Here is a 115,343-nt window from a genome sequence, read left to right on the forward strand (position 1 = left end):
AACGTGAATCTAAGGAAGCGATCGCGTCAATAATATCAGCAGTCGTACTGATTGTCCGTTCCGAATGATTTCTCAGCTTAATGACAGACTGCTGATTTCCTTCAGAAATTTTGGCCAGCTGCTCCGCGCCATGCTCCATCATCTGTGTCTGCTCCGTAATGCTGCCCATTCTCTCTTTTAACTGATCCGTTGCCTCTTTATTTTTTCCCATTAATTCGGCTTGGTCGGAGGCTCCGGCAGCAATTTCAGTCATCGTCGATCCGATCTCGTTTGATGAAGCCGTGTGCTCTTCAACACTTGAAACCAGCGATTGAGAGGCATCGTTTACTTTTTCGGAGACTTTTGACATGCTCTCGATCACGCTGTGATTCATTCGAATCATGTGGTTGATGCCTTCGGCGAGACGTGCCAATTCATCATTTTCTTTATCGTTGATAATCACACTCATATCGCCTGTTTCCGCTCTTCCAACAGCAAGCCGCAGATCATGCACACGCTTGTTGTAGCCCTTGAAAATAAAAAGCAGAGCAAAAAGACCCGCAATTAAAGTTACTCCGCTTGCAATAATAGCGGGGACAAGCATTCCTTCGACTCCGAAATAATAAAACACCGCAGTGACTCCCAATACACCAATAAAAAAAGCAACAAAATAAAGGCTCTGAAGATTAAAACGCCTTTTGTTTCGGCTTTTTTGTTTCTCTTTTAAAGCCATGACCGATCCATCCCTTCAAGCCCGCTTCAATTACCTTCACAAATCTCGCACAGCCCATTATCTATCACTTACTATATCGGAATATCTAATTGAAAAGTTAATTCAATTTTTATTATTTATCCGTGTTGCTCAGCTCGAAACCGTGATGTATGATTGCTGCCTGTATAAAAGAGATAGTAATAAAGATCAAGTATAAACACAATGACCATTGCCAGAATCATACCCGTCAAATCAAACGTAAATGTGTCAATCAGGTGACCGGTACGTCCCGGAACAAAAGTCTGATGCCACTCGTCGAACATCGCATAACAGAGCGAGATCGCGGGACCGCATAAATAGCAAAGCAAACGAGGCATAACCGTCGTCATAAACAGATTAATAATCATGAAGGTTAAAAGACAGTATTCCGTTACATGACTTGCCTTGCGAAAAACAAACTCAAACAATGCATAAGGTTCGTCGGACGTAATACGTTCCCCGCCATAATTAAAATCGACATGCGGAAACGTTTCCGCCGTCCACTGAAAATGCGCCTTTAAGAAAGGCTGCATATTCTGGTCAGCGTAAGGAGTCGATGATCCTTTATAGATCATGCCAATAATAAATAAGATAAGAATAAGCCAAAAAACGAATGCTTTAGGATTTTTAAACATCTTGTAAACCCCCAGTATAAAAAGTGCGTGCCCATCAAAAAAATCTCTATCCTAAATCTGCCTTAACGTTCCATTGTAAAGACCGCAAAACAATTTCTTAATCATTTCTCAATTATAGCGCAATTGCTTAGGTATTTTGTAGGTGTATTTTTCCACCGTCCACTTTTTAATTGAATTAATTCATTCGTCTGAATAATAAAAATTATGTCCGTGCTGCTGAATCGTCTTGCAAAAAAAGTGCATAACTCATGGCTAATTTGCACAGGTTAGTTAGTGCTTCACACATTGAAGGGAGTTTTCTCTATGAATAAAGAGCAGGAATTCAATCGCCAATTTAAGGCGAGGGAAAATACAGGTGAACACCGCAATGGACGGCTCGCCCAGCAAAAAAATCACACCGATGGGAACCATGCACCGAATGAATTCACCAGCGAAAACAAGAATGAGGACCGTTAATCACGCATCTCCTATCGAGAAGCCCGGGCATAATAGGCTTCTCGATTTTTTTGAGGAACCATTCCGCCTCCGGTTGCCCAAAAAAGGTGTGTTGCATTGGCCATTTTATCCGTCAAATGATGATTTTCTAAATAGTTCTTTCCTGTCTTGCTTTCCAGCAACATATGAGGTCCGGCTAGACCTGCGGCAGCCGACGGTTCGATCCAATGATTTTCCGTATCCTTAAGTGCTTTCAGATAGTAGAAAAGGCGATCGTCATCCACGGTAAGACAACCCGAAATTAAATGACCGGCTGCTTTGCCCGCGAACGCCGACGGACGCGGAACTGCCAATCCATCAGCTGCTGTGTGATTATCAAGTCCGAAATCGCGTACGGATACCTGGTCATCTAATCCCGTCAAAAGGCCGAGTAAAAAGCATGGCGCATGGGTCGGTTCAACAAAAAAAGCATGAACGTGCATGCCGAATGCCTGTTTTAATCCAAAAGTTACACCGGCCGGTCCCCCGCCGACACCGCATGGCAAATAGACAAACAGCGGATGATCAGCATCCACCGAAATGCCCTCTTTCTGAAACTGCTTCTTCAGGCGGTTACCCGCGGTAGCATAACCAACCAACAGATCCTTTGAATTTTCATCATCAACGAAATGGCAGTACGGATCCAGAGCCGCCTGCTTGCGCCCCTCTGTAATCGCCACACTGTAGTCTGCCGCATATTCTTTAACAAAAGCTCCTTTTTCGCGGAGCAGTGCTTTTTTCCAAGCACTCGCATCCGCCGACATGTGTACGGTTGTCTGAAATCCAAGCGTTGCACCAATAATGCCAATGCTGAGGCCAAGGTTGCCTGTTGAACCGACAGCGATTGAATAGCGTGAGAAAAATTGCTTGAACGAATCGTTCGCAAGTATGGCGTAATCATCGGACTCCTTGAGCAAATTGGCATCGATTGCCAATTGTTCCGCAGTCTTGAGTACTTCATAAATCCCGCCGCGTGCCTTAATTGATCCGGAGATCGGCAGTTCGCTGTCTGCCTTCATCATTAACCGGCCGGGAATTCGTGTGCCTGCTTCTTCTCCCAAATAAGCTTGTAATTCAGCTGTTGAATAAATCGGCGATTCAATTAAGCCGCCGGCTTGTCCGGTTTCAGGGAAAACCGACGCCAAGTAAGGAGCAAAGCGGCGCAGCCGCGCTTCGGCATCAGTCACATCACTAGAGGTAACCATCCTCGCATCACGTTCGCCATAATGTGGATTCAGCCATAGCACTTCATTTTTATCTCTTATCTTGATCACTGTCGGTTCTGCGTGCTCCCACTCCGCCAATGTTTTGCCGCCAATACATTTGTCCATCGGTCTCCTCCTTAACGTGCGTTTTCTTCAAGGGCTTTCTGCTGTTCCAAAGTATCCAGCATATCAAAAATTAAATGAAAGTTTGAATACCGTTGCACAGAATGTGCGCCCCTCTCAATAAAATCCCAGGTGCCATCAATTGATCCTTGAACAGCAAAAGGCTGATCATGGAAAAAATGATAAAAATGATCCGGCTGATCACGGCAGGCACGTTCAAATGCACGCGATTGATTAATTTTTTCCTCAATAGTCATATTACGATTATTATGCATGACATGATCCAAGTTGCAAGAGAAATAGAAGATAAAATAGTAGATTCCATTCATAATGACGTCTGCCGAACACATGGTCCGCAATTCAGATGCCTTTATTTTATTCCTTTTTTGTATGTACTGTTGAATACCGGGATTGGCAACAACAATTCCCGACTCACGGTAAACCGGATCACGCCCGACCGATGCGTTCACCTCAATGTTTCGATCGTCAACGAAAACCCCGTCCGTGTCCGTCAACTGTATCACCGCAAGAATCTCCTGCTTGCGGTATTTCGTTTCATTCATTATTTTTCGAACCTGATCCGTGACTCGGGTCTTTACATTTTTTCGCACGCCGGGTCTTGTGAACATATCGCCACGGGTAATATGAACATATACACTGTACTTGCTCGGCACATAGTTACGGATCGCTGCAATTGTCCGTTCGTCCGACACACCTTCCACAATAAACACAATGGCCTTTTTTTCAGCCATGACTCCATTCACCCGCCTCATCGAATGCTTCCATAATATCGTAGCGATCCGTCGGCTGATAAACTTCTTCTCCAGCATGACCAAGCTGAATCGCACGAATATAGACATCACGAATATTTGAGCTGTCCCGTATTCCTTTCAGTACAATATAGCGATTCTCGGGATTGGCAGATGTAAATGCCAAATTTTCTCTTTCAAGAACCTCGAGAAGGCGTAAGTTGTGCGAGGTGAACAGGAGTTGCCCCTTGCCGCCGTTATTCAAAATTTTCACAATCTCGCCAAGTAAAAATTCGTAGATACCGGCATCAAGTTCATCAATCACAATGCATGCATTTTCATCGTTATACATCACAATAAGCGAGCTCAGCACCGTCAGCAGTTTTTTGATGCCATCACTTTCACAAGCGATCGGAAGCGAGCGACCTTCACGCTTTGCTACCAACTCAACACGTACACCGTTTCTGCCGTCATGCAGCAGCTCGCCTCCCAGATTTTTTGCTTCCACAGTCAGACCGGGGACAACCTCTTTCAATACCTTGCTGATCGCTGTGAACATTGTTTGAAGTATTTCAAACGTTTCCATATCCATTCTTTTGGGTGCATCAATCGGAAAATTGATGACCCCATAGCCCTGCTCATTGGGATTCAAAGTCGTATTTCTGCAATGAATCGGTATCGACAGGTTGGCGAGCGACATTCCCGATTCGTGATTGCTCAGCACAAACAATCGTCCGGCAAAGATATTTTTGAGTACCTGAAGCAGCGTGAACGGTTCCTGATCAAGAGTCCTTTCAAGCAGATCAAAGCCTTCCTGACGAAAGAAAACAGAGGTACGCTGCTGATAAGCCAACTCAGAGTTGACCTTGAATGCGACCACTAAATTTTCTTTTCTCGATTTTATTTTCGACGCAACCGTATTCGGGGCAAGCTTCTCCTCCCCATCTTTTCGAGTAAAAGCGACCATCGTTTTATAGCGCGCGCCTTTGACCAATTCCTTATAGCGAATTTCTTCATGCGACAAATACACCGGATCAGGACCGCGATCATTTGCCAGATTTACCGCATCATCCGCATCCAGATCCTGCTTTGTCAGTGCCACATCATAGACAGCTTCGTAGCATTGACGCTCCACACAAATCAAAAAGGTGAAAACGAAGCGCACCGTGTCGCTCCGCTGATAGATCAGACGATCAACGCCCGGATCAAGCGGCTGCCCGCAGAGCAGTGCACGAAGCACCTCAAACGCAGACACAACCGCCGTTTTTCCCGAACCGTTTTGCCCATACAATCCGAGCACATCTGCACGCTTCATTGAACGATTCTTAGAACAAGGAAAATACAATTTGCCTTGAACAACGTTTTTGCAATTATGTACTTCCACACTTGAGACGCGTACTTTTAGATTCATGAATAGTACTCCTTCAAGGACATTTTCGTAACGATAACATAAAACAAATCCTCACAATAAGTATTCTGGGAAAAGGTGGATTGTATACATGAAACTGTCTCAGTTCATCTTTAATTGCCTGTTAAATAAAGAAACTTGCTCTTTCTTATTAAAAATATGGTTTTCAGATTCAATGATTTCATGGCACAATAACAGGTACATTTATTTCCTTGTTGCGAAATCGAACGGTGCCATCTTTTTGAATGTCATATTGAATTTTTGCGTCATCCAGGCCTCTAAATAAAGCATAACGCGCTTGCTCCGTTTTATCGCGAATCGTTGAAAGTGAGTAATTAATTGATTTGTTATTCAAGGTATGGGTTCGATTTTGAATTTGGAGTTGCTTAAAAAAATCCAACTGTGCATCAAGGACTTCTTTAAGTCGTTCTTTTGCTGCAGTGACTGAACGAGGAGCGGATAAACGATCCAATTGTTCTATAGAAGTTTCTGTTTGACTGATTGCCATCAGCATATAGTCATCGGTTAATTGGCGAGTATTGATTCGATTTACTGCTTCTGAGACACGATTGTTCCCAGCATTGACGAGTTCGCCCGATTGATGGACATAATCGGCAACACGATTGTAGCGATGAACTTGATAGTCGTTATAGATGTAACGAGCAATTGAAAGTGCTGATATGACAAGAATAATGACTCCAATCACACTGATTCCTTGTTTCACTTTCAGATGATGCCTGACCGGATGATAAATATCATCCTCATAGACGTTTCCTTCTCTTTTCAACTGGTTCATTTGTCTTTTAAATTTCCTCTGAACGGGGGTCATAAATGTAGCCTCCTCGGCGTGGCGATTATGATGAGAGATTATGTTGGAGTATATTTTGTATTCATTTGTTAGTATCATCGCATAATCACCGTTGCAAGTTCAATAGTTTTCAAGACAAATCACACAGTAAAATGGACCTAATATTTATTTTATTATATTTTTCGACTGGTGAAATAAAAACAGCATCCGCCTCGCGCTTTCACGCGAATTCGGATGCTGATTTCTATCTATTAATTTATGAATATGTTTCGCTTATTTTTCTTCCAACTCCGCCTCAATGTATGAGTTCTTCGATGACTCTTGCATGCGCCAATACACGATCAAGCTGACGAAGATGCAGATGGCAACGTAGAAGAAGAACATGGTTTCGATGCCGATGCTCTTGAACCATAGGGCGACAAATTCGGCGGTACCGCCAAAGATGGCAACCGTCAGGCCATAGGGAAGCCCGACGCCGAGTGCACGAATTTCGGTTGGAAACAGTTCGGCTTTAACGATCGCATTGATCGAGGTATAGCCGGTGACGATGACCAAGCCGAGCATCATCAACAGAAACGCGGCAATCACGTTGTGCGATGATTGCATGAGTAGGAACAGTGGAACGGTTAGCACAGTCCCTGAGATACCGAAGAAGAACAGCAGCGGACGGCGGCCGATATGATCGGACAACATGCCAGCAAGCGGCTGCAGGATTAAGAAGATGAGCAGTGCGACAAAATTGATGATGCTGACAACTTCCTTATCCAATCCGACTGAGTTGATCATGAATTTCTGCAAATACGTTGTGTAGGTGTAAAAAGCGACCGTGCCACCAAGTGTCAGTCCGACAACGGTCAGAACTGCACGAGGATATTTCATCAGTGCTTTGATCGTTCCTGCGTTCTTTTTCGACTTGCCGGACATCTTTTTAAACTGATCGGATTCATCCATCGACAGTCGGAGCCACAGGACAGCAAGTGCACCAAGCGCTCCGATCACAAATGGAATGCGCCAGCCCCATAATTTGAGCTGATCCTCGTTCAGCAGTAATTGAAGCACAATTTGAACACCAAGCGCGACCAATTGACCGCCGACCAAGGTAACATATTGGAAACTGGAATAGAAACCACGGCGGCCTTTGTTCGCCATTTCAGAAAGATAAGTCGCTGAGGTTCCATACTCACCACCAAGCGACAGTCCTTGAAAAAGTCGAGCTAAGACAAGAATAATCGGTGCAAAAACACCAATCGTCTGGAAGTTCGGCGTGACAGCGATCACCAGCGATCCGCCGGCCATAATTGTAATTGACAGGGTGAGCGCGGCGCGGCGGCCATGACGGTCCGCATAACGGCCCATGATTAAGCTGCCGATCGGCCGCATCAGAAAGCCGATGGCGAAAATAGCGGCTGTGTTCAGCAGCTGTGATGTTGTATCTCCTGAAGGGAAAAAGTCGGTCGAGAAATATACCGCAAAGGCAGCGTACACGTACCAATCGTACCATTCAATCATGTTACCTAATGATCCTTTTAAAATGTTTCCTGCAATACGGCGCGATTCTGCGCGTTCCACATGCTTTACTTCAGCCACATGAACATCTCCTTTAAACATGAACATTCAACCGATCTTTATCTATTAATCATGCACGATGAAGAAATAGATTTTCGCTGTCATAAAGTTAACTCTATTAACTACTTTACAGGACTCGTCCTGTTCAAGGGAAACCATACGCTCAAAAGATTCTAGACGCACAAATTCCACCCAAAACGATGTCCTCTTCTGCACAACATTATCGGTTCAATAATCATTCTTTTTTGTTATCATTACAATAACATACAAATCATCATTATTCATCCATTTTGATTAAAATCTTCAATTTTTTTTCATATTCTTATCGTTCTATTGAAATTTTCTTCAACATTAAAGTTACTAATGAAGGTTTTTCTCCGCAGCCAGGATGAATCAGAGCGCCTCTAAGATCGCCTCGTTTTCCTGTATTCTTGAGGATTGACATTCCCTAATTAGAAAAACCAGGCAAAAAAACGCCTGGTTCTTACTTCCGCAGGAAGTGGTGGCTTTTGCGTTGCATACAGGACGTATGCGTACTTAGCGAAAGATCCTTTTACGATACCGGTTTGATTACGCTCCGGTTGCTCGCGATCAACTAGGCACGGCCGCGGGCAGTCTGGAAGCCTCCTTAAGCAAACTGATGTCTGCGGGGTCTCCCCCTAGCCTGCGATCAACAGAGCCGCTCCGCAGGAGTCTCGCACCTATGCGTTTGGTTCGCAGCCCTTTACTTTGGTAAAAATCATATACTTTTTTTGCTTTTAAAAAAGGAATCCATTAATGGACTCCCCGCAAAATTAAACCTATTACATTACAACCCTACTTTTTCAAATGCCTGTGTTAAATCGGCAATAAGATCATTGGCACTCTCAAGTCCGACGCTGAACCGCAAAAATCCGTGTTCACGGAATTCTTCGGGATAAAAATGGATGCGCTCATCATCAGGACCAGTATACACGATCAAGCTTTCATCGTGTCCAATCGAGACTGCGGATATGATCAGCTTGAGTGAATTCACAAAATCATTGTGACGCGCAACATCGCCGTTAATACCGAAAGAGAGTACACCGGAGTATAATCCGTGCATCTGCTTCTTAGCAATTGCATGCTGCGGATGGCTCTTGAGTCCGGGATAAGCAACAAACGTCACCTCGGGATGGTTTTCCAAAAATTCAGCAATTTTAAGTGCAGTCTCACTATGCTGTTTCATACGCAACGGCAGTGTTACGACACCGCGTGTTATTAGCCATGCATTGAACGGGCTGATCGCTCCGCCGATATTGACCATTGCTTCACGTTTAATTTTATCAATCAATTCTTTTTTTCCAATCACCGCTCCGCCCATCGCATCACCGTGACCATTAATGTATTTGGTGAGGCTATGAATGACAAGATCCGCACCCAGTTCGAGCGGCCGCTGAATATACGGTGAGGCAAACGTACTGTCGACGGAAACCAACGCACCAGCTTCATGAGCGATTTTTGCGATTTCAGCGATATCACTGACACGAGTCGTCGGGTTTCCCGGCGTTTCCAAATGAATCAGTCTCGTGTTCGGACGAATTGCTTGCCGCACTGCTTCGGGATCCGAAGTATCTACAAGCGAGACTTCAATACCATATTTATCTGGAAAATATTCATGGAGCAGACGATAGACCGCTATGTACGAGACATCGGTGCAAATCACATGTGCGTCCTTGTCGATAAAGCTGAAAAAGACGCCTGCAAGTGCCGCAACTCCCGTCGCGAGTACCACACAATCCTCACCGCCTTCAAGTGAGGCAAGGCGTTCCTGCAAGTATATCTGATTTGCGGAAGTGGTTCGCGTGTAGATCAAATTGTTCGGGTCGCTCCAATTGAGTGTCGACGCATCATCCGGCAGCCGGTAACTGTTTGCCATTGTAATTGGTCTGCGAATAGCTCCCGTCTCGCTATCGATATCATTACCAACATGAATGCAGCGTGTGATAAAATCGGACTTGCTATAATCAGCCATACCTTATCCCCTTTTCTCTCCCCCGACCTTGCTTAGGAATCGCGGTCGCTTTGTTAATAATTCCATCGTATAAGTCGTCAGTAAAGAAGTCAATCATTAGTCACAGTATTCAACTATGATTAATGATTTTTCACACAAAAAATGCGAGCCTCCTTGCATAAGCAGACTCGCATCTTTACTTTTTCTTCTATAGTATAGTAATTTTTGATCAGCCGCTGAATGTGCCGTAAATCAGGAATATGTTTAAACAGGTTAGAATCACGGTAATCACCCATGCCAGATATTTAATCCAAGTAGGATTGGCAAACCTGCCCATCATTTTTTTACTGCTGGTAAAAATCGTTAAGGGAATAATAGCGAATGGAAGTTGAATACTGAGAAAAACTTGAGTATAAAGGAGCAGTTGCTCGACCGCTTCCTCTCGTCCTCCGTACAGAATGACACAGATGATCACCGGTACAACTGCGATCAGACGAGTGATGATTCGACGCAGCCACATTGGGACTTTCATGCGGATGAAGCCTTCCATGACAATCTGCCCGGATAGTGTTCCGGTTATTGTGGAATTCTGTCCGGAGGCGAGTAAGGCGATGGCAAAAAGTGTGCTGAGTACCGGACTTGCGATCACGCCGACAATCTGCGAATTGCCGAGCGCATTGTAGAGATCAGTAAAACGTCCGAGATTACTGGCATGCCCGTAAAACATTGAAGCTCCAAGGATAAGGAGCAGACTGTTAATGACAAATGCTACCGACAAACTGACATTGGAGTCAATCGTCGCGAATCGGATCGCTTGTTTCTTTCCTTTATCATTGCGTTCAAACTGGCGCGCTTGAACAATCGATGAATGCAGGTACAGGTTATGCGGCATAACCGTTGCTCCCACAATACCGAGTGCGAGTAAAAGGGCACCTTTATCTGACGCAATCGCCGGGCTAGGCACATAACCAGCAAAAATCTGCCCGGCGGACGGATTAGAAAGCATCACTTCATAAAGGAAAACAACAAGAATCGTAGCGATTAACGTAGCAACGATGGCTTCAATTTTTCTAAACCCGACTTTCGTCAAGGTAAGCAACAGGAGTACATCAAGCGTCGTAATGAGGACGCCGACAAGAAGCGGAAGTTTAAATAAAAGTTCAAGTGCGACGGCACCGCCGATGACTTCTGCTATATCGGTCGCCATAATGGCAAGCTCGGTCATGATCCACAACACGATGGAAACCGGCTTATTTGTAGCCTTTCGCGTGGCTTGAGCAAGATCCATACCTGTGACAATTCCTAATCGTGCCGACATACTTTGCAGCAGCATCGCAATTAAATTCGAGATCAAAATCACCGACAGGAGTGTATACGCATATTGCGAACCGCCTTGTATCGACGTGATCCAGTTGCCAGGATCCATGTAGCCGACGGCAACCAGAGCCCCCGGTCCACTATAAGCGGCCAGCATTTTCCAAAAGCCCGCTTTCTTAGGCAGCGCGACCGTGTTATTGATTTCTTCCAAGCTCGCTCCGTCTGAGTAATGCATCACATGTTTTTTCCTGCGCCGATGTAAATCGATTGCATCCTCCATTTTCTTCAGCTCCTTTGTTTCGTCTGCATCATTATTTTGCATTAAGGAAACATTTTTGTCAACATGAAATTTGGTCTTTTTTGTTTTTTTGCCCGTCCTTTTTTGAAATAATATTTATTTAGCAAAAAAAAGTAAAAAAATAATGCCCGTGACCCATTGGTCCGGCACATCACTTTTTAAATAAGATTGTAGATTTTTTACAGAGAATAGCCACGCTGCTCCTCTGCGCCTTTGCTTTCTTTTAAGGTTCGCCAATAAATCAGCTCGGTCATCAAATAAGCAATCGTTGACTCGGCACCTTGGTTTCGGTTGATGCCCTTTTCCTCCAAGCCGTCGCGGCCGCCGCCTTCTGCAGCATCTGCAACCGGCACATGCAGGTCATTTGCGCCATGGAACCAGTTGCGGCAATTTTCTAGGACTCTGAGATACTTCTCCGGAGTACTGAGAGCAGAGACGGCTTGTTCTGCGGCAAGCGCCAATTTCATCACTTCAAGCGGCTGCTGATCCCACTGGCTGGCGCATTCTCGCGTGCACCACCCATGATTGCCAATTGGATGAACCAAACCGTCCTCACGCGTCATTTTGTTTATAAGAAAATCAAGCGATTCTTCCGCAATGAGCAACGTGTCACTGTTTCCACTGACGCTGAACGAATGGAAAAGTGCCCAGGGCAACACTCCGTTTCCGTAGGTCATGACCGGTTCAAACCAGCGCCAGCTCGTATCTGAGTTACGCTCAAACAGAGCAAGCAGCTTTGCTTCCAGGTTCTCAATACATTCCGGTGTTTCTTCGCGAACAAAATTTTGAAATTCAGGCGTCCAGCTCAGTTCACCGCAGCGCATGTTGAGCAAGCTTGCTGCCGAAAGTGCATAGGCCGTTCCGCGCGGAAAGTTTAACTTTTTGACCAATGGAAAGGCCTTTTGAAACAGTGCAGCTGCTGCCCAGCGACTGTCCGGATTCGGAAGATCCAAGCAGGCAACCGCGCAAGCCCAAAGCGATCGTCCGAGGCAGTCTTCCGAGGGCTGTTCTTCTTCCAATGTTCGATCATAGGCGTAATTATTATGAAAATGACCATCCGCTTGCTGCGCGTATTCAAGAAAGGACAGGTAAACCGAAGACAACCGACGCAGCTGCAGGCTTTCCATGCCTTTCAATGGATCTCCCGCAATAAGCTTCTGCCATTCCGAGACGAGCCACAGTGCGCGGGCATTATCGTCTGTTGAGTAGCCCTCGCTGCGACGCGGAATGTTTCCGAGCGCATGCTCGACCAGACCTGTATCATCGGTCATCCGTTCCAGATGCGTCATTTTAATCTTGAGTCTTGGCAATCGATTCCACCCCGATTGACGGTTGGTTCAATACTGCTTCCGAAAATACTTTATTGTATTTTTTCCCGACTTGCGGCCAACTCATCGGCAATCCGATATGTGCCATTTTCCGTTGATAAGCGGCAAGCAGCGTCTCATTTGAAAGTAGCGCATTCATCTTTTCGACCCATCCGGCCTGATCATCATACGCAACAAATAATTCTTCACAGCCCTTGAGCAGATCCTGCGCGTATTGATACGGTGTTGACAATACCGGCCTGCCTAAGCCGATCGCATAGGCCAAAGTACCGCTCGTGATCTGATCAAGTCCCGGGTAAGGAGTAATGTATAAGTCGCATGAGGTGATATAGCGGACAAGATCCTGCTCCGTCATGAATTCGTCAATCATTTGTACATGATTTTCCAGATGATGCTGACGGATTAAGGTCTTCAATTCCTCACGATAAGATTCTCCTTCCAGCTTTTTCACGTTCGGATGTGTCTGCCCGATAATGACGTAAAGCGCATTCGGCACTTTTTTAACGACTTTGGGAAGTGCGCGAATGACCGCTTCAATGCCCTTATTTCTACTCAGAAATCCGAAGGTCATGATTACCTTGCGATCCTGCCAGCCGATCTTATTCCGAAAGTCTGCGCGCTTTTTCATATCCGCAATCGGTGTGCCGTGGGAAATAAATTCAATTTTATCTTTATTAATGTGAAAGCTGTCTTTTAAATAGGAAATGGCTTTATGGTTCATTACGACGATTTTGTCACTGCGTTCAGCAAGCTCGCGCTGGATTGATGCATAAGGCTCCTCGGGCTTCTTGAAGACCGTGTGAAATGTTGTAACGAGCGGCTTCTTCAGCGCACGAACAAAATCAAGGATATAATCGCCAGCATTGCCTCCGAAGATACCGAACTCATGTTGAAGTGAGACGACGGACACCGAACTCTTATTGATTTCCTTAGCTACCCTAAGATAATCCGATCTGTTTTCTCTTTCAATGGACCATTTGAAGAATGAATCATTGGGATACGATGTGTCCTTATCCTTAATAACGACAACCGGGTCGGCCAAGGACTTGCGCTTCGCCTTCTGCACATTCTGTCTCAAATGATACGTGTATGTGGCAATACCGCACTTCTGGGGAAGATACGTACTTACATAAGCTACCTGTTCACTCATATCGAAAACCGCGCTCCTTTTAAATTGAACTTCATTGGTGATACAGGAAAGGTAGATTAGCACTCACATTGAATGACTGCTAACAATAGTGTAGTCTTTTTTTTCGGAAAATTCAAGGTGTGCATGTCCGACATCACTCATCCCATAGGCGGCCACATGGACGCTAAGGTAGGCGGATCAATTGAAATTATTATTTTTTAAACGGATTTTAAATAAAAAATCCTTCACCTATTTGGCACAGGCAAAGGATTAATAAGTTTATGCATCTGATTTTTTTCGCATCAAAAAGTAAGGTTCGACCGGCGCGTCGACAGTCATCGTTACGGTCATCATCGGATTGGGAGCACGGTCAATCGGTTCGCCGTCCTCGTTCCACAGATCACGCACTGTCTGTTTGAAATGCGCAAATCCCGGTCCGTAAAATTCAACTTCCTCGCCGACACCGAAATTATTGCGCTGTTCCAGCGTCGCGATCTTTGTATCCGGATCGTAATCTAAAACTTGAGCTGCGAAAGTGTATTTCGGTATTTTACGCGCTTTGCCGAAGAGCTGTTCCTTTTCGGTCGGCACACCATAATAAAAACCGGTCGACAGATCGCGCTGAGCGACCTTCCAAATCTCATCATCCCATGCCGGATCAAAGACAAAATGTACCGGATCGCTGCAGTAAGCGTCGACCGCATTGCGATACACATTGGAAACCGTTGATACATAATGGATCGATTTCATTCGGCCTTCAATTTTCAAGCTGTTAACACCTGCATCAATCATATCAGGCAGATGATGAAGCATTGACAAATCGACCGCACTCATCGAAAACGGCTCATCATCGCGCAGATGACTGTTCGGCTCACCGTTGTCCATGTCGAACAGATCGTATTTCCAACGGCAGGACTGAGCGCAGCCGCCGCGATTCGCGTCACGATTCACCATGTGATTGGAGAGCGTGCAGCGTCCTGAATAAGCAATGCACATCGCGCCATGAATGAAGGCTTCAATCTCGATATCTGTATGGCGGCGCATTTCGCGGATTTCCTCAATACCTACTTCTCTTGCAAGCACCACGCGCTCGAGTCCGATGCTTTTCCAGAACTCAAGTGTCTTGTAATTCGTCGCCGAGGCTTGCGTCGACAAATGGATTGGCAGTCCCGGTGCGGCGTTAAAGCAGACGACAATCAACGCCGGATCCGAAATGATCACCGCATCCACGCCAATGGATTGCAGCGTCTTAAAGAATTCGTCTGCTCCATTACCGTCACCTTCATGCGTCACCATGTTTGCCGCAACAAAAACCTTCGCCCCGTGTTCGTGAGCGAAAGCGACACCTTCAGACATCTCTTCATAGGAAAAGTTGCCTGCACGCGAGCGCAGCCCAAATGCCTGACCGCCAATGTAGACTGCATCCGCGCCGTAACGGATCGCCATTTTCAGCTTTTCTAAATTGCCTGCCGGAGCAAGCACTTCAGGTTTCTTCTCAATCTTTTTCATCTTTGTTCTCCTTCTTGCATGCAATAGTCTAAGAGGCTGTTCTATTAATGAACGTCTTCAGGATTTTTCAAGTAAAAACCGGTACCGAGCGGCCGATGTGCCGGCTGCAGCTTGACTAAACGGTTGCAAAAGCTCTCCGGTACAAAAGCGCCGGATTCAAGTGCTCGTCTTGCCTCAGCAAAAAGCGACACAATTTGAACAAAGCGTTCACCATGGAGCAGCACGCCGTCAAGCTTCCATGTATTCAAGCCGTTCTCGCGCATTAATTTCAGCTGCCCCATCAATGATAGATCATCCGTTGAAAAAATATGAGTCCCGTCCGTATCTTCAAAAATAGGATATTGACTGTCCGGATTTTTCGGATCGCGCAGGTACAGTGTCTGATCGTTCTTCTCAACTCCACCGGTGTACTTAAAATAATTTTTCAGGAGCGGGCGTCCGGATTGATGAATACATGTTGGTCCGTAAACCTGGACCTCGATGGGCTGATCCAATTTTTGCTGCATCTCAATTAATTCTTTTAAAGTTAATTCGCGGGCGGCAACTGCGCCTGAGGCACCTTGACTGATCCAAAAAGCAACCTGTTCCGCCGAAGTAACCAATGTGCCGGCATCATAAATAAAATTCAACGGGAGTCCCAATTCCCTCAAGACAAAAATTGCACCAGGATCTCCGATTGAAACAGTATCCACACCAAATTTTCCAAGTTGAGACAAGTACGGAGCCAATGCACTGATCTGTTCGTTATGCATCAGTGCGTTGCAGGCAACCGTTATTTTTTTCCCGCGGCGATGCACCAAGTCGGAAATCCGACCAATACTTTCTAAACTGAGCGGCTTTGGCAGGCGCAGACCGAATGGATGACCGCCGACATAGAGCCTGTCCGCCCCGGCGTCGATTAGTGCTTCAGCCTGCTCCAATGATTCTGCAGTAGCAATAATTTCAATCAAATGAAAACCTCCGTATACAAACATTTATGCTTTTCATTATATCATGATCGTTTTTAGGTCAACCAGCTTTCTAAGCAAGTCAATGTGTATTCACGGATTTTTGTGCTATTCTGACAGTAGGGACTCAATCGAATGAGCCTATTGACGAAAACTTGGCTGAAGCAGGTACGAAATCTTCGTACTTCCTTATTTTGATGAAAAGCGGTGTTGAGAAACAAAACAGCCGCAAGCAAGGAGAGATGATAGATGATTGGATTTATTGGAATCGGTATTATGGGCAGCCGCATGGCTAGACGTCTGCTTGACGCAGGACATGAACTGATCGTTTACAACCGCACCAAGTCGAAAACCGAACCACTGATTAAAAAAGGTGCGCTGCTGGCAGGTTCACCAAAGGAGGTCGGTTCACAAGCTGACATCGTATTTACCATGCTCGCCAACCCTCAGGCGGTAGATGCAGTCGCTTACGGCGACAATGGACTGCTTGCCGGTATGAAACAAGACGCACTTTGGGTAGACAGCAGTACGATCAGCCCGACTCAATCGGTAAAATTAGCTGATGACGCAAAAAATGAAGGTATTCACTTTTTGGATGCACCGGTCGCAGGTTCAACGGGTCCTGCTGAAAAAGGCGAATTGATCTTCTTCGTTGGCGGTGAATCTCGAGACCTAGAAAAGGTACGTCCATTGCTCAACATCATGGGAAAAGAAATTCACCATAAAGGAGCAAATGGAACCGGTACGGCGATGAAATTGGTCAATAACCTGATGCTCGGACAGACTGTCGCTGCTTTTTCCGAAGCGGTTGCTTTCGGTGAAAGTCTTGGACTGGACAAAGCTGGTGTGATCAAATCACTGTTTGCGGGTCCAACTGCCGCGCCGATTCTTCATTTCAAGGAGAGCAAAATGATGAACGAAGACTTCGAGAACGCGGACTTCAAAGTAAACAGCATCTATAAAGATATGGAGCTCGCTTCCGAGGAAGCGTACAAGCATGGCTTTGCCCTTCCGCTATCGAACACCCTAAAGGCAATGTACGGATTATGCCAGCAGCAAGGTAAAGGCGAGTACGATTTTGCGACCATCTATGATTTTCTGAAGAAAAAATAACTGCTGAGTATAAATGGGAGCGTGGGGACAACCCCTCGCTCCCATTTTTATATATGCCGTTTTCGCCATTTTTTAGCGGCAACGCGTTTCTTCTGGTCAATATGCCTGATCTGGTCAGTGGCACGTCTTATTTTTTCGGTCAATGTGAGCATCGGTTCCGAATCAATCAAGACGTTCACATCATGTATTTTGGCAATTGCGGCCGCCTGAAGAGCGACACCAACTGCTGCATTCTGAAGCAGCAGGATTAAATTGCAACGAGCAATCCCACGTTTAACGATCGAAAGCTCATTTTTTCTCAATTCATCGCCATTGTTTTCAAGTAAGAAAACAGTCGCGATTCCCTGTATTTTACGACTGATAATCAACTGTTTTTTATGCTTAGTAAATCCAGTGTGATCGGATTGCTTCGCACCGATCACCATGATCGCCGGCTTTTTTCTCATGCCGCTCATTTATACTGGATTCGACACAATCAGGTCTGCATGACCGATGATTTGCAGCGTTTCAACAGATGCAGGTACTACAAGATGGTCGCCTTTTTTCAAATCATAGCCCGAATCGTCAATTTGAAGCTTTCCTTCACCGTCAAGCACACTCATCAGCAGGAACGGCCAGTTCTTCTTGATCGGTTCCGTGCAGCCGCGCACTTCCCAGTGAGAGACGGTAAACAGGCTCTCACGCAGTAATTCGGTGAATTTTGCTTCCGTTTCCTGACGCACATGATAGGTCAGCTCGGGATCGACATGCGGACAATTTGCGACATCAATGGACTGCTGAATATGCAGTTCACGTGGTTTTCCATCCGCTCCGGGCCGGTCATAGTCATAGACACGATAGGTTGTATCTGAACTTTGCTGAGTCTCAAGTATCAGGCAACCGCCGCAGATCGCATGAATGGTCCCGCTCGGCACATAGAAAAAGTCACCTGGTTTAACCTTTACCCGGCGCAGCAGGCTGTCCCATTTCTTCTCGGCAACGGCCTTGCGGAAGTCCTCTCGTGTTTGGGCCGTATGTCCGTATACAATTTCTGAATCTGCATCACAGTCAATAATGTACCAGCACTCCGTCTTGCCGAATGGCACATGCTCCTTAGCCTGTGCATAGGCATCGTCCGGATGAACCTGCACGGAAAGATCCGTACGTGCGTCAAGAATTTTGGTCAGCAGGGGAAAGTCATCTCCGGCATAGTTGTCGAACAATTCCCTGTGCTGTGCCCATGCGTCGGCAAGCGTTTTACCTGCAAGAGTCCCGTTTTTGATTACAGCCGGGCCATTCGGGTGCGCTGAAATCCCCCAGCATTCACCAGTTGTTTCGCTCGGTATGTTATACCCGAACAAGTCGCGCAGCCGCGTGCCGCCCCAGATCTTATCGTGAAGCGCCGGCTCTAGAAAAAGCGGTGTTTTATCCATAATAGAAATCGTCCCCCGTTCTGTTCAATCCACTTCTATTATACCATGCTTTTTGTTGCAAAATGGTGGCGCTTTATTTTAGCGGAAAATTAGATTTTTCCGCGATGTCTCAGCTTGGCTTTCTTTTTTCTCAATTGATACTCCTGCTGCTTTAAAATCTTTTTTTCTTCCTTACTGCGCAAGCGGTGTATTTTCTTTTTTTGTTCGAATGCTTCTTTCAAAGCTTTTTGCGCTTTTGTACCAATCCCTGAATTACGGGATTCTTTTTTGACCATGCGCCTTAATCGCTTCGCATTGATGCATTTACGGCGATGAATAGCTTCCTTCTCTCGAGCAACAGGCAGACTTCGATCAATGAGTTGATCCAAGCCACAACAAACAAAAGATAAAACATCAGGATTGCTAGGCTCCGGTCCGAACACATGCCGCGCAACAATCAATACCAACCGGATCGTGTTTTTTCATTTCAAAGATGATTGAAGCATTTCAAAAGAATGCTGTCAACGCCGTTTGCTGACACATGACTTGCGAAATTAAAGACACGGAATTATAATGACTATACAGTCAGTGAGTGAGGAGTCATTTAATGAATAAGCGAGAGCAACAAAGACAGCAGACACGCGCAGCAATTCTTACGGCCGCCGAACATGTTTATGCAATCAATGGCTTTATACGTCCATCAACACAGATGATTGCCAAAGAAGCCGGTGTCGCTCATGGCACTGTCTTTCTTCATTTCCAATCACAGGAAAAATTAATCCTGGCAGTGATTGACAATTTAGGAACGGCACTAACGGCACAAATCCATGAATCATCGGAACCGGGACATTGTCTCAGTGACGTTTTGCAAACACATCTAACCGCGATTGAAGCAAGTGAATCACTTTACACCCATTTGATCATGGACTTGCAGCAATTGCCGGAAGAAGCACAACAAACAGTGATTGGTATTCAATCAGTGATTGCCCATCATTTGGATCAAGTCATGACTCAATTGAAGAATGAGAAAAAAATAAAGGATCTCCCCTTTTCGTTCCTATTCAACACATGGATCGGACTCATTCATTACTATCTGATGAACCGTAGGCTGTTTGCACCGCAAGGATCAGTCCTTGCTCTTTATAAAAACCAATTAATAGCAAATTTTTTAAAACTACTGGAGGTGGATTGTAAATGAATATGATGAATTTTTTTATGAAGGAAGCCCCTGAAGCCGCGCAAGCGTTTAATGGGCTCATCAGAACGCTATCAACATCAACAGGACTTGATCCAAAGACGAAACAGCTTATCTATATCTCCATGAAAGCATCGCAAGGAGATGCTGCCGCTGTTACCGCCCATACCCATATGGTGAAAAATCTTGGTGCTTCACGTGATGAACTAAAAGAAGCAATTTTAATGACGCTGACTGTATCTGGAATTAAAGGTGTTGCAACATGCCTGAAACCGGCACTTGATGTGTTTGATTCGGAGGTCGATGAAAAATGAAGCAATGTATTGCATGTGGTATGCCTATGAAAAATGTTGACGATTATCCACTTGGCGACACAACGAAAGACTATTGCAAATTTTGCGCACGGCCAGATGGGAGCATGCAAAGCTATGATGAAAAACTGGCATCTATGACCCAGTTCATCATAAGAACCCAAGGGCTCAACGTAAATGTCGCTCAAGAATCCGCAGCGTTCATGATGCGTAAGCTTCCCGCGTGGAAAAAGGGCGATTCTAATGACTGAGTTATCCAGCCTCCCCAATCTCGGGCCGGTACTAATTAAGGAACTGCATCGAATCCATATTCGCACTGCGGAAGAATTACGCGCTATGGGAAGTGAGCAAGCCTTTCTAGCTGTGAAGGTAAATGATCCATCCGCTTGTCTATGCAAGTTCTATGCACTTGAAGGCGCTGTTCGAGGAATACGCTGGCATGCGTTGTCCCCTGAAAGAAAAAAAGAGTTGAAAAATTTTCTTGAAAATCATAAATAATACGGACGAATGTTCGAAAAAAAAACATGAGTAAGCAGCCGCTCACTCATGTTTTCATTCTGTCTATTTATCTATAAAGTTAGGAAACCTTTACTCCGCTCCAGAAAATTCAGTGCTTGCGGCTACCTGTTCGCTCCGCATTATAGCACCATAAACGATTCCTGTGATCAGCACACCGATCGGCCATGAGAATGCGGCAACTGCTGAGAATACAGGGATGAGTGCCAGAGGAACCGTGATAATGATTCCTACAATAAATGCGATGAACGCTTTTACATGGTACCCGTTCTTATACCAGTATTCACCCTTTTTCTCTTCATACAATGCTTGCACATTGATCTTACCGCGCTTAATTAAATAGTAATCAACAATGATAATTGCGAAGATCGGTCCGAGAAAAGCGCCAAGTCCGCCGAGAAAATAGTTGACGGCAACCGGATTGCTGTACACTTGCCACGGCATGACAACGATTGAGAGAATCGAAGTAATCATCGCTCCGCGGCGAAAATTGATATGTTTCGGTGCCAGATTGGCAAAGTCATAAGCAGGAGATACAAGATTAGCAACGATATTCACACCCATTGTGGCAATGATAAAGACGATTGCACCGACAACGAGGAAAAACGGATTGCTCACACGCTGAATGAGGAGAACCGGATCCGTTATCGCTTTCCCAAATACAGTAATGGTCCCGGCTGTCACAACAACAGAAGCCAGTGAAAAAGCGGTAAAGTTAACGGGCAGACCCCAGAAATTTCCCCGTTTCGTTGTCTTCACTGAAGGTGAAAAGCGAGTAAAGTCACTAACATTCAGAATGATTGTTGAAAAATAGGCAATGACAAGTGAAATCGCACTGAAAAATTGAATCACTGCCTGTCCTGAAGAAATCTTTACAGGGCTGACACCGATGTTTATTTTTCCGCCTGCCTTGATCGCGATCCAGACGATTAAAATCAGCATCATCAGATAAACAACAGGACCGCAGAAGTTATCAAATTTACGAATAAATTCCATTCCATAATTAAATACAACGAACTGCAACAACCAAAGAAAGAGAAAACCGATCCATCCGGGAAGTGAAAGTCCAAGGAATGTGTAGCCCATCATTGATTTCATGTCCGGAAAGATAAGCAATAGAATCGCGACAACGGCAACTGATGAAAGGTACGTCTGAATTCCATACCAAAAGATAGCGATGAATCCGCGAATCAATGCAGGCACATTCCCGCCGAATACGCCAAATGAAATGCGCGACAGAACCGGATAAGGCACACCAAGCTTGGTTCCTGCAACACCGGTCATATTGGCAAGATACATGACAGCAAAAGCGCCAATGATTTCTGCAACAAGGACTTCCCAACCGGTCAATCCAAGAAAAAATAAGCCGGCTGCAAAAGTATAGGTACCGATACTGTGCACATCGGACATCCACATCGACAGTAAGCTGTAGGTCGTCCAGCGTCTTTCTTTGGCGGGAGCCAAATCTTCGTTATACAAGTGTGAACTCGGTTCCGTGATCGTCCCTTTAAAAATTTCATTTGAACCCATACTCATACCCTCCATCATCCAGAATATTTTGATATTAATAAGCAAATCAATTACCCAACTTCAGCCAATCTGTTTTTGGACATCCTAATCCCTTTTGATGAGTCGTGCAGAAAATAATGTTTCTTCAACTCACAAAGTACGTTAAATAATATTACATAGATTATATTAAAGAGCATTTCTATGTTTGTCATTAGCTATAATATATAAAAAAGTAATTCTTTTTTGTACTAAGTTAACTATTCTCCTAGATGTATATATAAAATATGTCATATTTTATGACACGAATAAACCGTGTACACTTTTTTATACACGGTCAATCATTCTATAGAGAAATTACAATTACTTACTTTCCTGGACGAATCCATTTTCCCGAAGCTGCACCATTGATGCCATCCGTATTAGAGTAGACAACCGTCCCTCGATTAATCGTCATCTGAATGCTCGAAGGGAAAACATGGCCCTCGTACAGGCTAAATTTATTCTTTTGATAAAGCTTATCTGTTGTTACCTGTTCAGGCTTATCAAGTGCTACAACCGCAAGGTCCGCATCAGCGCCTTTACGGATTTCTCCCTTTTGCGCTGTGAGCTGAAAACGCTCCGCCGGTTGCTTAGCCGTCCAGTCTGCCACTTTAGTGAGTGGGAGATCCTGAGCCAAGGCAATCTCAATCGCGCTTAATAACGAAAACTGACCGCCGCTAATGCCGCCCCAAGCGGTAAAAATGCTGTCTGTCTGCTTGTCTTTCCATTCGCATGGCGAGTGATCCGAGGAGACCATGTCAATCTGTCCTTGAATCAGAAGATCAACTAGGCCACGACGTTCCGTTTCCGAACGAAGTGGCGGTGCGCATTTCCCCACAACACCGATCTTGCGAAAATCCTCATGACTATAAAGCAAATAATGTGGGCAGGTTTCAAGCGTAACGTCCTGCCCCCTCTTTTTAGCAGCTTGAATCAATGTAACGGCCTCAATCGTACTGATATGAACAAAATGCAGTGGGCAACCGGTGACTTCAGCGAATGTCAAAGCTCGCGAAACAGCCTCAGTTTCCGCCTGGACAGGGCGAGATTCTGCATAGTCATCATACCCCGTTAACCCTTTAGCTTCTTTTTCCTTTTGAAGAAAAGTGACGAGCGGGGCACTTTCCGAGTGAAGGGCGAGCACGGATCCGGTTTTTGCAATGCGCTTCATCCCTTCAAGGAGCGATTCATCATCAACAGAATGAAAATAGGGATTTCCTGAAGGAGATAAAAATGCTTTAAACCCGATCGCGCCAGCATCGGCCAGATCAGCCAAGTCATTCAGGTTCTCCGGAACAAGCCCGCCCCAAAGGCCAAAGTCAATGTGTGACTTTGCTTCACCAACAGCCACTTTATCAACAAATGCTTCTTTAGTAACTGTTGAAGGAATACCATTAAGCGGCATATCAAAAAAGGTGGTGCAGCCGCCGGCGGCAAGCATTGCCGAACCGGTTTCAAAGCCTTCCCAATTCTCTCGGCCTGGCTCATCAAAGTGAACATGAACATCAATCATTCCAGGAAAAACGGTCATCCCTTCAGCATTGACGACTTGTTTTGCTTCTCCATCCAATACCTGACCCAGTGCTGTGATTTTTCCGCTGTTAATACCGATATCGAGTCTTTTCACTTCATTCGACAGCACAACATTGCCATTTCTGATCAGTAAGTCGTAAGGCACAGCCTTCATCTCCCTTAAAATGAAAACAATCCGAATCGTTGTTTATTCAGCCGCCTCATCATATACATCCATCGCCGCCTGCAAGCCCTCGCCACGATTGACAGAGACACCGCAGCGAATCAGTGACGCTTCCAATCCCGCAAGAACCGCGAGTACATTATCTTTTCGGCAGCCGTAGCCCATTGTACCGATTCGCCAAATCTTTCCTTGAAGTGATCCAAATGAACCGGCAATTTCAATACCGAATTGGTTCAACAATACGCCGCGCACATCATCTGCATTCGCGCCTTCAGGAACTGACACGCAAGTCACTGTCGGCATTTTGCATTCCGGATCCCCGAACAAATCAAGTCCCATGGCTTCGATGCCTACCATCAGCGCTTTTTCATTTAATTTGTGTCGAGCAAAACGCTTGGTCAGACCTTCATCCAAAACAAGCCGTAGTCCCTCATGCAATGCGTACTCCATCGACGTGGCTTCAGTATGATGATTTAACCGGCGTTCGCTCCAATAATCCTGAAGCTGGCTTAAATCAAAGTAATTACTTCGAATCGGCATCACAGCAGCCGAATTGTTGTCTGATTCAGTCGCGATACCCCGTTCAACCTTTTTCCTGCTCAAAATAACGCGTTCAACCCGTTCGTTATACGTAATCGGCGTGATTCCCGATGGTACGGAAAGACATTTTTGCGCGCCGCCGATCACCGCGTCAAGGCACCATTCATCAGTGCGAACATCGGCACCGCCGAATGTCGCAACACTATCAACAACAAGCAGCGCATTCAATTCGCGGCATGCATGACCGATTTCAGACAGAGGCTGCATCCGCCCGGTCGACGTTTCTCCGTGAACAAGTGCTACGACTTTAGGTTGAACCTTCTCGATCTCCGCAATGACATCCTGTGGATCGAAAACAGTTCCCCATGGACAGGTCATCGTATGAATGTCCGCACCGTAACGCTCACCGATTTCAACAAACAGGTCGCCAAAACGGCCATAAATCGGGACCAGCATCCGGTCCCCCGGTTCTATGAGACTGGCAATGACTGCTTCGAGTCCGGCACGCGAGGTACCGTCAATCGGATAAGCCCAATGGTTTTTTGTTTGAAAAGTCTCGCGCAGCATGGCCATTACTTCATTCATGACCTGTGTAAATGCCGGATCAAACTGACCAAGAATCGGCATGGACATCGCACGCAGCACGCGTGGATCGACCTCAACCGGTCCGGGAGTCATAATTTTACGCGGAGGCACTTTTAGCATTCGTTGTTCCATTGTTGTTTCCATAGTTTCACTCTTTTCCGCAAATAAATGATTTAATAAGCCATTTCGTGCAAGATCTTCATCAGCATACGTACACCGGTAGCCAAGTCTTCTATTTTTGTAAACTCTTTAGGAGAGTGGCTGATTCCATCATGACTGGGCACAAACATCATCGCCGTTGGGCAATAAACGCCGAATATTTGCGAATCATGACCCGCACCGCTCACCATTTTTTTAAACGGTATTCCTGCTTTCCGCGCAAGATCCACATGGCGCTGTGTCATGACCGGATCCATTTTTACCGGCGCATCATCAAGCCACGTTTTAATATCAAGAGCAACCGCTTCTTTTTCTGCGATCAATCGGAAATTCTCAAGCTCCTTCGTGCAGAAATCATGGAGAACATCATATTCATGATGACGGACATCAAGCGCAAAGGTGCAGGCACCGGGAATGACGTTTCCGACATTGGGCTGGATGCTTATCTGGCCAACAGTAGCAACCAGTCCGTTGTTCTGCATTTTTGCATGCCCCACCACATCGGAAATCATCTGCGATGCGGCGTACAGAGCATCCCTGCGACCGGCCATCGGCGTTGTTCCTGCATGATTGCTTTCTCCGGACAGACGAATGATCATCCGTTTCATCCCAACGATGTGACTGACCGGTGCCCATGCCAGATGCTCGTGTTCCAGAATCTGCCCTTGCTCAATATGGGTTTCCAAAAAGCAGGCAATATCCTCACGCCTAGCCAAAGGATACGCTCCTTGACCGAATCCCAATTGATGCATGGCATCTTCAAGGGTGACATCCTGTCCGTCGGTTACTTTACTTGCATCGCTCAATTGATAACGTCCGGTGATCGATCCGGATCCCCAAAAGGCTAAGTGAAAACGGCTGCCTTCTTCTTCGCAAAGTGCAACCGTCTCAATTGTTTTTTTTGGCGCACCATACTCTTGCTGCAGTCTGCTGACTGCAATCATCGCCGCAAGAACACCAAAAGCGCCATCATATTTTCCTCCGTCAACGACTGTATCAATATGCGATCCTGTAAGAATCACGCGATCGCGTTCTTCTGTTCCTTCGACTCTTCCAAAGACATTGCCGACATCATCAAACCGAGCGGAAAGTCCCATTTCTTCCATTTTTTTCTTTATAGCACTTTGTGCTTCCATCCATGATTCGCTATAAAGTAAGCGTGTCACGCCGTCATTTTCGGTTCGTCCAATCAGTCCTAACCAGTTGATTCGTTCAGCGATCTCTTCCTTTAATGGCGCTGAGGTTCGAAAAGCCATCCGACGAGCCCTCTTTCTATGTGAAGTTACATAACATTTATAGAACAGCTTCATTTTAGCAAAATTTCAAATTGCAACCATTGACATAATTTCTGTTTTTTTAATCTAAATTCAGTTAAACTGCACAATGGATCAATGCGGATGATCCATCGTGTTTGATTCATCAAGGAGCGACTTTAAGCGAAACGCGAAGCGAATTAAAAAACCTGTCTCAGGATCCTTCAAGTCCTTACCAAGCAACTGTTCACATTTATCAATCCGATAGATAACGGTGTTTCGATGAATAAACAGTTTTTTAGCGGTCTCTGATATTTGGCAATTCGACTCAAAAAAGACAATCAGCGTATGGAATAGTTCCTCATCCTCTTCCCTCTCCGGGAATGCAAGCCCTTGAAACGTTTCACGATACAGCTTGTTTAAATCATCCATCGGTACCATACGCAAGAGGTCGGAAAAACCCTTTGATTGATAAATTTGAATAAACTTGCGGCGACCGGAACGCAAGCCCGACTGCAGTGCATCGACTGCAGATTGATACCCGTGCGGCAAGTCGGAGAGATCAACGTGATAATTGCTTATTCCAAAGGATATGGTTTCAGAAAAATATTGCTCGACTCGCTCCTGAGCATGCCGCAGATATGGAATCAATCGGCGCGAGTCATTCGACCAACCTTCTCCCACATCGAACAGACAGATGCAAAAGCTGTCTTTCACGAAAAAATAGCCGTGAAAAGGCAGATTTTCCATTTCTCCTTCAATAAACTCGCTGACTTCATTCGTTTTTGTTCTGAATTTCATAAAACTTGTTCGACTATCGTCAAGATCAAGCTTTCCAACAACTGCAATCATTTTCTGTTCATCAGACATGTTAAACTCTCGTGCCCGATTAATGATCCCATCTTTAGATGTAAACTCGCCCGCGACAAGCTTCGATAAGTAGGCATCGCGTATTTTTCGTTCACTCTGCCTTAAAGCCTCATCCTTCATGAGTTCGAAGGCAAGAACGTTGGCCGCCTGCTCAATCGTCAGTACCATGATTCGTTCTTCCTGTGGGACGAATCCCTCTATAATTAAAAAATGACGCTTCATTTTATACGTATAAAGAGGGAATAGCGTAAACGCCTGATGTGTTTTCATGACGCAAAATGCATGATAAGGTTCCTTCATTTGTGCAAAAGATGAACCGACTTGTCTGAGTATGCGAAATCGATCTGCTCCCTCTTTTTCACTCGTATCACTTGAAACCGCAATTGGTTTGAAAAAAGAGTCAAGAAGAGCGGCAGGGCAGCCGATTATTTTCGACAAATCCGTCAAAATGCGCTCAACTCCCTCTCCATTCATAATGTGATTGGAAAATTGTTGATGCGTATCAATCGCGAGCTGCAGTTCTTCCGTGCGTGCGTGAAGGATAGAGGTCAATGTTTGATTAACGATATCTACCAATGGGATGCGGTTCGGAATAAAGATTAAAGGAAAGTTAATCCGATCAGCAAGCTCGATCACTTTATGCGGTATGCCATTCATGAATCGATCCGTTTTGATGCCGAGTGCGGCACAGCCTTTCATTGCCATCTTGTCGACGAGTTCAAGAAAGAAGTCATTATGATTCTGCAAATGGTAACCAGAAGTAACAAGCCAGTCGTTTGGCTTAAGATAATCGATAATATCCGGCGCGTCCATCATATTAATGTTGCGAATTTCCCTTTCTCCGCCTTTTTCTCCTGCAATCCATTTAAATCCTTTGAAAACAGGTTCGGAAAAAATATCGCGCACTTTCAAAACGAACACTCCAATCCACATCCTTGTTACTCATCATTGAATCATTTTTTGAATGTTTTGTCGATTAAGTGTTAAAAATGGGTAGCAACTCAATCTGCTTATAGAAAAAACGCGCCTTATTTACACGATCAAAGACGCGTTTGATTTCTATAAATTTATTATCGCGATCTTCTAATCAGCTTGCCTTCTCCCGATTTTCCGACCACTGATCCGTTCTTTACAATTACTTGACCGTGCAAAACTGTACAGATGGGCAGTCCTGCTCCCTTATAGCCGATGAAAGCGGATTGTCTATTTAAATAGGCTAACTGATCTTCCTTGATCTCCCACTCTTTTTTGGGATCAACAAGAACAAAATCAGCATCGTATCCCGGAGTCAGTTCGCCTTTTCGCGTTTTCATGCCAAAGACTTTAGCAGGATTTCGAGACATCATTCTTGAGAGAATTGTTGGTGACCATCCTCTTTTCTTTATTTCGTGAAACATAACCTGCAAGCTCGTTTGAACACCACTTATCCCGCCCCATGCTTTAAAAGAACCTTCAGATTCCGACTTTTCTTTCGGCGCACAGGGAGAGTGATCACTCGCGATTAAATCTAAGGTACCATCTTTTATATAATTCCAAAGCGCCTCACTTGCTTCTTTACTTCTTAATGGAGGGGCGCATTTAAAATACATCCCTTTTTCAAGAAATTGCTCAGTATTGAAAACCAAGTAGTGCGGGCAAGTTTCAGCAGTAATCTGAACACCTTCATATTTTGCACGTTTGATCGCTTCGGCTACTAATGGATGTGACACATGGCAAATATGCACATGCGTGCCAATTTCACGTGACAGTTCGATGATTGATTGTACAGCGATTAATTCAGCAACCACAGGTCTCGCTTTTAAGTAGTCCTCTCGCGATACGTTTCCATTCCTAACAGCAGTTGCTTCATTATAAGAAATAATCCCAAAATCTTCACAATGAAAACCGGCAAGTCCATTAAACTCCTTGATAATTTCTAGACCTTTTCGGACTCTGCCATAATCAAGCGACGTATAATCACTGGATACAGGAGCCAAAAATGATTTAAATGATGTCACACCGCACTCATTTAATTCGTTAAGCTTGTCAAGATTATCATTAATCATTCCGCCCCAGAATGCATAGTCGATATAGGACTTATTCTTTAACAACTGATGTTTTCGATCAAAAATGGCTCGATCAGTTAATGCCGGATCATTTTGAAGCGGCATATCGACAACAGTCGTCACTCCCCCAAGCGCAGCAGCCTGCGTCGCATGAGAAAAATCTTCACGCCATTCAAAACCAGGATCATTAAAATGAACATGTGCGTCAATAAGTCCCGGAAAAAGCAAGGCGTGATCCGCATCAATGACTGAATGTGCGGGTTCGATCGTATCCGCCGGCAGCAGCGCTCCGATTTTTTCTCCGCTCACCGCAACACTGCCTGAAAATACGCAATCAGCAGTAACAATTTTTGCGTTTTTAACGATTAAATCAAACAACGAGGGTCACTCCTGTTTAGTCATTTACTTCAATTAATTTGCTGTCCACTTTTTTAAGCACACTGGTTGTGGAATAACTGCTCAATGCCGGTACTTCTTTAATGTTTTTATTTGCCTTCATGAAGTTTCCCATAACACTCGCGCTATCTGTGAAATCTTTGCTCCAGGCCATTGAATAATTATTTTTTGCCATAATTCTTTTTGCGTCGCTCTTTGAAATTTTAATCTTTTTTGCAACAATTTCTGCCGCCTCATCCGGATGTTCATTAATAAATGCTGTTGCTTTATTTAACGCCCGTAAGAATTTCACTGCTTGATCCGGATGCTCTTTATAAAAATTATCAGACACGGCCACAGTCATATAAAAATTGAGCCAATTGACATCGCCTTGTTTATCCGGCAAATATGATTTTTTACCCGTAAACAAGATCTTTCCTCCGGCAGCAACTGCTTTCCCTACCCAAGGTTCCCATACTGCTATCGCATCAACGTTACCTTTTTCAAGAGCAGTCAACTGATCAGCGGCTTGCAGATTAACAAATTTGATTTTATTGTAATCGACGCTAAGTTCCTTGCACATGCTCTGGATAGCGATAATGACTCCAGATCCGGTTGTGGCACCGATTTTCAAGTTTTCGAGATCTTTGGCAGATTTTATTTTCAGACCTTTGCGAGCAACAATACTTTGTGTGTTCCCGGCATTAGCAAGCGGAGCAATTAGTTTTGCGTTGACACCATTCGCAGCTACCGAAATATTATTGTAAATGGATCCGAAAATCACTTGAGCACTTCCGCTTGAAATGAGCGAAGCATTCTGATCAGGACCAGCCATCAGGTGATTTTTCACCTTCAGACCCTCATCCTTAAAATAGCCTTTTTCTTGAGCGATAATTTGTTGACCGGAAACTTGCGGATCAAGTTCACCATACGCTTGAATGACATTTGAACTTTTATTTGATGAATTTCCCGATTTAGTTGATGATGATGAACACCCCGCCGTAAACACAGAGATGACGAGCAGCAATACGGTTACAAAGATGAGTGATTTATGCTTCGTAAATGATTTCATTTTTGTGATTTCCCCTTTTCGTGTTTTCTTTTTAACGTTCAACCGCGCTCTGGATTCCGTCCTTTTTCCAACGGAAGAGAATAGATTCCAAAAATAACAAAATATAATTAAAAAGTGTATAGAGCAAACCAATCAGCATGCATGACATAAACATGTCATCCAATTTAAACCAGTTTCTTGCATTCACAATGATAAAACCGAGTCCCTCACTCGATCCCATCATTTCAGCAACAATTAAGGCACCAAAAGCGAGAGCAAGACTGATGCGCATACCAACAAAAACATTGGGAAGTGCCGCTCGTAAAATAACACGGGTAAAGATTTGATAACGTGTCGCTCCCAAAGTCATTGCGCTTCGGATCCATGTCGGATTGACGTTTTTGATGCCATCCATCGTATAGGTTAATACAGGTAAAAAAGTCGCATAGGCAATGAGCATGATCTTCGAGAATTCACTGATTCCGAACCAAATCATAAAGATTGGGAGAAAAGCGAACACAGGAATGGGACCAAGCATATTAAGAACAGGACTAATCAAATCGTTAGAGAGTCTTGATTGACTCATCATAATACCAAGAAGAACGCCAACGAGTGAGCCAAATGCAAATCCGAGCAACACCCTAGTCACACTGGCTCCGATTGCGTTGATCAGCATTCCATCAAGCAAATAGCCCCAGGTTGTATGTAGAACAATCATCGGTGATGGGAAAAATTGTGGATTGAACCAAATAAAATGCGCATTCATAGAGCTGAATAATTGCCAAAGTAAAAAAAATACGACTAATGAAAGAGCCTGAACATATTTTGAATAATTTTTTCGATTTACACGTTTGGCAGATGTCAATGGTCTATTGACGACAGATTGAATTGGGCTTTTCGTTATTTCATCAATCATTATGTCACCCCTAACCTTATTGCTTGGCATTTCTTATGATTCACATGAGAACCAGCACATCAATCCATGACAAGTTCATTTTGTTCAAACAGTACTTTTTCGAATTTTTTTGTATAGTCAATGAACTGAGATGCATGAATGGAACGAGGACGCTCCATTTCAATTTTTTCATCCATACAAACTCTGCCTTCTTTTAATACAATGACTCGATCCGCCAAGTAAACGGCCTCGGCAATGCTGTGGGTAATAAAAATGACTGTTTTTTTCGTCTCTTTCCAAATGCGCTGTGAATTTTAATAATAAATTGCACATATGAAAAATAATATTCTGCACTTTTTATTCTTGGTAGGATGTTGATCAATCATTGACAAATGTGCTTTATTGATATTTAAGCACTGAAAAAAGCAAGAAAAAGAATGGAGCGATAAATAAATACCCTATTTGTTTATCTTGAATTTATTTTGGCCGTTCTTGTCCCGTGACAAAGTCGGTTACGCCAAATAAAGTTTATTATTATTTTTAATATCGACAATTTATGACACCCTTTCCATTATTAACTTGTTAACATAGTGGAGTAAGCAACTTAAATGATATTTATAGGAGGTGATATCCATGGAGAAGTCACAAAAGAATAAAAAGAAACGTTTAAATCTGGAATTTGGCATTGAAACAAAGGAAGTAAATGCTCAGGCTAAACGCAGTTATTCAATTGAACGATAACACCTATTGTAGCTACACCGGATTGATTTGGTGTGGCTACAATATTTTACGAGGGGGATATTAAAATGAAAGATAGAAAGAGTGAACGTTATAATCTAAGATTTTACGAAAATGATTTAAAATCATTTTTCATTAGAGAGCCTAATAAAGTACATTTGATAAAGTCGGATGATGCAAATACAGCAGTAAAGATCGGTAACGTTATAGCGAACAATGATAATGTAGACCAATTTGACCCAGATAATGTATCTGAAATGCGTGATTTTATTGAACTTCATTTTAACAATTTAAAACAAATAGTGAATAATGATGAAATAATAATATACATAAATAGCAACTTTGAAAGCTTTTCAAAAGATATTTCTTTACCTATAAAAGTTAAGTATACCAATAATTTTAATGAATTTATGAATAGCAAAATTAAGAAAAAAATAGTCCTCTTGTCGAATCTTTCTGTAAATCAAATTAAGAAGTACGCTAAACAACTCTACAGTATGGACAACTATTATGCAATTGTTTCACTAGATGGTTATTTACTATTTACTTATATTAACAATTCTCATTACTGTCTGAATTGTGTTATAGAACGCTGGATTGAAACACATCCTTATATTTACAAATTTAATAAAATTAGTAATATTCCTTACTCTTCGAATGTGGCACTAGAAAAGTTATATTTCCAGTTTTTGATTAATGAAATTATTAATAATGAAGAATTAATTGGAAAGATTATTCTTATCAGCCTAAAACAGTTAAGCATTAAAAGATATTCCATAATTAAGAAGGAAAGTTGTTATTGCAATCCACACACTATAAAAACTAATAATATAAACATTATTGATAGAGATATTAAATATGATATTAGTGGAAGTCGTATAAAAAAACCAAAAGATGCTTTTCAACAAGTACAGAATTATATTAGTCCTTTTGGACCCGTATATGATCTAAATGATCAAAGTAATTACGATAAAAAATTGTATCTCCCTGTATTTGGGTGTCTAATGGCTAGTAACCCCTTAGAAAAATCGTTTATTGTTCATGGCGGCAAAGGTCCAGATGCAGATCAAGCAAAAATGAGCGCCATTGGTGAAGCTCTTGAGAGATACAATGCTAGAGTTCACGGGACAGAACCCATGATAGAGGCTTCTTATAATGAATTACTATTAGAAAACAAGCCAGTGCTTAATCCTATTAAGTTAATTCTAGATCCAGAATACAGTTTTCCTTATAGTTCTGATAAAAAAATTGATTGGGTAAAGGGAGTAAAGCTGTTAGATGAAAAGGATGTTTATATACCAGCAAATGCTGTATTTTTCATTTATCAACCCAAAGTAAGAGAAAAACAGTTTATCCCTCAAGATACCACTGGTCTAGCATCGGGATCCTCAACTGAGGAGGCAATTTATCAAGGTCTGTGTGAAATAATCGAAAGAGATTCATACGCAATTTATTACCGTCAAGGCTTGATTGGAAAAGATGTTGATCAAAAAACAATAAAAAACTATAAAATAAAAGAACTGATCGACTATTTAAAAAGCAATAGCATCAAAGTCCATCTTAAATATCTAAAAAATGATACTCATATCTGCGTAATTCACTGTGTTACTGAAGACAGAAACAATAATTTTCCAATTTTTACTCACGGTGCCGGCGCTTCTCTTAATCCATCAACAGCTATTTTAAGATCTATAACAGAAGCAATTCAATTAAGAGTTTCTCAAGTTATGTTAAATAAAAATCCTTCTTCGGAGACCATTAAAAATTATAAACCATATTTTGCTTGGGGACACGGTGATACAACGTGGATCAACATATTTTTAGAAAATTCAAAAATTAATGATGTATCGTTTGAAAGCTTACCAAATCATTCAAGTGATAACTTAAAGTCAAATATACAGTTTATTATTAATAAATTGCATGCCTTAAATTATTCAGTTTATGCAGTAAATTTATCAAGAACTGATAACCCAATAAAAACTGTTAGAGTAATTGTACCTGGATTTCAATCAACTGACGATACCTTAAGACGTATATCTCCACGTATGTTTGAACTGCCTAAACAACTAAAGATGTCAGATTTTAAAACAAGTATCGATGACCTTGAAACTAAACCGTTTTTTTCATAACAATATGGAGGAAAAATGAAATTAGTACAATCACCGCACCTAATAATATATAAAAATAAACTTATTAATAAATTAACTGGGTTTTCAGTTAAAGTATCACCTGATGTTGTTTATCTTGTAAACCTTTTTAAAACACCAGTATCATTAAGTGATATTTTAAATGTTGTCGAAGCGGATAATCTGGAATTAATTGTACGCAATTTAATTGAAGAAGGATTTATAGAAGAAATCCCTAAAAATTACTCGAAAGAAGCGATGTCTGCCAAGTATTTGATGGATCCAAGATCCGGTACATTATTTTGTTCAAATCAAGGTAATCTCATTGTTGATGATAATGAAAGTGGTAAAACTATTATTGGCTTTTTTGGAGTTGGGTACGATAATGGTTCAGCTTTTTTTTCAGGTTCTCGTGCTGCTCCAGATGCGATTAGAGATTTTTCAAAACAAATTGGATTTCTGAACAGCGCACCTAATGGGCTTACACTTGGTTATTATGATCCCATTGAGCATAGCCAAAAATTGAAAGGACAAATTATAAGAGATTACGGAAATCTTAGCCTAACTAATAATCAATTACTTAATATAGACCGCATAGAAAAACTAAGCAGGTTCATTTATACTTGCACAAACATAAAACCAATTTTTATTGGAGGAGACCACAGTATAACTTATACAATAGTAAAAGGTCTTATAAATGCATATGAGTCTTTACAAATCGTTCAATTAGATGCTCATTCAGACTTGGGGTATACAAGGTGGGAAACTGTTGAACATGGGAGTTTTATGAGGGAACTATTAAAAGAGGAGAAAATTGAAAATATCATTCAAGTAGGGATAAGAGGTCCTCAAAATAATAATATTAAGGAAGGTAAGGTCACCTACTTATCTTTAAATCAACTTAATAATCTTAAAAGTATAATTCGAGAGGATATCCCTACATTTATTACAGTGGACTGCGACGTTTTTGACCCGAGTATTTTCCCTGGTGTCGCTTACCCCATTCCAAATGGATTAGATTATGAAAAATATAAAAATATTATAAATTGTTTACCCAAACAAATAGTTGGTATTGATTTTGTTGAATTTTGTCCGAACTTGGATATGTCAAATCTTAGTGTATCAACCATTTCTTATGCAATCTTAGAAATTCTTAGTGTTTGGGAGGACAGAGATGGGTCAATCTATTAAGAACATTAAAATAAAATATTATTTAATAAATGCTGTTTATCAGCTAAGTTTAGCGTTATTCAGTGCCCTGTTTTATGTGTATTTGGAAAAACAGGGCTTTAGTTACTTAGAAATTAATTTTTACTATGTACTTTTTTGGATTGTTGGTTTGTTAACTGAAATACCAGCGGGCGCACTATCAGATTATTTCGGAAGAAAAAACTCCTTGATAATCAGCATAATTGTTAGGAGTATTGGTTTGTTTTTTTTATTTTGGTCTTCCAATACATTTTATCTTTTTTCGAGTGCTGTCCTTACAGCAATTGGAGAATCCTTTAAATCCGGTACGCTTGAATCATGGGCGCTCGATAGGATTCATCAATTAAAACCGCAATTTAAATCAGACAAGTTTTTTTCCATAGATAATATTATTTCGAATACAGTGGGCCTTGTAGGAGGATTTATAGGAGCGCAAATATTAGGTGAATACAACCTGAGTCTTCCATTCTTGCTTTCTCCTTTTATCCTAATGTTTACTGGTATACTAGTTTCCTTTTTAATGGAACAAGACGGGCATAGGAATATAGCACAGAATGATAAGATTATTGACAGTTATAAGAATACAGTAAAAGAAATAAAAAATGGATTCATTTATATTAAAAAAAATAAATATTTCCTAAGGCTGTGTCTATCGCTTTTACCTCTTCAGTTTGTCATGACAGGTCCTGCATCTCAATGGCAGCTTTATTTTCAAAATGGTCACCACAATATTATTGTTGGTTATTTATTTGTCCTTATTAGCTTATCTGCAATGATTGGTCACTATATAGCACCAAAATTCAGTAGTTTGTTTAAGAGTAGAAATCGATATCTTATTCTAACTACAAGTGTTAACGCATTAATGGTTTTTGCTGTTATATTCACTCAAATATATTATTTGTCTATTATCTTTTTTTTGATTCATGTTGTTTTCATGTCCTCAGAAGAAGTAACAAGAATATCATATCTAAACGACGAAATTAAATCTAATAATAGAGCAACGGTCTTATCAATATTTAATACATTAGAGGCACTGGTAACCATTGCAGCCTACATCATCATTGGTTATATTGCAGATAAGTACTCACTCAGTGTGTCATGGGCGTTTTCAGCCATTGTTATGCTGGTGTTTGCCATACCTTTATTTATAAGTCTTGATAAAAATCAAAAGAAAAATTACAGAGGGAGATTTTTTCATGAAAACAGAGCTAAGTAAGTTTCGTGTCAAAAAGGGGAAGACGAACCAAGTGGATGAATGGCTGGATTTCTTGAATAAAAGGATGCCAGAGGTTCTTCTAACACTAAAAAATGAGAAAATGTATGTTGAAGCCATCTTTCGCGAAAGAGATGCCGAAAATGAATACTTGTATTGGTTCTCTATACAAGGAGAGGGCGGCATAGATGTCGAAGACTCAAATAAGGAAATAGACAAAATACATTTACACTATTGGTATGAATGTATCGATGAATCTTTTCATGCGCCAACGTTGTTGCCAAAAGTTGAAATGATTTCCGAGAGAATAAAGAAGATAATGAATGATTAATTCATAAGATTTGTAGTGAGCGTACTATAAACAACAACAATTTTCTTATTGATTGTTTAAAAAACGATTGTTTTTGAGACACTTTTTATTTTGGCATAAGTTACGCGTATTTTGTTAAATTTCATGTATTAAAACATTGCTCATAAACTATATCTCTATAACCACCCTTTGTGCTATTATTAAAGTCAGAAGGTGGTTTTTTATTATGGAATCTTATGTTTATGGTTATGCTCGAGTAAGTACACGTCAACAGGATTTAGCACGACAACTTGACTTACTAAAAAAATATAATTGTAATGAGATACTGACAGAAAAAATGACAGGAACAAAAGCTGATCGGCCACAACTTAATCGACTAAAAGATAAATTGCGTCCAGGGGATGTTGTCGTTGTGGAAAGCTTCTCACGATTAGGGCGAAGCACAAAAGATCTAATTGAACTTGTGAGCTATTTTGAAGAAAAACATGTCAAATTAAATAGTATCAAAGAAAGTTTCGATACATCGACACCACAGGGACGTCTCATGATGACTGTATTTCAAGCGTTCAGTCAATTTGAGAGGGATTTGATTGTCGAAAGAACTAAAGAGGGATTAAAAAGTGCCAGAGCCCGTGGCCGTAAAGGTGGTCGTCCAAAAGTTAACTCACGTGATATTAACAGAGCAGTCAATTTGTATCGTTCAGAACAATACAGTGTTAAAGAAATTGTGGAAATGACGGGTATTAGTCGAGCAACTTTATACCGTTACTTGAATCAAGAACTGGTTATATCCTAAGTACCTACCAAAATATGAAGGGAGCCTTTCTATGCAAGAGCCTCCTCCACTTACATTCTTCTCAGATGAACAAAGACAAGCTGCTGTGGAAAAGTTTACTATTATTTCTCCGTATCTTACGAATGAAAAGAAACTACAGGCAATATCAAAGGAATTTGGCATTTCGAGAAGAACATTGCATTATTGGGTCAGCAGTTATGAGAAACTTGGTTTAAAAGGTCTTGTACGAAAAAAACGAAATGACGCAGAAATCATAAGGGTGGATTCACAAGTCAAAAAGCAAATAGAAAGGCTGATTCTTCAACATAAAAGGAACTCTGTAGCATCCATCTACAGAAAGGTATGTACGTATTGCAAACAAAATCATTTAGAGCAGCCGAGCTATTATCAGGTAATGGCTGTGTCTAAATCGCTAACGCCTGGAATGAAAAAACTTGCGTTTGAAGGAACCAAGCAATATAAGAACGAATATGATTTAATCCATACAAGACAGGCTATATTTCCTAATGAAATATGGCAAGCAGATCACACTCTTTTAGATATTTTTGTTTTAAACGAAAAGGGAAATCCGCAAAGGCCTTGGTTGACTATAATCATGGATGACTACAGTCGAGCAATTGCTGGTTACTTTTTATCTTTTCACGATCCTTCAGCAATGCAGACCTCTTTAGCATTTCATCAAGCGATATGGCAAAAGAAAAATAAAGATTGGCCTATTTGCGGTATCCCAGAGAATTTTTATACAGACCATGGCTCTGATTTTACGTCGAATCACCTTGAACAGGTTGCCATTGATTTAAAGATAAATTTAATCTTTTCATCAATTGGTGTTCCCCGTGGCCGTGGCAAAATAGAACGCTTTTTTTCTACAGTTAATCAACTTCTTCTTCAGGATCTTCCTGGATATATTGGTCAGGACGATAACGTTTCTCTACTAACCTTCAAAGAACTTGAGGATGCTGTTCGATATTTCATTATTCATAATTATCATCATCGCATTCACGGTACGACGAAAAAAATGCCAATTATCTCATGGAATGAATCAGGATTTTTACCCAATTTACCGGAAAGCCTAGAAAGTCTTGATCTACTTTTATTGAATGTTGCAAAGGCGAGGAAGGTTCAGCAGGATGGGATACACTTTCAAGGATTAAAATACTTAAATACTAATTTGGCTGCTTATGTTGGTGAAATGGTATTAATTCGTTATGATCCAAGAGATTTGGCCGAAATACGTGTTTTTTATCATAATGAATTCCTTTGCACAGCCATCTCTCCAGAAATATCCGATTACACCGTAGATATACAAGATATTATCTCTGCTCGAAATAAAAGGAGATGTGATCTAAAAAAGCAAATCGATAGTGCTAAAACGGTTGTAGAGGAAATTGTTCTTAAACAACAAGACAGTCTACCGAATGTGAATGATAAAAAGCCGAAAAAAACAAAATTGAAGAGGTACCTCAATGAATAAAAAAATAAGTTTTATCGAAACCAAGGAATATAAACGTTTTGCTGAATTTTGCGATGCATGTATTAAATATCAGTACATTGGGATTTGCTATGGCTTGCCCGGAGTTGGGAAGACACTTTCTTCAAGGTATTATTCGAATTGGGACTATATAGATCAGCACTTAAACTATAAAACTGCTCCACAAGTAGTTGAGACCGTAGACAAAAAAATCCTTGATCATCAGATCGTTTTCTATACAGCACCAGCTGTTCGTGCAACACGAATGACTGGTGATATTGAAAGAATTGCAGCAAAGTTAAATATGGTAAAAACAATGTATCGAGTGAAAACATTTGGAGCAGAAGAAAAATATTCACACAATCATTTTGAGAATATTTCCTTAATTATTGTTGATGAAGTTGATCGATTAAAAATGCAAGGCCTAGAGCAACTTCGAGACATTTATGATCAACATGAACTGGCGATCATTTTTGTCGGAATGCCTGGAATTGAAAAACGTCTATCGCGTTATCCTCAATTATATTCACGGATAGGATTTGCACATGAATTTGACCGTTTAAGCAAGGATGAAGCACACCACATCCTAGAGTATAAGTGGCATGAATTGGGATTGTCTGTGAGATTAGAGGACTTTTCCGACTATGAAGCCATTTCAAATATCATAAGAATTACAAACGGTAACTTTAGATTGATCCACCGTCTCTTTGCACAAATTGAGAGGATTCTTGAGATAAATAACCTTCAATCTATTTCATTGGATGTTGTCAACGCTGCACGGGACAGCCTGACACTGGGAATAAAATGAATTCGGAGAGTGATACGATGATCTATGGTTATGTCCGCATTTTTCTGCAATCTCAAAGTTTGGAGAAGCAGTATCAAATGTTACATTCTGCTGGATGTACTGAAATTTTTTTGGATAGAACGTCTGAGTTAAAGCAGGATTTACCAAATTTCAAAATTCTTCTTTCACGTTTAAAAAGTGGCGATTCGTTAGTCGTCCCAAAACTTGACTCTTTTGCACGCAGTTACTCAGAGGCAATGACAATAGTCAGTAACCTGTTTCATATGCAAGTAACAGTTAATATACTAAATATGGGAATTATGGATAGCACGCCAGATGGAGAGCATATTTTTAAGATTTTCTGTGCATTTACTCGTGCAGAGAGAGAGTTCGTAATTACACGAACGCAGGAAGGTAAAGAACAAGCAAGGAAACATGAAGGGTTTCGCGAAGGAAGACCAAGAAAATTTAATGATCAACAGATCGAATACGCACTATCTCTTCTTACATTTTCTTCATTCGGTGAAGTAGCTGAAATCACTGGAATAAGTGAGAGTACATTAGCAAGATATAAAAGGAAATCATTCTCAGAAATGAGAAATTAACCATCTATAATCATAATAATCTGATGTGCAGGTTAATGTTTCATAGATGTGCAATTTAATTTTAAAAGTAACAATGCGCAGTATTTCAATCCGCATCTTTTCTCGAGTCATTGCATCCAACGCGCCAAGCGGCTCATCCATTAGAAGAAGCTGCGGATTTGTAGCTAACGCTCTCGCAATGCCGACTCTTTGAGCCATACCTCCCGAAAGGCTGGAAGGATACACCTTTTCATAGCCTTCAAGACCTACCATTTTAATCAGACGTTTTGAGATACGATAGGCATCCTTATTTTTTAATGCTTTAGGACCAAATGCGACATTATCTAAGATGTTATACCACGGAAACAGACCGTGATCTTGAAACACAACACCTCTTTGTTCTGAAGGTTTTGACACGAACTGCCCATCGACACTTATCTCACCTTTATCCGGTTTAATAAATCCCGCCAGCAAGTTTAGCAGAGTCGATTTACCACAACCGCTGTGACCGAGTACACAAACAAATTCATTTTCATTGATCTCAAAGCTCACATCATTTAGAACATATTTTCCAGAGTTACCATAGGATTTAAAAAGATTCCTCACATTAACAAATGGCACTTTTCTACCTCCTTCGCTTTAATTTTTTCATGTTCAATTGTTCGCCATGATCAATTATCTAATAAATCATAAATTAATAATAATTCTAACAGTACATGCATGTCATTATTCATAACATACAAAATGTGAATATAATATTGTGTAACTTAAACATACATATACCGTTAAATAAGATAACAGTTGGTGACATAAGAAAAACCGGACAAAAAACGCCCGGTCCTTACTTCCGCAGGATGCGGTGGCTTTCGCGTTGCATACAGGACGTATGCGTGATTAGCGAAAGTTCCTTTGTCATGTGTGATTGGTTTGTGTCTTTACGGTGCTGAATCATCGCTTCGGTTGCTCGCATCAACTGAGCGCGACCGCGGGCGCACCGCGAGCCTCCTCAGACAAGCAGAAATCTGCGGGGTCTCGCTGGCACCTGATCCCGCAGGCGTCTCGCACCTCCGCTTTGATTCTCGGCCAAGACACTGGTTTATTCGTTTAAATACGGGGCAACATCTTATACTTATCTTGTAAAAAAGCCCCTGAGCCAGCAGTCTGTTTGTTCACTGCATACTCATAGGGCTTTTGATTAATTTTATAGTTAGAAATAATTTTTGATATATTGGAGCAGCTTTCGGTCAGTTCCATACCCAGAAACAAAAGACAAACCGATCGGATGGCCATGGTCATTGAGCGGAACGGTCACTTGCGGCAAACCCGATACGCCGGCGATACAGGTTAGTTTCATCGTTCGGGCACGTATTTTTTCGCTCTCTTCAAAGCTGGCATCGCGTTTCGGGGCCGGTCCGTATGTGGTTGGAATGATCAGAATACCATTTGCGCCGAGAAATGCGCGGATTTTTTCTGTAAACTGCTGTTTTAATTGTGAGGCATGGTGATAAGCTGCGTCCTTTTTCATTTTTGAAGCCGCTATAAAGCGTCCGCCAACATCTTTCGCAAAGTGCGGATGATACCGTTCAATCCACTCTCCATGCGACTGCCAAGCTTCATAGCCTTGTAAGATCCGAAAGGTTTCCGCAAGCTCAGCAGGCGTTGCTTCTGGAAGAGAAGCGGTTTCTAATTGCCCAGACGAAAAGTGTTCATTGATAAACGCATGCAACACTTCTTGGGCGGACTCGGAATCAACTTGATCCCAAGCTTCGCTTAAAAGGTAGAAGCGTTGAAAGGAAGCTGTGGAGTCTGATTCAGGAAGCAAACATTGGCCCACCCGTTCGAGAACATCTGCATCCCGAGCCATCCAGCCTACCGTGTCAAAACTTGGTGCAAGCGGAACAACACCTTCCAAGGATACCAGATTATGCGACGGACGAATGCCAAACAAGCCGCAATATGCGGATGGTATACGCACCGAACCGCCTGTATCGGTACCAAGCGCAAAATCGACAGCTCCGGATGATACGGCAACTGCCGATCCGCTTGATGATCCGCCTGAGAAGGCATCGGGTACACGCGGATTCATTGTCGGCGGATAATGGATATTGTCTCCCTTGAGACTGTACATCAGTTCATCCGTTACCGTCATGCCACGCAGCAGAGCACCTTGCTCCAATAGTTTTCGGATGACAGGTGCATGCGCCTTGGCAGCTTGATGCGTTGTTGCCCAAAGCGGATTGCCCGCACTGTTCACATGTCCTTTAACAGCAAATATATCCTTTGCCGCGAACATCAGCTCATTGAGCTGCCCGCTGCCTGTAGACGGAACATTCATCCCATCTTTTGTAAAAGCACCGAATGTCTCGTGCATGTCCATAATCAAGCCCCCTCAATTAAAGCAAAAAAATACAATTATGATCAGAATAATAGAAAACAGCCGGCTTGTCATGATCTAACATGACCAAACACAGCTGATTTTGATGGACACAACGCACATTTGCAGTGTCTATTAATCTTTATTCTTCATTCCAAATATCTTTGAGTGACCATGAATGCATGTTTTGCACGGTTAATCGCCCACCACTGGCAAATAACTGCACGCCTTGATTTTGTTCTGTTGGATAGATTCTGCTGGTCATGACTTTCTCTCCGTCATTCACAAACACTTCTACTGAAGAACGATCCAAATAGATTCTGAGTTTGAGAGAATCACGCTTAGGGAGTTTGGTACGCCGCGTGCCGCCTGATCCGGTACCGCTTTTTGATCGGTCAAGTGTCAGGACACAATTTGCGGCATCATACTCAAGCACCGTCTCCTCTGTTTTTCCGCAGCGTAATTTAATGCCAAAACAATCTGCATCGGACTCGTGAAGATCAACGAGTAGTTCAAGTTCAAGCAAGTCATCGTCCAGCTGATTTAATGTGTGACTTCCGGAAACCTGTAGATTTTCCGCGTTCATTCGTTCATTTTTTCTCAGGTGGAGGAGCTCAGCGACTGGAGTCATGCGAATGTTCCCATCTGCGCCAAGACGCAGCTCGCGCGGCAAGGTCAGCGCACCGGCCCAGCCTTCCGCTTGTTCGGGCATAGGCGATTCCCACATGTCCATCCAACCGATCACAATTCGCCGTCCGGAATGATCTTGAAAGGACTGAGCCGCGTAAAAGTCATGGCCGTTGTCCAATTCTTTGAAATGTCCGTAGTTGAATTGCAAATGCTCATAATCAAAATTTCCAACGAAATAGCCGGTTTGATACAGGTTTTGGTACAAATCATTTTCAGATTCAATGCCTTGCGGCGAAATCATGAGGATATGCTTGCCGTCAAGTTCAAAGAAATCTGGACATTCCCACATATAGCCCAAATTTTTGCCACTCTGCGCCAGGACACCAAGATAGGTCCAATTTTTCAGATCGCTCGAGCGATACAAGACCACTTTTCCAACACGGTCCTTGCATGTTCCGGCAATTAAATAGAAATGATCACCTCTTCGCCACACCTTTGGGTCGCGAAAATCACCGGATCCTTCTTTAGGATGTGTTGCGATGATCGGGTTTTCCGGAGACTTTTCAAAATTGATACCATCTTTGCTCACGGCAAGGCATTGAACCTGATCGGAACTCTTTTTTGCATCGTCTGCATTGCGATGTCCCGTGTAAATTAAGCACAGCTTACCATCTTTTTCAATAGCGCTCCCAGAGAAACAGCCGTCACGATCAAAGGAATCGCCGGGAGTGAGCGCAATCGGGTAATGCTTCCAATGAACAAGATCACGACTTGCGACATGGCCCCAATGCATCGGCCCCCATTCAACACCATTTGGGTAATGCTGAAAAAATACATGATACATGCCCTGATATTGTACAAGCCCATTGGGATCGTTTATCCATCCGGATGGTGCCATAATATGATAGCCGAGCCGCCATCTCTTTTTTTCTTTCGCCTGTTTGAAAACCATAGGTACACTCCATTCGTTTCAATAAATAAATGCTTATATTTTTATAAATGTCATTCGGTTGACAATATAACGATACCGTTACTCATTTAAGTATGCATGCATGGATCAGAGATCGCCAGCCCATTTTGCATTTACCAATAATTTTCCATTACAAAATATAGATGAGCGTTTTTTTACAAGGGTTCAGATTCGCTTTTATCCGCAAAATTTCATACAATTGACACATATTACGTTTTTTATGAACTTGGCGATACTAATGAGTAGCACTTTTCACGAGTTAATCGCCAACAATCGGAGGAAAAAGATGAACAACGACTTGGACACTCACAATCAGCCGCTTGCCATTAAAGCAATCGGATTAGTCAAACGTTTTGGAAAACACCGTGCTGTCGACGGCATCGATTTAGCCATCCCGCAAGGCATCGTGTACGGGTTTCTCGGTCCAAACGGTGCCGGAAAAACAACAACCATGAAAATGCTGGCCACCTTGTTGAAGCCTGATGAAGGCAGCGCTCAGGTCATGGGCCATGATCTGTTAAAGGAACCGGATGCCGTGCGTACACGCGTCAGCCTCACCGGTCAATTTGCTTCGGTTGATGAAGACCTGAACGGAATTGAAAATTTAATTCTCATTGCACGACTGATGGGCTACTCTTCACGAATTGCGAAAAAAAGGGCGTCCGAACTTCTAGATGCATTCGGTTTACAAGATGCCGCAAAACGACAGGTTAAAAAATATTCGGGCGGCATGAGGCGGCGCCTGGACATTGCGGCCAGCATGATCATACGTCCGGATTTGCTTTTCTTGGACGAACCGACAACCGGGCTTGATCCGCGCAGCCGCAACCAAATTTGGGATATTGTGCGCGCACTCGTCACCACCGGTACAACCGTGCTGTTGACCACGCAATATCTGGATGAAGCCGATCAACTCGCCGACCGAATCGCCGTTATTGACCATGGAAAAATTATCGCAGAGGGGACAAGCGGTGAACTCAAAGCATCGGTCGGATCTGGTGTGCTTCATGTACGGCTTCTCGACCCTTCGACACGTGCTCAGGCGCAGCAGCTACTCTCAGATGCACTCGGCACTCCCGTCCGTCTTTCCTCAGATCCTGCTGCACTTGCCGCGCAACTTGCAGGGACAAAGGCTGCATCAAAAGCACTTGCCGCGCTCGATGCGAATCAAATTGAGGTCAGTGAATTTTCACTTGGCCAGCCGAGCCTTGATGAAGTATTCCTAACGCTGACTGGTAAACCGGCAGAAAATGAAGAGCAGAAAGAGGGTGCGAAGTCATGAGCGAAGAGCAGAGCATGGCTAAAATGCGTGCCGCACTTGTTGAACAAGAACGTCCGCCGCGTCCAAACGGAATCGCGACATCGCTCACCTTCGCATGGCGCGCACTTTTGAAAATAAAATATGTACCGGAGCAGCTGCTCGATGTCACTTTTTTCCCGGTGATGTTCACGTTAATGTTTACCTATTTATTCGGTGGCGCGCTCGCCGGATCAACAAGTCAATACTTGCAGTTTTTAATTCCCGGTATTCTGGTACAGACGGTCGTTTTCACCACAGTATATACCGGCGTTTCTCTGAATGATGATATCTCTAAGGGAACATTCGACCGTTTTCGATCGTTGCCCATCTGGAGCCCATCGCCCTTAGTCGGTGCGCTCATCGCTGATACGGTGCGTTACACGATCGCTTCAATAATTGTGATCGTCTTAGGTTTGATTCTTGGATTCCGACCGGCAGGAACTATTCTTGAAATTATCGCAGGGATCATTCTTGTGCTGATCTTTGCGTTCAGTCTCTCCTGGATCTTTACCGTAATCGGGCTCATTCTGCAAACGTCGAAAGCAGTGATGGGCATCAGCATGACGCTGTTATTTCCGGTCACGTTTGCCAGCAATATTTTCGTTGATCCGGCGACAATGCCCGGCTGGCTGCGCGCAACAGTCAACGCCAATCCAGTTTCGATGCTGACCACCGCTGTCCGTGGGTTAATGGGCGGTCGCGTTGCATTTACTGAAATCATCTGGGTACTCATTGCCTCGGCAGTATTGATTCTCATCTTTTCACCAATCACGATGTATCTTTATCGAAATAAGCGATAATGAAACAGCAAAAAGGATGCGAGCCGGAAATCGGCTTCGCATCCTTTTTATTACAGATTGCTTGAATGACCCGACACGCTCAGCTTGCTTCGATCATACAGTGAGAACATTAAACCGTACATGATCATACCGAGAAAAGCAATCGTCCCGAGAATGACAAAAGTCCATGGGTAACCGAACCAAACAGTCATCGGTATGGCAATCGGAGCGAGTGTTCGTCCGAGTGAATAGCGCAAACCTGATGCTGCAAAATACTGAGCACGCAAATGTTTTGGAGCCAGCTTGGCAATGAAGCTGTCCTGCACACCAACCGTCATCAGTTCTGCCCAAGAAAAGAGTACAATGCAGAAGAGCAGCAGCCAGATGTTTTGCGTCGACCCCATCAGAATCATGGCAATTCCATAGCAAAGAGAAGACCCCATAAACACATTGCCCTCACGAAATTTCGTCATCCATTTGGTCACGATAACGGTCAGAAGCGCCACGCAAAGACCGTTCATTGATACCATAACACTGTACAGGTTTCTTCCGCTGATCGCTACTTGCCAATTTCCAAACGATAACAACGTTTGGAGCGGCACCTTATCGGTGGTGTACACTGCGATCAGCATATCAAGCTGCAAGAATGTCTGAGCGACCAGCACACCTGCCAATATGTAAAGTAGAAAAATGTGATCTGTGAAAATCACCCGATAATCGCCAAACTGATCAATCAAATGGTTCATCCAGTTTGGTTTTACCTTCTCTTGAATCTGTTCGGCTTGCGGCGCTGTCTCATGAATCCAGTGCTGCAGTGCCCAAATCAAGCCGGCGCTCACAGCGGTACAAATAAGTAAAAGCAGAAAACGATCACTGAAAAAGAAAACGGCACCTAAAAGCGGACCAACGACAACCGTGACATTAATCGACGTGTAAAATAATGCGAACACGCCTGCCCGGTGCTGCGCAGGAACGATATCGGCAATCATCGCGCTGCTCGCCGGCCCATACAGCTGGCCAAACAAACCAAGTAATGAAAAGCTGATAAACGTTACCCATGGCGATACAAACCAAGGTGAATTTGCATAAGCGAAAAATGCGAAGCACACCGTCTGGCCGATTGCGGAAAAAACCATCATCCGTTTCCGACCAAAGTGATCGGCACAATAGCCGCCGAAAAGTCCAAGAACAACACCTATAACTTGTGAAAGAATCAGCAGCAGTCCGGCCATTTCTTGGCCGAAATGCTCAGAAAAATAAATCGCCATAAACGGAAAATACATCCAGAAAAGAATATTGAATAGTCCTTCTCCGATGAATCGAACTTTTAAATTTATATCCCAGTCACGCCACTTCATTAAAATTACCACCTTTTTGCCAAACTAAAAAGAGTCCGAGCGCAGCAACGAAATGCTGAGCATCGGACTCTTTCAATCAAGTCATATAACGAGCACAGCTACGCTTTTAGGCAAATCACCATTCGGTTTTGAGACAAAACAAACATGGGCACCAATGCATTTATGTGTTTGTCTGCGGAAAAACGATACCGATTTTGCGTAACCATTGTTCAACCCTCATTTTCTTTTTAAGTGATTCAGATTTTCAAAATCTGATCAAAGAGCAGTCTTTGAATTATACTTCATTTGAATTCGAATGACAATCGGCGATCCGCTGACATCCGACAACTTAATCGTTTAGTAGCCGAGCATTTTGTTCACTACATTAATTAAAGGACGTCCTTCACTGTATCGGTGCAGATTTTCAACAAAAAGATCCATGTACCTTTGCTCGTAATTGGAAGAATAGTAAGCCCGGTGCGGCGTGATGATCACATTATCCATGTTCCAGAATTGGTGTTTCTGCGGCAGCGGCTCAATTTCAAATACATCGAGCGCTGCACCGGCGATTGGACCGTTCGTTAAGCAAAACGCAAGATCAGACTCAACAATCAGATTCCCACGACCGATGTTTACCAGATAACTACCATTTTTCATGAGACTGAGCCGCTTTTTATCAAAGCTATGTATGGTTTCGCTTGTTGCAGGAAGTGCTAGGACAACGAAATCCGATTGAGCAAGCACTGCATCCATTTGATCCATGCCGACCACTTGATCGGCAGGATCGTGATCGCCATGCCTTTTTTGCGGATTTCTTCGGCAGCCGATCACTTTCATATCAAATGCCTTGCATCGGCGGGCTATTTCATAACCAATGTCCCCATAACCAATAATGCCTACTGTTGTTCCCGCCAAATCTCCGACGTTTGCTTCATCCCAAGTCCCGGCCATTTGTTTGCGAACAAAATGGGGCACCTTTTTCGCTAGAGCGGTGATCATTGCCAGCACATGTTCGGCAATCGGCACAGATGTACAGCCACGTGTATTGGTAATCATCAGTTCATGATCAACCACTTCCTTGCGCAGCATCATGTCGACACCAACACTGGCGGACTGAACCCATTTCAAGTTTTTCGCTTTTGGCAAAATTTTTAAATCATCACGATAACCGGCAGTCAACATCACATCACATTCAGCAAGTGCACTAAGCGGCTCAGGTTCCGGTGCTCCCGGCGTCCACGGATCGTAAACAATCTTTTGGCTAAGCTTCGAAAGCTCCTGCAATGCGTCATTGGATAACACATTTCGTATATAGATAATCGGCTCTATTGGATCGAACTGCATGAAAAAACCTCCTTCTGAAATGAATTCATCGATGTATGGATTTTTTGTTTTTGAATTATTTACTTCGCACTCAATTGCTTTTGACTGCCTCTATTGGGATGAGCGGTCAAAGTACCCTGCCTTGTAATCAACACCATAATGATACAAAGGACAATAAGCACCGATCCCCAAAAAGGAGCGGAGTCATGAAAGAAGAACAGCCAACCGGCAAGCAGCGGACCAATAGCCCTGCCCAGGCTGTCCGTGGATTGCTGCAAGCCCATCACCATTCCCTGTCCTATTGAATCCTGCTTAGACAGTAAAGATACAAGCGTGGGCTGTACCAGTGCGTTACCGATTCCGACCAGCGCGCAACCAAGAAAGATCATCCATACCGATCGAGATAGAGCAATGCATACATAACCGGACGCATTAATCATTGCGCCGATTTTTGCCGCATGCATCTCGCCAAGTCTGTTATAAATCGTACCCATGATAAATACCTGCAAGATCACTGCGGCCAAGGATTCCGTGCTGAATGAAAGACCGGTCTGGCTGGCGCTTGCGCTGAACCGTTCAATCATAAAATAGCCGAGCATTGAAAAGAATCCTGAAGCGGCGACAGCCATACCAAAGGTCATTAGAAACAGTTCCCAGCATCCTGGTTGAATCAGGATGCCAAGCGACTTAGCAAAAGACAGATTATCCTTCCGAATGGTTTTTCTTTTCGGTTCCTTAATAAAAAGGATTGCAAACGGGATAGTTATGAAACTAAGCATTCCCGCTATGAGAAAGGGCATGTTGATGCCAAACGGTGACAGCAAGCTCCCGACAACCGGACCACAAAGAAATCCAAGCGTATTGGCTCCTGCCATTTTGGCAATGACCGGTCCTCGTTGACGTTTATCGTACACATCGCTGATCATTGCATAGACGGCGGGCATCGCACCCGTTGAAACGATCGCACCGATAATTCGGATGAAAAGCAGCTCGGTATAGGTCGTGGCGAAAATCATCAAAAGAAACGCAACACCAAAACCGAAAAGGCCGAAGACAAGGACCGGTTTGCGCCCGAATTGATCAATCAATCGTCCCCAAAAAGGGACAATCACAAACTGAGCCACTGCCCATCCGGTGATCAGCGAGCCCATTTGAAACGAATTAAGGCCAAGGTGGGCAGCCAAATAAGGCAATGCCGGGAACACAATACCATAGCCCGTCATCGAAAGGAACATAATAAATGCGAGTAAATAAAACGAATGCTTTGCCATTGATGGTCATCCCTGCTTCAACTATGGTGTGCTTGCATGAAAAAACAGCTATTCGCTTCCGTTCGGGAACAGCTGCTTTGACTCCAACATTCTAAGCTTACAATTTTTTATTGAACATGCCGATCAATTCAGGCAACAGCCCTCGCATATTTTTCAATGATCAGGCATTCGCGATGAATTGTTCCACATCATGATTAAATGCGTCAAGCAAACGCAGAGTCATTAATCCCGGCTTTCCATCGCCAACGGGCTGGCCATCAATCTGGGTGACCGGTGTAACACGCACACCGGTGCTGGTAATAAATGCTTCATCCGCATTCCGTAATTCTTCTGTTGTAAACGTGCGTTCTTCAACCGGGATGCCAAGCCGTTCTGCAAGCTCCAGCACAAAAATACGCGTAATTCCGTTTAAGATGAAATGATCGGCAGGATGTGTAATCAGTACACCATCTTTGACCATGAATGCATTGCACGTTGTACCCTCCGTAACCACACCGTCACGATGAAGAATAGCATCATCAGATCCTTGTTCAAATGCTTCTTGATTGGCGAGCACGTTGCCGAGCAGGTTCAGCGTTTTAATGTCGCAGCGCAACCAGCGAATATCATCGAGAAGACTGACTTTAATGCCGTCTGCATGCAAATCCTCATCCTTTGATGTCGCTTCAATGCTCCCGGTCAGCACGCAATCAATCTTCTGCTCCGGAAAACGATGTTTCCGCGCAATCGCGCCTCTTGTAATTTGAAAATATACATAGCCGTAATCCATTTGATTTTCCCGAATCAACTTGTCCAGATTTTCGGCCAGATGGTCCGTATCATAAGGGAGTGAAAGTCTCAGCTCGCGTGCACTTCGATTCAATCGTTTCATATGCAGGTCAAGCAGGAACATTTTTCCATTATAAACACGAAGCGCCTCATAAATGCCATCGCCAAATTGGTAGCCGCGATCCTCCATATCTACCTTGCCTTGTTCTCTTGAAAGAAACGAATCATTATACAGAATTGTACTCATATTCCCTGCCCCTTCCTTATCTAGCTCCTTGCCAAGCTGCGTGTCGGATCAAAAAACTTTAATTCTTTCCAAATTAATTATAACTTGCGTAAAGCCGACACCACAACCACCAATATCGTGTCTATTTGATGTAAGAAAAACTTGGCAAAAAATGTCTGCTTCTTACTTTCACACGATGTGATGGCTTTCGCGTTGCAAACAGAACATATCGTAGTTAGCGAAAGCTCCTTTATCTCACTTCTGTTTCACTAAGCATTCTGATCCTTATAAGCAACAAATAAAATAAGCGGAATTTTTCCGCTTATATGCACCATGAAGCTTATTTCGCCGGTAAATAGGGGTAATTTTTCCGCTTATGCAAAGCAAATCCCTCTATTTTCATGTTTTTCGATTCGATAAGCGGAATTTTTCCGTCTATTTAAGCGATTTTTTCGCTCATTTTCTAAATAAGGGTAATTTCTCCGTCTATTTATCAGATAAGGCGCTTAACCTGATCACCCAACCGATACGTATGGATTGGGATTCAGCATCTTATGACCTTATCGTCGTGCCAGCGAGGCAAAACGATACATTTTATTTACCTGTAAAGAAAAACTTGGCGCAGCCAGGTCCTTAGACATCAGCTGAATCTCCTTTTGATCGAAATCTCTTTTCAATCTTATACGGGGGATATCGCTTATCTTTTTCTCTTTTATATAAAGAAAAGCAGAGACAGCCAATCGTCTCCGCTTCGTCAGCTTCATGCTCTTCAGTTTAGTTATGCTAGTATTTCTTTTAAAATCGGATCTTCATGCAAAATACGGTGTGCCCGCTCTCGATATTCAGCTACATGTAAGAACGTATAGCGCATCGGTTTCATTTCAGGAGCCCGGTCGATCGCCATATCAAAGTCAGCCATCGTCATGCCGACTGTTTTAGCGAATGTGAAGAAACCGGTATCTTGAAGCACCTTCGTGACGCGTTCATAGCGATGATTTTGAACCTTGCTCATCAAGTAGGTGGCAACTCCGACTTGAATGCCATGCAGCTGGGGTTTCTTCGAATAGGTGTCTAGCGCATGAGAGATCAGATGCTCGCTGCCGCTGGTCGGCGCACTGCTTCCGGCAATTTCCATTGAAATTCCGGCCATGGTCAATGAATCAACAAGCTCTTTGAGAAAAAGGTCGTCGCAAATTGTACCGAAATCGGTACGAACAAAACTGTTGACTGCCTTCTTCGAGAGCATCAACGCACAGTCATCCACACGTGTGTGTCCGTTCTTTTCTTCAAAAATCCAATCCTCAGCTGCCGTGATTTTCGAGACAAGGTCGCCTACTCCTGAATAAATAAAGCATTCCGGCGCATTTTTAACGACATCAATATCGATCAAAATTCCATAAGGCATTTTCGCATGTACAGATATGCGACGTCCGTGAATCGTTAAAGAAGTGTTCGAACTGGAGAAGCCATCATTGGACGTTGACGTCGGCACACTGATGAACGGCCATTTTCTTAGCAGTGCTGTGTATTTTGCCGCATCCAATGCTTTTCCTCCGCCAATACCGATGACCGCTTCAGTTTGAGCCGGCAGTTGGAATGCATGGTCGACAACGCTGTCTATATCAATATCGCTGACTTCTTTTGTTTCAAGAACATCGATCCCGGCTGCTTTCATTGATCCGAATACTTTCTCACCAAGCATATCGGTTAAGCCCATGCCAAAGAAAATAACGACCTTCTTAAATTGATGACGGCTGAGCAGTCGTCCGATCTCCGCCATATTTCCTTTCCGAACATCGAGCAAAGAAGGAACAACAATCTGATGATTATCGGCTCCCATTGATTATGGCCTCCTCATGAATATCGAGAAATTTCTCTATATCTTTAAAATTATTGATTGCTACATAATCTTTATTTTCCTGATCAAGCAACGGTTGAAGCTTCCCTTTAGCAAAAATTGTATCTGCCAGCATTGCTGCTTTCAAATCCGGAAGACTGTCTCCGGCAAAAAAGACCGTGTCATAATCCTTCATTAGATCGCGTGCCAATTTTTGCTTGTCAATCCCGTAGAGTTCTGAAAAATAGGCTCCGTTTGGGTCGGGACGTAATTGAATGCCTCTGTTCTCATAGACACCGGGATTGGAATATATTTTCACTCCTGTTATACCCTGTTTTTCAAAAATACGCTTAATGTAATAATCTGTACCAGCACTAATGACAACAAAGTCACCGCCGAGCTTCTTGACCTTTTCAATAACCTTTTTCGCATCAGGATCAAAAGGAACAGCATCAATATCCTCGTCGATCTGGGCTTGGTCACGATCTACAGAACGAAATAAACGGCTTAGATACTCGAGATCAGTCATGACTTTCTTATCCCAATCATCGTAGAGTTTCTCGCGTTGGTCTGCAAAATGGCGGTCAATGATCACGTGAAAAAAATCTTTATCGGATAAAGTTCCGTCAAAGTCGGAAAGAAAGAGGAAAGGTTTTGTCATATAATAAAACTCCTTTTTTCATTCTGTTATATTACAGAAATAGTATAACAGAAAAACAATCGTTTTGAATTTTATGGAAGCGCCGTCAATGTGTCGAAGTGATGACGTTCGGAAAATTATTTCTTCCTAGTATGCCTTATCAATTAACTTTTCATGTTGCAATTGGACATCGTCAACGATCGCAAAGAAAACTTGCCTATCTTTCCTATTTGTCTTTAAAAAAATACCCCAATGATTTTTAAGGATCATTAGGGTAAACTATTTTGTGAACTATTGTAATTTATTATGATTAGTCTTGGATAAATTCATCCTCAGACGGATTGGAATTTATATAGTAAGTACCGTTTTCCTTAATTCCGATTTTTTTCAGAGCTCTTTTCTTGTCTGCCTCATCAACCATGTTGTATGCCGAAATCCGTTCTCGCAACTGATGTCTGTACTGCATCGCACGCATGACGCGCCCGCTGAATGGTCCTGGGCTCATTGGCAATTCAACGATCTGTCCATTGGTCAAAGAAACAGCAACCTTACTCTTTTTATCCACTTCGCTCCATTGACGAACATGGATAAACGCAAGCCATGCACAACGATCCGAGCGTTCGGTCATTGAGGAAATGAAGACAATGCCCAATTCCCCGCATACACAAATGGGCGGCATACTTTTATAACCCATATCTACGGCTATTTTTTTTCGGCCTTTATAGGTTGACCCATAATAGCCGCATGACCGCTCGACAATAGCTTTCGGCAGTTCCATCACATAGTGTTCACAGGCTTCCTCAATAACCAACGTACCCATACTTCCATCGGAGAAACAATAAGGTAGCAATGCCATTGTTTCCGGACGGATGATGTAATGATTCAAAAGTTCCATTCACGCGCCTCTTTTCTTTGTTTGTTTTCCTTACATTGATTAATACTGCTCACAGACAAAAACGACTTTGCACGAATTTGGAATGAACCGCTCGCGTGGAAGAAATTCGGCGGTTCTCAATATGGAGAAAAACACTAGAGAATATTGCGTCTCTATGTTTGTACTTTTATTATAAAGTATATGTCATTTAGCACAATACTTTATTCACACTATTTTCTGACATATTAATCTATTTTCACAATTTGTTCATAAATAGGCGCGAATATGTCCACTTTTGAACGTTTTCTCAGCATTAAGGGCTATGTGAGGGGCGACCATCCGTACACTAACAACCTGTTCGGACGAGAATACTGATCAAACTTCTCATTGGCATGAACACTCATCCAATAAGACTATTTTCCTATTCATCTATCCATTGCCAACATAAAAGGCTCCAATGTCCGAGGACACGGGAGCCTTTGTTTTTATTCTCAATAAATTTTTATTATGCCTTTTCTCTATAATCTTCTTTTGAGTACAAGTGCAGCTTGGTGCGGCACAGCCATTCGAAGAACCAGCCGCATGCGAATGGAATGATAATAAAGACCAGAATAATAACCAGAAGATTGACCGCAGTTGCTCCGCCCGGCATGAAACGGATGGCATTGATTGGTCCGACGAGTCCGGAGAATCCGAATCCGGCGCTGATCGGCGTGCCTTTAATTTGGAACACAACTGCCAAAACACCAAGAACGGCTGCATTTAAAATGACCGGTAATAGAATAATTGGTTTGCGAACAATTGCTGCAATCATAATTTTCGGGGTTCCAAGCAGTGCCGAAAGTGAGAGCCCGATTGGATTGACGCGCAGGCCGCCTATGAACATGCCGATTGCTGCGGCAACAACACCGAGATTACCTGCACCGGATGCAATACCGCTCATGCTGATGGCAGTCGCAATCGCAACGGTTGAGATCGGCGAAACGATAATTATTGAAAAACTGACAGCGACGAGAATTCCCATCAGAATCGGTGCAAGTACAAAATAACTGTCGACCAGCTGACCGACTGCCATGGTAATTTTACGAACATAGGGCAGAATCCAAAATCCGATACCTCCGGAAACCACACAAACAATCATCGGCAAGAAAAGCGGCGCAAAAGCCTTTAACTTGTCACCGACAATCAGGACAACGCCAACGGCAATGCTTGCGGTCAGCAGCGTATTGATCAAATCGCCCATACCGGTCACAAGGACACCGTTCGGCGTAAAATTCAATGCACCGGAACCAATATAAGTCGCTGATGCCACGGAAACCATCTGAATCGGATTGAATTTGAATCGAAACGCGATCGCTGTTCCAATCAGCAGTGGAACCGCAAACATGATGATTGTGACTATTTGTAAAATAAAACCGAAGATCGGCGCGTGTGGTGCGAGCGCTTTACATAGTTCACTTAGCAACGCGGACGGAACTAAGCCGGCGACAATCCCAATAGCGAGACCGGTCAGCAGATTATTCGTGTAGGACTTAACCGTCAGCCCTTCATTCTTCATCTCATTTGTCAACTTGAGTAACCTCCATCCTTCTGTTCGAGCATTCTTTATTTATATTGCCCATTCCCACAGTAATGAACCTGTGCATGCTATTCTACCAAGTAATCTCACATTTGTCGATACAACGCGTTGTATCATTAAAGTTTTATTGATGGCTAATCACGTTGATTGACATGAGAGCTGCAGCAAAAGGTCACATACTCAATAATTAGGTATTTAAGGTGCAAAAAAATGCCGAAATCACGAGTAACTCATGTTTCGGCATTCTGTCTTATTCATTTATATTTCGTGAAGGATGTACACGTCTGCGGTAAAATAAGCGTTCTGATGACAGATAGACTGCAAACACAGCTGCCGAGAACAGAGCAATCACCGCACCGGATGCAAGCCCCGGTGTCCGATAATTGAATCGGATGTGGTTCTCACCATCGTTGACCGGAACAATCATCATTCCGTCTGCATCAATGATCGGTACAGAGATACCATTGACCTTGGCAGACCAGCCTTTGTCATAGGGAACGCTGAAAAAAGCAAATTTGTCCGTATTTGCCTTAATCTCTGCTGAAAAACCTCGGTGATCGCGACGGAACGAAGTCGACGATTCCTTCGCACGTGTCTGAAGATCCTGCCGATACTCTGCTTTTGTAGTCGTAAACATCTCGGACTCAGGCAGAGGCACAAGATAATTTTTCACCTTGGATACGTCACTGTCCTTAATAACCACTGCCCGGAGCATGACCTGCGGCTTATAATCATCCGTAATATGTTGAAACTGACTTTGCGTAATATAGTAGTCATAGGTAAAACCGATCGGTAAAACATCCTTGTTTTCATAGACATAGACCATCCCGGTACCGTTATAAAATTTCGTGTAGAGCGGGTAGCCTTCCATTTTTACCGTATTCACGAAAAAACGCTCAGAAAGTAATGGTTTGAGTGCATACGCATCCGTTGGAATGATCGTCTTCACCCCTCTGGGCGATCCGATTGACTTGTAAAATTCGAAAATAGATCCGTTCACCATACTGGTAAATGAATTAACCGTCGGCAAACCGGCAACCATTGCCAAATTCCATCCGTCATCACTGATACCGATGCGGTAGTCCTCCGTTTTCGGCAATCGCTGTTTCAATTCCCTACCTGTTTTGACCACAGTATCTTGAATGGCCTTTCCATCCTGATAATCATAAATACTGTGCGTCGCAAAAATATTGAAAAGTCCTAAACCGGAGCAAAAAATCACGGTCAAGGTCAGAGCGGATGCATGCCAGTGTTTGGCGCTGCGAAACCGCCAAACGAGATAATAGGTAGCCGCCAGTCCTGCCGCCGCTGCAGCCAAGTAAAAAAGGAATTGGTCATAGTGATAGACGGCGCTCCGCTGCGTCTCGCTCCAGGGATAGAAAAGAAGAAAAGCAGCCAGAGCCGCCAATGCGGATGCGCAAATCAGTAAACTTTTTTTCAATGGTATGGTCTCTCTCTGCTCGAGAGCCACCGCTGACATCAGGGCCATGACGAGCACAGGCATATAAAACCAGCGCGCGTAATACGACGCATTCAGAACATAGAACACGCTGTTTAGGAGCGGCACCCCCGCCATGATCAGGCAGCCGATCATCAGCCGCCGCATCCAATTTCTGCGACCGAGCATCAAAGCAAGCATCAGAACCGGACCGAACAAGGGCAAATAAGCGCTGCTCGATGAGAAATCCGACGGAAAGATTGCCGACTGATGCGGCATCAGATCCGCAGGCATGAGAAACGCTTTAATAAGCTCAAGATAACGGCTGCCCGTATAAACAAGTGCGTTTGGTCCGTACAAGAATGATTCCAGACGCGGATTCTGAAGGGTAAACAGGATGGCTGGAACAAATAATAGGCTCGCCATCCCGATTCCAAGCACGCCTTCCCAGACAATTCTCGGCAGGCGACGCAGATACAACTTCCAATCCTCCGACAAATAACGCAGCACATAGTAGAGAATCAAAAAGAACACTTCGCCAATGAAGAAAAAGAAGTTCAAGGCAGCGTTCAAGGCGACAGCCGCAGCGAACCAGCCCTTTTTCCGATCCAGCATCAGCCGGTCAAATCCGGCAAGGAGCAGCGGGAAAAAGGCGACCACATCATGGAAATGATTAAACATCAGATTGACCGCTGAAAATCCGGAAAAGGCGTATAGCAGCGCGCCAATCATAGCATATCTGCTGTCCGACACATAGCGGCGCATATAACCGTACGCCGTCATCCCGGCCACGCAATACTTTAATAAAAACATCGGACCGATGACATACGGAAAAAGTGAAGCCGGAAACAGCAAGCTCAGCCAGAAAAAAGGACTTCCCAACGTGTAAAAGCTGTAGGAAGCGATAAAATTGCTGCCGAGATCTGTTGACCAGTTCCAAAACCAGTCTCCGCTCTTGATCGCATGGTTGCTCAACATATTAAATGGAATCTGTTGATAGTTAAAGTCTCCGACTAATGTGAATAAGCCTTTATTGGCAATAATCGATGGGAGAAACATAATTCCGGAAGTGACGAGACAAAGTAGAAAGACCTTCATATAATCAGATTGAACAATTTTTTTCATAAACGCAGAACGCATCACGACACAGTAACTCCTTGTCTTTCATTCTCGCAAATTCGATTCATAACTTTTATTTTACAACAGTGGAATGAGTTATAAAGTTAAAATAGTTGGAAGATTCATTGAAAACGTGTTAAGTTTAACATCATATCATTCGTAAGTATCGTAAAATTGTGGGATGATTAGATGATCAATTCATGGGAGAGAGCAGGAATTTATTTTCGAATGATGCACTCATTTCGTTATACAAAGACTAAATCACCGATTTACATTAAGAGAGGTCATCGTACATGAACTTCGATATCCGACCGCTCATTACAGCGTTAGAAATCCATCAAAACAAAGAAAACGCCCAGCCAATGAAACACTACATGCGCGATCAATTCCCGTTCTTCGGCATTAAAGCTCCCGATCGGCGCGCCATCGTCCGCGATTTTATTAGAAATTATGGATTACCTGAATCGGACCAGCTTCCCCTTACAATCAAACAATTATGGAATCTTCCCATGCGGGAATGCCAGACAGCTGCGCTTGATTTGCTCGGATATGCTAAAAAGCAGCTGAAGGCTGATCATATGCCGCTATTGGAATGGCTGATCGTCACGAAATCATGGTGGGATACGGTCGACTATATTGCGCCTCAATGCTGCGGAACACTTTTTAAACACGATCCGTATTTGATTGAACTTTATGCGGACAAATGGATTGTTAGCCAAAATATATGGCTTCGGCGGGCGGCACTATTACATCAGTTGAAGTACAAGCAGATGACTAATGAAGCGCGCTTATTTCGATACATCCTGCTGAACGCGGACTCCGATCAATTTTTCATTCAAAAGGCAATCGGCTGGGTCCTTCGGGAATATTCAAAAACCGATCCGCATGCCGTGCAGCTTTTCATTCAGCAACATGAACTTAAACCTTTGAGCACTCGAGAAGGATTGAAATGGCTGAATCGCCATTATCTTAAAAGTAAAGGAGAATAATCATTCATGGAATGGAACGATGATGAACTGAACAGCGCAATGCGAGAAATGAATAGACGGTCAATTAAGCTGCCTGACGGGGCTGAAATTCCGGTGATCGGCCAAGGTACTTGGCATATGGGGGAAGATCCGTTTAATCGCGCCTCGGAACAGGAAGCGCTCCGCCTCGGCGTTCGTTTGGGCTTAAATCTTATTGATACAGCGGAGATGTATGGCGAAGGGCGATCCGAATCGCTCATTGGTGAATCAATCACTGACATTCGTGACGATCTCTTTCTTGTAAGTAAGGCCTATCCCAATCATGCGACACGGAAAAAGCTTGCAGCAGCATGCGATCAAAGCTTGAAACGGCTCGGCACCGATCATCTTGATCTTTATTTGCTGCATTGGCGCGGGGCGACACCTCTCGAAGAAACAGTCCGAGGAATGGAAGAATTGAAACGTGCCGGTAAAATTTTACGCTGGGGCGTCTCTAACTTCGATACGAAGGATATGCAGGATCTATGGTCCGTTCCGGAAGGGAATAATTGTGCTGTAAATCAAATTCTCTATCATCTCGGCTCGCGCGGAATTGAGTATGAACTCCTCCCTTGGATGCGTGAGCACCATGTTACGGTCATGGCTTATTGCCCTTTGGCTGAAGGTGGGTCCCTTAAATCTCAACTGCTTAAAGACCCTGCCGTCGTTAAAGCTGCTACCAATCACCAGGCAACGCCGCTCCAAATTCTACTTGCCTGGGCAATCCGTAATGCTGAAACCGATGGAATTGTTGCTATTCCTAAAGCTGGTCGTCCGGAACATGTACTGCTGAATGCGCAGGCTGCAGCAATCCGACTGTCCAAAGAAGAACAGCATTCACTTGAGCTCGCGTTTCCGCATCCGTCCCGCAAACTGCCGCTGGATATCGTTTAAGGTACACCATAAAAATCAACGAACTGAGCCTCAAAAATTGGATTTCATCATCAATTTTTGGGGCTCAGTTCACAACTTAACGGAATTTTTATTTTTATCGAATTTTATGCTTGTTTACGCCTTTTCGATGGATATATGCCAATTTGTTCCTGTACCGATGCTGTACGCCTTCGCAAATGATCCTTGGTTAATGGCAATACCGATATTTTCAAGCGAATTGATGTAGAGTAATGGTTCGCCGATTGCCACCTCAGCAAAGGAACGCGCAAACACCATTGTATTTTTATAAACCGTACGCGTATCGTTCTTGATTTTGATCACCAATCGATCGCCGCGTGCCACGTCTAATTCATGAAAAAGATTGTGATCGATATTTGTCCAAAGATTGCCGAATCGAACGTCAAGAACATCAATCGTTCCAACTACCTGGCTGCCTTCACGATACGAGGGAATAATCGGCAATTCAACAAGTGAATCAACCGGAACGGGCACTCCAAACTGTTCATAATTAATAATCCCGGAAGCCAGCTTTGCACCATTGAATGCATAGATATCCCTTCCAAAGAACGTAAATGATTCGCCCGCTGAAGGTAATTTATTTGCTTTTTCATCGAAGGTACGCACACTCTCGATACCCTCGATTCGTTTAATATGCGTGAGCGTACCATTGTCCGGAGTGATGATGAATTGGTTGCGTCGTGTTCGAGCGATCACACTGCGGCGTGCGGCGCCGACTCCGGGATCAACAACGGATACAAACACCGTTCCCTCTGGCCAGTAATCAATGGTTTGACGCAATCGGTAGGAGGCTTCCCAAATATTATACTGTGGGATGTCATGTGTCAGATCATATATTTTTAATGTCGGATCGACTGAATTCGCTACACCGTACATTGCACACACTGCGCCGTCCACAAGTCCGAAATCCGTTTGAAACACAAGAGCTTTACCCATTCCAATCACCTTTCCTTTTCCTTATTCTTAACTTTTTTCTCAACCAAAAACCCCCATCCTTAATCGATTGACTAAGGACGGGGGTTATTCCGCGGTACCACCTTGTTTTTACCGGACACTCACGTGACCGATCTCAGCGAGTACATCTGCACGAATGGTGCGTATACTCCGGTTTTTGCAACAAGAACCTTAACTCGTCATGACTTAACTTCGGAAAAAGCCGTCGTTCGGTCATGCAGCTCAGAGGCCATGTTCGAGATTTGTTTTTACTCCTTTTCACCAAACGGAGCTCTCTGTGGAAAAACGGTACACTCTCTACTTCTTCTCTTCATCGCTTTTTTTATTTTTGTACATTTATTATTAGTCGTCTTAAAACGATTGTCAAGCAATTGTTATGCTTTTGAGTGCTTTACCCTATGAAACACTTGCGGCAAATGAACATGCATGTGCTGCATTGCTTCACGATTCAAGTGCAGATGAATGCAGCGATCAAAAAACAGGATAAAATAACCCATGCACAGGAAACTGACCGCCGTTCCAAAATTAATGCCAAGTAATTGATGGCGGAACAGCCCGATAGACAACCCTAATGCGAGAGGAATGCCAAGTGAAATACGCTGTGCAAGCACTACATTACCCTTCAAATAGTTCTCACGCAAGATTTTAAGCAAATCATCAAAGGGGTGAAGCACCAGGTTGACTTTAAAATAGATGGACAGCGCCGCTGCAATACAAAGAACACCGAAGACACAAACACTAATGCGAAGCACCCAGCCGTTCAGCGTCACCGATTGCATAACAAAGAGCCATGCATCAATTAAATAACCGAAGGACAGCATATAGAGAAAATTAAACACATCCTTGATTCCATTCCAATGCCGTCTGAGAAGATCATCTGCGATCAGAACGATAATGCCCATAATGATCAGGACATTTCCCACCGTCAAGCCTGTAGCATTCGAAATATTGATGCTCGCCGCCGTCCATGGTGCCGAACCGAACGCTGCCTTCACCGTCAGTGCATTCCCGAACGCATTCAAGAATACGGAAAGAAACAGCCAAAACACACCTTTTGCCATTGCTTTTCATTCCTCCATCAAGCTGTCATGTCATTGTCACCGCCGAGGGTCAGGTCATCTCTTCCTTTTCACCGTCTGTCAAACTTCCATCCTAGTTATACAACCAAATGCATGAACACGCATTATTTTTGCTTATCACGGTTCGGAAGCTTGAAAAATAAACTTTAATTTCTTACTCACACATTCTATCAAGTTCTGTCTAAAAATGTAACCACTAATTTACCTGGAAGTGCAATAAATAAATAACGAGGAAAAAAGCATTCACTTTTCCTCGTTATAACTATTGCTATTCTATGCAATTAGGTTTTGATAATCGCTTAGGCATCCATTTATTTTTCAAGATTTCCCAGTTCAGCCATTGCGTCCGCATAAATTTCCGACGCAAGCAGCAGATCGTCCACCTTGACATGTTCATCCACTTGGTGACCGGTGTACGGATAGTTCGGCATGCAGGCACCGAACGCAACTCCGGCATCAAGATATTGAGCATAGGTGCCGCCTCCGGATGTCAGTAATTCAACATCCTTAAGACCCATATGTTTTTCATAAACGTTCTTCAAAATTTGTACTGCCGGATGCTTCGGATCCATGTACAGCGGTTTGCTTGTTCCAAGTTCTCCGATAGAAAGGCCAAGCTTCTCAATTGAAGCGGTGAGCGTCTTGGTTAATTCATCTAATGACGCTTTGATTGGGCAGCGAATATCGAGCGAAACGGTACCGCCTTCTTCTCCAAAACGGATGACACCGGCGTTCACGGTCAGTTCACCGGAAATGTCGTCATGATACTTAATTCCAAGACGTTCGCCGCCGAAGTCGTTATTCAGCGTATCAGCAAGCAAATCAACAAATGCCTTTTCTGTTGGAATAAGCGGCAGATCTTTTAATGCGGCAGCGAGCAGAAATGCCGCATTAACACCCCCAGCCGGCTCCGATCCGTGTGCCGATTGACCTTTTACTGTCACTTTTATTCCCTGTTCTGTTTTTTCCTCAGTGAACGGTACCTTTTTTGCTTTGAGTTCATCTTGAACATGTCCGGACCATTTTTCTGCTTCCGTACCTTTCAATATAGCGTAAGCCTGGTCTGGAACCATATTGATGCGTTCGCCAGAGTAGAAGGAAGCGATATGCACCGGAGCGTCACCGGCAGCCTGCGGGAGTTTGATCCAGGCGCGAATCTGACCTTTTTCAGCAAAAATCAATGGGAATTCTGCATCAGGAGCAAATCCGAACAGTGACATAGGTTCGAGTTCATTGTACTTTACCATACATTCGCAGCCGCTCTCTTCGTCTGTTCCGATCACAAGGCGGATTCGATTTTTAACGGGTACGCCGGATTCCTTCAATGCTTTGAGCGCGTAATAAGCGGCCATCGTCGGGCCTTTGTCATCAATTGCTCCCCGTGCATAAAGAGTACCGTTTTCAACGTATGCGGTAAACGGATCATGCGCCCATTTGCCGGTCGCAGGCACGACATCCACATGACCGAGCACTGCAATGTAATCCTCAGCATCTTCCGGACCGTACTCAATGTAGCCGGCGTAGCCCTGGAGCATTTTTGTGCGGAATCCGTCTCTGTCACCCATTTCCAGTATTTTTTTCAATGCAGCAAGCGGACCCGGTCCGAATGGTGCGCCCTCCTTTGCCTGAGTTGCATCCTTCGTGCTCGGAATCGAAATGAGCGCGGAGAGATCTTTCAAAAATGCATCTTTATTTGCCTTAACATTCAATTGACTCATTTTTTTACCGTCCTTTTTATCCAATTGTTACGATGTTTGCAAAGTACTCAAGCTATGGCCAACGATCACAAACATTCATCTATTAAGCATTCTAGCACAAAGCAGTAAGCAAGGAAAAATCCGGAAAAAGTAAATGCTGCTTAACTCAGCAACTATTGAGTAAATCTCTGTTGCATGGTAAAGACGTACTGCGCAGTATGCAGTGAAGTTAATGAGAAAAGTGGTGAAATACAAAAGTTAAAGCTAATCCGTGAAAAGTGAAAGCTAATGATGGAAAACTTAAAGCCAACCTACCGAAAGTGAAAGCTAACCTCAAAAGTTAAAGCTAATTTGAGAAAAGTGAAAGCCAACAATGGAAAACTTAAAGCCAATCCTCCAAAAGTTAAAGCGAAATTATGAAATTCACAAAATGTATGGACAATCGCGTTACTCTGCTTCATTCGGTCTAACTTTCACCAGGTTCGGTCTAACTTTTATCGGGTTCGGACTAACCTTTCACGGGTTTGGTCTAATTTTTATCGGATTCGGTCTGACTTTTTGGGCGTTCGGTCTAACTCCTTCTCTTCGGTTGAAATTTCCAGAAATTCGGTTCATCTTTTCGTTCGTTAGGTTGAACTTTAGCTGATTTAAATCAGCCCTTGCTGCACATCTTCTGTCTACTGCGAACTAAAAAGATAACAAATCGTTTCCCAGTAATTCTTAATTAATGAACCATAGATTATGATCGGGACACTGTGTAAAATTTCAGCCAAAAAAAGCGGATAGGTTCGCCTATCCGCTCAGCTTGCATCGTTTTTATCCGCGAACCTGTGAACAGTTCGCTTCGATTTCTTCCCACTTCATGTACTTGCGATCAATGTCTTCTTCAATCAGCTGACTGCCGATTTGTACCTCGATCAATTCGAGTGCATCATCAGCTTTAATTGCATGAAGCGTTTCGGCTGTAACGATGACAACGTCGCCAGGCTTGATCGAACGGATCACGCCGTTTTCCGCATAGCGGCCATTGCCCTTGACAATTGTCCATACTTCCTTGCGCATATGATGACAATGATAGCTGAGATTGGCACCGGCTTTAATCACGATCTTTTTTGTTAGTACTTCTTCATTATTAACCGAGTACCGTGAATAATCGAGAACACGATAGGAACCCCATTGGCGTTCTTCATACATCGGGCGCTGGTCAAAGCCCTTCATTACTTCTTTTATGCGCGGACTCTGTTCTTTATCCGAAACAAGAATACCGTCCGGGCTGACTGCAACAATCGCATTTGAAACGCCGATTACCGTCACCGGCAGATCAAGTTCGTTAATCAGATTCGTGTTTGCCGAATCATCGCTGATAATTCCTTTGCCGATCTGTTTTGTTGCCATTTCTTCAGTCAGGGTGTTCCAAGTACCAAGGTCTTTCCAGAACCCTTCATAAGGCAGCGCAACAATGTTTTTTGCCTTTTCAACAACTGCGTAGTCAAAGCTGATTTTCGGCAGCTTGGCAAATTGTTGTGAAAGCTCCTCATAGTTAAGCGGCAGGCCCAGCGATTCCAAAATGGAAATGACATAGTTCAGACGGAATGCAAATACACCGCAGTTCCAAAGAGCGGAATCTTTAATCAGCGTTTCCGCCAGTTCTGTAGTTGGTTTTTCAGTGAAATGATCCACTTTAATAAATGATTTATTTTCGCCTTTAACAGGAACAATATAACCATATTTTTCCGAAGGGTAGGTTGGTTTGACACCCATAAGTGCCAAATCTGCCTTCGTTTCATCGAGTAAATTCTCTAAGTCAAGGATTCGTTTAAAAAATGCGGTATCGACATAAGGATCGACCGGCAGTACAGCAACCGCATCGTCAAGAGAAGCGTCCGTCATGGTATATAAATAGGAAGCTGCAAGTGCGATTGCCGGAAAGGTATCACGACGTTCCGGTTCAACGATTAAAGGCACATCCTTACCAAGCTGGTTTTCAAGCATCTCCACTTGACCCTTTCCCGTCGCAATCACTGTTGATTTTCCAAGTCCCACTTCGTTCAACTGGCCGAATACCCGCTGAACCATTGAAGACAGCTTCTTATCTTGGTCTTCAAGCACTCTCAGAAATTGTTTGGATCGTGCATCATTAGACAGTGGCCATAATCGTTTTCCTGACCCGCCTGATAGCAAAACTAATCGCATGTTAACTCTCTCCTCATGATCTTTTATTACATAGACTGAGTCGCGATCAAATTCTATGTAATTAGCTCTTTATATTTTTATCTGAACCTTGTTTTGCAATGAAAAAATAACGTTGACTGATTCTATTATGCCACTAAAAGGAAATAACGATCAATACTCATCGGCCAAATCACCTATTTGGATACCATGCGCATTCGATTGGCAAGATAATTTCCGGTAAGACTTTCCGAAATCTTCGCAACCTGCTCAGGAGTACCTTCGGCAACAACTTTCCCTCCGGACGGGCCGCCGCCGGGTCCTAGATCGACGACATAATCACAATTTGCGATCAAATCAGGGTCGTGGTCGATGAGAATAACCGTAGAATCCTCAGCCATTAAGCGATCCAATACCCCGAGCAGCATTTCAATATTTTGCGGATGCAGCCCTGTTGACGGTTCATCAAGTATATAAAGCGTTCCCTGATGATGCTTCTGCAGTTCACCGGCAAGTTTCATTCGCTGCGCTTCACCGCCGGAAAGTCCCGGTGTCGGTTCACCGAGCCGTAAATAGCCGAGTCCGACGCTCTGAAGAAGACGGAGTGGTTCGACCAATCCAGGAACATCAGCGAAAAACCCAGCTGCTTCATCAATGTTCATCTCCAATACATCGGCAATCGACTTGCCGCGAACGTTAATCGTCAAAGTCTCCGGCTCGTAGCGTGTGCCGCCGCAATGCGGACAGCGGACGCGCTGCTCCGGCAAATACTGCATGTCAAGCGCCATCTCTCCTTTTCCTTCACAGACCGCACAACGTCCGCCTTTCACATTAAAGGAAAAATAACCGGCATCCCATTTTCTTCCTGCCTCTGCCGAAGCCTGGGCAAACAGGTTACGAATTAAATCAAAAATGCCGGTATACGTCGCCGGGGTAGAACGTGCATTGCGTCCGATCGGTGCCGCATCAACAACGAGAATACGCCGGATTTCGGCTGCACCGGTTAAATGATCGACATATGTTGGCAGACTCGTTTTATTGAGATGCGTACGGATTGCCGGAACGAGTGCTCCTTGAATCAACGCCGTCTTTCCCGCTCCGGAAACACCGGTCACCGCTGTCATTCGATTAAGCGGAAAACATGCTGTTACGTCATGAAGATTGTGTAGATCATGAACGCTTATCTCAACAAAGGAATGATTTTGTTTAATAGAGCGTTGTTTCCGGCCATGTACCATCTGCCGCCTTGATAAATAATTGCCGGTCACTGAATTCGGCATATGTGCCACCTGATTCGGTGTCCCTTCAGCGACAACCTGCCCGCCTCGTTCGCCCGCTTGCGGTCCCATCTCGATCATGTAGTCGGCTCCGCGAATGATTTCCAAGTTGTGGTCAACGACAACCAAGCTGTTGCCATTCGTAACCATTCGCCGCATAATCCGCTGCAAACCGGCTACATTAGCCGGATGCAGACCGACAGATGGTTCATCAAGTACATAAAGGATGCCTGTTGAATGACTTTTGGCCATATTAAGCAATTCAAGCCGCTGACGTTCACCTGTTGAAAGTGTTCCACCGGACCGATCCAGCGTTAAATAACCGATTCCAAGCTCCAGCATCGGATCAATTTCCCGACGCATACCCTCAGCAAGTTTCTCTGCGACAGGCCGAAGCGGCGATTCCAAATGGTTCGGTAATTCATCTGTAAAATGCTTCAGCTCATTGATGGTCAATGCTGCGGCTTCTGCAATAGACAAACCACCTAACCGCGTAAGCAGCGCTTCCGGTCGAAGGCGTGTTCCATGACAATGCTCGCATGGACGCACGCTTAGAAATTTTTTCATCCGTGCATACCGTGTCTGATTGCGGTCGCCGGCGAGCGATTGCCGTACTGCTTCGACTGCATTGTCATAGGTAAACGTGATCGGATACTCCTCGCCTGTTTCACGATTGTGAAACGTGAGCGGTCGCTTTGTCTGTTTGCCGCGCAGGACAATCTCCTGTTCTTTTTTGCTCAATTCCTTCCATGGCACATCAATGCGCACGCCAAGCTGTGCGACGAGCCGCACTGTGTAGCCTCGGCCCGCGGCGCGCCATGAGGCAACTGCGCCTTGACGAATCGTTTTATTAGGATCTGCGATTACAAGTGCGGGGTCCACCTCCGCACGTTCGCCGAGTCCGCCGCATACAGGACACGCACCAAGCGCAGAATTGAAGGAAAACGTTTCGGCACTTGGCAGAGGAAACGACATGCCACATTCCGGGCACACACATTCTTCATTTAAAATAGCTGTCAGAGACGGATTAACTCTATGTCCTTTGGGACATTGATGTGTCCCCAATCGAGAAAACATAAGCCTCAGAAGGTTATAAATCTCCGTCACGGTTCCGACCGTACTGCGACGACCAAGCATTGGAGGACGCTGGCGCAGGGCAAGCGCTGGCGGAAGAAATTCAATTTTCTCCGCATCTGCGCGCTCCATCTGATGAAGCTTACGCCGTGTGAACGCCGACAGTCCTTCAAGATAACGGCGGCTGCCTTCAGCATAGAGAACCCCCATTGCAAGCGACGACTTTCCCGATCCCGAGACACCGGCGATTGCAACCTGTTTTCGCAACGGTATCTGAACGGTCACATCCTTCAAATTATGTGTGTGGGCACGAACTATATTAATCGTTTGCGGCAAATTTTCGTTGCGTCGATACATGATACACGTAATGGGCAGCGGATCACGTCTCCGCGACACGCATTCACTCATCCTTCCTCCCATCAAAAAATGATTCTGCTTTCATTATAGCTTTTTTGATCCTTGTCCACTCATATAACCTGATTTTGGGAGTAATTCAACTTTTTTCAGAAAAAGCCTTGCATTATTAATCTGTACTGGGTATAATATTTCTTGTTCTGATTCATTACCCCATGGCCAAACGGTAAGGCAGCGGTTTCTGGGGCCGCGATGTTCTGGTTCGAATCCAGATGGGGTAATCATAGTAAGTAAAGCCGTGGATTCTAGATGTATCAAGGATTCACGGCTTTTTTCTGCGTCTGTGTCACTTTTCTCTCACCGGGCAGTCAACCTCTATTTTTAGAGGACAGTTGCGAGGCGATCGGTCATTGATTTTTCTTCCCGGTCTCTTCTTTTTGTGGTCATTTTTTGTCTGAATGACGCATCTCCACGTTCGAAGAACCAAGGGTCACTTGGCTTGATACAACTGCTAAACTAAAGTAACAGTTTACGTTAGATAAAAACGGACACTTTTTTTAGGGGTTTGCATGAAATGGGTGCCGCCCCGAACCAGAAGCGACACCCATTTCAAAACTTTTATAATTTACTTTTAATATGTTTAGCGGCAGAGTAATATCAGGGCGAAAATCGTTTCCAATGTCCCTCGGAGATCACTTCTACCGCTCCATCGATCACTTTGATTGCAGTTTGATCGTCAAGCGCATATGCCGGTCCTTGCATCCCTTCGGCCCATCTCGTTGCGGCAGCCATAGTGTTTCCCGGCAGCATCTCGTTATCCAGATGCGGAAACATTGCAAAATTGACCAGTCTCAGCGCTTCATCACCACCGTTGGGCGGAGTCCAGCCAACGAAGTCTTCCCCGATGTTGGGTGCCATCACCATGCTCCCAGCACTCATTCCCACATAGACTGCGTGCAGGGATGGCAAGAGATCTGCGAACCCGGACTGCCGCATCCAGTGTCCCAGGTAGAGAGCGTCGCCACCCGCCACCAGCAGGACATCCGTCTCTTGAACCAGTGGCACCCAGCGGTCTTCATCGATGCTTGGCAGCGCTGTGAGTTCCAGAACACCGACAGACTTCCAACCCAGGTCGACCATGGGATTCTCGGAATTCCTACTGATGAACTGCCAGGTTTTGACACCGGGGCCGACCCAAGGGTGTCCGTACATCGCAGTGGGGATGCACAGGGCATTGGAGTCGGCGATCGGCTTGCCCAGTAAGTCAACCAGCGCGTCATGTATGCTTTTGTTAGTGATGCCTGCAGATGTGAGCAATAATTTCATAAATTCTCTCCCTCGTATCGTAATTTAGTTTCATCCCATTAGAAAAGTGAAGAACTATAGATTATTAATTTTGGTTATCTGCTACCTAATTACTTAGATTTTTTTCAGAATTCTTTTTAACTTCAATGCAACTATCGTTAATGCCCAGCAGCCCTCGGTAAAACATCTTGTCCAATTCATGATCAATCTTTTGCAACGATTGCGGAGTCATGTTAAATTTTTCCATATACTGCCGATTACGAAAATACTGAAAGAACATGTCGATGTAGATAAAAACTGCGGTATCGCTCAAATCATCGTCAATATATCCTTCCGCTCGCCCGCGTGCAACAAATTTTCTCCAAAAAACACTCCTACTGTCAAATAACAGATTAATTTCACTATTATCTTGATACATTTTGAAGAAAAGATCAATCATCTTCTTATTCACATGACTGAGTGCCTGTTTCGAAAACTGTTGCATGCCCTGCAGACACTCAGGGAATGTTAACGTCGAATCATTTAAAAACCCCAAGATTGAATCATAAAACTCAGTAAATATTCGCGTAACGACTGCCTTTGATAACTCGTCTTTACTTGGAAAATAGTTGTAAAGCGTCGCCGATGAGATGCCAATGGTTTGCGCTAATTCACGCATTTTGATTGTGTCCGGATCCACTTTTAAATACAGTTCAGCAGCGGTCCTTAGAATGTGTTCGCGCATCATGTTCTTCCGTTCGCTTCGTTTCATTTACTGTTCACTTCCATGCTCATCTTTTGTCTAATAATTGTAAAAGTAATCTTGTATTTTGTCAAAAAAACTAAAACAACATTGACATTTTGTTTTAGTTTTCGTATATTTAAGCTTGATATTAGTAAAGGAGGAGACACATGGCCTATCTCGAATTACATGACATTCACAAATCATACTTTTTAGGAAAAGAAGAATTTCCCGTTCTGAAGGGTATTAATCTGCAACTGGAACGCGGTGAATTTGTCTCGATCTTAGGGGAATCAGGCGGCGGCAAATCAACCCTGATGAACATCATTGGTGGATTAGATCGTAAATTCACCGGTCAGGTAACCGTAGATGGACATCAGCTGGATCATACCAAGGAGAAACAGCTGGATGACTATCGCCGCAGCACTATTGGTTACATTTACCAATCATACAACTTAATCAGTCATCTCAACATCGTTGAAAATGTATTGGTATCTTTAGATATGACTACGCTCACCGGCAGCCAGCGAAAAGAACGGGCCATCGCCTTACTGAAAAAGGTCGGTCTGGGCGAGCATTTAAAGAAACGCCCAAGTCAACTCTCCGGCGGTCAAAAGCAGCGTGTAGCGATCGCACGGGCCTTAGCCAGCGATCCTGAAATCATCATTGCTGATGAACCAACAGGCGCTTTGGACTCCGGAAACACAGCAGAAGTGCTCAAGCTTCTGGAACAAATTGCGGAAGAAGGCAAATTGGTCATTGCCGTCACCCATTCTCAAGAGGTCGCCAACTATGGAACTCGAATTGTCCATCTGACAGACGGGAAGATCGACGGTGACACAAGACTAAGACCAGCCTATCAGCTACCAACAGACGCTCAGAACGAGTTTCGACCAAAAGCGCTTTCTTCCGGAGCAAGTTATCGGAATGCATTCAAACACCTCACTTTTAATTTCTGGCGCAATTCGCTTATCATGCTGGGAACGGCCATCGGACTATTCGCCGTACTGCTCTTCAGTGGTCTGGGCAACGGAGTTAACGCCTTCATGCAGGACCAAATTAATTCAATGGTTAACCCCAATTCAATTACTGTGTTTAAGAACCCAACCGGCAAAAAATCGACTACTGCCGAGCTGCAACAGTCCATGCAGCAGTTTGCCAATGACCCATCGAGGCTGCTGCTTACCAACGATCAGGTTGACCGCCTGCGCGACTTAAAGCACGTCAACAAGGTGGAACCTGGCTATCAGCTAAGCACCTACACCTTGTCCTATAACAAGAAGAATTCAAACGGCAGTGGAATCCAAACTTGGACCAAGGGGTTTGCTACAGATACAATTAAAACGGGACATGCACCCGGAGATAATGAAATTGTGATCAATAAGAACCAGGCGATCGCACTTACCAGTGCCAAAACCTATAAAAAGCTTCAAGGAAAAACAATCAAGCTTACGATGCAGTGGATCAATAAAAAGAACCAGCCTGTTCAGATTATCGGTAACCTTAAGGTCGTTGGATTTTCAAACAATGCCCAGACTTTGCCGGCGGCAACCAACTATGACACGATGCGCCAATTGATTGAGAAAAATAATGGTGTTACGGATGCGAATTTTGTCTCCGTTAATGTCACCGATTCAACGTATGTTAAACAGGTCGCAAAAAAGATTCAAGAATTAAAGGATAACGGTAAATATGCCTATGGGGCTGTTACGGTCGGCGACATTTTGGACACGATTAATCAGTACGTCCAGATTGCATCGATTGTCCTCGCGTCGATTGCCGGCATTTCGCTCGTCGTTTCCGCACTCATGATCATTGTGACCATGTATATGTCCGTATCTGAGCGAACAAAAGAAATCGGCATTCTGCGTGCGCTGGGTCAGCGCAAGAAGGACATTCGCCGTCTTTTTACTGCCGAGTCGATCCTGATCGGTTTATTCTCGGCAGCTCTCGCACTCATCTTTGCTTATGGATTTAGCGCGCTGCTTAATCACCTGCTTTACAGTATTGTTAAGTTCAACATGGTTCAGATTACAGCAGCCAACATCATCACAATCGTAATCATCGCTCTTGTGATCTCATTTATTGCTGCACTGTTACCGGCAAGACGCGCTTCACGACTGAATCCAATTGACGCTCTGTCTGCAGATTAATCGTCCAGAAATAGTGTTCCATTCATTTAATAAGTCTGATTGAGTACGACAAAAAACAAAGGTTCCGCCAATTATGGCGGAACCTTTGTTTTTATTTCTCAGAACTTATTTTTTTAGCAAATTGAAATCTTTGTAATAGCTTACGGCTTCCTTCGCAATCGGATCGTTGGCTCCAAGTCCGCTTACTTCCTGCAGAACAGCAACCACTCCTTTTTCCTTTAACTGTTGTTGCAGCTGTGCTGCTTCCGCATCTTCGGCAACATCGAACCGAAGTGCCGCCGCAATCACTTTGGCAAGATGCGTAAAGGACAATCCAAGCTTTTCAGCTTCACGAGCAGGTTTTACAAGCCGATCCTCCGGTCCAAGTTTACGAAGTGGCGAACGTCCGACACGAGTAACATCGTCATTCAGCTTCGGATTTTGGAAACGATGCAGGATTTTTTCAATATATTTTTCATGCACTTCTGGTTTAAAGCCGTATTGCTTGATGAGATAAGCACCGGTTTCTTCAATCGTTGCCTTCACATCTTGATAGATGTCGGAATCACGCAGTGCTTCATGAATCTTCTCTTTCCCTGCCTGATAGCCGAGATATGCGGTCGTCGCATGCCCCGTATTTACGGTAAACAGTTTGCGTTCAATGTACGGTGCAAGATCCGGAACAATTTGCATTCCTTTTACTTCCGGGAGCTTTTCATTCGTTGCGACAATCCATTCGTGATAGTCTTCGACAAGCACGTCAAGCAATTCTTCATTATGCTGGATAGGCACAATTCGGTCGACTGCTGAATTCAAGAAATAAACGGTTCCGTCAAGCTTCTTCAACGTATCTTCATCAAGTGCTTTCAGAACTTCTTTTTTCAACAGATCGGTCGCATTGATCTGGTTTTCGCAGGCGATCACATAAATCTTTTCATCCGTATGCTTTACGCGTTCAGCCAGCCCTTTGGCGATGAGCGGAGCAATGAATGGAAGCACTTTTGGACCGATCGCCGTTGTCAGATAAACCGCTTTACCGATTGCTTCGATCACTTGGTCCGGATTTGTCTTACTGTTGATTCCGGAAACATTATGAATGGTGATCGTTTCTTGATTCTCTGCCGCTGTTCTCACCGTATAGGTCTGTTTTTCGTTTAAGGCATTAATTATTTCTTCCGCGATATCGACAAAACTTACATGGTAGCCGGACTCCGCGAATAGCGCGCCAATGAACCCTCTTCCAATATTGCCTGCACCAAAATGTACAACTTCCTGCATGATCCTCAGTCCTTTTATTAGAATTTATGAATGAAAAATCGATAAAAAATCGTTTCTAATTTTGCACGAATCATTTCTTCATTTGCTGATGCGAAAATTAGTGTGCTCTCGCGATCCTCGACAAGTGAGGAGCTGATCATACTGATCGCTTCCTGAGCGACCGGATTTAAGGGGTCAGGCGCGAGTATCAGCAAAATGTTACTGACCGAACACGTTTTACCATCCATTGCTGCCAGTTCAAAATGCTCAGTTGAATGTGCTATTTTAAAACATAAGTGCCGTACCGACTTGTCTCGGCAGTGAAACAGCGCCATATTCGTTCCCGGAACGGCAAGTCCGGCCATACGCTCACGTTCGATCAGCCGCCAATAGACGGATTCACGGTCATCGATGATTGCTTGATCAAAGCAAGTATCAATTAATTGGATTAAGACATCGTTCATCTTTTCCGCCTTGTTCACTTGAATCACTGAGAAGGCTTTTAGAATGCCTCGAATTGCTGCCTGTGCTTGATCCACTTCATCCATCAACTGCTGTAGCGAACGTTGACCGGCAACCTCAGGGCTCGAAACGATTCGTTCCGGAAGCAGCTCCGCATCGGTCCCGCTTTTTGCCAAATCATGCGTGACCTGTTCGATCGCTGAAATATCTTCTTGACTGAGCAGCGGGTTTACAAACAGGCACGGTATTTTTTGTTTCGGCAAATGTACGGTAGATAAAATCAGATCAAAGGCATTTAAATCCATATGCCCCATTTCATGGATCGATGCTACAGTCACCGAATAAAGGTCCGGCATTTCCTTTCTTAACCTTGCTGCCAGCATTTTCGATGCACCGATACCGGTCGGACAGACGATCAACGCACGAATCTTTCGCATTTGTTTTCGCTGTTCCAGAGCGGAGCCGAAGTGCAGCACAATATAAGCAACTTCGTCATCAGGAAACCGGATTTGTTGAAACACCTGTTTCAAAGCCTGTTCAGTAATCTTGAACAGAACAGGAAACTGATCCTTAATTTGCTGCGTCAACGGATTAAACGAGGCAAGATCTTTTCTAATCCGGAACAGTGACGGCTCCAGATGTGCCATCAAGCCTTGAAATAAAGAGAAATCACTGTTCAAATCGACCTGCAACTGCTGTGAGATGTGCTGGATCAATTTTTTAATTGCTTTGCCCGTGATGACCTGATCAAAGTATATGGATTCGGCACTTTGCAACCGTGATCCTTTGAGCAGTGTTGCCATGAACGCCTTTTCCGAGTCCGTAAGTATGATGCCTAATTGATCGGACAAGAGTCCCGAAATCTTCTTAATAAAAGGTAGCGCTTCCTTTTCATGACTGTTTTGCTTCTCATCACCACCCGTTCCCTCTTCAAGCGGATGCCCGCTTTCAAAACGCTGCAGTGCAATGCACACCTGAATGAGAAAGCTGACATAGTCACTGTCCGCCAATTCCGTATAAAGCTTCCCAAGATCATGCTTCATCGCTTGATCGACCGTCGACAGGTAATCGGACTTGAAATAATGCAGGACATGCACTCCTGGCTTTAGCTGCTGATGGTTAATTTGAAAAATCGCTTCGATTAATTCTTCATTAAAGTAGAACAAGTAAAAATGAGCGAGCGCTGTGCGTTTGGCGCGTTCCGTGCCGATCATTTGCAAGCCGACGCCGCGTTTGCGAACGACATGCATCTCAAAGTCCTCAGTCCATGCGGACAGTTCATCCAGATACCCGCTTAACGTTGTTGACGAGATATCCAGTTCCTTTGCCAGCGGTCCAGTTTTCATGGGTTCATCGGCCTCAAATAATTTCAGGAAGAGCAAAAGTTTGCGCTCCTTGGCTGACAAATCTACCGGTTTTATTTTTGAAAGCTCTTGAACCAGTTTGAATACGGATTTATCCGGTCCTTGAATTTGCAGGGTCTTATCTGCGTTTTGAATCAATTGCAGACCAAATGGTTTAAGCAGTTTCTCAACATTTTTTAGGTCGCGGTGAACCGTTCGCATGCTGACCTGGAGATAGGACGCCATCGACAACGTTGAGTGCCTGCCGCTCGTCTTAATCAGCAACTCAAGTATGGTTTTTTCCCGTGTGGTCATGTACATTCGATTTATCCGCCTTTTTCTTCTAACATAGCATAACGATCAGGCGATTTCTTGTGAAAGCACTTACTCGTTTTGCGCTGCTGCTTTATTTATGATCGTTAGCAGATCATCGACCGATTGTGCACGTATCATCTCGCCGACATTGATTACATCCGAGCAGGCAACAGCAATTTTTGAAAGAATTTCCAGATGGCTGTTATTCTTACCTGCGATTGCGAAAACGAGCCGAACCTTGTTTCCTTCAAAATTAACACTATCCGGGATTTGAACAATCACAATTCCTGATTCCAGCACTTCCTTCTTCACTTCTTCAGTGCCGTGCGGAATGGCAATGCCATTGCCCATATATGTTGACATCAGCTGATCACGGGCAATCATACCTTCGACATACGACGGTTTCACATAGCCGCCTTCCACCAGCTTTTGACCTGCAAAACGGATAACCTCTTCTTTGGTCTTAAAGGATTGCTGGATGAACACATTTTCTTTTCGAAGAATCTTCCCATCAACAAATGGCTGTGTTTCCGCTTCTTCCGGTGCCGCCGATTCAATCTTTTCTCCTTTGCTCAACTGATTGATCAAAAGATCGTATTCAGGGCTGCTTAGGAAGTTGTCGACAGAAATATGGAATGCGTTCGGTGCCTTGTCTCGTGCTCTTTGTGTCAATTCGGATTGAGTCACCACGATTTGCGCATCGCTTGGTATGGAGCTGACTGCCGTGTTGGTCACGTAAATATCCAGCCCTGCTGCCTTTACTTTTTTCTTCAGCAGAGACGCACCCATAGCACTTGATCCCATGCCGGCATCGCATGCAAAAACGATTTTCTTCACAGCTTTCGGATCAAATCCTTCACTATTAGTCAATACACCGGAAACGCTGCTCTTCTTTCCTTTCATGCTTTCCATTTTCCGTGTTGCTTCATCGAGATCATCATTCCCTGATTTATCTGTTTTTAAGATCAGCATCGAAATCACAAATGAAACGATTAATGAGACAAGCACATCCGCAATGTTTGCTGCAAAACTGCTAAACGATTTCGGAGTTACGGCCAGCATTGCGAGAAAGCTGCCGGGAGATGCCGGTCCGACTAAACCGCCTTTCAATGTAACCAAGGTGAAGATACCACTCATCCCACCTGCAATGGTCGCCAACAGTAAAAGCGGTTTCATTAAAATGTAAGGAAAATAGATTTCATGGATGCCGCCGAAGAAATGAATGATTGCAGCACCCGGTGCCGACTTTTTCGCATTGCCCTTTCCAAAGAAACAATAAGCGAGAAGAACGCCCATGCCTGGTCCAGGGTTCGCTTCAAGGAAAAAGAGAACAGATTTACCGTACTGACGTGCCTGTTCAACTGCAATTGGGGTCAGTACACCGTGATTAATTGCATTGTTTAAGAATAATACTTTGCCTGGCTCAATAAACAAACTGGCAAGCGGAAGCAAACCGGCATGCACGAGCCATTCGACACCAGAAGCAAGTCCGTTGCTGACCACATCAACAACCGGTCCGATACCAAAGAATGCCACAATTGCAAGAATTGCTCCGAGAATACCTGCAGAGAAGTTATCAACAAGCATTTCAAAACCGGTCTTAATTTTGCCTTCAATCGATTTGTCAAACTTTTTAATGACATAGCCGCCAAGCGGGCCCATAATCATCGCACCGAGGAACATTGGAATATCGGTCCCAACAATGACGCCGGCAGTTGCAATAGCACCAACGACACCCCCGCGATGACCAAATACCAGTTTACCGCCGGAGTAACCAATCAAAATCGGCAGCAAATATTTTACAAGTGGGTCAACCATTGTCGCTAATTCTTTATTCGGCAACCAACCTGTTGGAATAAAAAGTGCTGTAATCAACCCCCAAGCAATAAAAGCACCAATATTCGGCAGAATCATTGAACTTAGGAAGTTTCCAAACTTTTGAACCTTAACTTTAACACCAGAGCCTGCGGACATTATTTTCTCCTCCTTTTAAGGTCTTACTAATTGAAGCTACTTAAAAAAACGGTTTGTTTATTATTGTTTATTAAGCGCTTACATTTTCTATATCTCTGCTACATTTCTATTATAGTGATCCCCCGTTCACAAAAACAACACAAACTAAAACCAGTTTTGCCAACCCTTGTGTGACAAAACTGGTTCAAACCGATGCACGTGGTATTCGATCACGGCTGAGCATCAATGCAGGAATAATAGTAAAAGGCGGCATAAACCGTTCAAACGAACGTTGTGCCGCCTTTCATTCAGATTTGTCTTTTCATCCGTTCGTCCGGCTGGCCGGCCTCCTGGTCGACCGGAAGCAAACGTACCGACTGAATCAGCTCATCAAGCTTGCCTTCAATTCGATGCAAGAGAAAAAAGGTGACGACAGCCGAAAAACCAACATCCTTAACCATGGATAACCACACCTCCATAGAAGCATCCTCCTTTCTGATCATTAATAAAGGCCAAAGAGAACGTGTTCGACATTCTCTTCGGCCTCATATGATCTCATTATACGTCTAGTTCAACTGGCGTCGTGTTGTTTTCCGAGATGCGTGCCGATTTAACGCTTGTTAGATCACCGCCCAATGATCGGAACACGTTCTCTGCGATAAGTGTATTCATCGCGTCCTTAATCGCAACTGGATCCGCCGGTTCAACCGGATCATTCAATGAGAGTGTCACACTTTTGCCCTCAGTATTTAAAAAAACAAGATTCAGTTTCTTCATTCCTTAGCTCCTCCTTTCGATTTATTTGTAAAGGATCAGCCGATTATTTCGGCTGTGTCGTTACGCTCAACTGAAATGAGCGGGTGCTGCTGCAGCGGCGCTAATTTCTGTGCGATTGCGAGCAAGCTATTCTCTGAAGCAGCTGGCTTAATGTTTCTGAATGATTTGGTGAGCAGAATCTGCTCGCCTTTTTCATCTAAGCCGCCATTCAGATTCATCACAAAGACCGATTCTGTGATTGTACTGGTTGCCATCTTGATCACCTCCTACATGTTTTAAGTAGGACGTGATTGCAAAATATGGTGAGTCTTGCTAAAAAAAACCATCCGGCGTCGGATGGTTTTTTAAGAAACAATTCTTCAATGAAGCAATGCATAGATTTGGTCTGCATTTGTCGCTGTATTCAGCTCATGGACTATACGTTTATCAACCAATTTCTGAGCAGTATCCGACAAATAGTGCAGGTGTGCTTCACTGCCTTTCGGTGGGATTAAGAAGGCAATCACAAAGGTTACCGGTTTCTGATCAAACGTTGGCCAGTCGGTGATCGGAGTTTCAAGTTTTACTGCCAGCATCGCCGCCTTTTTAATGGTCTCAGACTGAGCATGTGGAATCGCAAAACCGTCTTCCATGCCGGTTGAGCTCTGCTTTTCCCGATATTGAAAAGCCTTGACTAATCGTTCTTGGTCGCTCACATTCCCTTTAATCTGCATTTTTTCAGCAATAAATCGGAACAACTCATCTTTCGTTTGGATACCTTTTTCAAAATAGATGTTCTCTTTGCTCAAGAGTGTCTCTTGAGCAAGTGTCGGAGCAGCTTCATTGCTTTCTGCAGCTGCCTGAGCAGCATTATCTGCTTCCGTTGCTTTCAAATTTTTGTTAAAGCGATGTTTCTGATCAATAGCGATTAAGTAACCCGACACTAAAGCTCCTGCAAGAATGGCCAAGACCCAGAGCAGCGGATGGGTTACAATCGGCAGCACGATAAATCCGCCGTGAGGTGCCGGTACTTGAACCTTCATATAATAGGTTAGAATCGCAGCAATCGATGAACCGACCATCAATGAAGGAATGACAGTAAACGGACTCTTCGCCGCAAATGGAATTGCGCCTTCGGTAATATGGGTGGAGCCGAGCAGAAAGTTGACATAGCCGGCGTTGCGTTCTTCTTTTTGAAAATATTTTCCAGCGAACAGAACTGCGAAACCGGTTGCAATTGGCGGCGCAATGCAGGCAGCAGAGACACCAGCCATGAAATAAAAGTTTCCTTGACCAAGCAGTGCCACACCCGTCACATAAGCTGCCTTGTTTACCGGACCACCCATGTCAAATGCACACATGATGCCGACAATTAAACCAAGGACAAGGGGACTTTGATTCTGCATATTACTTAAGAAATGCATCATTCCTTCATTAATGGCTGTCATTGGCGAGGACAATAAGACCATCGCATATCCACCGATAAGACCGCCCAGCACTGGAAGCAGAAAAATTGATTTCAGACCGTCCAGTTGTTTCGGCAATCCTTTCAAGCCAGATTCAAGCAGCAGGATCAGATAACCAGATAAGAAACCGCTGACAATACCGCCAAGGAATCCTGTTCCATTCGTAAACGCGATCATACCGGTAATAAATCCAATCACAAGTCCTGATCGTTTGCCAATCGCCTGGGCGATGTATGCAGATAAAATCGGTACCATCAATCCCAGTCCTACCTTGCCAATCGCGTTCAGATTAGCTGCGAACACATTGTATTCATTGCTTTTTGGATCTGCCGAATTAATGCCGAACATGAATGATATGGCGAGCAGCACACCACCGGCAACAACTACGGGAAGCATATGTGAAACGCCGTTCATCAAATAGACATATAGCTTGTGTGCGAGTGATTCTTTTTCGACGCTGAGATCAGTATTGCCTCCACTCGGAGCCTGTCCACTTTTAAACAAAGGAACGGAACCGTTTACAATTTCATCAATTAATTTGTCAGGTTCTTTAATTCCTTTTGTTACCGAAACTTTGATCACACGTTTACCTGCAAAGCGATCCTCGTCAACATCCTTATCAGCTGCAATAATCACGCCGTCCGCTTCTGCAATCTCCCTTGGTGTCAAGCCGTTTTCAATACCCGCTTGTCCATGTGTTTCCACTTTTATCTCAATACCTTTTGCCTTTGCCGCATCTTCAAGCGCTTTCTTAGCCATGAACGTATGAGCAATTCCTGTCGGACAACCTGTTGCTGCAATTATTTTTGTCATGATTCTCTTGCCCCCTTCAAATGAGTCGTTATGTTAATTTGTTTCATTAATTCCGGAACATCTTTTAGATCACTCAATCCTGCGGTAAACGCCGTTGATGAGCCCGCCGCCGTTGCGTAAACCAGTGCATCTTCCAAGCTCTTATTATTGATTTGGGAACCAATAAAGGTACCAAGCAGCGTGTCACCGGCACAGGCTGTATTGACTACTTCACCCTTAGGAGCTGTGGTGAACAGCACTCTTTCACCGTCTGCGTACATCGTTCCCTTATCCCCTCGAGAGACCAAGATCCGCTGCGCTCCTTTTTTCAGTAACTGTTCCGCTGCTTCAATCAGATGTGCTTCATCATTAAAAGACTCAGGATGGACTGACAGCCATGCGGCCAGCTCCTCATCACTCGGTTTAATCAAATAGGGCCGATCTTCAAGGCAACTCAGCAAAGCATTCGAGCTGACATCCAGGATCAATTGAAATCCCTTTTGCGCTGACAGTAAGGAAATCTTTTTCAGAATCGAATCATCGACTCCTCTAGGTAGGCTGCCTGATACGAACAGCATGTCTTCTGAAGTAAGCTTACTCATTTTATCAATTAACTGCGCTTGAGCGGCCAAACTGATCTCCGGTCCGCGATTTACCGCTTTATACTCCTTGGCACCTGCTTTTATAAATGTATTAATGCGTGTAATGCCGTCAATCATGACAAAGTCGGTTGCGATACCGGTTCGCTTCAGTTCATCATCAATATACTTTCCTGTAAATCCACCTAAAAACCCGGTAGCGACACTGTCAATCCCCATTTTTTTAAGCATAAATGATATATTGATTGTTTTTCCGTTTGCCTGATAATCTTCGAAAACACTTCGATTGACTACATAAGGTTCAAAGCTGTTAAATTCAGTGAACAGATCAATTGCCGGATTCATCGTACATGTGTAGATCATGATTTTTCCCTCGCCTTCACTTGCATCTTCTCTACTTTTTTATTATGCCATGATTAGCAATGAAAATGTTTTCGGAAAAGGCTATAATCAATGTAAAGGTTTTCAATTTGGAGGTTAAGATGGATCTTACTTTTTTCGAACGCGTTAATCAGTATTTCGACACATTAAGCGACAGCGAAAAATTTTTGCTTCGCTATGTACAGGATCATTTGAGTGAGATGCCGAAAATTTCGATTGTCCGCCTGAGCGAAAATGCGAATGTATCGACGGCAACAATTGTCCGTACAATGAAGAAACTTGGCTATGAAGGATTTACTTCCTTCAAGATTCGCTTGAAGGACGAGCATCGGCTTGCTCCCGAGTTTTCTGTTATCGAAAAAGTCGATAATAAAATTAAAGAAGCGATTCTGAAGAATGAACAGGAAGTCACTAAGACGATACAAATGCTCGATCGCGGCACGATTGAAGATGTGTTACAGAAGATTATTTATTCACGGAAAATTGTACTGTTCGCCCGCGGCTTTTCTGAACTGATCGCCAAAGAGATGACCGTTAAGTTCCAACTCACCGGCAAGTATTGTGAAATGCATGACGATCCGAACATCATCACGACGATCAGCAAGCGAATAGATAAGAAAGATCTCGTTATCTTCATCTCACTCAATGGACGTACCGAAGAATTGGTACAGGCAGCGAAGAACTGCAAGGCAAACGGAGTCAGCACAATCACACTGACCGCCAATCGTGAGAGTCCGCTTTACACCTTGTCCGAACTGACGCTCGTCGGCTACAAGTCGAAAGTATCCTATTTTCCTGATTACGAAGTGCGCTCGCGCCTCCCCCTACAGGTCATGGCACGTATTATTCTGGATGCTTACGCCATTCGCACGCGTTCCTGATTATACGGGAAGTGCGTGATCACGCATGATAAATGCGGATGCACGCACCAAAAATGCGGGGCACAAAGATACTACTGGAACTACAATGAAACAAAAGGTTGTTCATTCCTGAGATCAATGATTGGAGGTTACTTTTGATGAAAAGAAGTACATCGCTAATCATTGTGTTGGCAATTGTAATCCCCTTTGAGATCCTGATTAATCTCTTTGTTCATAACAATATTGTCGCACCGATTCTCATAGGGTTATTAGCTTTTACATCCGTACGTTTCTTTCACTATTTAAATAGAAAAGGGTTGCTGAAAAAAAGCCGCTAAGCACAATCGGATTGGCAAATTCTCATGTTTCACAATTAGTTGATTGGTATCCTTCTGCGCTATGGTAAACTAATAAAAGACTATTAATTTATGGCTTTCGTCCTTGATTGCTCCCGCAATCGCGCGTAGCCGTTCACACACATCTGGAGGTTCGATTTAATGAAAAAGCAAATCGCAACAAATGCTGCACCAAAAGCTGTTGGTCCCTATTCACAAGCCGTTCTTGCCGGAGACTACCTGTTCGCTTCCGGACAGATTCCTCTTGATCCCGCAACAGGCGAAATCGTCGAAGGCAGTATCGAAGCGCAAGCTGAACGCGTTTTTCTCAACCTGCAGGCCGTGTTAAATGAAGCCGGCCTCGATTTCTCAAACGTCGTGAATGCCACCGTCTATCTTGCTGACATTAATGACTTCGCGACCGTAAATGGCATTTACTCAAATTACTTCACTGGAGAAATCCTCCCGGCACGCTGCGCCATCCAAGTAGCTGCCCTGCCAAAGCAAGCAAAACTGGAAGTCTCCTGTGTCGCATATAAAGGATAAACAACAAGCCTGAACGTAGAGTATTCCGCGTTCAGGCTTGTTTCTGTATGGATATTGTTAAAAATCTTCTGGGTCACTATTATTGCGCTTATCTTCATTCAACGTATCAATCTGCTCCATTTCATAAGCAGACAACTCAAAATCAAAAATGTTCGCATTGCTGACCACATGCTCTGGATTTATTGATCGCGGAATTGTGATGATGCCGTGCTGCACAGTCCAACGCAGAATCACCTGTGCCGCAGTTTTATCATGCATTTTAGCTATCTCATTTACTGACGAATTGGTCAGTACCTTCCCCGTTCCAAGCGGTGAATATCCCTCGACCTGAATATTCTGCTCAGCGCAATAGGCTCTTAGCGGTACTTGTGACAAGAGCGGATGAAGTTCAAATTGATTAATTGCCGGCCGAATTTTGGCATCCTCTAACAATGTCTCAATATGATGCGGATTAAAATTACTTACGCCTATCGCTCGTACTTTGCCTTGCTGATACAGATGCTCCATTGCCCGCCACGAATACTTGAATTTCCCGGTTACCGGCCAATGGATAAGATAAAGATCTAAATAGTCAAGTCCCAGAGTCTTCAAGCTCTTATCAAAAGCCCTGAGCGTCTCTTCATATCCCTGATCGTCATTCCATAGCTTCGTCGTAATAAAAAGTTGATGCCTGTTGATCCCTGATTGTCTGCTATATTAATTATTTTTTTCTTAATGGAGAATACCATCTTTGGGTACTACATTGAATGCCTGTGCAAGATCCTTTAATTGACTGTCCGTTATTTGAGCACGAACATTTCGGTAGGTAAGCATATAGATCTGTGCTGCTTTTTCAACCGTCTCAATTAAACCATAGGCATCGTCAAAAGTGTCACCAGACGCCAGGATACCGTGATGAGGCCAGAGAACAATTCGCGAATCCCGCATCTTCTCAGCGGTTGCTTCAGCAATATCACGATTTCCGCACACCATCCATGGGATAACACTGACACCATCCGGAAACACAATCAGGCATTCGCTGATGATCCCCCATAGTGTACGCGTCAGCTCTTTCTCATCAAGGGAATGAACGAAAGTCATCGCGGATATATTCGTCGCGTGATTATGCAGAATCACCTTATGATTTGGATTCCGTGCTAGGCGCACACTATGTGAAAGCAAATGGGTTGGAAATTCACTTGTTGGACCTCTTCCCGCCTCAAACCCCCAAAGTACATCAATCGAATCACCGCGCTCATTCAACCGAACAATTCCCAGTTCTTCACTAGGCCGTTTTTCCACATTTTTAAAGTAGCTACCAGTGGCAGTGACTAAGAATGTTTTTCCAACCAAGTTTTCAGGTACTTCTCCGAATCCGTTGAATGGTAATGATTTCTTAACATGATCCGGATTCAGATAAGGTCTTAACTCATCCTCATCAATAATGTAACTAATGTTCCCCCCGTTACGTTCATCCCAGCCATGCAACCACATTATTGATGCCAGTTCTGCCATTTCTTTAACAAAATTTGCCTCTATTATGCTTTTCGAAGCTACGGTCATAGTTAATCATTCCTCTCATCAATTGATAAAATGGGGATGTTAATTGCATCCAAAAAAGTAATCGTTTTCATTTCATTGCGCTGCTAACTTATTTCGCTATTTAAAGTCTTTTTCCAACATACTCAATGTTAAAAGCTTTCCCGTCATACACAACTTTAGTTAGACTTGCATTGGGAATAACGTCTACTTTAATCTGTTCGCTTGAAAGAAAATAAACAAGGCAGCTGAGAAATAATCCATGACTAACAGCCAAAATGTCATTGGAAGGAGTGGATGTGAATATCTCTAAAAGACGATGTATTCTCTTTTTTACATCACTATAATTTTCAGCGGCATGGAATGTGTCAATTTTTTTTAAGCCCTCCAATACAAATATCTTCTGCCAGTCCGGATAATCAGAATTAAACTGGGGTAGATTTGCGGCTGTTCCCGCTTTATTCCACATCAAGTGGGAATTCATTCCCTCAAATGAACCAAAGGATACTTCTCTCAGTTCTTCGATCTCACTAAGATTATTCATGGATAATCCTGCGCTGTGCAAAATGAATTTGGCAGTGTGTTTTGCCCTGGTAAGGTCACTCGTAAAAGCAGTGTCAATTGTTATGTTATTTTGCTTCAAAGCTCTCCCTAGCGCGCTCGCTTCTTCTTTGCCTCTTGTAGTAAGTGGTGAATCAGCACAACCCTGAGCAATATTAAGCAAATTGAAGAATGTCTGACCATGCCTTATCAGGTAGATCCTCTTCATTCCCCATTCCTCCCCTCTTTATCATTCAAGTAGAGTATATAGTCACATTCCCACGAGTACATCACATCGTTAATGAAAACGTTTTCAATATGTTGTGATGAAACTTAGACGTCTTACACATATAATTGATTTTGTGAAGGAGGTGAAAACAATTGATCATCTTAGACCGCGAGATTACAAATCTTATACTTGTTCAAAAGCACTTAAGCGTAGAGGAAATTGCCAACCATTTATCTACAGAAAAGAACAAAGTCCTTGAACGGATTCATTTGATCAGTGAGCGGCTTCCTCATGAGTCAATTGAAGTAGTTAACGGAGAAGTGAAAATATCTGAAAAGTGTGTCGATGAGTTATATGCATCATTGGTTGGCAATTTATCGTCAAATTCAAATGAGTATGAAGTCGATCTCAGAAAAAATTTAATCGAACTCGAGTTAATCGTTCATAGCAATCATCACACATTGCAAACACTATCTGATTTGTTTTATGTAAGCAAAAACACAGTTTTTTCGGATATGAAGTATTTGAAAGAAGAACTAAGAAATTTGAATTTTCACGTAACATACTCGAGAAAAGATGGTTATCAAATCAATGGATCGGAATATTTAATCCGAAATCATTTAGTTCAACTCATAAATGAATTATTAAAAACAGCTTATGGAAGATCCTGTCTGATTGATCGATTTAATATTAATAAAAGCTCAATATCGATGTTTAAGCAAAAATTAGAGTGTATTGAAGACGAAATAATGATTCGTCTTACTGACGAACAACTTGGAAATTTACCCTTTATTCTATCGATCTTATTACAACGAATGCAAAATTTTCCAAAGCCTTGGAACTTCAAGGTGGAGAAGTATGATATTAGAAACACCTTAGAATTTCCAATCATCAAAAAACAGTTCAGCGAATTTTCCTTTTTGAAAGATGTTGATTTATTATATCTGTCCTTACACATTCTTTCATCTAATCGAATCGAATCAGCTCTTGAGTTTGCAGATAGCGAAGAAATAAACAGTTCGGTAAATCAATTCATTGCACTATTGAAGGAAAAATTAGCCATTGATTTTGTGAAAGAGACGGATTTCAAATCTAAGATTATGTTGCATATCCAGCCGGCAATTTTTAGAAATATTTTAGGTTTTCGTGTCAATAATCCTCTGACTGAACGGTTCATAAACGAGCACTATTACGTTTTTAAGGCAGTTGCTCATGCGGCAAAAAAATCATTTGGAACGATTCTGGAACATGATTTTTCGGATGAAGAAATCGTGTATCTTTCTATGATTGTACTCGGGTGGATGTATCAAACAGAGGAAGATAATTCAGCCTATTATAAAGCCGTTGTCTTATGCTTTAATGGCACATCGGTTTCAAAGTTATTGCTCGAAAACTTAAAAGACATGTTTCCTGATATTGAATTTATCGGTGCATTTTCTTTTCGACAATTTGAACAAATGAATCTGGAGCCTGACTTTATTTTCACAACAGTTCCAATGAAAAGTCGTATTACTACCATTATTGTTCCACCTTTTCTCGAGCCGGACAGCCGAAAACAATTGAGAAAAGTTGTTTCCAAGTTACTTAGTCAAGACCCAAAGCGAAAGGCTAAAGGTATTGTTTATGCCATAAAAGATCTCATTCCTGAGGATAAACGAGAACTTGCTGAGCTTGCACTTAAATCCTTTTTTGATAAAGAGGAAGAAAAACGCCCAATTTATCGTGAACGGATAAGCTTAACCGAAGAAAATATTTCAGTAATTGATTCCTCCGTCTCTTGGGATAACTGTGTCGAGGCTGCCTTTAATCCCATCATTAGCAGGGGAAATATCGGAAGCGATTACATTAATAAATGTAAATCCATATTTTATTCAAATTATCAACAGATGCTTATCGGTCCAAAAGTCTACCTGCCGCATGCAACTGTAACAAAAGAATCTGCCGATCTTCAAATCACTATTTTCAAGCAGGCGGTGACAAATCCGGAAGGTGATCCTTTCCAACTTATGGTCGCCTTAGTACCAGAAAAATCAAATGCTCATGTACCTTTGCTATTAAAACTTAATGATGTTTTCTTGGAAAGAGGACGTATTGAAGCAATAGTCGCTTGTAAATCAAGGAAAGACATTCTAAATCTGCTTGAAAGGAGGTGAACACAGTGAATTACAGTAATCTATTTCAAAAAGATCTCATTATCCTTAATGCTGAGTATCAAGACCAAAACGATCTCTTCAATTCAACTTTTAAAAGTCTGCAAAGCAAAAGGTTAGTCAATGCATCCTACGGCGCTGCGCTCACAGAAAGAGAGTCTCTTTATCCTACTGGCTTAGCGAACGAAAAAATTCAGTTTGCGATACCGCATACTGATGTGACCTATGTTAACCGACCCTTTGTCCAAGTCGTTCGTCTAAAAAAACCTGTTCGCTTCGCTCATATGGGAATGTCGGATCAACAAGTTAATGCGGAAATCGTTTTTGTGCTCGGTATTAAGGATCCAAAAGGCCAGGTCGGATTACTTTCTGAAATTATGTCATGCTTTAATGATCAATCTTTTATCGATCATGTGAGAACGATCAATGATTCGCAACAAATGGAAGCTTACTTGAAAGACAAATTTGGGAGGTAGTCAAAATGAAACGAGTTATTGTCGCGTGTGGTTCCGGTGTCGCAACCAGTCAAACCGTTGCTTCAAAAGTAAAACGTATTTTGTCCGAAAAAAAGATAAGCGCAGAAGTTGAGGCCGTAGATATTAAGTCGCTTGATCATTTGATTAAGAACTGTGATGTCTATGTTGCCATTACAAAACCAAAGAAAGCATATGGAATTCCAACTTTAAATGGCATTGCTTTTCTTACAGGTTTGGGAATGGACGCAGAGGTTGAAAAACTGATTGCAGCATTAAAGTAAAACAACGACCAACTATGAAAAGGAAGTGAATGAAATGGACGTTTTAACTAATGTTGTTCAATATGTACTCAATTTAGGTGCCTCGGTATTTGTCCCAATTATTATGCTGATCATAGGTATCTGTGCGCGAATGAAATTCAAAGATGCAATTAGTGCAGCAATCATATTCGGTGTCGCATTTGCTGGAATGAATTTAGTTGTTGGATTCATGCTTGATTCGATTAGTCCCGCAGCTCAAGCATTTGCTAAGAACACGGGAATTGCACTCACCGCTGTTGACGGTGGATGGACCACCGGCGCATCAATCACATGGGCGTGGCCTCTTGCTTTTCTCATTTTTCCAATCACGATTGGCGTTAACATTGTCATGTTGGCATTGAAATGGACGAAAACGCTGAATGTCGATATGTGGAACGTTTGGGGTAAAGCCTTTACAGCTATTATGGTCTCGTATATCTCCGGAAATGTCTATCTCGGTTTCGTTGTTGTTGTCATTCAAATCATTATTGAACTGAAAATCGGTGATATTTGGGGAAAAGAAATTGAAGAATTGACCGGCATTCCTGGTGTTACCGTACCACACCATATGACAATCATTGCCAGCCTACTCTATCCGATTAATCAATTAATGGATAAGATTCCAATGTTCAATAAGAAGATGGATGCTGATGCATTAAAAGAAAAATTAGGTGTTTTTGCAGAAAATCATGTCATGGGAGCAATTGTTGGATTCCTTCTAGGACTTGTTGCTGGATATGGAGTATCCAAATCTTTAATTCTCGCGGTTCAAGCTGCGACGGCGTTAACACTCTTTCCTATGGTTTCTAAACTATTTATGCAAGCGCTATCACCTATTTCGGAAGCGATTTCAGACTTTATGAGAAAACATTTCAATAATCGAGAAATTCTAATTGGACTTGATTGGCCAATTTTAGCCGGAAGAAATGAACTTTGGGTAACTGCTATTTTGCTTATCCCAGTTGAACTGTTATTTGCCGTAATTCTTCCGGGGAATAAGGTGCTCCCATTCGGTGGAATCATCAATCTGTCGATTGTCGTAGCAGTTGTATTGCTTGCTCGTGGAAATTTGCTCCGGATGGTTGTCTACGGAGTCATTACAACCCCGGTGTTCTTATACCTAGCAACATTCTTCGCACCATATATGACACGACTGGCACAAGAAACTCATGCGGTTAAAGTACCTGCTGGCAGCATGCTTACCTGGAGTACGATGGAAAACGGTGAATTTAAGTTCGCTTTTTCCGAAGCAATGGCCGGAAAATGGTGGGGAATTCTCTTAGCAGTTGTTTGGATCGCACTGTTCGTCTATTTCTACTTTGGTCGAAAGAAGGAAAATGCGAAGCGGTATCACGATGAAGCAAAAGCTGAAGGTTTTGAATCATGAAGGCGGGGAAATTGGCAAAAGCATTTTGGATTTTCATGGTTTTCCTTGGATTCCTCCTGCTGCTGCTTGGTTTCATCACCAGTGATTTGATGATGTGGGTCGTTGCTTTAATTATTGGACTGCTTGTCCGGTATTGTGCCTATGACTTGCTTTTCAAAAAATACGATCAAAAAGTTGCGGAGATTCGTCAAAAGTACGCGCAGAGAAAGGAAGGTGTAAAAAGGTGATCTATTCAGTAACACTTAACCCAGCCATTGATCGCATCATCCATGTCAATGATGAATTAACTCGCGGAAAAAACAACCATATATCCGAAAGTTATAATGACATTGGCGGTAAGGGGACACATGTTTCCGTCGTACTCTCTTGTCTTGATACACCAAATATATCAACAGGTTTTATCGGTGAAAATGGCAAAGAAGAATTGTATTCATTACTAATTGATCGAAAAGTCAGCCCAGAATTCTTTGTTCTGCCAAATCGCGCCGTTCGTCAGAATTACGTCATTATGGATGCAACAGATTTAGGCAGCTTTATGATTACTCAAAAAGGACCGTCAATAACGTCTGATGAACTTGAGCGATTTACATCTGACCTCACCGGTAGGCTGGTACCGGACGATATTGTGGTATTTGCCGGAAATCCATCACGATTAATGAGTCCAGATGAATACGGTTCGATATTAAAAAAAGTAAAGGAAACCGGCGTACGACTCATCATCGATGCTTCCGGCGATTATCTAAAAAAAGCGATTGAAATATCGCCGACTTTAATTAAACCAAATCAATACGAATTTGGTGAACTAACCCAAAAAAATATCACCTCAATTGAGGACACAATTGAAGTGATGGAAAAATCTTATTTCTCTAAAATAGATTATATCATTGTTTCACTTGGCAAGAAAGGCTCTCTGTTGTTTCATAACGGTTCGATCTATCACGCTATTCCGCCCAAAGTAAAAACTGTAAATGATACCGGCTGTGGCGACGCTTTTGTCGGAGGAATTGTTTACGCGCTCTATAAAAATTATTCTGTCGAAGATATGTTAACTTTCGCAACTTCCGTAAGTGCTTCAAAAGCGATGCAGCCTACAAGTTCCGGATTTATTCCTGAAGAAGCGCGTCTGCTAAGAGAACAAGTGACATTTGAGAAGATTAAATAATGTTTTCGGAGGGGATCTCATGTTATATGAGTCTGAAAGAAAAGATTTATGTACCGTTGTTAAAACAATGTTTGATCGTTTTGAAACAAATGCTGCAGGTGGAAATGTCAGCGTCCGAATAGATGATGACCATATCATCATGACGCCAACATTAATGTCTCAGCAAAAGCTGTGCAACCTTAACCCCTATGATATTCTTGTCGTCAACATGGATGAAGAAATCATTGAGGGTGATGGAAAACTGACTAGAGAAATCAACATGCATATGGCTTGTTATAAACAGAATAAGAAAATCGGTTGCGTGATCCATGCACATCCTAGAGATTCACTATTCTTCGCGACATTAGGAATTGAGTTGCCTAACCTTACAGAGGCAACGCAAAAGCTGGGTAAGATCCCAACTCTTGATTACCGTCCGGCAACAACGGTTGAACTTGCAGATCTTGTGCGTGAACACATCAAATCCCTTGGAGATGATGTCGTTCCGAAAGCCTGCCTTCTTAATAGTCATGGGATTCTAATCACAGATAAAACACTTCATAAAGCCTATGACATGCTTGAGAGAATCGAATACAACGCATATATTGCAGAAAAGGCATTGATTTTCGATAAGTTGGGCATTGTTCCTCTTCATAAAGAATGTTGATTGATTTTATATAATTTATGGTGGCTTGAGACTTCTCCTGCCACCTTAATCTTTTTTCAACTTTCGATTTATTCTTTAAAAAAAACAGAACTTGGGAGGAAAATAATGATGAATACTTTAAATTGGGCGATTTTAGGAACAGGTACCATTGCATCTGAATTTGCCGATACACTCCATCAATCAGGACGTCCTGTTTTCGCAGTCGCATCCAGGCAATTTGAACGCGCCCAAAAGTTTGCTAATGATCATCACGTGGAAAATGCATACCGATCTTATGACGAATTATTAAGTAATCCTAAGATTAATGTTGTCTACATCGCGACACCACATTCTAATCACTATGAACTCATGATTAAATGCCTTGAATACGGAAAACATATCCTCTGTGAAAAATCAATTACCGTAAATAGTGAGCAGCTTAATCACGTGATTCACCTTGCCAAAGAAAAGCAGCTTTTTGTCATTGAGGCAATGACCATTTATCATATGCCCCTTTATGAAAAATTGAACAATCTCATAGCAAACGGAAAAATCGGCAAATTAAGAATGATCCAAGTATCATTTGGCAGCCTTAGAGTTCCTGATAGCAACAGTCGCTTTTTGAGCGAAGAATTGGCGGGTGGTGCCCTTCTTGATATTGGCGTATATGCTTTATCCTTTACACGCTTTTTCCTTAACAAACAACCCGATGAAATTTTAACAACCGCTAAACGATTTAAAACCGGTGTCGACGAACAATCCGAAATTATTCTACGAAATTCTGAGGATGAAATGGCTTCAGTTATTTTGACTCTGTTCGCAAAACTTCCAAAAAGAGGAATCATTACTGGTGAAAAAGCCTATATAACTGTAGATACCTTTCCACGCGCACAATCAGCGACAATTACTTATCCCGATTTTTCAACAGAGGTTGTAACAGCCGGAAATACAGATGACGCCATGGTTTATGAATATGACTATATGAATTCCGTAGTAAATGGAGAAAAAGAAGATACGACCCTTCAATTGACGACGGATGTGATGGAGCTGATGAGTGAGATCCGTAAAAAATGGGGCATTGTCTATCCGTTTGAATAATAGTTTTACAATAATTTATTCAACCAATATTCGAACTTAACAAAAAGAGAGTATTTTCACGCAGTTTTTAAGTCGTTTGCGGAAATTCTCTCTTTAATATTAATGATTAATTCAGCCCAGTACCGTCAATAATCCGTCCGTTCTGATTAATAGATCATGCAAATCAGTCATCTTCTTTCTTCATTTTTCAATCAGCAGCGCGCGCATGATCGCCGCAAAGCCTTCGACTGCCTGAATAAGTTGATTCAATTCAATGTATTCGTTATCTGTGTGTGCCAAATTTTCTCGTGAAGGTCCGAAGCCGATCGTCGGAATGCCCGCCTCCCCGGCAAAATGGCTGCCGTTCGTGCAAAATGAATAATGAGACAGCTGCGCAGGAATACCGATTTCGCGCAATGCTTGCAATGGCTTTTCAACAAAATCAGCATCTTCATCGTACATCCAAGCCGGGAAAAAGCGTTCAGCCTCGATGGCGGCTCCTGTATAACACTTATCGGTTCCTTTCGAGTAGTAGACTTTAGCCCTAAAGGTCGGATCATCTTTTTTTAGTTGTTCGATCACTTGCTGAATCGGCTGCAGGACGGATTCCTTTGTTTCATTGACCAGTGTGCGTCGGTCAAAAGTCGCCCGACACGATGCCGGAAGCACTGATTTTCCCGGATAAGGGGATGAGATAATATCAGTCAGTACCAGAATGCCTTTTCCCATAAATGGATCTTCAGGTGCCGGAAGCTTCTCGATTTCTGCGAGCAGCTTCATCATTTGCAGAGCGGCGTTCACCCCTTTCTCAGGATTGGCGGAATGAACCGATACACCTGTTGTTTCCACAACAACTTCTGCACGTCCACGCTGACCACGATTCAGGTTCAATCCTGTTGCCTCGCCAATCACAACCAGATCGGGATTGAATTTATTGCTGACCGATCGCGTTGCAACGCCTTCGAATGTTTCCTCATGGACGCTGCAGGAAATAATGACGCGTCCCGGAAAGTTCTTCCCGGTCTCACGCGCGAATTGTTTAGCAGCCACAATCATCGCACTGACCGAACCCTTCATATCGGAACTGCCGCGGCCGTACAGTCTGCCGTCCTTTTCCACTGGAGAAAAAGGATCAGTTTCCCAGTGCTCTTTATTTACTGGTACGGTATCAATGTGACCATCAAGCATCAGTGTCGGACCGTTCAACGCGCCGTTGATAACAAGCGCAACATTTCCTAAGGCGTCAACGGATACTTCATCGAATTCGTCGCCTTTACCAAATTCAGTGATGACGCTAGCCGCTTGATCCTCCGCACCTGAATAGCTTTGCGCACCGATCAACGCCTTACATAACTCAACCACTTGTTCCTTTTGGTCACACATTGAGCTCATCCCTCAACTTCCCTAACAGATTCGGGTATTCGCCCTTCCAAACAATGTTCCGGTAGGACTCCGCATCCGTATCCCCTTCCGTGCTGATCAGCAATACACGAGAGGAACGATCGATGGCAAGTTCTTTTTTACTTGACACCAACGCCGCTTCTGAACAAAGCAGGTAAAGCGCACCCATGGTCACTGCTCCGGATTCACCGGAAATCACTTGAGCGTCACCCTTCATTGGATTTCCATAAATCCGCATACCGAGTGCCGTCACCTCGTCAGAGCATGAAATCGCGCCGTAAGCATATTTGCATAAAAATTCATACGCAGCTTGATTCGGTTCACCGCAGGCGAGCCCGGCCATAATCGTCGCCATCTCTCCACCGACTGACTGCATCGCCCCGTCTTCATTTTCAAACGACTTGAAGTAGCAATCTGCCTGATTCGGTTCGACGAGAATAATTTTTGGCGGCGCTTCGGGATATTTGTGGAGAAAATACCCGGCAATCCCGCCGGCATAGGAGCCGACACCGGCCTGCAGAAGAATATGCGTCGGTGGCTCCGGCAATTGATCCAATATCTCCATGGCGATGGCCGCGTATCCTTGCATAATCCAAAGCGGAATTTTCTCATACCCCGGCCATGAGGTATCCTGGATCATTAGATACCCATTTTCGCGCGCCATTTGATCGCAAATCCGCACTGTTTCATCATAATTCACATCACTGATTTCCACGTCTGCGCCTTCTGCCTGAATGGCTTCCAGTCTTTTTAGCGACGACCCCTTAGGCATCCGAATCACCGACTTCAAACCCAATTCGTGCGCTACCCATGCGATTCCGCGACCGTGATTCCCATCCGTTGCGGATATGAAGGTTAGATCACCAAGCTGCTCTTTCACCTTCTTATCCTTCAGCATCTCAAACGAAAGATCCTCGATTGGCAGTTTCAACTTTTCTGCCAAGCAATTCGCAATGGCGTATATCCCGCCCATGACCTTAAACGCATTGAGCCCGAAACGATACGATTCATCCTTGACATATACTTTGGAAACACCCAATTCACCGGCAAGCGCATCGAGACTTCTTAAAGGCGTTTCAGCGTAGCGGTCATGTGTCCTTTGAAAAGATAATACCGTATCAATTTTCGCCTCGGAGAACTCCTGAACATCTGACGAATCCACATGACTCCATTGCCTTCTGTTTTTTTCTGTCTTTAACACATCACTCAAGGAACTAAATTCCTCCTTCACTGATCACTCCAGAACAATCGCAACAATTAACCAGCATCATTTGGTAAATCTAATCTTTGCTGTCTGCTCATGAGCGCTTTATAAAGCTTAATTTGACTATAAATTTAATTGTCTGTCTATTCAAGTATCGAATTGATACCTTTATAAAAATAAAATAGATTAAATATGTCATTATATCTGACATAATAATTGTCGATCAAAACAAGGTTTGATATGGTAAAAATATTAATACTTCGGGTAAATACACTATAAATCACTTTTATTTGTTCCTATTTTTAAATCGTCAAAATAATATAAAGTATCAAATTGAGATTATAATATCGATTTGATACTTTATGGAGGTTTTCCTCAATGTATGTTGAATTGCGCGAAGTTCAGTCTACCATTCAGCAAATCGTCATGGCGATCTCGGCTGTCTTGAAAATCGAGGTCGAGGTCGCCGACGCAAATTTATTTCGTATTGCGGGAACCGGATTGATCAAACAGAAAATATGGCAGGAAATGAGTGGAGAAGATGCCGTCTACCGGCAATGCGTCGAGAGCGGCCGGACGATAATCATTGACCGTCCGGGCTTCAACGAGATCTGTGCACTTTGTCCCCATGTCGGCAACTGCGCAGAGTATGGGGAAATTTGTACCCCAATTAAAATTAATGAACAAGTCATCGGCGTCATCGGACTGATCGCTTTTAGCCCGGAACAACGTGAAAAATTATTCGGTGATCAAGATGCTAATGTCTATTTTCTCAAAAAAATGTCTGACGTGATCGCGACCAAAGTGAACGAAAATATCATCTTCAGACAGCAGCTGATCGCGGAAAAGAAGATCTCGACACTCATTAATTGCATTGATATGGGGCTCTTAATGCTCAATAAAGGGGCCTGTGAATTCATAAGCAGCACCGCACGCAAAATGCTGCAGCTGCGCGATGAGGAGGAGCCGAGCCCAGGCTTGATCACACAATTTTCAGGGCATCAAAAAATCGGAACAGACGGGGCAATCCTTTGGATCAACCTCGGCTCCTATCGAAAGAAATTTTTCATCTCAGTACATCAAATTGATGCTCAGGAAAAAGATGAAGCGGAAGTTATTCTAATAGAAGATCCCGATCACATCACTCAGATGGCCACCCATATAACCATTGACAAGCAAAACCAAACGGGCGGACTAATCGGCTCCTCGCCCGCCATTCAAAATATAAAACAGGTTCTCTCCAAAATTAAAGACGAAACTATTCCGATCCTGTTTAACGGTGAAGATGGTACAGGCAAAACCTTTGCCGCACATTATGTTCATTTCTCAGCGAATAGACCCGATGAACTTTTTCGAAAGGTTAATGCGTCCTATTATTCGGAATATGACTTAAATTGTCTGTTATTCGGTGATCAAACCCATGCATCGCAGCCAGGTTATCTGGAAAAATTGGACGGCGGCACGTTGGTTCTTGATGAAATCGACCGCATCGGACAATCCACTCAGCTGCTTTTAACCAAATTTCTCAGTGATAAGCTGATTGAGCGCGATGGTCAGCCGTTCAAGGTCAATGTCCGTCTCATCAGCGCAACAAACAAAAATTTAATGGAGCTTGTGCAGAACGGACGATTCCGTCAAGATTTATATTATAAAATTGGTGTCGTGCCGCTCTATATGCCGCCGCTCCGCCAGCGCAAGGACGACATTGTGATGCTCGCCGACTACTTCCTAAGTCTGTTGAATTTAAAAACGAAAACCATTCGGAAAACTTTTGCTCGCGAGATTCAAAATATTGTCTCCAGCTACGACTGGCCGGGAAATATTCAAGAACTCTCAAACGCAATCGAATACGCGTTCAATGTATCTGATGAACCAGTCATTCACGTAGATCATTTTCCTGATTATTTGCTTGAAAAATACCGGCTCCGCACAAAGCAAACAAATGAGATTTTCAATTTGCGTGTAATGGAGCGAGAAACTATAAAAAAAGCGCTTATTAAAGTAAAAAACGAGGGCAAGAAAAAAGAAGACGCCGCAGCCCTTCTTGGCATTGGCCGCGCCACCTTATTCCGGAAAATATCCGAATATCAATTGAACCAGTAAAGCGGAAGTGATCATGCAGTACATTTTTCCGTTCGCAACCTGTTTTTTTTGCATTACAAAAGCGGAGCCCATCACTCCGCTACTTTTGCATACCCTGTCTATTAAAATTCCGAGAATATGGTTTCAAAGATTTGCAGCGTCTTTTGAATATCCGCTTCTGTATGTTGGGTTGACAGATAAATTCTTCCACGGTTCGGCGTAAGTCGAATGCCAAGCTCAAGCGAACGGGCAACCAGACGATTATAAAGCTCGATATCGGCGAACTTCAAATAATCTCTGAAATCATCCACAGGCTGATCAACCCCAAGCAAAAGCATGCAAATAGCTCCGTCATGACGGCAATAAAGAGGAATACCAAAGCGATCGCCCAGTACTCTGAGGCCTTCTGTTAACTGCTGACCTATGTTATCAAACCGTTCATAGACATCGTCACACTGCAATTGATCAATAGTCGCCAAGGCAGCAGCAACAGAGAGTGCATTACCATTAAACGTGCCAAAAGTACGGATTCCACAATCCATGACGCGACCTTTTCCTGCAACAATCGATAAAGGAAGACCTCCTGACACAGCCTTGGCAAACACGGCTATATCAGGCGTTACCCCGAAATAGTCTTGTGCGCCGCCTAAAGACATTCTGAAGCCTGTGATCACTTCATCAAAAATGAGCAAAATTTTGTTTTCTGTCGCTAGTGTTCGTAACCCTTCAAGATAGCCTTCATTCGGAAAAATCGGACCGGAATCGCACATATAAGGCTCGGTAATGATTGCGGCAATTTCATCACGATGCTTTTCAATCACATGCTTGATTGCCGTTAAATCATTCCACGGCAGAATGATGATTTGATCGGATGCATCGGCTAACTGTCCCAATACTTCCCGATTTTTCTTCGGCTGCTCTCTTGGTCCCAACTCATCAACGGAACGGGCATCCGTGCTGATCAGTTCTTCATCAGACCATCCATGGTACTGTCCTTCAAACTTAATGATCTTTGATTTTCCGGTGAATGCCCTCGCCAATCGGAACGCGAACATATTCGCTTCTGTGCCTGTATTTTGAAAAACGACACGCTCAGCACAAGGGATAATCTCGGTCAGCTTTTCCGCAAGTCGGTTCAAATCGGCAGAAGGTGAGCAGAACTGCGTCCCCTTTGCCATCTGCTTGGCCACAGCCAGATTCACCGCATCCGGACTGTAGCCTAGAATCAAAGGACCCATTCCCGCCACATAATCGATGTACTCATTGCCGTCAACATCATAAAGATGAGCGCCTTTTCCATGATCAAAACAGATTGGAAAATCTTGAAAACCCGCTTTGTGAAAGCTGCTGGCAACACCATTTACTAAGTATTTTTTAGAGTTCTCATATAGTTTTTTAGAGTTCTCATTATTTATCGAATTCCCGCTCAGTCTCAATCACCTCACATGATGCTTGCTCAGAACCTCCGCAGGTGCTGTGACTTCAACGTTGCTCACAGGACGTGAGGTTATTAGTTGAAGATCCTTCTTGTTAGCAGAAGCACCTCACTACCTTTTTCCCGGACTTTTCGAAAATTCTCTTATACTTTTTCCGCTTCAGGGTGCAGTACTTGATTGATAAAGAGCTTGGTGCGCTCATGCTTCGGCGCGTTAAAGAGATCGCTCGGTTTTCCTTCTTCGACAACGGCACCTTTATCCATGAAAATAATACGATCTCCGATTTCTTCGGCAAAACGCATTTCATGCGTAACAAGTACCATGGTCATGCCTTCATCCGCGAGTTCGCGAATGACTTTAAGCACTTCACCGACTAATTCGGGATCCAGGGCAGATGTTGCTTCATCAAACAGCATAATATGCGGTTCCATCGCTAATGCGCGAGCAATAGCAACGCGTTGCTTTTGTCCGCCGGATAGCTGACTTGGATAGTGGTCCATTCGTTCGGCAAGACCCACTTTTTTCAAATAGTTCTCTGCAGTCTTCCTTGCCTCTTCCTTTGATTTTCTTCTTATTTTCACTTGTGCCGCCATCACATTCTCAACTGCAGTCATCATTGGGAAAAGGTTAAAGCTTTGAAATACCATGCCGATTTCTGTGCGAAGCTTAGCAACGCGTTTCTCATTATAGCGGCCGGACTTGTCTGCAAAATTCTCCCCTTCAACTTTGACTGTTCCTGATGTTGGGAGCTCCAAGCAATTCAAACAGCGAAGCAGCGTTGATTTTCCTGAGCCCGAAGGTCCGATAATCACGACAATTTCACCTTGATGAACATCCAGGTCAATCCCTTTTAAAATTTCCAGACTGCCAAACGATTTATGAAGCTGATTCACTTCGATCATTGGTTTAGGCATGTTTCGATAACCTCTTTTCTAACAGCCGCACGACTTGAGACAACGGCAAACTGAGAATCAGGTAAGCAACTGCGAGAATCGTATAGGACTCAATCGTTAAAAAGGTCTGTGACGCATAGGCTTGTGTGCGCAGCAATAATTCGTTGACCGTGATAAACGCAAGCAGCGATGTATCTTTAATCATCATAATCAGATAGTTACCAAATACAGGAATCGCCTGTCGTGTTGCTTGTGGAATCACAATAGACCACAAGGCCTGACGCTGCGTATAGCCCAGCGCAAGCGCCGCTTCTGTCTGTCCCTTGTCAATCGACAGAATCGCGGCACGCACCACTTCAGATAAGTAACAGCCGTAATTGATTCCTAATCCAAGTATTCCGGCGAAAAGCGGATTGAGCTGAAATTGATAATCCGGCATGAAAAATTGAGCAACTAAAGAGATAAGCAGGGGCACAACATAAAACATATACACAAGCTGAACAAGGAGCGGCGTCCCCCTGACAATTTCCAAAATAACAACCAATATGCCCTTTAGTACTTTTGAGTCCGATAAACGGCCCACTGCAATGAGTACACTTAGAATAACAGCCAGCAAGAATCCGCCTACTGTTGCTTCAAGAGCAATTAAAAGCCCTTGCCATAATTCCGGTGTCAGTTCTTTGATGGCTGTGGCAAAATCCAGATGACTCAAAATATCCATTCGTTACACCTCATTCGTCAATCAATTGTCTTGCATTCTGCAACCTTGCCCTTAACTTGAATTTCCCATACAAATAGCAGAAATCAGAGTTAGTCTTGTTGAAAGAATAACTCTGATTCAATCAATTTTAGTTTTATTTTTGAACGGGCACGTAATAGTTATCAGGCATTCCGTATTTCTTCAATAGATTCTTGATAAATCCGTTTTCTTTCAAAATATTAATTTGTTTGTTGATCGCGTTTACCAGCTTCGTGTCGCCCTTTCTTGCAGCAGCACCGATGTTTCCGGAAGCCTGCGGTGTATACGGATCAAGAATTTTTAATTTCAGCGATGGATCTTGTTTCAAGCTATAGGCAGCAACGGCACCATCAGTTACCAATGCATCAATCTTTCCTGTGTTTGCCGCAAGAAGCAAATCGGCTTGAGAACCGAACACATTAATTTGTTTGATTTTGCCTTCTTTTTTCAGCTTGTTCGCAAAGTCATAGAATGCTGTTCCTTTTTGTGCGCCGACCACTTTATCTTTCAGGTCATTAACACTTTTAATCGGTGAATTCTTCGGAATAACGAACGCTTCGCCCTCTGTATACCAAATTGTTGTGAACTTCGCTATTTTTTCTCTTTGCGGGTTAATATACATAGCATCCGTCACGAGATCGATATTCTTATTGTTTAATTCGAGGAGCAAGTTCTCAAACTTTGTCTGTTTCATTTCAACCTTTGGAATTCCTAAACGTTTGGCAACTTCTTTAATGATTTCAGCGTCGATACCGGTGAATTTTTTCGTCTTCTGGTCAATGAAAGCAAACGGCGCATCATTTGAAGACCCCACGACAAGGACTCCTTTTTTCTTTGCCGCCGCCAATGTGTCTGTCGTTTTACTTGAAGAAGAGCTGCCTGATTTGGAACTGCTTGAGCCACAAGCTGAAAGAATACCGACGAGCAATACAAGAATAAGTGCTGACATAAACCAACGTTTCATGAAAAAGACCTCCCCAGTTATTGAATTATTTAAGTTATATAATTAAATACAATTTTCAGTTATTCATATTTTGAATTCTACTAGTCATTGCTAGAAAAATCTATGCACCTTTTTTATTTTACAGTTTCCAGTGCTTCTTCAATTATATCCAATCCCTGAGCTAATTGGACTTCAGTAATCGTCAGCGGCGATAAGAAGCGAATACAATTGCCTTTCAATCCGGCATCAAGAAGAAGCAAACCATGCTGATTGGCATAGGCAACTATTTTCTTGGCCCGATCTTTATCCGGTTCTTTCGTCCCTTTGTCCTTAACAAATTCAACGGCTGCCATGGCGCCAAGTCTTCTAAAGTCACCGATAAATGAATAGGTTTGTGCCCACTCTTTCGCCCGTTCTTCAATGATCACGCCTATTTTTTCTGCTCGTTCAATAAGATGTTCTTCTTTAATAATATCGAGAACGGCTAATGCAGCAGCGCAAGCGATCGGGCTGCCGCAATAGGTGCCGCCGAGGGATCCCTTTAGATCGCATGCATCAAACAGTTCCGCTTTTCCGACGACACCGCTAAGTGGGAATCCTGCAGCAATCGATTTGGATACGGTCATAAGATCCGGAGCCACATCAAAATTTTCAATGGCAAACATTTTTCCTGTTCGAGCGAAACCGGCTTGAATTTCATCAGCGATAAATACAATCCCATGCTCGGTACAGAAATCGCGTACGTACGTAACAAAACGTTTCGACGGAATAATGAACCCGCCTTCACCTTGAACAGGTTCCATCACGATACAAGCAACCATTTCCGGAGCAACACTGCTTAAAAAGAAGTAATTAAACTTGTCAATGATATACTCGTCATACGCCTCTTCAGACATTCCTTCCGGTTTCCGATATGGATAAGGATAGGGCGCTTGATAGGTTTCGGGGGCGAACGGCCCGAAGCCGAATTTATAAGGCTTTACCTTGCTTGTCATGCCCATGGTCAAGTTTGTTCTGCCATGAAACGCACGATCAAATGTCACGACTGCTTGTCTGCCAGTATAGGCACGAGCAATTTTCACAGCATTTTCAACAGCCTCCGCGCCGGAGTTAAGCAAAAGTGCCTTTTTCGTAAAATCTCCCGGAGCAATTTCACACAAGCGTTGACATAGTTCAATATAGCCCGGATACATAATGACATTAAAGCCGGGATGGATAAAGTGCTCAAGCTCTTCTTTTACAGCACTGATAACTTTCGGATGACAATGTCCGACGTTTTGGACACCAATTGCTCCGGCAAAATCAATGAATTGATTGCCCTCAATATCGGTTACTAACGCTCCTTCCGCCTTTGCCGCAATATGGCGATTCCCATTTCCGACGGCAGCCGCAACAAATTGATCGCGCTTATCCTGCCAAACTTTTGTTAGATTTCCTTCCAATAATTCCTTTCCCAATGTTCTCACTCCTTTAATAGATATTTTGCTAATTTTTTGGTATTATGTATAGTATCAAAATTCAAATAATTATGGTGTCAGGAGTGCCTATGATCTCACTAACCATTCAATCTGATACTAAAAAAGAATATATTTACCGTCAAATCTACAAACAATTGAAAAAAGAGATCCTTCTTCACCATTTTCTTCCAAACGAAAAGCTTCCTTCCAAACGCGAGTTGGCACAAACATTACACGTTAGTGTCAACTCAGTTAACGGAGCCTATCAGCAGCTTCTCGAAGAAGGCTATATTTATGCTGTTGAGCGAAGCGGCTTTTACGTTGAAAAACTGGATACGATCCCGCTTTCTCAGAGCCTCCCGCAATCACTGGATCTTGATCTTGTTGAGGAAAAAGAATCGAAAAAAGATTGGATTTCCTTTTCACATATGTCTGTCGATCGATCAATCTTTCCATTTGACAGTTGGTTTTCGTGTGAGCATCGCGCACTGAAATTAAGCAGATTAGAGCTTAACGATGACTCATCACGCTTTCCGCAAGGCATATACTCGGTACGAAAAACAATTGCCCGCTTCCTGTCCATAGCTCGTGGTGTGAAATGTTTTCCGGAGCAGATTGTTTTAGGCGGCGGCACCCAGTTTCTCTTCTACATACTTCGCCACCTGTTTCAGGAAGACGCATTGTACGCGATGGAAAATCCGGGCTACCGGCGCATGTATGAATTACTGCAGATGGAACAGGTACGTCTTAGAACGATTCCGCTTGATAATAAAGGAATTTCTATTGATCTTCTCAAACAAATCAATCCAAACGTTGTCTATGTGACTCCGTCGCACCAGTTTCCCTCAGGTGTTGTGATGCCGATTTCGCGCCGTATCCAACTTTTGAATTGGGCTGCCGAAAAAGAAGATCGTTATATCATTGAAGATGATTACGATAGTGAATTTAAGTATGAAACGGATACGATTCCATCCCTCCAAGGCCTCGACAGCTACGGGCGAGTCATTTATTTCGGCACGTTTTCCAAGTCACTGCTGCCTGGTTTACGTTTGAGTTACATGATTCTTCCGCAAAAGCTGCTTAAAAAATACAGAGAGCGCTGCAGCTTCATTATGTCAACGAGCAACGCTCTGGGGCAATTGACCTTGAAGCAATTTATTGATTCAGGTGAATACCGCAAGCACATCAAACACATGAAACAAGTGTATATTGAACGGCAAAAGAAATTGATTGATGCATTGAAAAAGCGCTTTGACTCAGCTATTACGATGCACGGTGCAAACGCCGGTCTTCATTTCACTGCAGAATTTGATACACCTCGTACAATTGATGATATCGCTGAACGTGCGCGTGCAGCCAAAATAGAGCTCTATAATCTCAAGCCCTATTGCCTTGATGGCAGCTATCTCTACGCGCGGCCGGCCTTTATTTTAGGTTTTGCAAACCTATCTGTTGATAAAATCGAGGAAGGTGTAGAACGCCTCTACCATGCCATTTTTGAATGATGGGGCGAGTTTTGTATAATGTTACTGACTGATTTATCAAGCCAGACAGAAAGAAGGCCTCCTATGCGAAGCAGTATCCGTGACCTGATGAACCAATACACCCCAATCATTTTAGATGGTGCAATGGCAACTGAAATTGAGAAGCAGGGGATCACGATCGACAGCGAGCTGTGGTCAGCGGCCACCATTCATGACCATCCTGAAAGCATTAAAAAAGTGCATCTGGATTATTTTCGAGCTGGTGCCGATGTCGCAACGACCAATACTTATCAGGCAACATTAGCCGGATTTCAGCAAAGCGGTTATACAGAACTCGAGGCGGAGCAGTTCATTCAAGATGCCGTAAGCATCGCGATTCAGGCCCGCTCCGAATTTTGGGAAGGACTTAGCGCTGAACAAAAACAAACACGTCCCTATCCACTCGTTGCAGGAAGTGTTGGTCCCTATGGCGCATATCTTGCCGACGGATCGGAATACACAGGGGATTATGCCTTAAATGACGCCGGCTATCGGATGTTCCATCGTTCGAGAATGCAGTTGTTAAAAGAAGCCGGAACAGATCTGTTCGCGTTTGAGACAATGCCCAATTTTGATGAAACCAAAGTGTTGGCCGGCATGCTGAAGGATGAGTTTCCCGAGGAAGAAGCCTGGCCCTCGTTCAGTCTCGCTGACAATGCGCATCTGTGTGACGGAACTCCACTTGCCGAAGCGGTGTCCTTTTTTAACGCCTTTGATCAAATTACGGCGATCGGCGTGAATTGCATTGCAATGAATCGAGTTGAACCGGCGATCAAGGTTATTCGCCAAGTGACGGACAAGCCGATCGTGGTCTATCCAAACTCCGGTGAACACTACCATCCACTGACCAAGCAATGGGAAGCGGCTAAAATGCAGGAAAGTTACGGATCAGCATCCAAAGCATGGTTCAAAGCCGGCGCGTCGCTTATTGGCGGCTGCTGCCGTACATCACCGGAAAACATACGGCAAATTGCTGAATGGGCGCGAGCATAAGAACAAGCAAAAGAAATTGAATGCCTCATGCACAGGACATCTTTGTGCTATGTTGACTAACCCAATTCGTCTATTCAGTATTTGTGCTGTGCGCAGCAAAACGGTCTCCTGCAAAGATTCATCATGGAATTAGATAAATTTATTTTCTTGAATGAGGTTTCAACAGATAGAATAATTACCTGACTTGAGTTGACTTTATCTTTGTTTTTAAGATCAAACCCCACCAAAAAAATAGATATAAGAAACCAGCAACCGGATAGATGGCAGCAATTGATCCTCGTCCTATCTGATTAATCAACCATTCAAATTCATTAAAACTTTCTGCACGTCCTAAGGCAATCCACAAAAACATTAACGGTGCTGTTAAAAGCATAAGGAGCGCAACTAAAGAGTAGCCTATAAATTTCTTTTGAAAAAGGGAAAAGAGTATGCCAAGTAAAGACGTGAGCAAAAACAAATAGTAAATGACCAATACCCAGACGGGTAAAGTTTCCATTAAGTTCACCCTTCCTTAAAATATTATTAACTTGAAATTCCTATTTTTCTGGACTTCAGCTTTAGATTGAGAATAGCTCAATCATTACCGATTTAACGAAATGAATGTTTGTTATCAGCTGTTTTTACTTAACCGATTTAGGGCTGCTTCGTATTTTCAATAATGGAGTAAAACTGTAGGATTCTGTAGAGGAAACAACCATTTTAAGAAGTTTGTGAATAAATCAGTTTATGAATGTATTTGAGTATTCGTTTGTCCTTCAACAACTTAATTATAAACATCAATAAACTGCGCTAACAATATGATTTACAGACTCTCAACAAACACGTAACAAACTCAGTCATACGTAAACCATGACCCGACCATAGAAAAAAACAGGCATGCTCTAGACGGAGCTTACCTGCCTTAATCAATTTTATTTATTTAACTTACCTGCTCTTTGCGCGCATCCCGATCTTGATCAATTCATTGACCACAAGCGGGATTAAAGCGAACAAAATGACGATGACCCAATCTTGCAACGACAGCATCTGAACATGGAATGCTGCGGCCAAGAACGGAACGGAGATCACAGCGAATTGAAGGACAATCCCCAGCAGGATTGCGCCGATCAAATATTTATTCGAGAACAGCCCCACTTGGAAAATGGACTTGGATGCGCTCCGCATCGACAATGAGTAGAACAGCTGGGATACGGCAAGCACAACAAACGCCATTGTTTCCGCATAGGTCAGGACATCTTCCGGAATTGAACCGGACCACAGCTGGTAGCCATGTTCGCTTAATCCAAAGTAGAAAGCGACTAAAGTCAGAATACCGATTAATGATCCGCCAATAACTGCCCGCATGGCTGCTCCTCCAGCGAAGAAGCTTTCCTTCGGATCACGCGGCTTTTTACTCATCACATCTTTGTCTCCGGGATCGACGCCAAGCGCAATTGCCGGAAATGTGTCGGTAATGAGGTTTATCCATAAAATTTGCGTCGGAAGAAGCGGCATCGGCCAGAAGAAGAGTACCGAAGCAAGTATAGCAACAATTTCTCCAAGGTTGCAGGAGAGCAGAAAAACAACGGATTTTTTAATATTGTTATAAATATTACGTCCTTCGCGAATCGCTGAAACAATGGTTGTAAAATTATCGTCGGTCAGGATCATATCGCTCGCGCCTTTAGAAACATCTGTACCGGTAATTCCCATGGCGACACCGATATCCGCATTTTTCAGCGATGGTGCGTCATTGACACCGTCGCCGGTCATCGAAACAATATTTCCGTGCGATTGAAATGCTTTTACGATCTTAACTTTATGTTCCGGAGAAACCCGTGAAAACACGCGATAATGACCGATTTTTTCGTTCAATTCTTCATCAGTCATTGAGTCGATCTCGCTGCCCGAAACGGTTTGTGCCAGTGACGTTGCCATACCGAGCTGCATGGCGATCGCTGCTGCTGTGTGCTGATGATCGCCGGTAATCATGATCGGTGTAATCCCTGCTTGTTTCGCCTGATGGATCGCATCTTTAACCTCAAGTCTAGGCGGATCAATCATGCCTACGAGTCCAAGCACAGTCAAATCCTTTTCCATGACATCAGCATCAATCATTTCATCGGTATCTTTGTATGCCGCACCAAGAACACGAAGCGCTTGGTCAGACATTTCTTCCGCTGCTCTGAGGTAATCCGCTTTTAGCTCATCTGTCAGAGGAACCTTTTCCCCATTAACCAACGCATGAGAAGAGATTTTTAAAATGTTGTCAAATGCACCTTTTGTGTGTACACGATAATGGCTGCCTTCCTTATTCAGTGTAGACATCAGCTTGCGGTCGGAATCAAACGGATTTTCCGCCACACGTGCATGTCCCACCTCCAATTCGCGTTTCGGCGAATGAAACTTTTCACCAAGTTCAAGCAAGGCAATTTCCGTCGGGTCACCGGTGCCCTCACCATTAATAAGTGTGGCATCGGTACACAGCACCATCGTTTGAATCAGTTTTCGTTCCGTACCCTCATCGGCTGTCGCAGTTCCTTCATTCGGCACATCAAGAAATTTGCGATGTGTATACAGGTGGAGCACCGTCATTTTGTTCTGCGTCAGTGTCCCCGTTTTATCCGAACAAATAATGTTGACCGATCCCAGTGTTTCAACTGCAGGCAAGCGTTTCACAATGGCATTGATCCGCGACATGCGCGTCACACCGAGTGCCAATACGATCGCAACAATAGCAGGCAGCCCTTCCGGAATCGCTGCAACAGCCAAACTGATCGCGGTCAGGAACATCTCAAAAAGATCGCGCTTTTGAATCAGCGCAATAACGAAAATGAGCACGCAGATGCCGATGGCAATATACCCAAGCGTTTTACCAAGCTCTGCAAGACGTTTCTGCAACGGCGTCATATCCGTTTGCGTCTCATCAAGTCCCTTGGCGATCTTGCCGATTTCCGTATTCATTCCTGTGCCAACAACAACACCTTCCGCACGCCCATAGGTCACAAGAGTGGACATAAAAGCCATATTAGCTAAATCGCCAAGCGGCGTTTTGGGGTCCTCAAAAACATGTGCGGCATTCTTTTCCGACGGAACAGACTCCCCCGTCAGAGCCGATTCTTCAATCTGCAGATTGACGCTTTCGATCAACCGAAGATCAGCCGGAATATAGCGTCCTGCATCTAAAACTACAATGTCTCCGGGAACAATATTTTTTGAATCAATTTCAATGACATCGCCATTTCGACGAACAAGCGCACGCGGTGTCGTCATTTTCTGAAGTGCTTCAATCGCTTTTTCTGCCTTAAATTCTTGGAATACACCAATGATTGCATTCAGAATAACAACAAGCAAAATGATGACTGAATCGGTGTATTCGCCAATGAGGAGTGTAATTACTGCCGCACCAAGCAAGACGTATATCAACATATCTTTCAGCTGAGAAAAAAACAGAGCAACAATACTTTTCTTTGGTTTGCTTTTTAATTTATTTTCTCCATAGGTTCCAAGCCTTGACTGTACTTCCGCGTCCGTCAAACCTTGTCTTTGATTGACCTGAAGCTCATTTAATACCTGTTCAGCGTCTTTGGAAAACCAACTCACGTTCGCTACACCATCCTTATCTCGCCACTAATCTATTCTCTTATCTTTACCCCATTTTCAATTCTCACAACCGGATTGACCAATTTTTTTTCTGCGATTCGTCCATACTTTTTGAGTGTATGAAAAAATTCCGGATTCTACACCGGAATTTTTAAACACGTTCGACTATTACGTTTTTATGAGTAACCCATTATTAAAACACAGTAAAGGTTCGAGTAAGACTTTTATTTCCCGCCCGATCTTGAGCATAAACTGTCAGTTTCTTTCCCTTTTTTTGTTTTTGGTACAGCTTAATACTGTACTTACCGTGAGTATTTGCAGCCACAGCACCAAGCTTTTTTTTGCCATACCGAACCGTAACACGTGCACCAGGTTCCGCTGTTCCCTGTATTTTCAACTGCTGATGATAAAAACGATAGACAATTGGCTCCGCCGGAGGTGTCTGATCTTTAACTGTTATTTTCTTTGATTGGCCCGCGTTTCCGCTGGTATCCGCCGCAAACACATCAAGTACCGTCCCGGCTTTCTGCCTTCCGATAGTGGCTTGGAAATGTCCGGTGGCGTCCGCCTTGCACTTAGCTAATAATCCGGCTTTGCCGACGATGGCAATGACTGCTCCAGGTTCTGAATTACCTCTAAGCTGTGAATCCTTATCTCCAAATGGAGCAATGCGCGGCTGTCTTGGAGCATCACGATCTTCCTGGCGTTCAGCAAGATTTGAATAAGTAATAGGTGCACCTTTTTCATTTGGGATCGATGCGGCACTGTTAACAATGATCGCACCGCCGCCTCTGAGCTTTGGTGCTTTTGATTTACCGTTATAGACCTTCTTTTTCAACTGTTGAAACCCAGCAATTCCATGAAAGCCATAAGGGCCGTCCGCCTGGTTCAAATAAAGGGCTTTGCGAAAATTACTCATGAATTGTCCGAAAGACATAGCCGGGCTGATATAATCATGAATTACGTCTTGGACAGCCCGATAATTATTGTGCGGATCTTGGATGATCCGTTTAAACAAATCATCCGGTTGACCGCATTGTATATATAGGTATTGCACAAAGAGATACGAGAGTGAATAGTTCGCCAAATTGTCACCAGAATCATCCCAGTAAAGCAGTGACTTGCCATTCGCTATGGAGCTGGATTCATTATAATAATCAATTCGATCGTCAAGCGGCTTTTTCGCCAACAATTGTTCTGCAGCAAGCGACAGCCCTTCATCAAGCCATGTGTCCATCTCATCCTTTTTCTCAACAAGCACATTTTGGTTATAATTGATGAGATGCTGAAACTCGTGTACCAGCGTCGAATAAGCGAGCGACACTTTTTTATGTTTGCTTGAACCAAGCGACGGATACGTATCGACATACACGATTTCGCTACGATTTGATTTCTTCCCATTATATAAATCATTTGGGTCAAAATAGCCCGACGCAAAACCGCCATTTTGCTCCGCCGAACCATCCTTTATATCAAAGCAAAGCAGATTAATTTTTCCATCGTGATCCACATCAGAGGGTGCTCCGAAATAACGATTGTCCAGCGGAAAAATAGTTTGATCAAACGTCTTACCAAGCGTTTCCGCATCCTTTTTTGTCAGCTGGTTTCCGTTCACCCACACCTTGGTGTGCTGACCCACGTAGCTTAATTTCGCTGTAATTTGGTATCGCTTATCCGTCGACAGATCGGATACCCAGAATTTTTTACCCGAACCCACTTTAATGCTTTTTTTCTTTTGCGATGTATGATTCAATGGATTATATTTTGCTCGAATCTTTAGCGGCTGCACATAATCAAGCCGGTAAGAGGCCCTTTGCAGCTTTTTGTTTTTCGCATAGCTTTTATTATTAATACTGAAGTTCCCTGTACTTTCCGTTTTGTAGCCGTTCGCAGATTCATTGCTGATCAGTACCGTACCGTCAGCTGCGCGTGCCGGGACTGCGGGAGTCAAAAGAAACAATGCCATGAGAATTAGAACTATTCGCTGTATGAAACGGCTCATCAAAACGCTCCTCCCCCGGCTGATAAACTCAAAAACTCGCATTCTTGTATCTTGTTAAAGTGTACTTAATCTCATGCGCAAACTCAACTGTGAACTGATTTCAAGATCGGAATAGCTACCGTATTTAATTTGCTATATAATTATTATGTATCCCCTTACAAAAAAGGATGAGTAAATATGACTCCTAAAAAGAAATCTCTGAACACGATCATTGGCAATTTTGTTATGTGCATCTTATGGTTTTTGTTCGCTGCCACTTTAATCGCTTCGTTCATTCTTTGGCTGTACACAAAAAATCCGCTTTCCATCATAAGCGGAATAATCTGCGCGTGCGGTATCCTTTTCAACATATATCTTAGCAAACGTGCCAAAGTTGACGAGTCCATCAAAAATAAGGGTTAAATGCATGCTCCAAATGCATAAGCGCATCGTCTGCCTCTTGATCGAGCAACGAAGCATTTTTCAGTCTGAAATAGACGCATCGTACAAAATGCTTCATGTTCACTCTTTGAATGAGATACTTGCGAAACGCTGAGGCATGAACGGATTGATTTGGCTTCTGTAAATCAACATTGCGCAGCCACTTAATCAGTACGGAGACCATTATTTTTTTCGAAGTCACCATACTTAGAACCGCTGTCGCCATTCGTTCATCCTCTTCCGCATCAAACACGGTCGGTGCATTTCGAAGCATGGTCATCAAGCTGCTCCAAATGACGATGCATTCGGATTCTCCTACGAATCGGTTTTGTGCACATTCATCAAGCGCGTCACTGATATGCGCAGGCGCGTGTGCCCATCCTTTTCCTTCAACAAAGCTACGATAATCCTTTTCCAATGCACAATAATGATTCAACTGCCGAAGCAACTCCATATATTCCTGTCGACCGATAAAAGGCTCTTGATTATCCCGATATAAAATCAACGCAATAAGCAATGCTGAGAAGGATCTCAGAAACACGTGATCCGACAGCTCTTCACCGACTTCATAAAAAAGCAACCGTTCTGAAAGTGTTCGATTAAGAATCGTCATGAGCTGCTTTCCATCAAGCAGCTTGAACTCAATCAGCCATTTTGAAAGAATGGTATACCCAAGATCATCTCTTAAATCACTATCTGTGGAATGAAGAGCACGCATTACGTACTCAACCGCTTCAAAATCAGAGAATCCTTCTGGCACATGAAAATCACTATTTTTGATTTCAATAAGCTTGTCCTTTAATTCAGTATCGGTCATCTTGTCCCCTCGCGAATCTTTATTTGATTGATTCATTTGGAACGCTTTTTTCTATTTAATTCGCCAGATTCTCCAAGAAGATCATGGACTTTTCTTCATTTGGAACGTGAATGACATTTGTATTAATAAAATCTTCCGCATCCGGACTATGTGCTTCTCTTATCTCTAAGGCAGCCTGTTCAAAATCATATGTGGTTCGTTTGAATTCGATTTGATCCGAATCGATGAGCAGCCAATAGGCTCCAGGCTGTTTTGCAAACGGCATACCCACGCTGCCTGAATTAAAAATTTTTGTTTTCTCAAGTTTCATTTCGTACTGAATATGCGTATGGCCGCACACAACGATGGACTGCTCCACTTCAGCGAACAGTTTATTGATTCTTTTTTTCGGCGATAAAGGTGTAAAAATATCGTGATCGTTCTCGGGTGTCGCATGGCAAAAAAGTACATCGCCAAGTTCATCCACATGAATACTTGTGACATCGTCCAAATTTGAAAGAAAATCAAGTTGTTTACCTGTTAAACTGTTTGCGACCCATTTTGTCGTTACTCGACCTTCTTCTGACATATGAAGCAACGGTGCTCCCTTTGATGCGTCAACAACTTCACGGTCACCATTTCCTCTAATAAATGTGATGTTTGTTTTATTCCGCAAATTTAAAAGGCAGTTTAATGTTTGAACAGGCATCGGCCCGGAAACCATGTCGCCACCAATAATGATCCTGTCCGGCCTCACCCGATCTAGCTCATCAAGGACCGTTTTCAGCGCAGGAAAATTTCCATGAATATCATAGAGTGCAGCAATCTTCATCATCACGTTCCTCCTCTTACTTAGTCAATTATAGGAACGCAAATTTCATTAAATTTGTTACATCATGAATTGTTCATTGATTGATGAAGATACCTTAATAACCATCTGATCCATTAAAACATCATTCACATGTTCATGATCAGACAGCTTGGTTTCATGAATTTTCCGTCCTTCTTCCATGAAGCTCATGGGAATCAACGACCGGATCATCAACCCTGCCTCTTCGGCCATTATGGCATCTCTTAACCACGCTAATGATTCAAAGCCATTTACCAACGCTAAAATTACTTTCCAGTAACGCCCAATTCTCCGGATAGGGAAAGCCTAAAGCCCAATAGCTGATCCCGCGCAGATTATATAATCGGACAAGATCAAATTTCGCTTGTGCACT

Annotated in this window: 101 protein-coding genes, 1 tRNA gene and 1 other annotated feature (2 of these 103 cut by a window edge); of the genes, 34 read left to right on the forward strand and 68 right to left on the reverse strand. The window is 43.3% G+C overall.

Translation table 11 applies throughout. The annotated features are described in order from the left end of the window. A protein-coding gene (locus NOM01_RS06725; protein ID WP_255747523.1) for a methyl-accepting chemotaxis protein crosses the window boundary here: on the reverse strand, nt 1–712 show its 5' portion. Its footprint begins 569 nt before the window's first position; the window shows 712 of its 1,281 coding nt (coding positions 1–712); its start codon is at nt 710–712; its stop codon lies beyond the left edge, outside the window. Between the two features lie 116 nt (nt 713–828). Then, nucleotides 829–1,365 (reverse strand): VanZ family protein, encoded by a 537-nt coding sequence (locus NOM01_RS06730; protein WP_255747525.1) that lies wholly within the window; start codon nt 1,363–1,365, stop codon nt 829–831. Nucleotides 1,366–1,668: 303 nt separating this feature from the next. On the opposite strand from NOM01_RS06730, the gene NOM01_RS06735 reads away from it, so the two are divergent. Continuing rightward, nucleotides 1,669–1,821, forward strand: a complete 153-nt coding sequence (locus tag NOM01_RS06735) for a hypothetical protein (RefSeq protein ID WP_255747527.1) — start codon at nt 1,669–1,671, stop codon at nt 1,819–1,821. A gap of 11 nt (nt 1,822–1,832) precedes the next feature. Here the strand turns inward: NOM01_RS06735 and NOM01_RS06740 are convergent, their stop codons facing one another. The 11 genes from NOM01_RS06740 to NOM01_RS06790 all read right to left on the reverse strand — a co-directional run bounded on the left by NOM01_RS06740 (nt 1,833) and on the right by NOM01_RS06790 (nt 16,198). Then, nucleotides 1,833–3,170 carry a D-serine ammonia-lyase gene (locus NOM01_RS06740; RefSeq protein ID WP_255747528.1) on the reverse strand — a complete coding sequence of 446 codons (1,338 nt, stop codon included), beginning with the start codon at nt 3,168–3,170 and terminating at the stop codon, nt 1,833–1,835. 11 nt (nt 3,171–3,181) lie between these two features. Then, nucleotides 3,182–3,919: a hypothetical protein gene (locus tag NOM01_RS06745; RefSeq protein ID WP_255747530.1), complete on the reverse strand. Its 738-nt coding sequence runs from the start codon at nt 3,917–3,919 to the stop codon at nt 3,182–3,184. Beyond that, the gene (locus NOM01_RS06750; RefSeq protein WP_255747532.1) at nt 3,912–5,327 is read right to left on the reverse strand and encodes an ATP-binding protein; all 1,416 of its coding nucleotides are present in this window, start codon (nt 5,325–5,327) and stop codon (nt 3,912–3,914) included. The genes NOM01_RS06745 and NOM01_RS06750 overlap by 8 nt, the downstream gene beginning before the upstream one ends. 178 nt (nt 5,328–5,505) lie before the next feature. Continuing rightward, nucleotides 5,506–6,153, reverse strand: coding sequence for a hypothetical protein (locus NOM01_RS06755; protein ID WP_255747534.1), 648 nt, complete (start codon nt 6,151–6,153; stop codon nt 5,506–5,508). A gap of 252 nt (nt 6,154–6,405) precedes the next feature. Continuing rightward, nucleotides 6,406–7,641 carry an MFS transporter gene (locus NOM01_RS06760; RefSeq protein WP_255747696.1) on the reverse strand — a complete coding sequence of 412 codons (1,236 nt, stop codon included), beginning with the start codon at nt 7,639–7,641 and terminating at the stop codon, nt 6,406–6,408. A gap of 865 nt (nt 7,642–8,506) precedes the next feature. Next, nucleotides 8,507–9,691 (reverse strand): trans-sulfuration enzyme family protein, encoded by a 1,185-nt coding sequence (locus NOM01_RS06765; RefSeq protein WP_255747535.1) that lies wholly within the window; start codon nt 9,689–9,691, stop codon nt 8,507–8,509. A 208-nt stretch (nt 9,692–9,899) separates the two neighbouring features. Beyond that, a complete protein-coding gene (locus tag NOM01_RS06770) occupies nt 9,900–11,222 on the reverse strand; it encodes an Nramp family divalent metal transporter (RefSeq protein ID WP_255747698.1) in 1,323 nt (440 codons plus the stop codon). 242 nt (nt 11,223–11,464) lie between these two features. Then, a complete protein-coding gene (locus tag NOM01_RS06775) occupies nt 11,465–12,595 on the reverse strand; it encodes a glycosyltransferase (protein ID WP_255747536.1) in 1,131 nt (376 codons plus the stop codon). Further along, on the reverse strand, nt 12,576–13,763 hold the full coding sequence (locus tag NOM01_RS06780) for a glycosyltransferase family 4 protein (protein ID WP_255747537.1): 1,188 nt from the start codon (nt 13,761–13,763) through the stop codon (nt 12,576–12,578). Before NOM01_RS06780 ends, NOM01_RS06775 begins: the two co-directional genes overlap by 20 nt. 258 nt (nt 13,764–14,021) lie before the next feature. Continuing rightward, nucleotides 14,022–15,251, reverse strand: coding sequence for a peptidase U32 family protein (locus NOM01_RS06785; protein WP_255747538.1), 1,230 nt, complete (start codon nt 15,249–15,251; stop codon nt 14,022–14,024). A 44-nt stretch (nt 15,252–15,295) separates the two neighbouring features. Further along, complete coding sequence (locus tag NOM01_RS06790; protein WP_255747699.1) at nt 15,296–16,198, reverse strand: peptidase U32 family protein; 903 nt, start codon at nt 16,196–16,198, stop codon at nt 15,296–15,298. A 249-nt stretch (nt 16,199–16,447) separates the two neighbouring features. Here NOM01_RS06790 and NOM01_RS06795 point away from each other — a divergent pair, with 249 nt between their 5' ends. Next, nucleotides 16,448–17,311 (forward strand): NAD(P)-dependent oxidoreductase, encoded by an 864-nt coding sequence (locus tag NOM01_RS06795; protein WP_255747539.1) that lies wholly within the window; start codon nt 16,448–16,450, stop codon nt 17,309–17,311. Between the two features lie 47 nt (nt 17,312–17,358). Here the strand turns inward: NOM01_RS06795 and NOM01_RS06800 are convergent, their stop codons facing one another. From NOM01_RS06800 to NOM01_RS06810, 3 genes are all read right to left on the reverse strand, one after another. Then, complete coding sequence (locus tag NOM01_RS06800) at nt 17,359–17,766, reverse strand: hypothetical protein (protein WP_255747541.1); 408 nt, start codon at nt 17,764–17,766, stop codon at nt 17,359–17,361. Then, entirely contained in the window at nt 17,767–18,723 is a 957-nt protein-coding gene (gene manA / locus NOM01_RS06805; RefSeq protein ID WP_255747543.1) for a mannose-6-phosphate isomerase, class I, read from the reverse strand. It abuts the gene before it with no gap. A gap of 89 nt (nt 18,724–18,812) precedes the next feature. Next, nucleotides 18,813–19,169, reverse strand: a complete 357-nt coding sequence (locus NOM01_RS06810) for a YjdF family protein (protein WP_370645960.1) — start codon at nt 19,167–19,169, stop codon at nt 18,813–18,815. Nucleotides 19,170–19,309: 140 nt separating this feature from the next. Between NOM01_RS06810 and NOM01_RS06815 the strand changes: the two genes are divergently transcribed. Genes NOM01_RS06815 through NOM01_RS06830 form a run of 4 tightly spaced genes read left to right on the forward strand, consistent with a single transcriptional unit; the run spans nt 19,310 to nt 20,706 of the window. Continuing rightward, complete coding sequence (locus tag NOM01_RS06815; protein WP_255747547.1) at nt 19,310–19,900, forward strand: TetR/AcrR family transcriptional regulator; 591 nt, start codon at nt 19,310–19,312, stop codon at nt 19,898–19,900. Further along, nucleotides 19,897–20,211, forward strand: coding sequence for a carboxymuconolactone decarboxylase family protein (locus NOM01_RS06820; RefSeq protein ID WP_255747548.1), 315 nt, complete (start codon nt 19,897–19,899; stop codon nt 20,209–20,211). The genes NOM01_RS06815 and NOM01_RS06820 overlap by 4 nt, the downstream gene beginning before the upstream one ends. Further along, nucleotides 20,208–20,459 carry a zinc ribbon domain-containing protein gene (locus NOM01_RS06825; RefSeq protein ID WP_255747549.1) on the forward strand — a complete coding sequence of 84 codons (252 nt, stop codon included), beginning with the start codon at nt 20,208–20,210 and terminating at the stop codon, nt 20,457–20,459. The genes NOM01_RS06820 and NOM01_RS06825 overlap by 4 nt, the downstream gene beginning before the upstream one ends. Next, nucleotides 20,452–20,706, forward strand: coding sequence for a TfoX/Sxy family protein (locus NOM01_RS06830; protein WP_255747551.1), 255 nt, complete (start codon nt 20,452–20,454; stop codon nt 20,704–20,706). The genes NOM01_RS06825 and NOM01_RS06830 overlap by 8 nt, the downstream gene beginning before the upstream one ends. A gap of 90 nt (nt 20,707–20,796) precedes the next feature. Here NOM01_RS06830 and NOM01_RS06835 read toward each other — a convergent pair whose 3' ends face one another. The 8 genes from NOM01_RS06835 to NOM01_RS06870 all read right to left on the reverse strand — a co-directional run bounded on the left by NOM01_RS06835 (nt 20,797) and on the right by NOM01_RS06870 (nt 31,762). Then, on the reverse strand, nt 20,797–22,254 hold the full coding sequence (locus NOM01_RS06835) for an NCS1 family nucleobase:cation symporter-1 (protein ID WP_255747553.1): 1,458 nt from the start codon (nt 22,252–22,254) through the stop codon (nt 20,797–20,799). A gap of 343 nt (nt 22,255–22,597) precedes the next feature. Next, entirely contained in the window at nt 22,598–23,950 is a 1,353-nt protein-coding gene (locus NOM01_RS06840) for an allantoinase (protein ID WP_255747555.1), read from the reverse strand. Between the two features lie 42 nt (nt 23,951–23,992). Beyond that, entirely contained in the window at nt 23,993–25,237 is a 1,245-nt protein-coding gene (locus tag NOM01_RS06845; RefSeq protein ID WP_255747556.1) for a pyridoxal-phosphate-dependent aminotransferase family protein, read from the reverse strand. 29 nt (nt 25,238–25,266) lie between these two features. Next, a complete protein-coding gene (allC, locus tag NOM01_RS06850; protein ID WP_255747558.1) occupies nt 25,267–26,508 on the reverse strand; it encodes an allantoate deiminase in 1,242 nt (413 codons plus the stop codon). A 132-nt stretch (nt 26,509–26,640) separates the two neighbouring features. Beyond that, entirely contained in the window at nt 26,641–28,296 is a 1,656-nt protein-coding gene (locus tag NOM01_RS06855; RefSeq protein ID WP_255747560.1) for a PucR family transcriptional regulator, read from the reverse strand. Between the two features lie 149 nt (nt 28,297–28,445). Next, nucleotides 28,446–29,798: an allantoinase AllB gene (allB, locus tag NOM01_RS06860; protein ID WP_255747562.1), complete on the reverse strand. Its 1,353-nt coding sequence runs from the start codon at nt 29,796–29,798 to the stop codon at nt 28,446–28,448. Nucleotides 29,799–29,814: 16 nt separating this feature from the next. Next, nucleotides 29,815–30,867, reverse strand: a complete 1,053-nt coding sequence (locus NOM01_RS06865; protein ID WP_255747563.1) for an ABC transporter substrate-binding protein — start codon at nt 30,865–30,867, stop codon at nt 29,815–29,817. Between the two features lie 31 nt (nt 30,868–30,898). Beyond that, nucleotides 30,899–31,762: an ABC transporter permease gene (locus tag NOM01_RS06870; RefSeq protein WP_255747565.1), complete on the reverse strand. Its 864-nt coding sequence runs from the start codon at nt 31,760–31,762 to the stop codon at nt 30,899–30,901. A gap of 785 nt (nt 31,763–32,547) precedes the next feature. Here NOM01_RS06870 and NOM01_RS06875 point away from each other — a divergent pair. From NOM01_RS06875 to NOM01_RS06910, 8 genes are all read left to right on the forward strand, one after another. Then, complete coding sequence (locus NOM01_RS06875; protein ID WP_255747567.1) at nt 32,548–34,608, forward strand: YcaO-like family protein; 2,061 nt, start codon at nt 32,548–32,550, stop codon at nt 34,606–34,608. A 15-nt stretch (nt 34,609–34,623) separates the two neighbouring features. After that, complete coding sequence (locus NOM01_RS06880) at nt 34,624–35,796, forward strand: arginase family protein (RefSeq protein ID WP_255747568.1); 1,173 nt, start codon at nt 34,624–34,626, stop codon at nt 35,794–35,796. Further along, complete coding sequence (locus tag NOM01_RS06885; protein ID WP_255747569.1) at nt 35,780–37,030, forward strand: MFS transporter; 1,251 nt, start codon at nt 35,780–35,782, stop codon at nt 37,028–37,030. The genes NOM01_RS06880 and NOM01_RS06885 overlap by 17 nt, the downstream gene beginning before the upstream one ends. Beyond that, the gene (locus tag NOM01_RS06890) at nt 37,011–37,358 is read left to right on the forward strand and encodes a DUF6176 family protein (protein WP_255747571.1); all 348 of its coding nucleotides are present in this window, start codon (nt 37,011–37,013) and stop codon (nt 37,356–37,358) included. Before NOM01_RS06885 ends, NOM01_RS06890 begins: the two co-directional genes overlap by 20 nt. A 205-nt stretch (nt 37,359–37,563) precedes the next feature. Continuing rightward, nucleotides 37,564–38,133 (forward strand): recombinase family protein, encoded by a 570-nt coding sequence (locus NOM01_RS06895; RefSeq protein WP_255747573.1) that lies wholly within the window; start codon nt 37,564–37,566, stop codon nt 38,131–38,133. Between the two features lie 31 nt (nt 38,134–38,164). Beyond that, on the forward strand, nt 38,165–39,607 hold the full coding sequence (locus NOM01_RS06900) for a Mu transposase C-terminal domain-containing protein (protein ID WP_255747575.1): 1,443 nt from the start codon (nt 38,165–38,167) through the stop codon (nt 39,605–39,607). Then, nucleotides 39,600–40,412, forward strand: coding sequence for an AAA family ATPase (locus tag NOM01_RS06905; RefSeq protein WP_255747577.1), 813 nt, complete (start codon nt 39,600–39,602; stop codon nt 40,410–40,412). The genes NOM01_RS06900 and NOM01_RS06905 overlap by 8 nt, the downstream gene beginning before the upstream one ends. A gap of 17 nt (nt 40,413–40,429) precedes the next feature. Next, nucleotides 40,430–40,996 carry a recombinase family protein gene (locus NOM01_RS06910; protein ID WP_255747578.1) on the forward strand — a complete coding sequence of 189 codons (567 nt, stop codon included), beginning with the start codon at nt 40,430–40,432 and terminating at the stop codon, nt 40,994–40,996. Here NOM01_RS06910 and NOM01_RS06915 read toward each other — a convergent pair. From NOM01_RS06915 to NOM01_RS06925, 3 genes are all read right to left on the reverse strand, one after another. Continuing rightward, nucleotides 40,979–41,596, reverse strand: coding sequence for an ABC transporter ATP-binding protein (locus tag NOM01_RS06915; RefSeq protein ID WP_255747579.1), 618 nt, complete (start codon nt 41,594–41,596; stop codon nt 40,979–40,981). The two genes, NOM01_RS06910 and NOM01_RS06915, sit on opposite strands and share 18 nt — an antisense overlap. A gap of 586 nt (nt 41,597–42,182) precedes the next feature. After that, entirely contained in the window at nt 42,183–43,352 is a 1,170-nt protein-coding gene (locus NOM01_RS06920; RefSeq protein ID WP_255747580.1) for an amidase, read from the reverse strand. 139 nt (nt 43,353–43,491) lie between these two features. Continuing rightward, nucleotides 43,492–44,931, reverse strand: coding sequence for a glycoside hydrolase family 32 protein (locus tag NOM01_RS06925; protein ID WP_255747581.1), 1,440 nt, complete (start codon nt 44,929–44,931; stop codon nt 43,492–43,494). Between the two features lie 304 nt (nt 44,932–45,235). Here NOM01_RS06925 and NOM01_RS06930 point away from each other — a divergent pair, with 304 nt between their 5' ends. Together NOM01_RS06930 and NOM01_RS06935 are read left to right on the forward strand one after the other, a co-directional pair. Then, complete coding sequence (locus NOM01_RS06930; protein WP_255747582.1) at nt 45,236–46,231, forward strand: ATP-binding cassette domain-containing protein; 996 nt, start codon at nt 45,236–45,238, stop codon at nt 46,229–46,231. Beyond that, a complete protein-coding gene (locus NOM01_RS06935; RefSeq protein ID WP_255747583.1) occupies nt 46,228–47,049 on the forward strand; it encodes an ABC transporter permease in 822 nt (273 codons plus the stop codon). The genes NOM01_RS06930 and NOM01_RS06935 overlap by 4 nt, the downstream gene beginning before the upstream one ends. Nucleotides 47,050–47,099: 50 nt before the next feature. On the opposite strand, the gene NOM01_RS06940 is transcribed toward NOM01_RS06935, so the two are convergent. The 9 genes from NOM01_RS06940 to NOM01_RS06980 form a co-directional block, all read right to left on the reverse strand. Next, entirely contained in the window at nt 47,100–48,386 is a 1,287-nt protein-coding gene (locus NOM01_RS06940) for an MDR family MFS transporter (protein WP_255747584.1), read from the reverse strand. Between the two features lie 336 nt (nt 48,387–48,722). Continuing rightward, entirely contained in the window at nt 48,723–49,709 is a 987-nt protein-coding gene (locus NOM01_RS06945) for a D-2-hydroxyacid dehydrogenase (protein ID WP_255747586.1), read from the reverse strand. A 59-nt stretch (nt 49,710–49,768) separates the two neighbouring features. Continuing rightward, a complete protein-coding gene (locus NOM01_RS06950; protein WP_255747588.1) occupies nt 49,769–50,959 on the reverse strand; it encodes an MFS transporter in 1,191 nt (396 codons plus the stop codon). A gap of 160 nt (nt 50,960–51,119) precedes the next feature. After that, on the reverse strand, nt 51,120–51,974 hold the full coding sequence (gene dat / locus NOM01_RS06955) for a D-amino-acid transaminase (RefSeq protein WP_255747589.1): 855 nt from the start codon (nt 51,972–51,974) through the stop codon (nt 51,120–51,122). 757 nt (nt 51,975–52,731) lie between these two features. After that, complete coding sequence (locus NOM01_RS06960) at nt 52,732–53,793, reverse strand: iron-containing alcohol dehydrogenase family protein (RefSeq protein ID WP_255747590.1); 1,062 nt, start codon at nt 53,791–53,793, stop codon at nt 52,732–52,734. Further along, entirely contained in the window at nt 53,780–54,451 is a 672-nt protein-coding gene (locus NOM01_RS06965) for an MtnX-like HAD-IB family phosphatase (RefSeq protein WP_255747591.1), read from the reverse strand. Before NOM01_RS06965 ends, NOM01_RS06960 begins: the two co-directional genes overlap by 14 nt. A 289-nt stretch (nt 54,452–54,740) precedes the next feature. After that, nucleotides 54,741–55,325: a competence protein ComK gene (locus NOM01_RS06970; RefSeq protein ID WP_255747592.1), complete on the reverse strand. Its 585-nt coding sequence runs from the start codon at nt 55,323–55,325 to the stop codon at nt 54,741–54,743. Between the two features lie 484 nt (nt 55,326–55,809). Beyond that, nucleotides 55,810–56,874 (reverse strand): PTS sugar transporter subunit IIC, encoded by a 1,065-nt coding sequence (locus NOM01_RS06975; RefSeq protein WP_255747593.1) that lies wholly within the window; start codon nt 56,872–56,874, stop codon nt 55,810–55,812. Between the two features lie 259 nt (nt 56,875–57,133). Further along, entirely contained in the window at nt 57,134–59,461 is a 2,328-nt protein-coding gene (locus tag NOM01_RS06980; RefSeq protein ID WP_255747700.1) for a YfhO family protein, read from the reverse strand. Nucleotides 59,462–59,745: 284 nt separating this feature from the next. On the opposite strand from NOM01_RS06980, the gene NOM01_RS06985 reads away from it, so the two are divergent. Together NOM01_RS06985 and NOM01_RS06990 are read left to right on the forward strand one after the other, a co-directional pair. Further along, nucleotides 59,746–60,429 carry a DNA alkylation repair protein gene (locus tag NOM01_RS06985; RefSeq protein WP_370645970.1) on the forward strand — a complete coding sequence of 228 codons (684 nt, stop codon included), beginning with the start codon at nt 59,746–59,748 and terminating at the stop codon, nt 60,427–60,429. Between the two features lie 6 nt (nt 60,430–60,435). Then, nucleotides 60,436–61,341 carry an aldo/keto reductase gene (locus NOM01_RS06990; RefSeq protein ID WP_304654801.1) on the forward strand — a complete coding sequence of 302 codons (906 nt, stop codon included), beginning with the start codon at nt 60,436–60,438 and terminating at the stop codon, nt 61,339–61,341. 114 nt (nt 61,342–61,455) lie between these two features. Here NOM01_RS06990 and NOM01_RS06995 read toward each other — a convergent pair whose 3' ends face one another. The 5 genes from NOM01_RS06995 to NOM01_RS07015 form a co-directional block, all read right to left on the reverse strand. Beyond that, nucleotides 61,456–62,295 carry an SAM hydrolase/SAM-dependent halogenase family protein gene (locus tag NOM01_RS06995; protein ID WP_255747595.1) on the reverse strand — a complete coding sequence of 280 codons (840 nt, stop codon included), beginning with the start codon at nt 62,293–62,295 and terminating at the stop codon, nt 61,456–61,458. Between the two features lie 70 nt (nt 62,296–62,365). Then, nucleotides 62,366–62,636, reverse strand: a binding site (T-box leader). 51 nt (nt 62,637–62,687) lie between these two features. Then, the gene (locus NOM01_RS07000; RefSeq protein WP_255747598.1) at nt 62,688–63,374 is read right to left on the reverse strand and encodes a YczE/YyaS/YitT family protein; all 687 of its coding nucleotides are present in this window, start codon (nt 63,372–63,374) and stop codon (nt 62,688–62,690) included. A 329-nt stretch (nt 63,375–63,703) separates the two neighbouring features. Further along, nucleotides 63,704–65,110 carry a dipeptidase PepV gene (gene pepV, locus NOM01_RS07005; protein WP_255747600.1) on the reverse strand — a complete coding sequence of 469 codons (1,407 nt, stop codon included), beginning with the start codon at nt 65,108–65,110 and terminating at the stop codon, nt 63,704–63,706. A 795-nt stretch (nt 65,111–65,905) separates the two neighbouring features. Then, nucleotides 65,906–67,282, reverse strand: coding sequence for a sugar phosphate nucleotidyltransferase (locus NOM01_RS07010; protein ID WP_255747602.1), 1,377 nt, complete (start codon nt 67,280–67,282; stop codon nt 65,906–65,908). 173 nt (nt 67,283–67,455) lie between these two features. Next, the gene (locus tag NOM01_RS07015) at nt 67,456–70,017 is read right to left on the reverse strand and encodes an excinuclease ABC subunit UvrA (RefSeq protein WP_255747604.1); all 2,562 of its coding nucleotides are present in this window, start codon (nt 70,015–70,017) and stop codon (nt 67,456–67,458) included. A 155-nt stretch (nt 70,018–70,172) separates the two neighbouring features. Between NOM01_RS07015 and NOM01_RS07020 the strand changes: the two genes are divergently transcribed. Further along, nucleotides 70,173–70,244, forward strand: a tRNA-Gln gene (locus tag NOM01_RS07020). A 376-nt stretch (nt 70,245–70,620) separates the two neighbouring features. Here NOM01_RS07020 and NOM01_RS07025 read toward each other — a convergent pair. Together NOM01_RS07025 and NOM01_RS07030 are read right to left on the reverse strand one after the other, a co-directional pair. Continuing rightward, nucleotides 70,621–71,289, reverse strand: coding sequence for a Type 1 glutamine amidotransferase-like domain-containing protein (locus tag NOM01_RS07025; protein WP_255747606.1), 669 nt, complete (start codon nt 71,287–71,289; stop codon nt 70,621–70,623). Nucleotides 71,290–71,374: 85 nt separating this feature from the next. Continuing rightward, on the reverse strand, nt 71,375–72,019 hold the full coding sequence (locus NOM01_RS07030) for a TetR/AcrR family transcriptional regulator (RefSeq protein WP_255747607.1): 645 nt from the start codon (nt 72,017–72,019) through the stop codon (nt 71,375–71,377). Between the two features lie 140 nt (nt 72,020–72,159). Between NOM01_RS07030 and NOM01_RS07035 the strand changes: the two genes are divergently transcribed. Next, nucleotides 72,160–74,142 carry an ABC transporter ATP-binding protein/permease gene (locus NOM01_RS07035; RefSeq protein ID WP_255747609.1) on the forward strand — a complete coding sequence of 661 codons (1,983 nt, stop codon included), beginning with the start codon at nt 72,160–72,162 and terminating at the stop codon, nt 74,140–74,142. 105 nt (nt 74,143–74,247) lie between these two features. Here the strand turns inward: NOM01_RS07035 and NOM01_RS07040 are convergent, their stop codons facing one another. The 8 genes from NOM01_RS07040 to pfkB form a co-directional block, all read right to left on the reverse strand. After that, nucleotides 74,248–75,399, reverse strand: a complete 1,152-nt coding sequence (locus NOM01_RS07040) for a mannitol-1-phosphate 5-dehydrogenase (protein WP_255747611.1) — start codon at nt 75,397–75,399, stop codon at nt 74,248–74,250. A 17-nt stretch (nt 75,400–75,416) separates the two neighbouring features. Next, on the reverse strand, nt 75,417–77,504 hold the full coding sequence (locus NOM01_RS07045) for a BglG family transcription antiterminator (RefSeq protein ID WP_255747613.1): 2,088 nt from the start codon (nt 77,502–77,504) through the stop codon (nt 75,417–75,419). A 63-nt stretch (nt 77,505–77,567) separates the two neighbouring features. Next, nucleotides 77,568–79,472: a PTS mannitol transporter subunit IICBA gene (locus tag NOM01_RS07050; RefSeq protein WP_255747615.1), complete on the reverse strand. Its 1,905-nt coding sequence runs from the start codon at nt 79,470–79,472 to the stop codon at nt 77,568–77,570. Nucleotides 79,473–79,759: 287 nt separating this feature from the next. Next, a complete protein-coding gene (locus NOM01_RS07055) occupies nt 79,760–79,930 on the reverse strand; it encodes a YvrJ family protein (protein ID WP_255747617.1) in 171 nt (56 codons plus the stop codon). A 79-nt stretch (nt 79,931–80,009) separates the two neighbouring features. Beyond that, complete coding sequence (locus NOM01_RS07060; RefSeq protein ID WP_255747619.1) at nt 80,010–80,228, reverse strand: DUF2922 domain-containing protein; 219 nt, start codon at nt 80,226–80,228, stop codon at nt 80,010–80,012. Nucleotides 80,229–80,263: 35 nt separating this feature from the next. Then, nucleotides 80,264–80,482, reverse strand: a complete 219-nt coding sequence (locus NOM01_RS07065; protein ID WP_255747621.1) for a DUF1659 domain-containing protein — start codon at nt 80,480–80,482, stop codon at nt 80,264–80,266. A gap of 105 nt (nt 80,483–80,587) precedes the next feature. Continuing rightward, a complete protein-coding gene (locus tag NOM01_RS07070) occupies nt 80,588–82,486 on the reverse strand; it encodes a fructose-specific PTS transporter subunit EIIC (protein WP_255747623.1) in 1,899 nt (632 codons plus the stop codon). After that, a complete protein-coding gene (gene pfkB, locus NOM01_RS07075) occupies nt 82,483–83,427 on the reverse strand; it encodes a 1-phosphofructokinase (RefSeq protein WP_255747624.1) in 945 nt (314 codons plus the stop codon). Before pfkB ends, NOM01_RS07070 begins: the two co-directional genes overlap by 4 nt. 119 nt (nt 83,428–83,546) lie before the next feature. Between pfkB and NOM01_RS07080 the strand changes: the two genes are divergently transcribed. The 3 genes from NOM01_RS07080 to NOM01_RS07090 all read left to right on the forward strand — a co-directional run bounded on the left by NOM01_RS07080 (nt 83,547) and on the right by NOM01_RS07090 (nt 85,186). Beyond that, nucleotides 83,547–84,326 (forward strand): MurR/RpiR family transcriptional regulator, encoded by a 780-nt coding sequence (locus NOM01_RS07080; protein WP_255747626.1) that lies wholly within the window; start codon nt 83,547–83,549, stop codon nt 84,324–84,326. Between the two features lie 137 nt (nt 84,327–84,463). Beyond that, a complete protein-coding gene (locus NOM01_RS07085) occupies nt 84,464–84,643 on the forward strand; it encodes a hypothetical protein (protein WP_255747628.1) in 180 nt (59 codons plus the stop codon). Nucleotides 84,644–84,802: 159 nt separating this feature from the next. Further along, a complete protein-coding gene (locus NOM01_RS07090; RefSeq protein ID WP_255747629.1) occupies nt 84,803–85,186 on the forward strand; it encodes a RidA family protein in 384 nt (127 codons plus the stop codon). A 57-nt stretch (nt 85,187–85,243) separates the two neighbouring features. Here the strand turns inward: NOM01_RS07090 and NOM01_RS07095 are convergent, their stop codons facing one another. From NOM01_RS07095 to NOM01_RS07105, 3 genes are all read right to left on the reverse strand, one after another. After that, nucleotides 85,244–85,864 (reverse strand): aldo/keto reductase, encoded by a 621-nt coding sequence (locus tag NOM01_RS07095; RefSeq protein WP_255747703.1) that lies wholly within the window; start codon nt 85,862–85,864, stop codon nt 85,244–85,246. Between the two features lie 33 nt (nt 85,865–85,897). After that, complete coding sequence (rhaD, locus tag NOM01_RS07100) at nt 85,898–86,728, reverse strand: rhamnulose-1-phosphate aldolase (RefSeq protein WP_255747630.1); 831 nt, start codon at nt 86,726–86,728, stop codon at nt 85,898–85,900. 100 nt (nt 86,729–86,828) lie between these two features. Beyond that, nucleotides 86,829–87,473 (reverse strand): histidine phosphatase family protein, encoded by a 645-nt coding sequence (locus NOM01_RS07105; RefSeq protein WP_255747631.1) that lies wholly within the window; start codon nt 87,471–87,473, stop codon nt 86,829–86,831. 152 nt (nt 87,474–87,625) lie between these two features. On the opposite strand from NOM01_RS07105, the gene NOM01_RS07110 reads away from it, so the two are divergent. The 8 genes from NOM01_RS07110 (at nt 87,626) to NOM01_RS07145 (ending at nt 94,670) form a co-directional block, all read left to right on the forward strand. Continuing rightward, nucleotides 87,626–89,626, forward strand: a complete 2,001-nt coding sequence (locus NOM01_RS07110; protein ID WP_255747632.1) for a BglG family transcription antiterminator — start codon at nt 87,626–87,628, stop codon at nt 89,624–89,626. A gap of 5 nt (nt 89,627–89,631) precedes the next feature. Beyond that, nucleotides 89,632–90,099 carry a PTS sugar transporter subunit IIA gene (locus NOM01_RS07115; RefSeq protein WP_255747633.1) on the forward strand — a complete coding sequence of 156 codons (468 nt, stop codon included), beginning with the start codon at nt 89,632–89,634 and terminating at the stop codon, nt 90,097–90,099. A gap of 5 nt (nt 90,100–90,104) precedes the next feature. Next, entirely contained in the window at nt 90,105–90,380 is a 276-nt protein-coding gene (locus tag NOM01_RS07120) for a PTS sugar transporter subunit IIB (protein WP_255747634.1), read from the forward strand. 34 nt (nt 90,381–90,414) lie between these two features. Then, a complete protein-coding gene (locus NOM01_RS07125) occupies nt 90,415–91,785 on the forward strand; it encodes a PTS galactitol transporter subunit IIC (protein ID WP_255747635.1) in 1,371 nt (456 codons plus the stop codon). An 11-nt stretch (nt 91,786–91,796) separates the two neighbouring features. Beyond that, complete coding sequence (locus NOM01_RS07130; RefSeq protein ID WP_255747636.1) at nt 91,797–92,012, forward strand: hypothetical protein; 216 nt, start codon at nt 91,797–91,799, stop codon at nt 92,010–92,012. Beyond that, entirely contained in the window at nt 92,009–92,947 is a 939-nt protein-coding gene (locus tag NOM01_RS07135; protein ID WP_255747637.1) for a 1-phosphofructokinase family hexose kinase, read from the forward strand. Before NOM01_RS07130 ends, NOM01_RS07135 begins: the two co-directional genes overlap by 4 nt. A gap of 19 nt (nt 92,948–92,966) precedes the next feature. Continuing rightward, a complete protein-coding gene (locus NOM01_RS07140) occupies nt 92,967–93,593 on the forward strand; it encodes a class II aldolase/adducin family protein (protein ID WP_255747639.1) in 627 nt (208 codons plus the stop codon). 108 nt (nt 93,594–93,701) lie between these two features. Further along, nucleotides 93,702–94,670: a Gfo/Idh/MocA family protein gene (locus tag NOM01_RS07145; protein ID WP_255747705.1), complete on the forward strand. Its 969-nt coding sequence runs from the start codon at nt 93,702–93,704 to the stop codon at nt 94,668–94,670. 180 nt (nt 94,671–94,850) lie between these two features. Here the strand turns inward: NOM01_RS07145 and NOM01_RS07150 are convergent, their stop codons facing one another. Both NOM01_RS07150 and dpaL read right to left on the reverse strand, forming a co-directional pair. Beyond that, entirely contained in the window at nt 94,851–96,032 is a 1,182-nt protein-coding gene (locus NOM01_RS07150; RefSeq protein WP_255747640.1) for a YgeY family selenium metabolism-linked hydrolase, read from the reverse strand. Continuing rightward, nucleotides 96,025–97,251 (reverse strand): diaminopropionate ammonia-lyase, encoded by a 1,227-nt coding sequence (gene dpaL, locus NOM01_RS07155; RefSeq protein ID WP_255747706.1) that lies wholly within the window; start codon nt 97,249–97,251, stop codon nt 96,025–96,027. Before dpaL ends, NOM01_RS07150 begins: the two co-directional genes overlap by 8 nt. 381 nt (nt 97,252–97,632) lie before the next feature. Between dpaL and NOM01_RS07160 the strand changes: the two genes are divergently transcribed. Continuing rightward, nucleotides 97,633–99,357, forward strand: coding sequence for a sigma 54-interacting transcriptional regulator (locus NOM01_RS07160; protein WP_255747642.1), 1,725 nt, complete (start codon nt 97,633–97,635; stop codon nt 99,355–99,357). 101 nt (nt 99,358–99,458) lie between these two features. Here the strand turns inward: NOM01_RS07160 and NOM01_RS07165 are convergent, their stop codons facing one another. The 5 genes from NOM01_RS07165 to gabT all read right to left on the reverse strand — a co-directional run bounded on the left by NOM01_RS07165 (nt 99,459) and on the right by gabT (nt 104,804). Further along, entirely contained in the window at nt 99,459–100,772 is a 1,314-nt protein-coding gene (locus NOM01_RS07165; RefSeq protein ID WP_255747644.1) for an aspartate aminotransferase family protein, read from the reverse strand. A gap of 143 nt (nt 100,773–100,915) precedes the next feature. Then, nucleotides 100,916–101,674, reverse strand: a complete 759-nt coding sequence (locus NOM01_RS07170; RefSeq protein ID WP_255747707.1) for an amino acid ABC transporter ATP-binding protein — start codon at nt 101,672–101,674, stop codon at nt 100,916–100,918. Between the two features lie 4 nt (nt 101,675–101,678). Further along, nucleotides 101,679–102,386 carry an amino acid ABC transporter permease gene (locus NOM01_RS07175; RefSeq protein ID WP_255747646.1) on the reverse strand — a complete coding sequence of 236 codons (708 nt, stop codon included), beginning with the start codon at nt 102,384–102,386 and terminating at the stop codon, nt 101,679–101,681. Nucleotides 102,387–102,519: 133 nt separating this feature from the next. After that, a complete protein-coding gene (locus tag NOM01_RS07180; RefSeq protein WP_255747648.1) occupies nt 102,520–103,368 on the reverse strand; it encodes a substrate-binding periplasmic protein in 849 nt (282 codons plus the stop codon). Between the two features lie 113 nt (nt 103,369–103,481). Next, nucleotides 103,482–104,804, reverse strand: coding sequence for a 4-aminobutyrate--2-oxoglutarate transaminase (gene gabT / locus NOM01_RS07185; RefSeq protein WP_255747649.1), 1,323 nt, complete (start codon nt 104,802–104,804; stop codon nt 103,482–103,484). 89 nt (nt 104,805–104,893) lie between these two features. Between gabT and gabR the strand changes: the two genes are divergently transcribed. Next, nucleotides 104,894–106,309 carry a MocR-like transcriptional regulator GabR gene (gabR, locus tag NOM01_RS07190; RefSeq protein ID WP_255747651.1) on the forward strand — a complete coding sequence of 472 codons (1,416 nt, stop codon included), beginning with the start codon at nt 104,894–104,896 and terminating at the stop codon, nt 106,307–106,309. A gap of 63 nt (nt 106,310–106,372) precedes the next feature. Further along, nucleotides 106,373–107,320: a homocysteine S-methyltransferase gene (mmuM, locus tag NOM01_RS07195; protein ID WP_255747652.1), complete on the forward strand. Its 948-nt coding sequence runs from the start codon at nt 106,373–106,375 to the stop codon at nt 107,318–107,320. Between the two features lie 175 nt (nt 107,321–107,495). On the opposite strand, the gene NOM01_RS07200 is transcribed toward mmuM, so the two are convergent. The 7 genes from NOM01_RS07200 to NOM01_RS07230 form a co-directional block, all read right to left on the reverse strand. After that, nucleotides 107,496–107,816 carry a hypothetical protein gene (locus tag NOM01_RS07200; RefSeq protein ID WP_255747653.1) on the reverse strand — a complete coding sequence of 107 codons (321 nt, stop codon included), beginning with the start codon at nt 107,814–107,816 and terminating at the stop codon, nt 107,496–107,498. A 428-nt stretch (nt 107,817–108,244) separates the two neighbouring features. After that, entirely contained in the window at nt 108,245–110,902 is a 2,658-nt protein-coding gene (locus NOM01_RS07205) for a calcium-translocating P-type ATPase, PMCA-type (protein ID WP_255747655.1), read from the reverse strand. A gap of 193 nt (nt 110,903–111,095) precedes the next feature. Continuing rightward, entirely contained in the window at nt 111,096–112,904 is a 1,809-nt protein-coding gene (locus tag NOM01_RS07210; RefSeq protein ID WP_255747657.1) for an Ig-like domain-containing protein, read from the reverse strand. 385 nt (nt 112,905–113,289) lie between these two features. Next, nucleotides 113,290–114,141: a DUF2785 domain-containing protein gene (locus NOM01_RS07215; protein WP_255747659.1), complete on the reverse strand. Its 852-nt coding sequence runs from the start codon at nt 114,139–114,141 to the stop codon at nt 113,290–113,292. A 55-nt stretch (nt 114,142–114,196) separates the two neighbouring features. Then, nucleotides 114,197–114,955 carry a metallophosphoesterase family protein gene (locus NOM01_RS07220; RefSeq protein WP_255747661.1) on the reverse strand — a complete coding sequence of 253 codons (759 nt, stop codon included), beginning with the start codon at nt 114,953–114,955 and terminating at the stop codon, nt 114,197–114,199. A gap of 54 nt (nt 114,956–115,009) precedes the next feature. Continuing rightward, the gene (locus NOM01_RS07225) at nt 115,010–115,183 is read right to left on the reverse strand and encodes a hypothetical protein (RefSeq protein WP_255747663.1); all 174 of its coding nucleotides are present in this window, start codon (nt 115,181–115,183) and stop codon (nt 115,010–115,012) included. 28 nt (nt 115,184–115,211) lie between these two features. Next, nucleotides 115,212–115,343, reverse strand: the 3' end of a protein-coding gene (locus NOM01_RS07230; protein ID WP_255747665.1) for a glycosyl hydrolase family 18 protein. It continues 1,014 nt past the right edge of the window; only the last 132 of its 1,146 coding nucleotides appear in the window; its start codon lies beyond the right edge, outside the window; its stop codon occupies nt 115,212–115,214.

It is taken from the genome of Sporolactobacillus sp. STSJ-5 (genome assembly GCF_024385605.1).
GTDB lineage: Bacteria > Bacillota > Bacilli > Bacillales > Sporolactobacillaceae > Sporolactobacillus.

Excerpts from the sequence above, each read along its gene's own strand:
- NOM01_RS06730 (WP_255747525.1), bottom strand. The coding sequence starts at position 1,365 with ATGTTTAAAAATCCTAAAGCATTCGTTTTTTGGCTTATTCTTATCTTA.
- NOM01_RS06735 (WP_255747527.1), top strand. The coding sequence starts at position 1,669 with ATGAATAAAGAGCAGGAATTCAATCGCCAATTTAAGGCGAGGGAAAAT.
- NOM01_RS06740 (WP_255747528.1), bottom strand. The coding sequence starts at position 3,170 with ATGGACAAATGTATTGGCGGCAAAACATTGGCGGAGTGGGAGCACGCA.
- NOM01_RS06745 (WP_255747530.1), bottom strand. The coding sequence starts at position 3,919 with ATGGCTGAAAAAAAGGCCATTGTGTTTATTGTGGAAGGTGTGTCGGAC.
- NOM01_RS06750 (WP_255747532.1), bottom strand. The coding sequence starts at position 5,327 with ATGAATCTAAAAGTACGCGTCTCAAGTGTGGAAGTACATAATTGCAAA.
- NOM01_RS06755 (WP_255747534.1), bottom strand. The coding sequence starts at position 6,153 with ATGACCCCCGTTCAGAGGAAATTTAAAAGACAAATGAACCAGTTGAAA.
- NOM01_RS06760 (WP_255747696.1), bottom strand. The coding sequence starts at position 7,641 with ATGATTGAATGGTACGATTGGTACGTGTACGCTGCCTTTGCGGTATAT.
- NOM01_RS06765 (WP_255747535.1), bottom strand. The coding sequence starts at position 9,691 with ATGGCTGATTATAGCAAGTCCGATTTTATCACACGCTGCATTCATGTT.
- NOM01_RS06770 (WP_255747698.1), bottom strand. The coding sequence starts at position 11,222 with ATGCATTACTCAGACGGAGCGAGCTTGGAAGAAATCAATAACACGGTC.
- NOM01_RS06780 (WP_255747537.1), bottom strand. The coding sequence starts at position 13,763 with ATGAGTGAACAGGTAGCTTATGTAAGTACGTATCTTCCCCAGAAGTGC.
- NOM01_RS06785 (WP_255747538.1), bottom strand. The coding sequence starts at position 15,251 with ATGAAAAAGATTGAGAAGAAACCTGAAGTGCTTGCTCCGGCAGGCAAT.
- NOM01_RS06795 (WP_255747539.1), top strand. The coding sequence starts at position 16,448 with ATGATTGGATTTATTGGAATCGGTATTATGGGCAGCCGCATGGCTAGA.
- NOM01_RS06800 (WP_255747541.1), bottom strand. The coding sequence starts at position 17,766 with ATGAGCGGCATGAGAAAAAAGCCGGCGATCATGGTGATCGGTGCGAAG.
- manA (WP_255747543.1), bottom strand. The coding sequence starts at position 18,723 with ATGGATAAAACACCGCTTTTTCTAGAGCCGGCGCTTCACGATAAGATC.
- NOM01_RS06815 (WP_255747547.1), top strand. The coding sequence starts at position 19,310 with ATGAATAAGCGAGAGCAACAAAGACAGCAGACACGCGCAGCAATTCTT.
- NOM01_RS06820 (WP_255747548.1), top strand. The coding sequence starts at position 19,897 with ATGAATATGATGAATTTTTTTATGAAGGAAGCCCCTGAAGCCGCGCAA.
- NOM01_RS06825 (WP_255747549.1), top strand. The coding sequence starts at position 20,208 with ATGAAGCAATGTATTGCATGTGGTATGCCTATGAAAAATGTTGACGAT.
- NOM01_RS06830 (WP_255747551.1), top strand. The coding sequence starts at position 20,452 with ATGACTGAGTTATCCAGCCTCCCCAATCTCGGGCCGGTACTAATTAAG.
- NOM01_RS06835 (WP_255747553.1), bottom strand. The coding sequence starts at position 22,254 with ATGGGTTCAAATGAAATTTTTAAAGGGACGATCACGGAACCGAGTTCA.
- NOM01_RS06845 (WP_255747556.1), bottom strand. The coding sequence starts at position 25,237 with ATGGAAACAACAATGGAACAACGAATGCTAAAAGTGCCTCCGCGTAAA.
- allC (WP_255747558.1), bottom strand. The coding sequence starts at position 26,508 with ATGGCTTTTCGAACCTCAGCGCCATTAAAGGAAGAGATCGCTGAACGA.
- NOM01_RS06865 (WP_255747563.1), bottom strand. The coding sequence starts at position 30,867 with ATGAAATCATTTACGAAGCATAAATCACTCATCTTTGTAACCGTATTG.
- NOM01_RS06870 (WP_255747565.1), bottom strand. The coding sequence starts at position 31,762 with ATGATTGATGAAATAACGAAAAGCCCAATTCAATCTGTCGTCAATAGA.
- NOM01_RS06875 (WP_255747567.1), top strand. The coding sequence starts at position 32,548 with ATGAAAGATAGAAAGAGTGAACGTTATAATCTAAGATTTTACGAAAAT.
- NOM01_RS06880 (WP_255747568.1), top strand. The coding sequence starts at position 34,624 with ATGAAATTAGTACAATCACCGCACCTAATAATATATAAAAATAAACTT.
- NOM01_RS06885 (WP_255747569.1), top strand. The coding sequence starts at position 35,780 with ATGGGTCAATCTATTAAGAACATTAAAATAAAATATTATTTAATAAAT.
- NOM01_RS06890 (WP_255747571.1), top strand. The coding sequence starts at position 37,011 with ATGAAAACAGAGCTAAGTAAGTTTCGTGTCAAAAAGGGGAAGACGAAC.
- NOM01_RS06895 (WP_255747573.1), top strand. The coding sequence starts at position 37,564 with ATGGAATCTTATGTTTATGGTTATGCTCGAGTAAGTACACGTCAACAG.
- NOM01_RS06900 (WP_255747575.1), top strand. The coding sequence starts at position 38,165 with ATGCAAGAGCCTCCTCCACTTACATTCTTCTCAGATGAACAAAGACAA.
- NOM01_RS06905 (WP_255747577.1), top strand. The coding sequence starts at position 39,600 with ATGAATAAAAAAATAAGTTTTATCGAAACCAAGGAATATAAACGTTTT.
- NOM01_RS06910 (WP_255747578.1), top strand. The coding sequence starts at position 40,430 with ATGATCTATGGTTATGTCCGCATTTTTCTGCAATCTCAAAGTTTGGAG.
- NOM01_RS06920 (WP_255747580.1), bottom strand. The coding sequence starts at position 43,352 with ATGGACATGCACGAGACATTCGGTGCTTTTACAAAAGATGGGATGAAT.
- NOM01_RS06925 (WP_255747581.1), bottom strand. The coding sequence starts at position 44,931 with ATGGTTTTCAAACAGGCGAAAGAAAAAAAGAGATGGCGGCTCGGCTAT.
- NOM01_RS06930 (WP_255747582.1), top strand. The coding sequence starts at position 45,236 with ATGAACAACGACTTGGACACTCACAATCAGCCGCTTGCCATTAAAGCA.
- NOM01_RS06935 (WP_255747583.1), top strand. The coding sequence starts at position 46,228 with ATGAGCGAAGAGCAGAGCATGGCTAAAATGCGTGCCGCACTTGTTGAA.
- NOM01_RS06940 (WP_255747584.1), bottom strand. The coding sequence starts at position 48,386 with ATGAAGTGGCGTGACTGGGATATAAATTTAAAAGTTCGATTCATCGGA.
- NOM01_RS06945 (WP_255747586.1), bottom strand. The coding sequence starts at position 49,709 with ATGCAGTTCGATCCAATAGAGCCGATTATCTATATACGAAATGTGTTA.
- NOM01_RS06950 (WP_255747588.1), bottom strand. The coding sequence starts at position 50,959 with ATGGCAAAGCATTCGTTTTATTTACTCGCATTTATTATGTTCCTTTCG.
- dat (WP_255747589.1), bottom strand. The coding sequence starts at position 51,974 with ATGAGTACAATTCTGTATAATGATTCGTTTCTTTCAAGAGAACAAGGC.
- NOM01_RS06960 (WP_255747590.1), bottom strand. The coding sequence starts at position 53,793 with ATGGGAGCCGATAATCATCAGATTGTTGTTCCTTCTTTGCTCGATGTT.
- NOM01_RS06965 (WP_255747591.1), bottom strand. The coding sequence starts at position 54,451 with ATGACAAAACCTTTCCTCTTTCTTTCCGACTTTGACGGAACTTTATCC.
- NOM01_RS06970 (WP_255747592.1), bottom strand. The coding sequence starts at position 55,325 with ATGGAACTTTTGAATCATTACATCATCCGTCCGGAAACAATGGCATTG.
- NOM01_RS06980 (WP_255747700.1), bottom strand. The coding sequence starts at position 59,461 with ATGCGTTCTGCGTTTATGAAAAAAATTGTTCAATCTGATTATATGAAG.
- NOM01_RS06990 (WP_304654801.1), top strand. The coding sequence starts at position 60,436 with ATGGAATGGAACGATGATGAACTGAACAGCGCAATGCGAGAAATGAAT.
- NOM01_RS06995 (WP_255747595.1), bottom strand. The coding sequence starts at position 62,295 with ATGGGTAAAGCTCTTGTGTTTCAAACGGATTTCGGACTTGTGGACGGC.
- NOM01_RS07000 (WP_255747598.1), bottom strand. The coding sequence starts at position 63,374 with ATGGCAAAAGGTGTGTTTTGGCTGTTTCTTTCCGTATTCTTGAATGCG.
- pepV (WP_255747600.1), bottom strand. The coding sequence starts at position 65,110 with ATGAGTCAATTGAATGTTAAGGCAAATAAAGATGCATTTTTGAAAGAT.
- NOM01_RS07010 (WP_255747602.1), bottom strand. The coding sequence starts at position 67,282 with ATGCGATTAGTTTTGCTATCAGGCGGGTCAGGAAAACGATTATGGCCA.
- NOM01_RS07015 (WP_255747604.1), bottom strand. The coding sequence starts at position 70,017 with ATGAGTGAATGCGTGTCGCGGAGACGTGATCCGCTGCCCATTACGTGT.
- NOM01_RS07025 (WP_255747606.1), bottom strand. The coding sequence starts at position 71,289 with ATGAAATTATTGCTCACATCTGCAGGCATCACTAACAAAAGCATACAT.
- NOM01_RS07030 (WP_255747607.1), bottom strand. The coding sequence starts at position 72,019 with ATGAAACGAAGCGAACGGAAGAACATGATGCGCGAACACATTCTAAGG.
- NOM01_RS07035 (WP_255747609.1), top strand. The coding sequence starts at position 72,160 with ATGGCCTATCTCGAATTACATGACATTCACAAATCATACTTTTTAGGA.
- NOM01_RS07040 (WP_255747611.1), bottom strand. The coding sequence starts at position 75,399 with ATGCAGGAAGTTGTACATTTTGGTGCAGGCAATATTGGAAGAGGGTTC.
- NOM01_RS07045 (WP_255747613.1), bottom strand. The coding sequence starts at position 77,504 with ATGTACATGACCACACGGGAAAAAACCATACTTGAGTTGCTGATTAAG.
- NOM01_RS07050 (WP_255747615.1), bottom strand. The coding sequence starts at position 79,472 with ATGTCCGCAGGCTCTGGTGTTAAAGTTAAGGTTCAAAAGTTTGGAAAC.
- NOM01_RS07055 (WP_255747617.1), bottom strand. The coding sequence starts at position 79,930 with ATGGAGGTGTGGTTATCCATGGTTAAGGATGTTGGTTTTTCGGCTGTC.
- NOM01_RS07060 (WP_255747619.1), bottom strand. The coding sequence starts at position 80,228 with ATGAAGAAACTGAATCTTGTTTTTTTAAATACTGAGGGCAAAAGTGTG.
- NOM01_RS07065 (WP_255747621.1), bottom strand. The coding sequence starts at position 80,482 with ATGGCAACCAGTACAATCACAGAATCGGTCTTTGTGATGAATCTGAAT.
- NOM01_RS07070 (WP_255747623.1), bottom strand. The coding sequence starts at position 82,486 with ATGACAAAAATAATTGCAGCAACAGGTTGTCCGACAGGAATTGCTCAT.
- pfkB (WP_255747624.1), bottom strand. The coding sequence starts at position 83,427 with ATGATCTACACATGTACGATGAATCCGGCAATTGATCTGTTCACTGAA.
- NOM01_RS07080 (WP_255747626.1), top strand. The coding sequence starts at position 83,547 with ATGGATCTTACTTTTTTCGAACGCGTTAATCAGTATTTCGACACATTA.
- NOM01_RS07085 (WP_255747628.1), top strand. The coding sequence starts at position 84,464 with ATGAAAAGAAGTACATCGCTAATCATTGTGTTGGCAATTGTAATCCCC.
- NOM01_RS07090 (WP_255747629.1), top strand. The coding sequence starts at position 84,803 with ATGAAAAAGCAAATCGCAACAAATGCTGCACCAAAAGCTGTTGGTCCC.
- rhaD (WP_255747630.1), bottom strand. The coding sequence starts at position 86,728 with ATGACCGTAGCTTCGAAAAGCATAATAGAGGCAAATTTTGTTAAAGAA.
- NOM01_RS07105 (WP_255747631.1), bottom strand. The coding sequence starts at position 87,473 with ATGAAGAGGATCTACCTGATAAGGCATGGTCAGACATTCTTCAATTTG.
- NOM01_RS07120 (WP_255747634.1), top strand. The coding sequence starts at position 90,105 with ATGAAACGAGTTATTGTCGCGTGTGGTTCCGGTGTCGCAACCAGTCAA.
- NOM01_RS07125 (WP_255747635.1), top strand. The coding sequence starts at position 90,415 with ATGGACGTTTTAACTAATGTTGTTCAATATGTACTCAATTTAGGTGCC.
- NOM01_RS07140 (WP_255747639.1), top strand. The coding sequence starts at position 92,967 with ATGTTATATGAGTCTGAAAGAAAAGATTTATGTACCGTTGTTAAAACA.
- NOM01_RS07145 (WP_255747705.1), top strand. The coding sequence starts at position 93,702 with ATGAATACTTTAAATTGGGCGATTTTAGGAACAGGTACCATTGCATCT.
- NOM01_RS07150 (WP_255747640.1), bottom strand. The coding sequence starts at position 96,032 with ATGTGTGACCAAAAGGAACAAGTGGTTGAGTTATGTAAGGCGTTGATC.
- NOM01_RS07160 (WP_255747642.1), top strand. The coding sequence starts at position 97,633 with ATGTATGTTGAATTGCGCGAAGTTCAGTCTACCATTCAGCAAATCGTC.
- NOM01_RS07170 (WP_255747707.1), bottom strand. The coding sequence starts at position 101,674 with ATGATCGAAGTGAATCAGCTTCATAAATCGTTTGGCAGTCTGGAAATT.
- NOM01_RS07175 (WP_255747646.1), bottom strand. The coding sequence starts at position 102,386 with ATGGATATTTTGAGTCATCTGGATTTTGCCACAGCCATCAAAGAACTG.
- NOM01_RS07180 (WP_255747648.1), bottom strand. The coding sequence starts at position 103,368 with ATGAAACGTTGGTTTATGTCAGCACTTATTCTTGTATTGCTCGTCGGT.
- gabR (WP_255747651.1), top strand. The coding sequence starts at position 104,894 with ATGATCTCACTAACCATTCAATCTGATACTAAAAAAGAATATATTTAC.
- mmuM (WP_255747652.1), top strand. The coding sequence starts at position 106,373 with ATGCGAAGCAGTATCCGTGACCTGATGAACCAATACACCCCAATCATT.
- NOM01_RS07200 (WP_255747653.1), bottom strand. The coding sequence starts at position 107,816 with ATGGAAACTTTACCCGTCTGGGTATTGGTCATTTACTATTTGTTTTTG.
- NOM01_RS07210 (WP_255747657.1), bottom strand. The coding sequence starts at position 112,904 with ATGAGCCGTTTCATACAGCGAATAGTTCTAATTCTCATGGCATTGTTT.
- NOM01_RS07215 (WP_255747659.1), bottom strand. The coding sequence starts at position 114,141 with ATGACCGATACTGAATTAAAGGACAAGCTTATTGAAATCAAAAATAGT.
- NOM01_RS07220 (WP_255747661.1), bottom strand. The coding sequence starts at position 114,955 with ATGATGAAGATTGCTGCACTCTATGATATTCATGGAAATTTTCCTGCG.
- NOM01_RS07225 (WP_255747663.1), bottom strand. The coding sequence starts at position 115,183 with ATGGCCGAAGAGGCAGGGTTGATGATCCGGTCGTTGATTCCCATGAGC.